Genomic DNA, 110,598 nt, shown 5'->3' on the forward strand with positions numbered 1-110,598 from the left:
AGGATCGCCGCCCGCTGTCCCGGCTCGGTGACCTGGCACAACGCCGTCGCGACCGCCGTCACGCGGCGGTCCAGCGCGGCCCACGTCAAGGTGGTCGCGAGCCACGTCAACGCGGGCTCGTCGCCCGCCACCGCGGCCCGGCCGGCCAGCAGGGTGGGCAACGTGGGCGCGGCGCCCGAGGCGAAGCGGCCACCGAAGACCCGTTCAGAACTCGTGAGCATGGATTCCTCGCGCATTTCTCGCGGCGGATCGGTGATTCACCGTATTTCCCGCGTTGAATCCGTGTCAACGAACCGGGAATGCGCGGAAATACTTTGTCATTCCGTTCACTGCGACGCGGGCGACGCCTGTTGTCAGGATGACAATCACGCGGCGAACATGCCCGTGACCCACCACTTCCCGGCGACGCGCTCGGCCGTGACGCTCAGCTGGGCGGCGCCGGTGCTGTGCTGCCCGTCGCCTCTCGTGCCCGTCTGGTCGAGGAACACCAGCAGCGCCGCGCGGTCGCCGTCCAGCAGCTTCACGCCGGACGCGACGGCCGTCGACGTCACCACGAGCTTCTGGTCCGCGGCCAGCTTGCGGACCTGGCCGAAGAGCTGGTCGTACTGCGCCAGCGCCGGACCGGCGAGGAGGTCCTTCGCCGCCCGTTCGTTCTTGGCCGGGTCGTCGTAGCGGTAGGAGAACAGCGTGCCGAGCGCGGCGCTGATCTGTTTCCCCGCCTCGGCCGTGCCCGCGGTGTCGGAAAGCGCGGTGTTGTGCGCGACGACGGCGTTCGTGCTCCGCGCTTCGAGCGTGAACCACACCGCCAAACCGGTCATGAACACCGCCACCACCGCGAGCACCACCGTCGCCCGGCGCCGGGGCTTCGCCGGTTCGGCGACGGCCTCGTCGGCCGGCGCCGGTTCGTGGCGGCGCCCGGCGACCTTCACCGTTCGCTTCTTCGTCGGCACGGTCATGGCGTCTCCCCCGTCGGGACCTGGCCCAGCCCGGTGACCCGCCAGCCGTCGGGCCCGCGCGTCAGGTCGGCCTGGAACCGGTTGCGTTTCGTCACGGCGTCGCCGCCTTCGGGCGCCACCACCAGCTCGACCGACGCGATCAGCTTCGCCGTGCCCGCGCCGGTGTCCACTTCGGTCACCGCCGCGTCGGTCACCTTGCCGGTGGTGACGGTCTTGGCCTGCGCGATCCGGTCGAGACTGCCTTGACGGTCGGCGGCCAGCTCGTCGTGCAACGCGCCGCCGGAGAGGTCCAGCCAGTGCTGGTAGCCCGGCGCCGCCTGGCGGTAGTCCAAAGTGGTCAGTCCGGCGACGGCGGTCCGGCCCGCCGCCAGCGCGTCCTCGCGGACGACCGCGCGCGCGACGCCGTCGTCGTGCGCCGCCTGCCACCAGCCGAACCCCGACCACCCGGCCGCGACGGTCGCCAAGACCGCGGCCAGCCACACGACAATCCTCACGGCCGTCCTCCCGGTGCGTTCTGCGAACCCCGCACGTTCGTCGGATTCCCCTTCGGCAGCGCGCACCGCGCGGCCGTGTTCAACGGGCGAGTCGACGTGTCGAGGCCGTCGCGGTACGGCGTCGTGTACCCGGTGGTGCACGGCGGCGGGTCGAAGAAGGTCAGCGACAGTCCGAAGTGGGCGCCGTCCGGCCGGATCACGGCGCTGCCCGCGGCGACCGCCTGCGGCGCGGTGATCAGCAGCTGCCGCAGCCCGTCCTGGCGGGCCTCGAGGACGTCCGCGGTGGTCAGCAGGTTGGCCAGCAGCACGCCCAGCTGGGGTCCGGAGTCGCGGATGAGCGCGCCGACCTCGTTCGCCGCGGCGGGGACCGCCGGGATGAGCGTGCGCAGGTCGCCGTCGGACTGCTTCAACGTCGACGCCAGCAGCTTCGCGTTGACGCCGAATTCGCGGATCGCGTCGGCCTGCTGCACCTGCGTGTCGAGCACCGTGTGCGCGTCGGTGACGAACCGGGTCAGCGGCGCGACGTGCGCGCTCGCGGCCTGCACGAACTCGATGCCGCGGCCGACGAGCTGGTCCAGCGCCGGGCCGGCGTCGGACGTCGCGTGGTACAGCTCGTCGACGACCGTGCGCAACGCCGGTTTGGGCACCGAGTTGGCGAACGAGTCCACTGTCGACAAGACGACGTCGACCGGCAGCGGGATCTTCGTGTCGACCTGCGTGATCACCGAGCCGTCGTGCAGCTTCGGGCCGCCATCGGTGCGCGGCCGCAGGTCGACGTACTGCTCGCCGACGGCCGACCGGTCGGCGACGACGGCTTCGGTGTCGGCCGGGACGGGCGCGGTGCCGGCGTCGATCTCGAGGTCGGCTTCCATCCCGGCCGGGGTCAGCCGCAGCTCGCCGACGCGGCCGATCGGGACGCCGCGGTAGGTGACCTCGGCGTTCGTGAAGATGCCGCCACCGGTCGGGAACTGCACTTTCACCGTGTAGCCGCGGTCGAAGAAGACCTTGTCGAGCCCGGCGTAGGTGGCTCCGACGTACGCGACGCCGAGGACCGCGATGACGACGAAGATCGTCACCTGGACGCGCACGAACCGGGTCAGCATCAGTGGCCCACCTTGAGGAACCCGTTGAGGTAGTCGCCGCGGATCGTGTCGAGCGCGGCGTCCGGGAACGGGAAGGTGAAGATCATCTCCATCGCCTTCGGCAGCTTGTCGCCGGAGTCGGCCAGCCGGCGCAGCAACGGTTCCAACGCCTTCAGGTCGGCGACGAGGTCGTCTTTGCTGCGGTTCACCGTGTCGACGGCGACCGAAGTAAGCCCGTCCAACGACTTGAGCATGCCGACCAGCGCCTCCCGCTGCTGGTTGAGGACGCCGATGCCGGGCGTGAGGCCGTTGAGCGTCGTGGTGATCTGGTCGGTGTGTGCGTTCAACGTCTGCGCCAGCTTGTTGACGCTCTCGATCGCGCGCGTGATCTCGGTGCGGTGCTCGTCGAGCCCCTTCACGAAGGCGTCCAAACTGGACAGCAGGCTGCGCGCCGCGGTTTCGCGGCCGCCGAGGGCTTCGTTGAGCTGGTGGCTGATGTTCTGGACCTGCGCCACCCCGCCGCCGTTGAGCAGCAACGACAACGCGCCGAAGACTTCCTCGATCTCCGGCGTCAGCGTCGAGCGATCCAGAGGGATGGCCGCGCCGTCGAGCAGCCGGCCGGACGGCGTCGCGTCGTCCGGCGGCGCCAGCTCGACGAACTTCTCGCCGAGGATGCTCGCCTGCCGCAGCCGCGCGACCGCGTTGCCCGGCAGGTCGACGTCGCCGTTGAGCAGCAGGTCCACGATCGCGCTGTGCCCGTCCGGCGCCAGTTCCACCTTGACGACCTGCCCGACCGGGACGTCGTTGACCTTGACCCCGGACTGCGGGACCAGGTCGAGGACGTTGGTGAAGCTCGCGGTGACGTGGATCGGGTGGTCGCCGAGCGCGGCGCCGCCGGGCAGCGGGATGTCGTAGACGCTCACCCCGTGCCCGCAGCCGGTGGTGACCAGCGCGAGCGTCACCACCGCGGCCAGCTTGACCAGGGACTTCATTTCGGCTCCGCGAACTCGAGGAGGTTGCCGCGGCCGTCGATGGTCCCGTTGGCCTGGTCGTAGGCGCCGAGCAGGTTGGTCAGGGCGTTCGGGGCGGCGCTGAGCGCTTCGGCGAGGGAGTCCTTCTGGTCCACGAGCACCTTCGTGACGTCGGCGAGCTTGTCCACATCGGACTGGACCTTGCCGCGGTTGTCCTTGATGAACCCCTGCACGACGGTCAGCGCCTGGGTCAGCTCGGTCAGCGCGCCGGAGAACTGGTCGCGCTGGTCGGCCAGGACCTTGCTGAGCGACGCGATCTGCGAGATGGCCTGCTTGACCTGCCCGTCGTTCGCGGCGAGCATCGCGGTGAACTTGCTGATGTTGTCGACGGAGCCGAAGAGGTCGTCCTTGGAGTCGCTCGCCGCGCGGGCGAACTCGCCGAGGTTCTTGATCGCCGTGCCGATGGTCTGCCCGTTGCCGTTGAGGTACTCCGCCGACTTGGTCAGCACCTCGCTGACCGCGCCGTCCTTGTTGGCGCCCTGCGGGCCGAGCGCGGTCATCAGCTGGTTCAGGCTGTGCAGCAGGTCGTCGACCTCGACCGGGGTGGCGGTGCGCTCGCGTGGAATGGACGCGCCGTCGGCGAGCTGCGGCCCGCCGTGGTAGACGGGCGTGATCTGCACGTACCGGTCGGCGACCAGGCTCGGCGTGATGACGACGGCGCCCGCGTCGGCCGGCAGCTGGACGTCCGGCTTGAGCGTCATGGTCACCTTGACGTCGGTGCCGTTCGGTTCCACTTTGGACACCGAACCGATAGCCACGCCGAGCACCCGCACGTCCGAATTCGGGTAGATGCCGACCGCGGCGGCGAAGTACGCGGTCAAGGTGCGTTCGGCCGGCGCGGTCGCCACGGGCCAGGCCGCCGAGACCACCAGCGCGAGCAGGACGCCGAGCGTGAGCGCCCGCAACCGCGTCCGCCGGCGTGCCTGGGCACCCAGGTCGATGAGATGGTGGGCCATCAGCGTCCTCCGTTCTTCGGCGGCAGGCAGCTGCCCGGCGTCGTGCCGGTCGGGATGAGCCCGCAGATGTAGGTGTCGATCCACCGGCCGTTGCCGACGGCGTTGCCGAGCAGCCGGTAGAACGGGCCGGCCAGGCGCAGGCTGTCCTCGAGCTTGCCCTGGTTCTGCTGCAGCACGGTCGCGACGCGGTCGAGCTGGTCGAGTGCCGGGCCGAGCGTCTTCTGGTTGTCCGCGACGAGACCGCGGAGCTGGATGGAGAGGTTCTTGATGCCGGTGAACAGCTGCGCGATGGCGTCCTTGCGGGCGTTGAGCTCGGTGAGCAGCGTGTTGCCGTCGCGGATCAGGGCCTGGATCTGGCCGGAGCGTTCCCCCAGCGTCTTCGACACCTGGTTGGTGTTCTGGAACAGCTTGACCAGCTCGTCGTCCCGGGACGCAAGCGTTTGCGACAAGGCGGCGATACCGTCGAACGCGGTCCGCACGTCCGGCGGCGCCGACGCGCCGAGCGTGTCGGACAGCACGCGGAACGCCTGCGCGAGCTGGTTCGTGTCGATCGCCCCGACCGTGCTCGCGAGGTCGTTGAACACCGCGGTGACGTCGTAGGGCGAGCTGGTGCGCTCGGCCGGGATCGGCTGGTCGGGGTTCAGCTCGCCGTTGCCGACCGGGTCGAGGACGAGGTTCTTCTGGCCCAGCAGCGTCTTGATCTTGATCGCTGCGGTCGTCCGGTTGCCGACCCAGGTGTCCTTGACCCGGAACAGCACCTCGACGTGGTCGCCGGCCAGCCGCACGTCGGTGACCTCGCCGACCTTGACGCCCGCGACGCGGACCTCGTCGTTCGGCTTGAGCCCGGCGGCTTCGTGGAACTCGGCCTTGTACGTGGTGCCGCCGCCGACGATCGGCAGGTCGTCCGAGAAGAACGTCGCCCCGCCGATCAGAGCCATGACCAGGGCGGTCACCGCACCCACGACGATCGGGTTGCGGCTTCGGAACGGCTTGATCCGCGGCGGTTTCACCGGCACCTCGCAGCGGTCACGGGGATGCCCGGCGGGGGCCCGCCCGGGGCGGGTTTCGCGTCGGACTCCACCGAGCAGAGGTAGAAGTTCGCCCACGAGCCGTAGGAGAAGAGCGTGCCGATCCGGTCGAGCTTCTTGGGCAGGTTGTCGATGAACCGCTGGAACACCGGGGTGTTGTCGGCGAGGTTCTTCGACAGGTCGCCGAGCGCGGTGATGCTGTCCTTGAGCGGCTGACGCCCTTGCTGCAGCAGCCCGGCGGTGGCCGTGGTCAGTTCGCCGAGCCCGCCGATCGCCTGACCGATCGGCTTCGCGTCGGCGGCGAGGCCGGTGACGAGCTGCGCGGTCGTGTCGACGAGCGCGTCGAACTGGTCGCCCTGGGCGTTCACGGTGTCGAGGACGGTGTTGAGGTTGCCGATGACTTGGCCGATCACGGCGTCCTTCCCGGCCAAAGTGGACGTCAGCGACGCCGTGTGCCGCAGGAGGCTTTCGATCGTGCTGCCCTCGCCCTGCAGGACCTGGATGATCTCGAACGACAGCTGGTTGACGTCGTTCGGCGACAACGCTTGGAAGAGCGGCTTGAAACCGTTGAACAACGCGGTGAGGTCGAGCGCCGGCTTGGTCCGCTCCAAGGGGATCTGCGCGTCTTCGGCGAGGGTCGGCGAGGTGTCCGTGGCACCCGGGTCGACCGAGAGGTACCGCTGGCCGACGAGGTTGCGGTACCGGATGGTCACCGCGGCCGACGCTGTCAGCCGGTGCGTGCGGTCGACGGAGAAGGCGACGTCGGCGAGCCGGTGTTCGACGACCTGGACGGAGTCGACCTGGCCGATCCGGACGCCGGCCATCCGGACCTCGTCGCCGGGGTTGACCGAGGTCGCGTCGGTGAACCGGGCCGTGTACCCGATCGTCGCGCCGACGCTGGAGTTGGCGATCGTGATCGCGAGGATCCCCGTGGCGACCGCGGTCACCAGGAAGAAGATCAGCCCCTTGACGGCGGGGCCCACGACGCTCCTCATCGGACGGTCACCTCCGTTCCGCGCAGCGCCGGTCCGATCAGGACACTGCTCCAGTCCGGCACATCTCCCAGCGTCGGCTTCAGGAGTTCGGCGACGAGCTGCCGCTCACCCGGCGAGTTGGCCGGGCCGAGATCGCCGTCCGTGGCTCCCGACGCCGCTGCCCCGCCGCCGTAGCACTTCGGGCCGCCGGTGGCGTCGTAACTCGGGTTGTCGCGCCCGGGCACGTACTTCTCGCGCGGGTCCTGGACGGTGAGCGTCACGTGCAGGCCCGGCTCGTTCGTCCCCTTGCCGAGTGCTTTCTCCATCAGCGGCTTGAGCCGGTTGACGGCGTCGAACAGGCACGGGAACTCGGGCGAGTACCGCGACAGCAGCTCCAGCGACGGCCGGCTTGCCACCGAGACGCCGATGATGTTGTCCTTGTTCTTGCGCAGGAAGTCGTTGAGGTGCCCGGTCGCGCTCGTGACGCTCGAGTACAGGTTGTCGAGGTCCGCACGGGTGTCCACAATGGTCTTCGCGGTCGTCGACAGGTCGGTGAGCGCCTGCAGGATGTCCGGCGCGGCGGTCGTGTAGACGTCGGCCGCGTTCGCCAGCCCGGTGATGTCCGCCTTGAACTGCGGCATCAGCGGGTTCAGCTGGGCGAGCAGGTCCTGCAGTTTCACGATGCTGTCGCCGATCGGCTGACCGCGGTTGTCGAGGGCCTGGGAGATCGCGCCGAGTGAGCTGTTCAGCTTCTGCGGCTGGACCGCGCGCAGCAGCGGCAGCAGGTCGCCGAGCACGCGTTCCAGCTCGATCGCGTTGGCGGAGTGGTCCTGCCCGATGACGTCCCCCGCCCCGAGCTTCCCTTGTGGACGGTCCGGCAGCACGAGGTTGACGTACCGCTCGCCGAACACCGTCTTCGGCAGCAACCGCGCGGAGACGTTCTCGGGCAGCAGGCCGATCTTCGCCGGGTCGAGCGCGAGGTCGATCTCGGCGCCGGTGCGCGTGCTGCGCACCGCCCGGACCTCGCCGAACGGCACACCCTTGACCTTCACCTCGGCGGTCGGCGCGAGCTGGTTGCCGACCCGGTCCGCGCGCAGCGTCACCAGCTCGGAGTCGTCGAAGTCCTTGTCGTAGATGGCGACCGCGAGGTAGCCGAGCAGGACGAGCACACCGAGGAACGCGACCCCGGCGAGCTGCGTGCCGAACCGGCTCATCCCGACACCTTCACCGTCGTCGTCGCGCCCCAGATCGCCAGGGACAGGAAGAGGTCGAGGACGCTGATCAGCACGATCGACGTCCGCACGGCCCGGCCGACCGCGACGCCGACACCGGCCGGGCCGCCGCTGGCGCGGTAGCCGTAGAAGCAGTGCGTCAGGATCACGCCGACGCTGAAGACGAGCACCTTGCCGAACGACCACAGCACGTCGCCGGGCGGCAAGAACAGCGTGAAATAGTGGTCGTAGGTGCCGCCGGACTGTCCGAAGAAGACGACCGTGGTGAGCCGTGAGCCGAGGTAGGAGATCAGCAATCCGATGACGTACAGCGGGATGATCGCGATGAACCCGGCGACGATCCGGGTGGTGACCAGGTACGGCATGCTCCGCACGGCCATCACCTCCAGGGCGTCGATCTCCTCGGAGATCCGCATCGCGCCGAGCTGGGCGGTGAACCCACTGCCCACTGTGGACGAAAGCGCGAGCCCGGCGACGAGCGGCGCGATCTCGCGCGTGTTGAAGTACGCGGTCAGGAACCCGGTCATCGCCGAGATGTTGATCTGGTTCAGCGCGCTGAAGCCCTGCAGGCCCACGGTGACGCCGGTGAACACGCACAGCCCGACCATCACGCCGATCGTGCCGCCGATGACCGCGAGCGCGCCGCTGCCGAACGTCACCTCGGCCAGCAGCCGGACGACTTCGCGGAAGTAGCGCGTCACGGCGAGCGGGACGGCCGCGAGCGCGCGGACGTAGAAGAGCAGCTGGTCGCCGAGGTCGAACAGCCGGTCGCCGGGTTTGCCGAGGATGGCCACTCAGGTTCCCTTCGCGGGGACGAGCTGCAGGTACAGCGCGGTCAGCACGGTGTTGACGAAGAACAGCAGCAGGAAGGTGATGACGACGGACTGGTTGACGACGTCGCCGACGCCCTTCGGGCCGCCCTTGGGATTGAGGCCGCGGTAGGAGGCGACGACCCCGGCGAGGTAGCCGAAGATCACCGCTTTGATCGAGCTGACGACGAGGTCGGGCAGCTGCGCGAGGGCGTTGAAGCTGGCCAGGTACGCGCCGGGCGTGCCGCCCTGGATGATGACGTTGAAGAAGTAGCCGCCGAGCACGCCGACCACGCTGACCAGGCCGTTGAGCAGCACGGACACCCCGACGGCGGCCTGCACCCGCGGCACGATCAGCCGGTGGATCGGCGAGACGCCGAGCACCTCCATCGCGTCGATCTCCTCGCGGATGCTGCGCGCGCCGAGGTCGGCGCAGATGGCGCTGCCGCCGGCGCCGGCGATGATCAGCGTCGTCACGATCGGGCTGGCCTGCTGCACGACGGCCAGGACGCTCGCCGCGCCGTTGAACTGCTGCGCGCCGATCTGGCTGGTGAGCGAGCCGAGCTGCAGCGAGATGACCGCGCCGAACGGGATCGAGACGAGGATCGCCGGCGTGATGGACACGCTGGCGATGAACCAGAACTGCTGGATGAACTCGCGGACCTGGTACGGGCTGCGGAACATCGCGAGGATGATGTCGAGGCCCATCGCGCACATGCGGCCGAACTCGCGCAGGCCGTTCGCGGCCCGGCGCGGCGCTTCCGTGAGCAGCGTGGTCATGCCTTGCACCCGCTGCTGAAGCACCGCAACGCCAGGTTCGAGACGAACGTGTTGCCCGGCCCCGAAACCAGGCCGGTGAGCAACCGGCTCACGTCCTCGTGCCCGACGCACCCGGCGAACGGCGGCGCGGTGAACGTGGAGGTCACCTTCACCGGCGGGGCCGGCAGGGAGATCGGCACCAGGGCCTTGATGTTCACCGACGCGGGCTGGGCCGTCCGGCAGTCCGGGCCGACGTCGAGAGCCTTACCGTCCACTTCGGCGTCCGAAAGCTTGATGAACACCTTCGCGGTGACGTCGGTGTCGGCGCAGATGTTCGTCTGCGTGGCCTTGCAGTTGGTGTCCTTGCCGGTCTTCACGGTGGCGATGCCGGTGGCGTCGCCGTCGGGGATGATCTCGACCCGGCCGGTGGTGGCCATGAACCGGAACGCGACGAAGTAGCCGTTCGCGGGCGGGATGCTGAGCTTGCCGGAGATCGGCACGGTGCTGGTGAGGCCGCCGAGGGCGCCGTCGAACGTGCCGGGCGGGAAGGCGATGTCGGAACCGAGCTTGGCCACGTGGCTCGTGGTCGGCCGCTGCGCGTCCCCGAGGGTGAACCCGAAGGGGATCGGCGTGGCTGCGGCCTGGACCGGTGCCGCGTCTTCGCTGGGCGCCGCTTGCGCCGCGCCCAGCGAGAACGCGGTCAGCACCAGCACGAGCAGGAGCGGCACCGCGCGTGTCAGCACTGACATCCGTAGTTCCTCATGGTTCGTAGTTACTCACGATTCCTGTTGTCACACAAGGAATCCGCAGTTCTTGTCATGCCGCTCAGTGGTGCGCGGCGCGGTTTTTCCGCGCCGCGTCACAACTTCACTTCTTGGTCAGGTTCACTTCCAGCTTGTTGCCCGGGCCGGACGTGAGGCCGGTGATCAGGCCGGTCAGGAAGCCGCAGCCGGTGAACTGCGGGATGCCGTAGGTCGCGGTGAGCTTGCCGCCCTTGAGCGGGTCGAACCCGGCCGCCGACACGAGCGGCACGTCGGCCGGCTTCACCGTGTGGCAGGAGCTCGACGACAGGATCGGGAAGCCGAACACGCGGACCTTGGTGAGCTGGACGTCCACCTGCGCGTTCGCCTTGACCGCACCGCCGGTGAGCGTGCCGTTGATCGCGCCGACCTGGCTGAGCTTCACCGTCGCGGACGCGGGGATGAAGCCGAGCACCCGGAAGTACACCTCGGACCTGGGCAGCGCGAGCTGGGCGCCGAACTTGCCGGACGCGGCGTCGAGCTTGGCGTCCAGGCTGCCCGGGCCGAGCGGCAGGGTGGCGTGCAGCTGCTTGAGCTGCGACTTGCCCTTGACCGAGTACTTGACCTCGATACCGCCCGGCGGCGTGGTCGGCTGGGTCGTCGGCGTGGTGGGTTCGGTGGTCGAGGTCGTGGGCTGGGTCGTCGGCGTGGTCGGTTTCGTGGTCGGAGTCGTCGGCTCCGTCGTCGGCGTCGTCGGCGTGGTCGGCTCGGTCGTGGGGGTCGTCGGTTCCGTGGTCGGGGTTGTCGGGGTCGTCGGTTCCGTCGTCGGCGTGGTCGGCTCCGTCGTGGGAGTCGTCGGTTCCGTGGTCGGAGTCGTCGGGGTCGTCGGGGTCGTCGGTTCCGTCGTGGGAGTCGTCGGCTCAGTGGTGGGAGTCGTCGGGGTCGTGGGCTCCGTCGTCGGCGTGGTCGGTTCCGTCGTCGGGGTCGTCGGCTCCGTGGTCGGGGTCGTCGGCGCGGTCGTCGGCGTTGTGGGCGTGGTCGGGGTCGTCGGCGTGGTCGGCGTCGTCGTGCCGCCCGCCGGCTTGATCTCGAACGTGCCCAGCTGCTGGTTCTGGCCCGGGACGGCGACGCAGTCCGAGGTGAACGTGCCGAGGTCGGTCGGCTGTCCGGCGGCGTTGCGCGGGGTCATCGTGGTGCTGAAGTTCCCGACCGTCACCGACGCGGTGCCCGGGCTGGGGAACGTCACGGCCGGCGCCTTGCCGCTGCTCTTGACGTGGAACGCGCCCGACGGCGGGACCGGCGTCGAGGCGATGGTCAGCGGCAGGTTCAGGTTCAGCGTCTTGTCGACCGGGTACTTGAGCACGGCCGCGGCCTTAGCCGAACCGTCCAGCGACGTGGCGCCGACCAGCGCCAGGCCGTCGGTCGCGGTCGCCGGCACGGTGACGTCGACGTCGAAGGTGATCGGCGTCGACGAGGCGCCCGCGACCGCGTTGTCCGGCAGGTTCGTGTCGATCTTCACCGACAGCACCTGGTCGCCGATCAGCGGGAACGGGCAGTTGTAGTTCAGCGTCAGGCTCACCGGCGCGGCCTGGGTCGGCCCTGCCCCCACCAGCGCGACCGTCGCCGCGACGCCCGCGACGGTCGCGACGGCCAAGCCGTAGGCGGGCTTTCTCGACTTCCACGAAAACTTCACGGATCGTCACCTCGGGGAATGGGGGTAATTTCAGCGAAAAGTACCTCCGTAAAACCGGGTTAACAAGCGGCCCGGAATTCTTTGTCACGCGCATGGGAGCGCCCCCACTGTGAAGGGTCACGCAGGTCAGCCCTTGTCATGTACGTGCTATCCAGGCTCGCGAAAATTGTCACGTGCCCGGCGAATGGCGGCGATCTTCTTGCCCGGATCGGCCGTTCCCCGATACCTTTTCGCGGGCAGGGAAAGGAGCGGCCATGAACCAGCCGGTCATCGCCGTGACGGACCTCGCGAAGACCTACGGCGAAGTCACCGCGCTCGCCGGGATCAGCCTCAGCGTCGCCCGCGGCGCGGTGCTGGCGGTCCTCGGCCACAACGGCGCCGGGAAGACGACGCTGATCGACATCCTCAGCACGCGCGTCCGGCCGAGCGCCGGCACCGCCCGGGTCTGCGGTTACGACGTCGTGCAGCGCGGGCGCGCGGTCCGGCGGCGGATCGGCGTGACCGGGCAGTTCGCCGCGGTCGACGACGCCCTGTCCGGACGCGGGAACCTCGTGCTGATCGCCCGGCTTCTGGGCGCGAAACCGCGGCAGGCGCAGGCGCGGGCGGCCGAGCTGATCGCGTCGTTCGGCTTGGAGGACGCCGCCGACCGGCCGGCGGGCACCTATTCCGGCGGGATGCGGCGGCGGCTGGACCTGGCCGCGGGCCTCGTCGGCGCGCCGCAGGTGCTGTTCCTCGACGAGCCGACCACCGGCCTCGACCCGGTCAGCCGGTCCGGGCTGTGGTCGGTCGTCGAAGGCCTGGCCGCGCGCGGCACGACCGTCGTGCTGACCACCCAGTACCTCGAAGAGGCCGACCGGCTCGCCGACCACGTCGTCGTCCTCGGGCTCGGCCACATCACGGTGTCCGGGACGCCGTCGCAGCTCAAGGCGCGGCTCGGCAACCGGACGGCGACGCTGACGTTCGGCACCGAACTCGCGCTGCGGCGCGCGGTGGACGCCCTGTCCCGCCTCGGGCTGGCGGCCGGCCGCACCGGGCTGGTGCTGTCGGTACCGCTGAGCGGCCCGGGCGACATCCCGGTGCTGGTGCGCGCGCTCGACGCGGCCGGCGCGCCGCTGCGCGACCTGACGGTGACCGAGCCGACGCTCGACGACGTCTACCTTTCGCTGCACCGGACGGCGGTGGCGTCGTGACGCAGGCCCGCCACCACGCGGCGGTGGCCGCCCTCGCCGACCCGGCGGCGTGGCCCGAATCCGGTTTCTGGACGCAGGTGCGCGTGCTGGCGGCGCGTTCGCTGCGCACGGCGTTCGGCGACCGGCGGCTGGTCTTCTTCGGACTGTTGCAGCCGGTGGTGCTGCTTCTGTTGTTCAGCCAGGTGTTCAGCGGCGTCGGGGCGCTGCCGGGCGTGGCGGCGTACCAGGGTTACGTGAACTTCCTGGTCCCGGCAACGCTGGTCAACATCGCGATGACGACGGCGATGAGCTCGGGCGCGGGCCTGCTGGCCGAGATCTACGGCGGCTTCACCGGCCGGCTGCGGTGCCTGCCGATCTCGCTGTTCTCGGTACTGGTGGCGCGGACCCTGGCCGACTCGGCGCGGTTGGGCGTCCAGCTGGTGGTGACGGCGCTGGCGAGCGTGGTGTTCCTGGGGTTCCGCCCGGCGGGCGGGGTGCTCGGCCTGGGGCTGGCGCTGGTCTTGACGCTGGTGGTGGGCTGGTGCCTGAGCTGGGTGTTCGTCGCGATCACGACGTGGCTGCGCAAGGCGGAAACACTGCAGGCGGCGTCGTTCGTGGTGATGTTCCCGCTGATGTTCTCCTCGAGCGCGTACATGCCGCTGGACACGATGCCGTCGTGGGTCCGCGCGGTGTCGGCGGTGAACCCGCTGACGTACGCGATCGACGCGACCCGGGCGCTGGCGCTGGCCCGCCCGATCGGCTGGTCGGTGGCGACGGCGTTGGTGATCGCGGCGGTGGCCGCGGTGGCGGGCTCGTTCCTGGCGGCCCGCACCTTCCGCAACCGCGCTTAGCCCAGCGACTCCAGGTGTGAAGCCGCCTCCTCCGCACCACCCGCCGCCTCGAACGACTCGCGAATGCGGGACGCGCCGGGCCGGAAAGCCTCCGCCGCCTCGATCGCCGTGCGGAGGTCCGCCGCTTTCACGCGATCGAACCGGACCCGCACGCCCGCGCCCGCGGCGGTGACCTGCTGGGCCAGCATCGACTGGTCGTCGCGGATCGGGGCGACCACCAGTGGCACTCCGGCCGACAGCGCCTCGCACACCGTGTTGTGCCCGGCGTGGCAGACCACCACCGAGGCGTGCGCGAACACCGCCACCTGCGGGATCCGCCGGGCCAGCAGCACGTTCTCACTGACCAGCCCACCGGACGGGTCCACGACGAGCCCCTGCACGGAAGGCATCCCGGCCAACGCGTCCACGCTCTCGGCCAGGAACCGCGCACCCGCCGAAGCGTTCGACGTCCCCAGCGTCACCACGACCAGCGGCCGATCGTCCACAGGGGACCAGTCGCCCGAAGCCGCGGGCAGCGCCGGGCCGACGTAGGACACCGGCACCGCCAGCCGGGACTCGCCGGCCAGGGCCCGGGTCGTGAACGCCAGCACCAAGTGCGGCGAAAACCGCAGGTCGCCGAGCAGGACGCCGTGCCGGGCGCGCAGCCCGGCCTGCAGCTCACCCACCCAGGACGCGATCTTCGGCAGCGAACCCAGCGGGTCGGCCAGCTCGGTCGACGTCGACGCCGACGTCGCCCACGGCAGCCCGCACCGCGCGGCCACCAGCGCCCCCGCCATCGCCTGCTGGTCCACCACGACCACATCGGGCGCGAAAGCGGACACCGCCGACAAGACCCCCGGCACCATCGCGTCCGCCAAAGGAACCAGGTACGACTCCCACAGGTACTTCAACGCGGCGAAACCCCGTAATCCGGGCGGCCGAAGGGAAAGCGAAAACGGCGACGAGTCCCCGGCCGGGAAGACGCGCCCGGAGACCAAAGTGGACACTTCCGGCGATGGGCCGCACCAAGCCACGGAATGGCCCCGCGAAGTCAGCACCGCGGCCACCCCGCGCAACGGCGCCACGTGCCCGGCCAGCGGCGGCACGACCAGCAGGAACCTCACGCCGCGTGCCGTTCGACCCACTTCAGCACCAGCTCGCGCACCTCCCGGTGCTGCTCCACCAGCACCGAATGCCCTTGCCCCTCGAAGACGTGCAGCTCGCCGTGCGGCAGCAACGACGTCAAGGCTTCGAGGTCGTCGGCCTGGTAGCCGTGACTGCCGAGGATGGACAGCACCGGGCAGCCGATCGCGGCCACCTGCTCCCACGTCAGCAACGGCCCGAGCGGTACCTCTTCCGCCATCTTCGTCGACGTGATCCGCTCGGCCGCCATCCGCGCGAGCCGCCGGTGGTGGGCGCTGAAGTTCGCCTCGATCCAGTCGAAACTCTCTTCGACCTGCAGGAACCGCACGGTGTGCGCGAGGATCTCGGTCATCTTGCCCGCCCACACCTCGGTCGCGGGCTCGGACTCGATGCACACGATGCTGCGCACCCGTTCCGGACAAGCGACGGCGTAGCTGTAGGCGAGCGTTCCGCCGAAGCTGTTGCCCACCAGGTGCACCGGCCGGTCGACGCCGAGCTGCCGCAGCAGGTCGTCGAGGTCGGCGACGAAGTCCCCGAGCGTGTAGCCGCGTTCGGGGCGCTCGGTCTTGCCGTGCCCGCGCAGGTCGTAGCTGATCACGTCGATGCCGGCGGCCGCGACCGGCGGCGCCAGCGTCAGGTAGAAGCTCGCCAGGCTGTCGGTGCCCATGCCGTGCAGGAACACCACGGTCTCGGTGCCGCCGGCGGGCACGAGCTGCACGTTGGTGCGCAGCCCGTTCACGGTCATCGTGGGCACGTGCGCTCCCCCACGAACCGGGCGATGTCGCCGACGGTCAGCCCGATGACGTCGTCGAGGTCCTTCTCCGCCAGGTACTCGGCGAGGTTGACGTCCGCGCCGAAGTGCTCGGAAAGGATGCTCGCGAAGGTCACCAGGTCGATGCTCTCCAGCTGCAGGTCCTCGTGGAACGTCGTGCTCGGCGTGATCTCGATGCCGAGCACCTCGGCGTCGCCGGTGAGCTGTGTCAGCAGCTCGGCGACGACGTCGAAGACGGCGGACGCGTGGTCGAGGGTCATGGCGTGCTCCTGAGTCGTGCGGTGGCGGTGTCCCCGGTCAGGTCGACCGTGACGGCGAAGCCCGGGAGTGCGCGGCCGCGGCCGGACACCCGGCCGTCGGCGTGGACGCGGATTTCCGCCGGGTAGACGGGCTCGGCGAGCCGGGCCCGGACGGCGTCCTTGGCCGCGATGCGTTCCAGCAGCCAGCCGCGGGCTCGCCGCGGCGGGACGGCGGCGAACTCCGCGCGTTCCTCGGCGCTGAGGTAGACACCGGCGTAGATGTTCCGGGCGGCGACCGTCGGCCAGCGGTCGGTGACCGTGACCGAGCCGTCGTCCCGCCGTTCGCCCAGGAGGTTCTCCGCCGGGAAGGCGTAGACGCGGTGGGCCGCGCGGTCGCAGGGGAACCGGACGTCCCGCCAGCCCTCGACGCTCGCCAGCACGCGGCCGTCGCGCACCAGCTCGGCGTCCATCTCCAGGACGTCCGGCCGCGGCAGCCGGACGCGCACGAGGCACTCGAGCCGCGTGCCGGGCGCGGGTTCCGGCCCGTGCCAGGTGAGCCGGCCGATCGACCGCGGGAAGGCGAGCAGGCCGTCGGACCGGGTGGCCATCAGCCAGCAGCCGAGCAGCTGGCCGACGTTGTCGAGCAGCCCGCCGGGTGCTTCCGGGACCACCAGTTCGCCGCGGATGTGCTGCTCGCCGAGCCCGGTCAGCCGGGCCAGGCCCTGGTAGGAGGGCCCGTGGAACATCTCGCGCCGCGCGTAGATCTCGGCCGCGCTCAACGGCGGCGCGGTTTCCGGGCCCGGCACGGCGGTCCGCGACGGCGGTGGCGCGTACGTCCCCAGCTCGACGGTCATCAGCGCGTACGGTCCGATCTCGACGGTCACCTGGTCGCCCTCGCGGCTCATCGCCAGCGGCACCCGCTGCGCCGGGGAAGCGATGAGCCACCGCGAGAACACCGCGTCCCGCACCGCGACCGCCGTCGTGCCCGGCCAGGTGCGTTCGACGGACCGGCACGCGAGGTCCACCAGCGTCGTCGCCGGCACGACCGGCCGGAAGTCGGACTCGTCGGGCCAGCCGTCCCGCTGCCGGAAGAACCGGTGGTCGCGCAGGTACGGCATCGCGGCCACCGAGACGTCCACAGTGGACTCGACGCGCCGGCGCGCGGCCGCCGCGACGACGTCCGCCGCGGTCTGCCGGGTCTCGCTGAGCAGGGCGGTGAACTCGGCGACGATCGCGTCCGGCACCCCGGGCGGCAGTTCCGGCACTGCGCGTTCGTCGAGCAGGCCACGGGCCGATTCCCCCAGCGACAGCAGGGAGTTCCCGGTGGCGAGCCGGACCCGCCGCGGTTCGAGCGCTGCGAAGTCCGGGCTGCCGCCTTCGACCCACAACGCGGTCGCGACGCGGCGCAGCTGCGCGAGCCCGGACCGGGTGCCGGACGCGGCGGCGACGACCAAGTGCCGTCGTTCGCCGAGCGTGTCGGTGACGTAGGAGCCGAGCTGCCCGGCGCCGACCTGCACGAACGCGCGGAACCCGGCGTCGTGCAGCGCCTCGGTCAGCGCCCGGAACCGGACCGGGCGGATCAGGTGCACGAGGTACAGCTCGCGGACGGCGTCCGGCTCGGCCGGGTAGGGTCGCGCGGTCGTCGCCGACCACACCGGCACCGTCGGCTCCCGCAGGTCCAGGTCGGCGGCGAGCCGGGCGAACGGCCCGAGGTACGGCCGCAGCAACGGGGTGTGGAAGCCGGAGCGGAACGGCAGTGTCCGCGCTACGATCCCGGCGCCGCGGCAGGTCTCGGCGAACTTCGCGACGGACTCCGGCGGGCCGCACACGATCGTCTGCTTCGCCGCGTTTTCGTGCGATACGACCAGGTCGTCCGGCAGCAGGTCGGCCACCCGCGCGGCCGGACAGCCCAGCACCAGGTAGTCCGCGTCGGGCAGCTCGAACCCGTCGGGCCAGTACCGTTCCAGCAGGTCCGGCCCCGCGCGGTACATCCCGGCCGACTGCATCGCGGTCCACTCGCCCACGCTGTGCCCGGCGAGCGCGTCCGGCCGGATCGCCAGCCGGCGCAGGGCCTGGTCGAGCAGCAGCCCGCTCGCCGACACGCTCGCCGCGCGGTCGAGCACGCTCGCCGTCGACCACTGTGGACGGTCGAGGCCGAAGTGCTTGGCCACGTCGTCGATCCGCGGTTCGGCGCCGTCCTCCAGTCCCGGGTGGACGAACGCGACCTTCCCGGCCGGCAACAGCGGGTCGACCGAGCACCAGACGTCCCCGCCGCCGTGCCACGACCGGCCCTCGGCCGCCACCTTGGCGAGCACCTTGCGGGCCGTGGCGAGCTTGCGCTCGTCCGGACCGACGATCCCGATCCGGCACGGCCCGTCGCCGTCGCCGGGCCGGTCGAGGCGTTCCAGCAGCTCTTCGGGCGTGTTCGCGGCCAGCCGCAGCACGCGTTCCGGCTCGTCGACGCGCACCCGCCGCTTCGGCGCGGCGTCAACGCCCGCCTCCAGCACGACGTGCGCGTTGACGCCGCCGAAACCGAACGCGTTGACCGCACCCACCCGCGGCAGCGCACCCCACTCCTCGGCCTCGGCGAGCACGCGGAACCGGGTCTTGTCCAGCAGCGGGTTCGGGTCGGCGCAGTGCAGCGTCGGCGGCAGCACCCCGTGGTGCAGCGCGAGGGCCACCTTGACCAGGCCGGCGACCCCGGCCGTCGGCAGCGTGTGGCCGATCATCGACTTGACCGAGCCGATCACCGACCGAGCCCCGCGCCCCTCGGCCTGGCCGAAGACGTCGGCGACGGTGGTCAGCTCGGCGGCGTCCCCGGCGGGCGTGGCCGTGCCGTGGGCCTCCAGCAGGCCGATCCGGGCCGGGTCGAGTCCGTCCCAGGCCCGCCGCAGCGCGAGAGTCTGCCCGGCGACGGACGGGCTGAGCAGGCTCGCGCCGCGCCCGTCGCTCGACGTCCCGCTGCCGCGGACCACGGCGTACACGCGGTCGCCGTCGCGACGAGCGTCGGCCAGCCGCTTGAGCACGACGAGCGCGGTGCCCTCGCCGATGAGCATGCCGTCGGCTTCACGGGAAAGCGGGCTGATCCGCTGGCTCGGCGACAGCGCGCCGAGCTGCGTGAACAGCGACCAGAGCGTGTCGTCGTGCGTCTGGTGCGCACCACCCGCCAAGACGACGTCGCAGCGGTGCCGGGTCAGCTCGCCGATCGCCTGGTCGACCGCGACCAGCGAAGACGCGCAAGCCGCGTCCACTGTGTACGCCGGGCCGCCGAGGTCGAGCCGGTTGGCGACGCGGGCCGCGGCCAGGTTCGGCACCAGCCCGGCGGCGGTCTCCGGCCGGAACTCCCCGAGCGGTTCGAGCAGCGCCGTCCGCAGCCGGTCGAGCACGTCCGGGCCGGCCGACGGCAGGAGCTCGCCGACCGTGCGGGTGATCTGCCGGACGGTCCGGACCCGCTGGTCGAAGCCCTGCAGCCCGGGCGAGAGGTAGCCGCCGCGGCCGAGCACGACGCCGATCCGTTCGGGGTCGCCGAGCCGGCCGAGGCCCCCGGCGTCCTCGACCGCCTGCACGGCGACGGCCAGCGCCGTCAGCTGGTCCGGTTCGGTGCCTTCCAGCGACGTCGGCGGGACGCCGTGGGCGACCGGGTCGAACTCGATGGTGTCGGGGGCGAAACCGCCGCGGCGGCCGTGGGTCCGGTCCGGCGCGGTGCCGTCGTGGCCGTGGAACGCCGGGTCGCGGCGGTGCGCCGGGATGTCGGTGACGGCGTCGACGCCGTCGACGAGGTTGCGCCAGTACTGGTCCACTGTGGACGCGCCGGGCAGGAACACGCCCATGCCGACGATGGCGACCGGCTCCTGGCTCACCACAGCGACGCCGTGTAGAGCACCGCGCGGTCGGTGCCGTAGGCGAGTTCCCGCAGCAGGGCGGCGGTGCCCGCGTCCGCGTCGAGCAGGCTGATGTCCCGGCGCTCGTACTCGCGCGCGAGCTCCGGGGACACCATGCCGCTGTGGTCGGCCGCGGGCGCCCACGGTCCCCAGTGGACGGTCACGGCCCGGCCGGGCCAGTCCTTCGCGAGTGCTTCCAGGGCGTCGTTCGCGGCGGCGTAGTCGGTCTGGCCGCGGTTGCCGAGCACCGCGGCGATGCTGCCGAAGAACGTGACGAACCCGGGTTCGGCGTCGAGCGCGTCGAGCAGGATCCGCGCACCGTCCACTTTGGTCTCGTACACGGTCCGGAACGACGGCTCGTCCTTGTCCGCCATGAGCTTGTCGTCGAGGACACCGGCGGCGAAGACGACCCCGTCGAGCCGGCTGGGCAGGTTCTTGACCAGGCGCCGCACGGCGTCCGGGTCGCGCACGTCGAGCGAGGTGTAGCCCGCGGTCCCGCCCGCCGCGCGGATTTCGTCGAGCGTGCGGCCGATCTCGCGCTGGGCCAGCACGGTCCGCACCCGGCGTTCGATCTCGGCCACCGAGCCGCCGCGGCCGGCCAGCACCGCGCGCATCGCCGTGGGGTCGGCCGGCAGGTCGTCCGGCTCGCCCGGCCACGGCGTCCGCCCGGCGAGTTCGAGCCGGCAGCCGGAGGCGGCGAACGCGATCGCCGCGCGGGCGGTGATCCCGCGGGCCCCGCCGACCAGCAGGACGACGGAGTCCGGGCCGAGGCCCAGCGCGGCGAGTTCGCCGCCGCCCGGTCCGGCGCCGGAGTAGGCGATCGACGGGAGGTCCGCCGGGCGCGGCTCGATCGTGAAGCGGCCGGTCTCGTCGTGGCCGACCACCGAGGGGCCGTCGCTGAGAGCCTCGTCGACGAGCACTTTCGCCAGGTCTTGGTCGGCTTCGACGAGCCGCGTCACGCCGTCGCGTTCCAGCGCGGCCGAGCGGACCAGGCCGCGGAGGCCCGGCGTTCCCGGCTTGGCCGCGACGAGCACGGTCCCCTTGGCGTTTTTGAGGTGGGTGAACACTTCCGGGGCGTCCGTGGCCAGGATGACGGTGATGTCGGCGTCCCCGGTGACGATCTCGGCGCCGGCTCCGATGAACGCGGCGCGCACGGACTCGTCGTCGCCGATGATCGCGACGGACTTGCCGCGCAGCCGTTCGGGATCGGGGTCGAGCGGGACGGGCACCCGCTCGAGCCGGTACCGCGTGGGCGCGGCCGCGGCCGGCGTGGGGTTCAGCCAGCTCTCGAGGTGCGCGGTCAGGGCGTTCGCGGTGCGGTCGCGGCTGAGCTGGTCGGTGCGGTCGTCGGCGGGCAGGCCGAGGCGGCCCAGCAGCGTCCCGGCGATCTCGGTGCGCTTGATGGAGTCGATGGAGAGGTCGGCTTCGAGGTCGAGGTCGCCGGCGATCATCTCGGCCGGGTAGCCGGTGCGTTCGCTGATCACGCCGATGACGGTGGTGAGGACGTCGGCTTCGGGTTCCCGTTCGGGCTGTCGTTCCGGCTCGGGTTCCGGGAGTCGCACGGGTTCGGGAACGACGACGGGCGCGGGCGCGCTGCCGAGGTAGCCGAGCATGACCTCCCGCTGGGCGGCGACGAGCTCGCGGGTGGTGCGCAGGAAGTCGACGACGGCCTGGTCGCGGCCGGAAGCGGGCTGGGTCATGGCGGAACTCCGGATTCGTCGGGCCGGGGGCAGGGCGGGCGTCTCGGCGCCGGGGGCGCGGGCGGACCGCCCGTCGACGGCCCAGGCGGTCGGGGCCGGTGCCGGGCGCTTTTCCCTGGTCAGCCGCTCGGTGCGGACGTCGACACCGGCGTCGGCGAGTTTTCGCAGCGCGGTCAGGAAAGCCGGGAGGTCGGGGCCGCACGCGACGACGGTGTGCGGGCGGTCGCCGAGGATCTCCCCGACCAGCCGGGTGAGCACCCGGCCGGGCCCGACCTCGACGAACGTGCGCGCGCCGGCGTCGTACATCGCTTCGATCTGGTCGAGGAACCGCACGGGGGCGCCGATCTGCGCGGCGAGTTCGCTTTTGACGTCGCCTTCGTACGGTTTCGCGGTGCGGTTCGACCACACCGGCAGCCGCGGCTCGCGGATCGGTTCGCGGGTGAGCTCGTGGGCGAAGAGGTCGCCGGCTCTGGCGACCAGCGGGCTGTGGAAGGCGCAGGCGACCGGGATCCGCTGGGCGCTGACGCCGATCTCGCGCAACCGCCGGATCGCCCGTTCGACAGCGGCGACCGGTCCGGAAAGGACGACTTGTTCCGGCGCGTTGTGGTTGGCGACGACGACGTCCGGGCCGATCAGGGTGGCGGTGAGCCGATCCCGCGGCGCCTTGACGGCGGCCATGGTCCCGGGCTCGGCGACGTCGGCGATGGCGTGCGCGCGGGCGTGGCTGACGCGCAGGAGGGTCTCGGTGTCGAAGGCCCCGGCGACCGAGAGCGCGACGAGTTCGCCGTAGCTGTGCCCGGCGAGGAAGTCCGGCCGGACGCCGGTTTCCTCGAGGAGCTGGGCAACGGCGGTTTCGACGAGCCCGAGCGCGGGTTGAGCCACGCGGGTGTCGATGAGGGCTCGTTCTTGGGCTTCGGCGGAGTGGAAGGCGTGCGGTGGAAACGCTTTCGCGGCGACATCGGGGGCGAGCCGGAGGAGGTCGGCGAGTTCCGGGAAGTGGACGAAGAGCTCGGCGAGCATCCCGGGGCGCTGGCTGCCTTGGCCGGGGAAGAGAAAGGCGACCTTGCCGGGGTCGGCATCCCTATTCCCTGCACGCACCGCCAGCCGCTCGGCCACCACACGCTGCAGGTCCTCCAGTGCCTGTTCCGCCTCCGGCGCCCAATCCCGCAGCCCATGGCGCCGGTCCGGGGCTACCGGGCCCGCTCCCAGCACCGCGTGGAAGTTCGTCCCGCCGAAGCCGAACGCGCTCACCCCCGCCAGCCTCGCCGGTTCCGCCCACGGCCGCGCCGAAGTCGTGAACGTGAACGGGCTCGTCTCCGCGTCCCACGCCGCGTTCGGCGTGCTCAAGTTCAGCGTCGGCGGCACCACCTCGTGCCACAACGCCAGCGCCGCCTTGATCAGCCCGGCCAAGCCCGCCGCGCACTTCGTGTGGCCGATCTGGCTCTTCACCGATCCCAGCACGCACGACCCCGGCGCCGCCCCCGCCGACGAGAAGAACCCCGTCAACGTGCGCAGCTCGGTCGCGTCGCCGACCACCGTGCCCGTTCCGTGCGCCTCCACCAGCCCCACGTCCACAGGGGACACACCCGCGTCCTGGTAAGCCCGTTCCAGCGCCCGGTGCTGCCCCTCCGGACGCGGCGCGGTCAACCCCAAGGCCTTGCCGTCGCTGGCCGCGCCCACGCCCTTGACCACCGCGTAGATCCGGTCGCCGTCGCGTTCGGCGTCGGACCGGCGCTTCAGCACCAGGCACGCCACCCCCTCGCCGAGCGCGATGCCGTCGGCCGCCGCGTCGAACGGGCGGCAGCGGCCCGTCGGCGAAAGCGCGCCCGCCGACGTGAACATCAAGTAGTCGTGGATGCCGTTGTGCAGGTCGACCGCGCCGCACAGCACCAGCGAGCTCGTCCCGGCGCGCAGCTCCTTCGCCGCGAGGTCGAGAGCGGCCAGCGACGACCCGCACGCCGCGTCCACCGTGTAGTTCGCGCCGCCGAGGTCGAGCCGGTTGGCGATCCGGCCGGAGATGACGTTGGCGAGCGTGCCGGGGAACGTGTCCTCGGTCGGCTCGGGCAGCTGGGCCAGCAGCTCGGGCGGCACCTCGTCGAGGTAGCCGACCAGCAGCGAACGCAGCGTGCCGGCGTTGGCGAGGTCGCCACCCGCCTCCGCGCCGAACACGACGCTCGTCCGCTCGCGGTCGAACTCGCGCTCGCCGTACCCCGCGTCGGCCAGCGCCCGCCGCGCGGTCTCCAGCGACACCAGCTGGGCCGGGTCGATGCTGCCCATCGCCGACGGCGGGATGCCGTAGTCCAAGGGGTCGACGGCGACCGGCGGCAGGAACCCGCCCCACTTCGACGTCGACTGTCCGAAGTAGACAGACGGGTCCCACCGCTCCGGCGGCACCTCGGTGACGGCGTCCTCGCCGCGCAGGACGTTCGACCAGAACGCGTCCAGGTCCGGCGCCCCGGGGAACGTGCAGGCCATCCCGATGACGGCGATGTCCCGGCTGTCCCGCGGCTCCGGTTCTTCCCGCCGGGCAAAGGTTTTCCCCGACGTGACTTCCCGGTGCAGCTCGGCGATCGTCGTCCGGCGGTCGCGCAGCACGGCGACCTGGCCGGCCATGAACATCCCCTCGGCGAGCTGGGTCCCTTCGCCGAGCCGCGAACCGTCCCGGCGGACGCCCTTGCTCGCGACGCGCAGCCGTCCGGTGTTCAGCTCTTCCAGCCGCTGCCACGCTTCCTGCGCGGGCACGTCCCGCAACCCGGCTTTGACCTGCTCGAACTCCGCCGTGTACGGGCTCGGCAGGCAGCGCGTGCGGTGGCCCGGCGCGGTTTCGAGGGTGACCGTCGCGTCGGCCGCGAGTGCCCGTTCCTGGAACAGCCCGGTGATCGCGCCGTGCGCCACGGCCTCTTCGGTGAACAGGTAGGCGGTGCCCATCAGGACGCCGACCGCGTCGAGTGGTGCCGCCATCGCGGTGACCATCGCCGCGGACCGGGCGTCGTGGATTCCGCCGGCGAAGAGCACCTCGACGTCCTTCGCCGCGCCGAGCACGGCCAGTTGTTCTTCCCACAGCTCGAAACTCGACCGCGGCCCGACGTGCCCGCCGCATTCGGCGCCCTCGAAGACGAACCGGCGGACCCCGGCGTCGAGGTACTGGCCGAGCAGGATCGGCGAGGGCACGTGCACGAAGGTCGCGATCCCGTCCGCTTCCAGGGCCTTGACCTGCCCGGGTTTGCCGCCCGCGATCAGCACGCACCGCGGCCGGACGGCCCGGATCGCGGCGAGCTGCTCGGCGCGCAGGTCGTCGGGGACGAACCCGAGGATCCCCGCGCCCCACGCCCGGTCGCCGAGGCGCTCGGCGGTGCGGGTGAGCAGGTCGGTGGTGCGCGCGCCGTTCGCCGTGGCGACCGCGACGAACGGGAACCCGCCCGCGTCGGCGACCGCGGCCGCGAACCCGGGCTGGTCGCTCACCCGCGTCATCGGGCCCTGGACGACCGGCAGCGCGCTGCCCAGCGTCCGGCACAGCCGATCCGACGGCGTCACCACCGGGAACGACGCGCCGACTACCCGGCGGACGTCCGCTTCCACTGTGGACTCCAGCAGTACCCCGGCGCCGCCCCCGGCGAGCGCTCCCACCGCTGTCCGCGGGCCGGCCGCCCGGCCCCACACCGGGACGTCGAAGGTACCTAGAAGCTGTTGCAGCAGAACGAAGTCACTCAGTTCGCCGCCCCGGGCGAGCAGTCCCAGCGCGCCGCCGGCGACGGCCTCCGCGGCCGTGGCCACATCGGACACCTCGGCGAGGACGCCGGTCCACGGCGCCGTCGTGCGGACGGCGAAGGCAGCTCCCTCGGGAAGCGGGCCGTCCGTGCGCACACCGTAGGGCACCCGGACCCGGGCGGCGACGAGCCGGAGCGCGACCGGATCGGCGCCGTCGAGCACGCCGAGACCCCCGCCGCGCGCGACGGCCGCCACCGCGCCGGGGTCGCCGATGCCGAGGCACCGCAGCCGTCGAGCGTGCGACGGCGGGACGAGCTCGGCCATCGGTGGACCTCCTGTGCGGGTGGGGTGATCTTCACGAGACCAATCACAGGAATAACGCACCAGGCCCGGAAAAAGCAATACTCGTGCTAGGGTGCGAAACCGTGGAACACCGCACGATCATAGCCCTGAACAGCACTTTTATCATACGGCTTCTAAATGAGAAATACCATTCACTCACCTGCGTAACAATGGCTCGAAAATTACGGGAGCCCACGTGGAACTGACCGGACGGGTGGTCGTGCTGACCGGCGCGGCCCACGGGATCGGGGCGGCGATGGCCCGCCGCTTCGCCGCGGAGGGCGCGGCGGGGGTCGTCGTGTCCGACGTCGACGCCGCCGGCGCCGGCCGGGTGGCCGACGAGATCGCCGACATGGGCGGGCGCGCGATCGCCGTGACCGCCGACGCGACGTCCAAAAAGGACCTGAAGACGCTGGTCGCGGCGGCCCGCGCCGAGTTCGGCGAGGTGGACCTGTTCTGCGCCAACGCGGGCGCGGCCTTCGGCACCGGCGTCCACGCGGCGGACGAGCAGTGGGCGAAGTCGTGGGAGATCAACGTCATGCAGCACGTCCACGCCGCGCAGGTCGTGCTGCCCGCGATGCTCGCGCGCGGCGAGGGCTACCTGCTGATCACGGCGTCCGGCGCCGGGCTGCTCGGCACGCCCGGCGACGCGCCGTACTCGGTCACCAAGCACGCGGCCGTCGGCCTCGCCGAGTGGCTGGCGATCACCTACCGGCCGCGCGGGGTGCGGGTCAGCGCGCTGTGCCCGCTCGGCGTCCGCACGGCGCTGCTCGAACCCGGCATCGCCGCCGGCCACCCGGCCGCGCTGGCGATCGCCGCGGCGGCGCCGCTGCTCGAACCCGAAGACGTCGCCGAGGCGGTCGTGGCCGGGCTCGGCGCGGAGGAGTTCCTGATCCTGCCGCACGCTTCGGTGCGGGAAGCGTTCCTGCGCAAGGCCGGCGCGGTCGACGCGTGGATCGACGAGATGGCCGTCCAGGGAGGCTGAGGAGTGGAGTACCGCAGGATCGGCGCGAGCGGGCTCGCCGTGAGCGAGATCGCCTACGGCAACTGGCTGACGCACGACGCCCCCGGCTGCGTCGCCGCGGCACTGGACGCCGGCGTCACGACGTTCCACACCGCGGCGGCGTGGGAGGGCGGCGCCGCGGAAACCGCGTTCGGGCAAGCCTTCTCGGGGATGCGCCGCGACGACCTCGTGCTGTGCACCGGCGTGTTCTGGCCCGAGGGTCCCGGCCCGAACGACGCCGGGCTGAGCCGCAAGCACGTGCTCGCGTCGCTGGAGGGCTCGCTGCGGCGGCTGCGCACCGACCACGTCGACGTCTACCAGCTGCTGCGCTTCGACTACCGGACCCCGGTCGCGGAGACGTTCCTCGCGCTCTCGGACGCGGTGCGGCAAGGGAAGGTCCGGTACGTCGGCACGGCGGAGTGGACGGCCGAGCAGCTGCTGCAGGGTCAAGAGGCGGCGGCGCGCTACGACGTCCCGCTGATCAGCAACCAGCCGCACTACTCGATGCTGTGGCGGGTGCCCGAGGCGCAGGTGATGCCGGTGGGTGAGCGGATCGGCGTCGGGCAGTTCGCGTCGGTGCCGCTGGCGCAGGGCGTGCTGACCGGCAAGTACCGGGACGGGCGCGTCCCGGCGGGTTCGCGCGGGGCCGGGCCGGCGCACGCGCGGCCGCTGCTGATGCCGGAGCTGCTGGGGCGCGTCGAGCTGCTGCGCGGCGTCGCGGACGACGCGGGGCTGACGATGGCGCAGCTCGCGCTGGCGTGGACGCTGCAGCACGAGACGGTCGCGTCGGCGGTCGTGGGCGCGAGCACGCCGGAGCAGGTCACGGAGAACGCGAAGGCCGCCGGCGTCCGGCTGGACCTCGACGTCCTGACCCGCGTCGATCACCTGCTCGGCAGCTTCGTGCAGACCGACCCGCGGCTGGTGTGGTCGCCTCCGGCCTTCTCAGCGTCTTCAGCCTGAGCCGAGGCAGACGAAGGGGCGGCGGAACGGGTCGACGGCGATCGCGTCGGCCAGCGCCAGCGCGGGGCTGTCCCGCACGGCCAGCGCGCGGTAGTAGTCGTCCATCGCGGCCGCCGACGCGAGGTCGCCGACGCGCGACAGCGGCGCGATGACCGTGCGGGAGCCGCTGGCGAGCAGGGCGCTGGCGAAGCCGAGGGCCTCGTCGCCGGGCCGGATCCGGTTGAGCGCGAGCTCGCACGCGGCGAAGACGACTTGCCGCGGCGGCTGCCGCAGCCCGGCCATCTCGTGCCCGAAGAGCGCGCCGTCGGCGAGTTCGAGGCGGGAGAACAGCGCGTTCTCCGGCTCGTGCGCGCCGTGCGCGGCGAAGTGGGCGAGCTTGGCGCCGTCCATCGCGCGCAGCACGGACTTCACGGTGGCTTTGGCGCCGGTCATGGTCGTCGCGGTGCGGTAGTGCGTGGTCAGCTTCTCCAGCTCACCGCGCGCGCCGGCCAGGCCGGGGCCGCGCACCAGCACGATCTTGCGGGCGCGCGGCGACTTCGTCAGCTCGGCGGCGAGCCAGGCGGTCCCCGACGGCGCGACGACGGTGGGCCGCCCCCGCAGCCCCGGCAGGACGCCCCACGGCACGGCGTAGAGCGGGCCGGTCGGGACGATGACGAGATCGCGGTCGCCGATCGTCTCGGCCAGGGGCTGGATGAGCTGGGTGTCGAGCTTGTCGGCCTGCTTTCGCGCCGACGCCATGACGACCTCGGCGAGCCGTTCGGGCAGGTTGTCGGGCGCGAGGGCGTCGAGGTCGACGTTGAGCACGCGCCCGGACTCGGCGGCGGCCCCGGCGGACCCGAGCCGCACGAGCCGGCACTCGCCCCCGGCCACGACGACGGCGACGAGCTCGTCCCCGGACGCGGCGAAGCTGACCATGGCCCGGTCGCCGAGCCGGTCGGAGACCTCGTCGAGCCCGGCCACCGGCCGCGGCCGCCCCCACCGGCCGGTGTGCCAGCCGAGCCGCTGGGCCTCCCGCAGGCGTTCGTTGTACTTCGCCCGCAGGCCGGCGATGGGGTGCCCGTCGTGCTGGGCCTCCTGGATGGCCTGCCCGAGGCCCCGAACCTCGGCGACGCGCGCGGCGAGCTCCGGATCGGTCCCGGCGGACAGCGGCTCGTACCGGTAAGTCTGCGCGCGAGTGCGTTCGAGCCAGACGAAGAGGCGCCGGGCATCGTTGCGTTCGAGCACGAGCTTGACGGCGAGGTCGGCGAGCTCCTGGCCGTGCAGGGCGGTCCCGGAGACGAGGTCGAGCCCGCCCATCCGATCCCGGACGGCGTCGAGCTCGGTGAGGCCCGAGCGGATTTCGGTGAGCGCTTTGGCCCGGTTCCCCTGAGCGACGGCGAGTTCGGCCCGGCAGAGGCGGCGCAGCATCCGGTAGTCGATGGGGGTCAGCTGCCCGGGGCGGGGGACTTTGTCAAGGGTCTCGACGGCGCGTTTGAGGTTGCCGCGCCGGATGTCGAGGCGAACCGCGAGCATGCGCGCGGTGGCGGCTTGGTCGGTGAGCCTCGGAAGCTGCATCTTCTCCGCCGCCCGCAAGGCCCGCATCGGCAGTCCGGCGGGAACCACGCCGGCGCGCAGGGCATCACGGGTGTCGGCGTGGAGGCCGATGATCAGGGCGTTGGCAACGCACGTCTGACACCCGGCCCTGCGCATGCCCCGCCGAGCGGCGGCAGCCGTGTCGCGCGCGAGTTCCAGCTCATCGTTCATCAGAGCCGCCGAAGCGCGGTAGAGCTCGACCCGGGCTTGTTCGCGGGCGACGCTGCGCAAGGCGCTCGTTTCGAGCAGCAGGTCGTCGAGGTGGCGGCCGGCCTCGTCCGCCAACCCCGCGGCCAGCAGCGCTTGGGCTTGCTCGATGCGCAGGAGGGCGGGCACCTCCATGTCCAGGGCCCGGTAAGTCCGCTCGGTTTCGTCGTAGCAGCGCAGAGCCTCGGGGACGTCTCCGGTCCGGAGAGCGAGCGTCCCCAGGTTGCGTCGCACGTCGGCCGCCATCGCCCGCAGCTCGTACTTCTCCGCGAGCTCCAGCGACTTGTTCAGGTCCGCGCGAGCCTGCTGGACGTTGCCCAGCCGCGTGTGCGCCCATCCGCGGGAGGAGAAGCTGCGCACCAGCGAATCCATCCGCGATTCCGGATCGGCGTCGTGCGCCATCCGGTATTCCTTGTCTTCGATGGAGGCATCGAAGTAGGCGAGGCTCTCCTCGTTGCGGCCGACGGACATGAGCTTCGCCGCGTAGTTGTAGTTCAGCGCCCCGCTCAACTCCGCCCGCAACACTGGATCGTCGACCGCCTTGACCAGCAGGCGCACGTCGTCCAACCCCGCCAGTCCCGCCGCCACGTCCCCGCTGATCTCCGACGACATCGCGACCAGGGTGCTCGACAAGCGGATCCGCACCACCAGCCAGTCCGTGCGGATGTCGTCGGGCACCGGGTGGATGGAGTCCAGCAGCCCCATCCCGCGCCGCAGCAGCCGGACTCCGTCGTGGTACCGCGCCAAACACGAAGCATCAGCGGCTGCTCGCTGGAGCTTGCGGACTCCATCGATGACTTCCGACGGGTCCAGTTTCGTCACAGGCACTCCACCATGACAGCACAGGCGGCACCAGAAGATGCCCGCCTGCCCTGTGAAGATCGGCAGGCGGGCGATTACAACTTGGTCAAGCTCAGCGTGCGACCTCGTAGCACGGGGCGCCGCAGTTGGGCGTCACGACCGGGCCGTCCTTGAGCGGCGGGTGGTCGATGTGCACCCAGCCGAACTCGTCGGGCTCCGGGTGCGGGACCACCGGGCCGGCCTTCTCGACCGGCTCCGGGGTTTCCTCCGGCTTGGTGTCCGTGGGCGTCGACATGGTCGATCTCCTCTCCCCTGGGGATCTGCATGGGGACGCTCGCCGTGACGGTGAGTCCCCCGTCGCGGGGCCCTCTCCCCGCGAACGGCCCAATAGTTGCACAACGGAGCAGTGATCGGGAGGGTTTTCGCTACGGAAAGTCAGACCGACGTCCGTGATCAGGCGAAACGTCCGACTTGGAGCGTCCTAACGAGTGAACTCTGTAACGACGTCCATTGGGGACGTGCATCCCGCTGGTTGGCGGAGTGGGGCGTCCTCCGGGTGCGGAGCGCGATCTCGCGCCCGGCCCGGGTGACCGGCTTCGGCCAGGGGCTGACCGGATCCGGCCACGGGTCGGAAGCGCTTGCCGTCGCGAAGGCGCGCGTCACCCACTCCCCTGGCCGGCCTCGGCCAGGGGAGTCCTCTGTAGACAGTCAGCCGCGCTTGGCCGTCAACGCCTTGTGGATCGCGTTCACCAGCCGCACGTTCTCCGGCGCCGCCCCGCCCGGGAACGCGAACCGGCGGCGGTTGTACCCGTACGCCAACCCGCTCCGAGGATCAGCGAACGCCTGGGACCCCGCCGCGCCGCTGTGGCCGAACGCGCCCTGCCCCAGCACCGGGTAGTCGTCCGACACCGCCGCGAAACCGAGCCCGAAAGCGTTGCGGTTGCGGGTCGACAGGTCGTAGCCCGCCGAGTGGATCTGGGCGAACTCGGCCGCCGTCTCGGGGTTCAGCAGGCCGGTCGCCGCCGCGTACATCCCCGCCAGGCCGCGGGCCGACGCCACGCCGCCCACCGAAGCCGGGCTCAGCTGCCGGACCAGCTTGATGTTCGGGAGGTCCCAGAGCTCCGGGGTCTTCGGGTGGTTGCGGTTGAACGCGATGCCGGTGATGCTGTCCGCGCCCGTCGCGCCGGCCTCCAGCTGGGCCAGCTGCTCCGGCGTCGGCAGCATCGGCTGCGTCGTCAGGAACCGGGGCTCCAGCTCCTCCGGCAGCCCGAGGTAGAAATCGAGCCCGAACGGCTTCCGGACGCGCTCCTCGTAGTGCTCCTGGATGCTGCGGCCGGTCACGCGGCGGACGACTTCGCCGGTCAGGGCGCCGATCACCAGCGCGTGGTAGCCGAACTGCGTGCCGGGCCGCCAGTACGGCCGCTGCGGGGCGAGCCGCTCGGCGATCACGCGGTCGTCGGCGAGCTCCTCCGCGGTGAAGCCGTCGTCCGCGCCCACGACGCCGGCGCGGTGCGCGAGCAGTTCCCGCAGCGTGATCGCGGCCTTGCCCGCCGCGCCGAACTCCGGCCAGTAGTGGCTGACGCGCTGGTCGAGGTCGAGCACGCCGTCCTGCACGAGCAGCGCGACCACCAGGTGCGCCGCGCCCTTGGTCGAGGAGAAGACGCCGGTGAGCGAGTCGCCGGTGAATTCGGGCCCGGTCCACAGATCGACGACGCGTTCACCGTCGACGTGCGCGACGAGCTGGGCGGCGTAGTCCCCGCCCTCGTCGATCGCGACGGCGGCGAACTCCGCGCGGACGGCCTCGAACCCGTCGGCGACGGTCCCCTGGATGTGCTCGGACGACATGGCGGCTCCCTCAGTGATCTTCAGCCTGTGCCTGGAGTCAACTCGCGCGGCTCCCGGGTATTCCGCCGGTAGAAGTCCCCGCCCGGCGGGTACCACCGGATCATGAAGCTGACCTCCACCGTGCTCGGCGCGCCCGATCCGCGCGCGCTCGCCGAGTTCTACTCCAAGCTGCTCGGCTGGCCGATCAAGACCGATGAGCCGGAGTGGGTGACCCTGCGCCCGGACGACGGCAGCGCCGGGCTGTCCTTCCAGCTGGAGCGGGACCACATCGCGCCGGTGTGGCCGCCCGCCGGGGGCGCCCAGCAGATGCAGCTGCACCTCGACATCGAGGTCGACGACCTCGCCGCGGCGACGGCGGAAGCGACCGCCGCGGGCGCCGTCGTCGCGGACTTCCAGCCGCAGGACGACGTCCGCGTCTGCTTCGATCCGGCCGGGCACCCCTTCTGCCTCTGGACGCGTGAATGACGTGACGCCCCGCGTTCGTCCGGTCACAGGATCCGCTATGTTCGGCTGAGGTCCTGTTTCCGGCGAACGGAGTTGAGTCCCGTGGGGGTGCACCGGATCTGGCACCACGGACTGGTCCCCACCGAGGGAAAACGCCCCCTGGACGCCTTGCGCAGCAGGCTGATCGCGCGCCAGCGGCAGCACGACGACTACACGGTCGCCGATCTCGGCTCGTCCGACGACGGCGGATCGCGCCGGTGCGACCTCAAGTTCGGCTGGACGGACGGTCGAGGCCGCTACTCCGTTCAGGTATTGCTTTCCCTGTGCTACCACGCCGGCGAAGACCGCGTCGCGTGGCTGCTGGCCGCCGCGTGCACGCGACCGTGGCGCAGCTGCCACGAAGCGCCGGCCCAGCGGATCGGGCTGGAGGAGCTCGGCGCGAGCGGCAGTGACGAAATCCCGATCGAAGCCCCGGTTCTCGCGATGCGCGGATGGTCTCGCGAGGAGTGCGACCGCGTCGCCGAACTGCTGGGCGAGGCGCTGGTCGCGGAATGGCGGACGTCGGCGGTGCTGGTGCTCACCGAACCGCCGACGGTCCCGGTCGACGGCTGGCCCGGTCTGGTCAACGTGTTCGACGTCGACGACCGCTTCCGCCGCACCCTCAACCAGCACGTCCCGCTCGGCTACGAGGTGCCGCAGGGCGCGCGGCTGTACGCGCCGCTGTGCGACCAGCTCCCCGACTTCGTCGAGACGGCCAGCCCGGTGTCCGGCGAGGCGCTCCAGGGCGCCGTCACGCGGCTGCTGCAGGCGCGCGGCCGCACGCCGCTGCCGGAGGAATGGGCCGAGGTGCCGAGCGTGAAGGCCTGGTACGCCGCGGATCCGTTCGACGAGCCGGAACGGGAACCGGACGCCGAGCTGACGGACAAGCTGGACCGCGCCGAGCGCGAGCTGGCCGAGGCGCGCGGGGTCATCACGATCCTGCGCAAGAAGGCGAAGGCCGACACCGAGGAACGGGACCGGCACGCGAGTGAGGCGAAGGCGCTCCGGCGCCGGCTCGACGAACTGTCCGCGGTCGACGTCGCGGGCCTGCGGACGCAGCTCGCGCAGCTGCAGGGGGCGGTGGACGACTACGCGCGCGCGTTCGAGGAGACGGAGGCCGAGCGCGACGAGCTCAGACGCGTGAACGGGCTCCTGGCGGGCACGCTGGCCCGGTTCCACGACGCCGACGACGAGGTCGCCGCCGCCGAGCGGCCGCCCGAGGAGTTCCCCAGCTTCGCCGAGCTGATCGGCGCCGCGGCGGCGACGCTCAAGCACCTCGCGATCACGGCCGAGCCGGCGCCCGCCGCGATCCTCGACCACCACCCGAAAGCCACGGCGTGGCGCCGGAAGGCGTGGGACGCGCTGCGCACCCTCGACGCGTACGCGAGCGCGCGCACGACGTTGCTCGACGCGGGCCAGGACCCCGGGCCCGAGCTGTCGGACGTGCTCGCGTTCGCCCGCACCGGCCAGCCGGGTTCGCTGATCAGCGCCAACATCATCGCCCTGGCCGAGTCGGACACGGTGACCACGAACGAGCGGCTCCGCCAGGCGCGGACGTTCCGCGTCGACCCGCGGACGAACCCGGCGGGCCGCGACTACTTCGGCGCCCACATCGCCTTGGAGCGCTTCAAGGCGCCGGCGCCGCGGCTGCACTTCCTCGACGACACCGACCGCACGGGCACGGTGTACGTCGGCTACCTCGGCGCCCACCTGCCGACGTCGAAGACCAACTGAGCGAGAATCGGGCGCATGACGGAGACCAAGTACCTGGCGTACTGCTGGGTGGCCCGCGGCGACCGGGTGCTGTTCCTCCGGCGCGGACCGGGCGTGTTCCTCGCGGGCCGGTGGGAGCTGCCGGGCGGAACGGTCGAGCCGCACGAGGACTTCGAAGCGGCGGCGATCCGCGAAGTCGTGGAGGAGACGGGGTTGAAGGTCCAGGTGACGGGCGAGCTGTCCCGCACCGCGTGGCCGGACATCGCGGGACGCGCGCTGGAGATCCGCGCGTTCGTCTACACGGTGGAGGAGGACGGCGCGGGAGACGTAGTGCTGAACCCGGAGGAGCACGACGACTTCGCGTGGCTGACGCCGGAGGAGGCGCGCGGGCTGGAGATGGCGCAGCACTTCCGCCGCCTGCTCTGAGGCGCGGCTCAGCGGGTCGGGCAGGATTGCGGCATGACGTCGTCGCCGGATTGGCTCAGCCGTTACGAGAGCGGACAGCGGGACCAGGTGTGGCACAACGTCGAAGTCCTCGTCGAACGGCTGCACGACCCCGGCACGGCCGGGTTGTTCGAGCTTCCCGTGGTCGTCGGGCGAACAGGGCCAGTGGGACGTGCCGTCCCGCCTCGCCGGAGAGATGTTGCCACTTTGACGATCGAGGGAAGGTGACTCCCGTGGCGAGTCTGCACGTCGGCTGTGCGATGTGGACCCACAAGGCGTGGGCCGGGCGGTTCCTGCCACCGTCGCCGCCGGCCAAGGAGCGCCTGCGGGCGTACGCGGGCTGGTGCAACGCCGTCGAAGGCAACACCACCTTCTACGCGACTCCCGCCCGGGCCACCGTCGCGACCTGGGCGGAGCAGACCGGCCCGGACTTCCGGTTCGTGGTCAAGCTGCCCAAGATCGTCACCCACGAACGCCGGTTCGCCGGAGTCGAAACGGAGATGCGCGCGTTCCTGGACGCGATCGAACCGCTCGGCGACCGCGCGGTCCTGTGGACGCAGCTGCCCGGCGCGTTCGGCCCGTCGGACGTCGACGCGCTCGGCCGCTTCCTGCGCCGCCTTCCCGTCAACCGCCGGCGCGCGGTGGAGGTGCGCCACCCCGGCTTCTTCACCGACGCGGGCTCGACGTCGCTGCTGGAAGAAACGCTCGCGGCCGCGGACGCCGAGTGGGTTCCGTTCGACACCACGGTGTTCTTCCGGAGTCCGCCGGTCAGCGAGGCGGAACAGGAGGCGTGGGCCAAGAAGCCGAGGCTGCCGCGGCGAACGCGGGCGCTGACCGACCAGCCGATCGTTCGTTATCTGGGCCGCGACTCGGTCGAGGAGACGGTCGAGGGGTGGCAGCCGTGGACGAAGGTGGTGGCCGGTTGGCTGCGCGAGGGGCGGTCGCCGACGGTGTTCGTGCACACCCCGGACAACAACGACGCACCGGCGCTGGCTCGCCGCTTCCACGACGAGGTGCGGGCGCTGGTGTCCGAAGTGGACCCGTTGCCCGAGCCTGAACCGGTCGAGCCCGCGACGCTGTTCTGAGCCGGCGGGCGGCGAAACCGAAGGGAATCTCCGACGAAAAGCGGGCCGTCCCCCTCGGTTCGAGGGAGACGGCCCAGGAGCTCAGCCGCGCGCCGCGGCCAGTGCGGCGGCCGGCTGGCCGGTCGCCGGCGGCATCAGCTTCGGGTACTCCTTCTGGAACTTCTCGATCATCGTGGCGGACGGGATGATCCGGTTCGGGTTGCCCTGGGTCGTCGCCTGCTTCTCGCCCCACGCGCCGGCGGCCTTGCGCTGGTCGGGGGTTCCGTGGCTGTGGTAGCAGTCGCCGATGGAGGCGTCCAGGTACTGGACCTCCTGCTGGGTGCGGGAGTTCCACGCGAAACCCTTGGCGTGCGCCACGAAATAGCCGCCGTACGCGTCGGGGCCCATCTCGGACGACTCGTTGCGCGGGTAGTTTTCGTGGGCGAAGTCGACCTGGTGGCCGTACTCGTGGCCGACGACTGACTCCACCGAAACGTCGTCGAACCCGAGGACGTTCACCGTGTCGAGCAGGCCGTCGCCGAGGGCCACGCGCTTGCCGCCGAGGCTGCCGGCCGGGGCGGAGAACGCGTTCAGGGTCAGCAGCGGGTTGCGGCCGCCCTGCATCGCCGGCACCTCGTAGAGCACCTTGGTGGCGAGCGCGGCGGCGGCCTTCACCTTCGCCGGCGCGAGACCGAGGCTGAACGTCTGCGCCATCTTCGCCTGGCTGCCGAGATCGGTGCCCTTCCAGGCGACGAGCTGGATGTTCCAGCTCTCGATGTCCCAGAAGCCGCGCAGCTTGTCGATCGTGGCGGTGGCGCGCGGGGTGTACTGGCCGTCGGTGCCGAAGACCTGCGGGGTCTTGTCGGACGTGACGCCCTGGACGTAGAGCTGGCTGAGCCCCGACAGCGCGTCGAGCGCCTGGCCTTCGAGCGGGGTCAGCTGGGACGCGAGCTTGTTCGCGTACGTCAGCAGCGAACCCTCGGTGCAGCCCGGGATCGGGCCCGCCGCGGCCCGGCTCCGCGGGCCGATGCGCGGGACGGGCGACTCGATGAGCCGGTCCACACCGCGCAGAGCGTCCGCGGGCAGGCCGTTGTAGAGGTCGATGACGTCCTGGTACAGCTGCGCGACGTCCTGCTCGACGGTGGACGGTGCGGCCGCCGAGGCAGGAATTGCCGTGGCGAGCGCGAGCGCCACCGCGGTGCTCGCCGCGGCGAGCGTTCTTCCGAGAAATCCGGTTCGATCGGGCAACGTGGTTTCCCCTCTTCTGTTCCGGTTCAAGATCACCAAGCACCGCCACAGTAGGGCGGTGATTGACAGCCGAACCGGCAGCGGGACAAGACCCCCGGAATGGCCCACGTCTTCCGGAGGGTTTTCGCCCTGCGGACATCGGCCGAAAGTACTAGAAGCCTGAAAACCTGTTGCACCACAGGACATTCTGTCACGTCTCGTGCCTGCCGGAAAAATTCTCCGAAGAGACTGTCGGATCCGGGTCGGGCCGTTCGTAGCAGGGGTGAGGACGCCCGAACCGCTCGACCTGGTTGACTCGCGGGTCGACCCTGACACAGGAGAACGAGCATGCAATACCTGGTTTCCGTGATCGACGACAAGAGCAACCCCGGCAGCACCGACCGGCAGCCCCTGATCAGCGAGTTCAACGACCGGCTGATCGCCGAGGGGTACTGGGTCTTCGCGGGCGGGCTCGCCGACACCGACGCCGCCACCGTCATCGACAACCGGGGCGAGCAGGCGGTCGTCACCGACGGGCCCTACGTGGAGTCCAAGGAGTACCTCGCCGGCTTCTGGGTCTGGGAGGCGCCCGATCTCGACGTGGCGCTCAAGCTCGCCGCCGAGGCGTCGAAGGCCTGCGACCGGAAGATCGAGGTGCGGCCATTCCGGTGAACGACGTCGAAGAGGCGATCACCCGGGCCCACCACGCGGAGTGGGCCCGGGTGGTCGCCGCCCTGACCAGGCGCTTCGGTGACCTCGACATCGCCGAAGAGGCGGCCGCGGAAGCGTTCGCGATCGCCGTCGAGCGGTGGCCGGCCGACGGCGTACCCCCGAACCCCGGCGCCTGGCTGACCACCACCGCCCAGCGCAAGGCGATCGACCGGATCCGCCGCGAGAGCAAGCGCGACGACAAGCAGAAGGAGGCGGGGCTGGTGTACGACGACGACCCGCCCGAACCCCTCGGCGCCATCGACGACGACCGGCTCCGGCTGGTCTTCACCTGCTGCCACCCGGCGCTCGCCGTCGAGGCCCGCTTGGCGCTGACGCTGCGCATGGTCGGCGGCCTGACCGTGCCCGAGATCGCCCGCGCCTTCCTGGTGGCCGAGCCCGCCATGGGCCAGCGGATCACCCGCGCGAAGGCCAAGATCAAGGCGGCCCGCATCCCCTACCGCGTGCCGTCCGCCGAGGACCTCCCGGCTCGCGTCTCCGGCGTGCTGACCGTCCTCTTCCTCGTGTTCAACGAGGGTTACCTGGCGACCGGCCCGGACACCGACCCGGTGCGCCACGACCTGACCGCCGAGGCGATCCGGCTCACCCGCCTGATCCACGCCCTGCTGCCGGACGACGGCGAGGTGACCGGGCTGCTGGCGCTGATGCTGCTCACCGAGGCCCGCCGCCCCGCCCGGGTCTCGGCCGGCGGCGAGCTGGTCGCGCTCGACGAGCAGGACCGCGGGGCCTGGGACGCGGGGCTGATCGCCGAGGGCCACCGGCTGGTCCGCGAACGCCTGGCTGCCGGGGTGGCGCCGGGCCGCTACCAGATCCTGGCCGCGATCAACGCCGTGCACACGTCCGCCCGCGACATGCGCGACACCGACTGGTCGCAGATCCTCGCGCTCTACGACCAGCTCGTCCGCGTCGACGCTTCGCCGATCGTCGCGCTCAACCGGGCCGTCGCGGTCGCCGAGCTCGACGGCCCGCAGGTGGCGCTGGCCGCCGTCGACCAGCTCGAGCCCCAGCTGGCCGGCTACCACCCCTACCACGCCACGCGCGCCGACCTGCTGCGCCGGCTCGGCCGTGGCCAGGAGGCGCGCGCGGCCTACGACAAGGCCATCGAGCTGGCGGGCAACACCGCCGAGACGGCGTCGCTGACCCGTCGCCGCGACCAGCTGGCTACCGCGGACTGAGGTACCGCAGCAGCACGCTGGCGCCGTCCGTGAGCACCGAAGCCAGCTCCAGCGACGCCGGGTCGATCGCCCTGCCGACCGCCGCCCGGCTCGACGAACCCGCGACCAGGAAAGGGGCCACCGTCAGGCGGAACTCGTCGACGACGCCGGCCTCGATCAGCGAGCCGAACAGCCGCGGCCCGCCCTCGCAGTCGATGCGGCCCAGCCCCTCCGACACCAACGTCTCGACCACCTGCGTGGCCGAAACACCCGTCGAGCCCGCCACGAACACCCGGGCGCCGTTCGCGGTCCACGCGTCACGCAGCGACGCCGGCGCCGCCTCGGACGTGAACACCAGCGTCGGGACCGCCGCCTTCGTGATCACCGGGGCGTCCGGGGGCAGCGACCGCCCGGTCGTCACCACCGCGACCGGGGCGATCGGGGCCAGGCCGAACCGGCGGCGGCGCTCGGCCGCGCGCTCGTCGGGGCGCATGCCCTCGAAGCCCTCCGCCATCGCCGTGCCCGCGCCCACCAGCACGACGTCGGCGAGGTCGTGGCCCAGCCGGTAGACGATCCGGTCGGCCGGGGTCGACAGGCTCGCCGACCGGCCCTCGACCGTGATCGCGCCGTCCGCGCTGGACACGAAGTTGACCGCGACCCAGCGCGGGTCGGCCGGGTACCGGTACAGCTGCTCGAGCTCGTGGTCGTCGAGGCCGCGCTCGACCGGCCAGATCTGCCGGATCACTCCCATCGGACCGCCTTCGCCGGCGGGCGGGTGCCCGCGATGCTCGCCGCCATCTCGGCGACGTGCCGCGTCGCGCGCACGTGCCGGGTCCGGATGATCGCCGCGCCCGCCGACGCCGCGAGCGCCGCCAGCGCCAGGCCGGCCGGGGTCCCGTCGCCGGCCACCTCCAGCAGCACCGGGACGTCCTCGGGCAGGGACGGCGGCGACCGCAGCACCCCGACGTCCAGGACGAACCCGGGCAGGTCGGCCTTCGAAGCGCCGGCGTAACCGGCGCCGAAGCGCGCCGCGACGTCGCTGAGGTCGGCGCGCGCGAGGATCAGGTCCGCGCCGGCCGCGCAGCCGGCGGCCGCCACCGAGGCGTCCGCGGTGTCGACGGCCAGGACGACGTCGGGGAACTTCTCCCGGGTCCACGAGATCAGGGGTTCGACGCCGGTTCCGGCGAAACCCACGAGGTCGGCGCCGTCCTCGACGGCGCCCGAGACCGCCTCACGCGCCGCGTCGGGCTCCGGGAGCACCTGGATCGCGGCCAGCACCAGCGCGCGGTCACTGCTCAACCGGCGGCCCCGGAAGACGAGGTCGGGGGTCTTCATCGCGCTCTCCCTGCTGGACATCCGGGCCTCGCGATCATAAGCGAGCCGGCAGGTGCGCGTACTTCACCGGCAGGTGGCGGGGCCTCGTCGCCGGGCCACCCGACCCGTGGCGGAACTCCTCAGGAGGCGATGGCCTCGTTGATCGCCAGCAGCTCCTGCGCGGTGCGCGTGGCGGTGAATTCGATGACTTCGTAGCGGGCGAGCCGCTGGACGACGAAGGGGTCGCTGGCGAGCACCGCGTCGAGCTTGCCGCGCTGCACGGACCGGGTGAGGATCACGTGGTCGGCCGCGCCGTTCCCCTTTCCGGAAACGAGGAAGACCCCTCTCGTGAATTGTTTGCGCAACCATTCCGAATGGTCCGGGAGCGCGTAGTCGACTTCTGTTTCGGGCGCCGTGTAGGTCAGCAGGGCTATGTACATGATTCGATGGTAGAACTCTTCCGGCCGCGGCGCATCCGCCTGGCGAGTGTCGCGAAACACGCGTTTTTCTCATATTCGAGTCAAGAACAGCATAATTCCTTTACCAACGCTTTTCGACATTCTTCCGCATTGCCGTACGCCCGTCGTCGTACGCCGCGGTACCGCCACCGGGCCGACGCGGTGCCGCCCCGCGGGGCGCGACACTCGGTCCCATGAACGCAGTGACCCGGATCTGGCACGACGGCCGACGAGCCGAAAAGGTCGCCTACACCGTCGGCGCGGCGCTGTTCGTCAGCGGCGTCGTCCACGCGATCGTGCTCATCACCTCCGGCGGCTCGTGGCTGGGTCCGCTGTCGATGCGCAAGGCCGTCACGTTCGGCCTGTCGTTCGGGCTGACGCTCGCGTCGGTCGCCTGGGCGACGTCGTTCCTGACCGTCCGCCCGCGGCTGCGCGCGGCCCTGCTCGGCGCGTTCACCGCCGCGAGCGTCGTCGAGGTCGTCCTGGTCAGCATGCAGGCCTGGCGCGGGGTGCCGTCGCACTTCGACTTCGAGACGCCGTTCGACGCCGCCGTGTCGATGACGCTCGCCGCGGGCGGCGCCGTGCTCGTAGTGGTCGTCATCGGCTTCACGGCCGCGGCCCTGGTCGAACCCGGGCCGGAAGCGGCGAGCCTGCGCCTGGCCGTCCGCGCCGGCCTGGGCGTGCTGCTGGTCGCGCTCGCCACCGGCGCGGTGATGATCGGCCGCGGCGTCGTCGCGGCGCGCGGCGGCGACCCGCAAGCCGCGTACACGACCGCCGGGTCGCTCAAGCCGCTGCACGCGGTCGCGATGCATGCGATCCTCGTGCTCCCCGCACTGGCGTGGGTCCTGCGCTTCACGCGCTGGCCCGAGGCGCACCGGTTGCTGGTCGTGAAGATCGCGGTCGCCGCCGACGCCGTGCTCACGGCGGTCATCGGCGTCGAGTCCTTCACCGGCGTCAACCCGCTGACCGCACCCCTGCCGGTCCTGGCGTTGTCCCTGCTGTCCCTGGGCTTGCTGGCCGGCACCGGCGTTTACGCGCTGTCCGGCATTGAACCGCCCGTCCGGTTCACACGTATCCCCATCGGGAAGGCAAGGGGCCGGTGAAGCGGCGGACGGAGACCACGCGTGCGGCACGGCATGACCACCAGAGGCCTTTTCCAGCAGAACGCGGCCCACAGCCCGTCGTTCTTTTCCGTGGCTCTCGTCGCGCACTCCCGCGAGCCGGAACGGTCGATCAGCTGAGCACGTGGGCCATGGCCGGCTCGACGGCGAACGACCGGCCGTTCGCCGAGCTGGACCGCTCGGGCCGCACCCGCCGCCTGCGCCGGCTCGCCGAAGCGGCGTTGACCGGCTACGACGTGCCAGTCGCCCGGCTGACGCCACTGGGCCGCGGGCTCAACACGACGTTCCGCGTCGACGGCGCCGACGGCCACCGGTACGTGCTGCGGGTGCAGCGCGAGGACGGGCCGAGCGCCGCGCAGGTGCGGGCGGAGATGGCGTGGCTTTCCATGCTGTGCAAGGAAACCGACCTCGTCGTGCCGCGGCCGGTGCCGACGCGGGCGCGGGACCTGGTCACCGTCGTCGCCGACCCGGCGGTGCCGGAACCGCGGACGTGCGTGCTCTGCCACTGGGTCGACGGCCGGTTCGTCGACGAACGGCTCAGCGCACCGCAGCTGTACGCGGTGGGCGAGTTCACCGCGCGGCTGCACCTGCACGGCGCCCGGATGAACGGCCTAGACCGCGGGCGCGTCGACGACCTCACCGAGTTCGGCCGGTCCCAGGTGAACGGCTTCTCCGACGCGGTCCTCGACCGGGCGGTGACGCTGGCCGGCGACGACGAACGCGTCCGCGGCGCCGTCGAGCGGGTCCGCGCGGTGCGGGCCGGGCTGGGGTGCGGCGCCGACGTCTTCGGCCTGGTGCACGGCGACCTGCGCCAGGTGAACTACCTGTTCCACCGCGGGCGCGTGCGGGCCATCGACTTCGACGACTGCGGGTACGGGCACTACGCGTACGACCTCGCCGTCGCGCTCGACGAGCTCAAGCACCTGCCGCAGCGGGACGAGCTGCGCGAGGCGCTGCTGGACGGCTACCGGTCCGTGCGGCCCGACGCGGCCACGACCGAGCCGGCGGTGCTGAACGCCTTCGTCGGCCTCCGCCGGGTGCAGCTGCGGTTGCGCGCCTGACGTTACAGACCGGCGTTACAATTGCTACATGGCCGGACGATCGAGCAACGCCACCAGCACCCGCGACCGCCTGCTGCTGGCGGCCGGGCAGCTCCTGCACGAAGCGCAGGGCGGGGCGGTGTCGACGCGGGCGATCTGCGAACGCGCCGGCGTCCAGGCCCCCACGCTGTACCACCACTTCGGCAGCAAGCAGGGCCTGCTCGACGCGGTCGTCAACTACGGCTTCACGCAGTACGTGCAGGCCCCGGCACCGGGCGGCGACCCGGTCGACCGGATCCGCGCGGGCTGGGACCGGCACGTCGAGTACGGCCTGGAAAACCCGCAGTTCTACGTGCTGCTCTACGGCCAGATCGAACCCGGCGTGCCGTGCAACCTCACCTCCAGCGCCGAAGCGATGCTGCTGGAGCTGTTCACGCCGCTGGCGCGCGACGGCCGGCTGCGCGTCGACGCGGCGGAGGCCGCGCGGCAGTTCGCGGCGGCCAACAGCGGGGTCACGCTCAGCCTGATCGCGCAGCCCGAGGGGAGCCGCGACCTGGCGATGTCGACGCAGGTCCGGGAGTCGGTGCTGGCCGGGCTGCTCGCCGAGCGGCCGGACGGGGGCTCGTCCGTCGGCGCGCTCGCGGTCGCTTTGTCGACCCGGCTCGCGGACGACGTCGACGCCTTGACCCCGACCGAACGGCAGATGTTGCGGGAGTGGCTGCACCGCCTCTCGAACTGACCGCGCTACATTTGCTATATTAGGTCGCATGACAAGTGTAGCGAACCTCGGCACCTACGGCGTCTTCCTGTCCCCGCACCGCGACGACGTGACGCGCAAGCAACACGCCGTCGCGGCGGACCGGCTCGGCTACGGCACGGCCTGGCTCGGCACCGGGCGCGCCTCGATCAGCGACCTCGCCTTCGTCGAGGACATCCTGGCCTCGACCGAGCGGATCACCGTGGCGACGGCGATCGTGAACGTCTGGGCCGACGAGCCGGAGGCGCTGGCCGCGTCGTACCATCGGCTCGCGGACCGGTACGGAAAGCGCTTGCTGCTGGGGATCGGCGTCGGCCACCCCGAGTCGGTCACCGGCTACCACAGCCCGTACGCGACGCTCGTCGGCTTCCTCGACCGGCTCGACGCGGCCGGGGTGCCCGCCGAGGCCCGGGTGCTCGCCGCGCTCGGCGACCGGGTGCTGGAGCTGGCCCGGGACCGCACGGCGGGCGCGCACCCGTATCTCGTGCCGGTCGCGCACACGCGGCACGCCCGGTCGGTCCTCGGCGCGGGGAAGATCCTGGCGCCGGAGCAGAAGGTCGTCCTCGGCGACGCCGAGGAGGCTCGCGAAGTCGGCCGCGCCTTCATCCGCGAGCCCTACCTCGGGCTGCGCAACTACGTGAACAACCTGCTGCGCCACGGGTACACCGACGCCGACGTCGCGGGCGGCGGCAGCGACCGGCTGATCGACGACCTCGCGCTGCACGGGACGGCGGAGGACGTCGCGAAGCGGCTGCGGTCCCATGTGGACGCGGGCGCCGACCACGTGGCCGTCCAGGTGATCGGCCGGTCGGCCGAGGTGGAGGCGGAGAACCACCGCCGGCTGGCCGAAGTGCTGCTCTGATCAGCCGGACGCGCGGAGGACCCGCTTCCGGCTGGGACAGCGGAACGTGGCGATGCGCGCATCGCCACGCGCAGCACGGGATCAGCGCGCGGCGTCGGCGGCCTTCCGCGCTTCCTCGGCGGCCGCGTCGGCGCGCTCGTACGTTTCCTCCGCCTGCTCGAACTCCGCCGCCGCGCGCTCGGCGCGTTCCTCGGCCTCGGCCAGGCGGGTGCGCAGATCCTCGACGCGGGCCGTGGCCTGCTCGGCCGCGCGTTCGGTGCGGACGAGGTCGCGCTCGGCCACCGCGCGTTCCTTGGCCAGCTCGGCGGCTTCCTTGCGCAGCCGCTCGCGTTCGGCGCGGGCGCGTTCACGCTCCTTGCGGTCCGCTTCCTCGCGCCGGTGGTCCTTTTTGGGCTTCGCCGGTTCGGCTTTTTCCACCAGTTTCGCGGACCGCTTACCGGTCGACGCCGGAGCCGACGCGGCGAGGGTGAACCACTGGTCGGTGTCCTGGTGCGCCACCGAAGTCAGGCGCCCGGCGAGGGCGAGCGCCGCCGTGCCCGGGTCGGCCGCCACGGCCTCGAGCGTCGCCTCGACCTCGCGGGACACGGTGTCGCTCATCGACGGCAGCCCGTGGACGATCCGCCGCACCAGCTCGCCGCGGCGGCGGGTCAGCGCCCGCAGCTCGTCGCCGGCCAGGCGGGTGTGCGCGTCGCGCAGCTCGTCGCCGAGCTCGGCCAGTTCGCGCAGCTCGGCGGCGTCTTCCCGGGCCAGGCGGTTGACGATCGCCGCGGCCGTGGTCGGCTTCCGCAGCTCGCGGATCTTGGCCGCGAGCTCGGCGTCCCCCTCGGCCTTCGCCGCTTTCGCCGCCGCGTTGCGCGCGTTGACGAACTCCGCGAGGTCACCCCCGTAGAGCTCGCCGGCCACCGTGTCGAAGTCCATCGCGCTCCAGCGAACCACATCGGACTGGTGCGAGCACCTGCGAAGGGTCATCATCGGGGACATGTACTTCGATCTGGGTGTCCGGGACTTCCTCGACCGCGCGGAAACGGTGTACCCGGACCGCGTCGCGGTGGTCGACGAGCCGGACCAGCCCGCGCCGAGCTGGGGTTCGCTCACCTACGCCGAAGTCGCGCGGCGGGCCCGCGCGCAGGCGGCCAACCTCGACGCGCTGGGCGTGCCGGTCGGCGGGCGCGTCGCGATGGTGTCGCACAACGCCGCGCGGCTGCTCGTGTCGTTCTTCGGCGTGTCCGGCTGGGGCCGCATCCTGGTTCCGGTGAACTTCCGGCTCGCGCCCGCCGAAGTCAAGTACATCGTGGAGCATTCCGGCGCCGAGGTGCTGATCGTCGACCCCGAGCTGGAGCACCTGCTGGACACGGTGACGGCCAAGCACGTCTTCGTCCTCGGCCGCGACGACGAGGCGATCTGGGGTGGCGGCGGGACACCGCGCCCGTGGGCCGGCGACGAGTCGGCGACGGCGACCATCAACTACACGTCCGGGACGACGGCGCGGCCGAAGGGCGTCCAGCTCACCCAGCGCAACCTCTGGCTGAACGCGGCCGTCTTCGGCCTGCACACGACGTTGAGCGACAACGACGTCCTGCTGCACACGCTGCCGATGTTCCACTGCAACGGCTGGGGCATGCCGTACGCGGTGACCGGCCTCGGCGGGCGGCACATCGTGCTGCGCAAGGTCGACGGCACCGAGATCCTGCGCCGCATCGAAGAGCACGGTGTGACGATCCTGTGCGCCGCACCGGCAGTGGTCACGGCGGCCCTGGACGGCGCGGCGACCTGGGAAGGCGAAATCCCGGGCCGCGACCGCGTCCGGATCGTGGTGGCCGGCGCACCCCCGCCGACGCGCACGATCGAGCGGGTGCGCGCGGAACTGGGCTGGGAGTTCATCCAGATCTACGGCCTGACCGAGACGGCACCGCTGCTGACGGTCAACCGGATGCGCAGCGAGTGGGCCGACCTGGACCCGCACGAGCAGGCCCGCCTGCTCGGCCGCGCGGGCACGCCGGCGCTGGGCGTCCGGATCGCCGTCGACACGGACGGCGAGGTGCTGGCCCAGTCGAACCACAACCTGGACGGCTACTGGGAGAACCCGGCCGAGACCGCGCGCGTGCAGGAAGGCAACTGGTTCCACACGGGCGACGGCGGAACCTTCGAAGACGGCTACCTGACGATCGCCGACCGCAAGAAGGACGTCATCATCTCGGGCGGCGAAAACGTGTCGTCGATCGAGGTGGAGGACGCGCTGATCTCCCACCCGGCGGTCCGCGAGGCCGCGGTGATCGGCATCCCGGACGAGAAGTGGGGCGAGCTGGTGACGGCTCTGGTGGTGACCTCTTCGGAGGTGACCGCCGAAGAGCTGATCAAGCACTGCCGGGAGTACCTGGCGGGGTACAAGTGCCCGAAGCGGGTGGAGTTCCTCGACGAGCTGCCCCGCACGGCGACCGGGAAGATCCAGAAGTTCAAGCTGCGGGAGCCGTTCTGGAAGGACCAGTCCCGGCAGGTCAACTGACGCCGGGCCGCTAAGCTGCCGATCATGGGGGTTCCCGGCTGGTGGCAGCGGGTGGTGGCGGTGAGCGCGCACTTCGCCGCGGTGGAGCCACTCCATGTGAACGAACACGGCTTCGGTCCCAACGCGCAGTACTACCTGCGGGTCGGCGAGCTGGGCCGGGGTTTCGCCACCGATCCCGAGGTCGGCGAGGCCGAGCGCGGCCGCGTCTTGGCGGTGCTGGACGACCTGCTCGGCGACGAAAGCGAGCCGCACCGCCGCGCGATCGCCCTGACGTTCCTGTGGCCCCTCGCCGGACAGCCGCGCCCGGCGGATCTGGGTGAGCGGGTGCGGCGGGAGCTGGACCTGATCGCCGGGCACCGGCCGGCCGCCGACGCGGATCCCGCTTCCTGGCCCGAACTCGCGGAGCTGGCCAGGGCCGAGCTGGAACGCTGCGGTGTGCCCGCGACGGTGGTCCCACGTGGCGCCCGCCCGGCGCCGACGGGAGTCGTGCTGTCGGTGAGCGCCGAAGAACCCGCCGGTGTCTTCCTGGAGTGGAACCCCTTCGACAGCGAGTCCGAGCGGTACCAGGTCCTCGCCGGGACCGGCGACCAGTACTTGAGCGACTACGCGGACGACCTCCGTGACCTCTTCGCGCGGGCGGCGCTGGACGTGCTCGCCGCGGCCGGGTTCCACACCGCGGTGCGGTACGACTTCTTGTACGGCCGGACGCGCGTCTGCCGCGTCCTGGGCCCACCGGCCATCCCCTTCGACTGAGTGGTGGAATCCTTGACGGCCAACAGAGTTCCGGCGTGGTGGGGTGCGCTGCTGGCGGCGAGCGAGCACCTGGCCGAGTTCGACGCCGAGCAGGTGCGGAGCTGGCGCGAGCGCTGCGCTTCCGACATCCCGGCCGGCGAAGAGCTTCCGCCCGACCGCCAACAGCCGCGGGGCATCCGGGTCATGTCGCTGGGCCGCGCGTTCGCGTCGGACCCGGACATCGGCACCGCCGAACGGCTCCGCGTGCTGGCCGTGCTCGACGACGTGCTCGGCGACGCCGGAGACCCGGACCGGCACACCGTCATCGCCATGTTCCTGCGCACGGCGCTCGACCTCGAGTCGGTGCGGGAACTGTGGCCGTCACTGGGCCTTCGCGTCCGGCGCGTGTGCGTTCTGCTGTTCACATCGTGGCCCGCCGGCGCGCCGGAATGGATGACCGTCGCCCCGCAGTGGAAACCCGCGCTCGTCGCGCGAATCCGCGCCGAAGGCCGCGACGCGCCGGGCGAACCGCTCGTGACGGATCCCCTCGTCGTCGACGGGCTGGAGGATCCCGACGAGATCGTCACCCTGGCGCCGCCGGAGGCGATCGCGGCCTGGAGCGATCTGGCCGGAAAGGTCCACGCGGAGCTGACGCGCGTGGGGATCGACGCGACCATCGAAACGCGGCTGTTCGACCCCACGCCCGGCGTCCACATCGCCCTGAACCTCACGCTGCCGCCCTACGGCGTCACGCTCGAGTGGCACAGCCCGCTCCAGAACGCGAAGGCGTACAACGACGACCTCCTCGCTCAGAACCGGACCGAGCTGCTGGCCTACTCGATCGAAGCGCGCGAAATCCTGCTGCGGGCCGCCCTGGACGTGCTCGCCGCGGCCGGGTTCCGGACGATGGTCCACTACTACTTCCCGCACGACCGCGCCTGCGAGTACCGGGTCCTCGCGCCGCCGGAGCACCCGATCGGCTGAGCTCAGAGCAGCCGGAAGAACGTCCGCACGTCCTCGGCGAACAGCTCCGGCTGCTCGTAAGCGGCGAAGTGGCCGCCGCGGTCCAGCTCGTGCCAATGCCGGATGTCCGGGTACCGCTTCGCCGCCCACCGGCGCGACGGCCGCGGCATCTCCTTCGGGAAGATCGAACAGCCCACCGGCACGTCGACCGTGTCGTCCGTGGCCTCCGAGAACCACTTCTGCACCTGCCGGATGCTCTCCCAGTACAACCGCGCCGACGAGGCCGCCGTGCCGGTGAGCCAGTACAGGGTCACGTCGTCCAGCAGTTCGTCGCGGGTGAACGGGAAGCCGTCCGACCACGCGTGGAACTTCTCGACCAGCCAGCCGCACAACCCCGCCGGCGAATCCAGCAGCCCGTAGCCGACGGTCTGCGGACGGGTCGACTGCAGCACCGAGTACCCGTCCTCCCACCGCTGCGCGTGCTCCAGCGCGGCCAGCGCGTCCCGCTCAGCGGGAGTCAGGTCGTCGAACGTCGCGGGATCCGGCGCCGCGATCGGCGGGTTCAGGTGGATGCCCGCCAGGTGCGCCGTGTCCTGCTGGGCCAGCGACGTCGTGATCGACGTCCCCCAGTCGCCGCCCTGGGCGCCGTACCGCGAGTAGCCCAGGCGGGCCATCAGTTCGGCCCAGGCGGCAGCGATCCGCTCGATGCCCCAGCCCGGCGTCGACGGTTTGTCGCTGAAGCCGTACCCCGGAAGCGACGGGATCACCAGGTGGAACTCCCCCGCGAGAAGGGGGATCACCTTGAGGAACTCCAGGAACGACCCGGGCCAGCCGTGCGTGAGGATCAGCGGGAGCGCCTCGGCACGGGCCGAACGCACGTGCAGGAAGTGGATGCCCAGGCCGTCGATTTCCGTGCGGTACTGCGGAAACCGGTTCACCCGCGCCTCCAGCGCACGCCAGTCGTAGCCGGAAGCCCAGTAGTCGCACAGAGAACGCAGGTACGCCAGCGGCGTGCCCTGGCTCCAGTCGTCGGGGCCGGCCTCGGGCCAGCGCGTCCGGCGCAACCGCGCGCGCAGGTCTTCGAGGTCGGCCCCGGGAACCTCGACGCGGAACGGCTTCACGCCGGGACGTACGTCAGCTGCACGACGCCGTTGGCGAACGTCGCCGACTTCTTCAGCACCAGCGGGAACGTCGGCCCCTCCTCGGGGAACAGCCGCCTCCCGCGGCCCACGACGATCGGGTACAGCAGCAGGTTCAGCTCGTCGACCAGGCCTTCGGACAGCAGCCAGCGCACCGCCGTCGTGCTGCCGCTGGTCATGATGTCGCCGCCGGGCTCGGTCTTCAGCGCGCGGACCGCCGAGGCCGGGTCGCCGGTCAGCAGCGTCGAGTTCTTCCAGCTCACTTCGGACAACGTGGCCGAAAGCACGTACTTGCGCACGTTGTTCATGAACTCGGCGCCTTCGTCGTCCTCGACGGTCCGGCCGGGCCACGCCTCGGCGAACCCTTCGTAGGTGACGCGCCCGAGCAGCATCGCGTCGGCCGCGGCCATCCCGCCGCCGACGGCCTGGCCGATTTCGTCGCTCCAATACCGGAGCGACCACTTGTCGGGCGCCTCGACCACGCCGTCGAGCGAGATGAACAGGTTCGAAACGATCTTGCGCATGGGCACCCTTCGGTTGAGGGGTCCCACTATAAACCGGGAAAACGTCAGGACCGTCCACTCGCGACAGTCGCACGAACGCGCACGCTGTCGGCCTCCGCGCGGGCGCGTTCCTCCTCCGTCGCCGGCTCCAGCCGCGCCGGGACGTCCTTGTGGTGGGGCGTTCCGGCGATCGGGTCGCGGTCGAGCGCGTCGGTCAGCAGGTTGATCCGCGGGCCGCTGACCACGCGACGGCCGTCGGCGTCCGGGTGGGCCATGCCGTAGCCGTGCGGCAACGCCAGCTGCCCCGGCCGCAGTCCCGGGTCGGCTTCGGCGCGGACGACCACGCGGCCGGCCGGCGTCACGACCGCCACCCAGTCACCCGCCGAAGCGCCGATCGACGCCAGTTCTTCGGGACGCGCCCGCAGCGCGCCATCCGGATCCGTGCGGCGCCAGCGCGGGTCGCGCAGGATCTGGTTCGCATTGTGCGCCCGGCGCTGCCCGTTCAGCAGCGAATACGGGAACGCCGGGTCGGGCCGCTCCGAAGCCGGGTCGAGCGACGAGAGCCAGTCCAGCAGTTCCGGCACGGCCAGCCGGACGCGCGCACGGCGCATCAGGCTCCACACCTCGTCCTGCTCGTGCGCCGAGAACGGCGTCGGCCCGGCCAAGATCCGCGAGAAGAGCTCCTCCCCCAGCTCGACACCGGTCGCGGAGCTGCCCAGGGCCCGCTGCACCGGCACGGTCATCGTCTTCGCCGCGCGGTGGCACCCCGCCCACAGCGGCGCGATCGACGCCGCGCCGTCCGGCAGCGACGCGCCCAGCGTCCGGTACAGCAGCACCGGCAGGATCGCGGACCGCTCCGGCATCGCCTGGACCAGCGCCCCGAGCCCGGCCTGCAGCTCCGGACGCGGACCCTCGGCCAGCGAAGCCAGGACGTCGGACGGCGGCAGCACGCCCAGCGCGTCGAACAGCCGCGTGTAGATCTCGGCTTCGACCAGCGTGCCCGGCAACGGGTCCAGCAGCGGCGGCCGCAGCTGGAAGTAGTTCGTCGGCCACTCGAAGGTGAAGAGCGTGAACTCCCACTTCTCGTGCTGCGACGCCGCCGGCAGCACGTAGTCCGCCAGCGCGGCCGTCTCCGTGTACGCGATGTCGACGACAACCGACAGCTCGGTCTCGCGGATCGCGCGTTCGACGTCGCGCGTGCCCGCGAAGGTGTTGGCCGGGTTCGACGACTCGACCCACAGCGCGCGGACGCGGTTCGGGTGGTCGGTCAGGATCTCCTCGGCCAGCGTGTTCGCCGGCAGCAGGCCGCCGATGTACTCGAACCCGGTGACCTCGGAGCGCTTGCCGCCGCCCGAACCCCACAGCGGCAGCAGCCACGAGTGCAGGTTGTTGGTCCCCCGCCGGCCGAAGTGCCCGGTGACCAGGTACAACAGTTTCTCGAGGTAGCTGTTGAGCGTCGAGTGCCGGCCCTGCTGGATGCCCAGTTCGACGCGCACCGTCATGGCGCGCGCCGCCAGGATCAGGTCGACGGCCTTGTCGACGTCCACACGGGACACTTCGGCGTGCGCGATCCACTCGTCCACCGGGATCTTCGCCAGCACCGCCGCGACCTCGTCGAAGCCTTCGGTCCGGGAAGCGAGGAACGCGGAATCCGCGCCGCCGCGTTCGAGCAGCAGCGCCAGGATCGCGCCCAGCAGGTAGGCGTCGGTGCCCGGGCGCAGCGGCAGGTGCAGGTCCGCGATCTCCGCCGTCTCGGTGCGCCGCGGGTCGATCACGAGCATCTTGCGCGCGGGGTCGTTCTTGATCGTGTTGAGCGCGTGCCGGGCGTTGCTGAACCCGTGGGCCTGCCAGGGGTTGCAGCCGAGCACGAGCAGCAGGTCGCAGTGCTCGACGTCCTCGGCGGTGTGCACGAGCGTCGAGCCGTACATCTGCCCGTTGACCCAGAAGTCGCCGGTCTTCTCCTGCGACAGCGCGTTGAAGTGGCGCGTCGAGTTCATCCACTTCAGCAGCGACGCGCCATACGCGCCGCCGGAGTGGTTGCCCTGGCCACCGCCGCCGACGTAGGCGAACGAGCCGGGCCGGCCGGCTTCGGTGTCGGCGTCCCGGATTTCGCGCAGCTTCGCGGCGATCTCGGTGAGCGCGGTGTCCCAGTCGATGGGCTCGTGGGTGCCGTCGGGACGCCGGCGCAGCGGCGTCGTCAGCCGGTCGTCGTGGTCGCCGTACCAGGTCAGGCGCTGCGCCTTCTGGCACAGGTACCCGGCCGAGCGCGGGTGCGCCTTGTCGCCGCGGACGCGGGTGATCTTCCGGCCGTCGAGCTGCACCTCCAGCCCGCAGTTCAGGTAGCAGAGGCTGCACGCGGTGCGGTGCCACTCGCCGGTCATATCAGCTCCAATGCGCGGCCGAGCGTCGTGAGACGCGCGTCGAGCGTTTCGCCGGCCGGGTACAGCCGGACCGTGTCGATCCCGGTGTCGCGCCAGACGCGCAGCCGCTCCCGGACCATTTCTTCGGTGCCGATCAGCGTGGTGCCGAGGACCATCTCGTCGGTGACGAGCGCGGTCGCGCCGTCGCGGTCGCCGGCCTGCCAGCGCTCGCGGACCTCGGCGGCGACGTCCGCCCAGCCCTGGCGGCTGTAGGCGTCGTTGTAGAAGTTCGTGTTGGCCGAGCCCATCCCGCCGAGGCTGAAGGCCAGTTCCTTCTTGCGGCTGCCGACCAGCACGCGCAGCTCGTCTTCGTTGGCGGCGAAGGCGACTTCGGCGCCCTGGCAGACGTCGATGTCCTTCCGCGTGCGACCCGACTTCGCGAGCCCCGCGTCGAGGGGGCCGAAGTACGCGTCGGCGCCCTCGGGGACGAAGCTGGTGCCGAGCCAGCCGTCCGCGACTTCGCCGGTCAGTTCCAGGAGCTTCGGCGACAAAGTCGCCAGGTAGATCGGGATGTCGGGGTTCGGCGCGGTGGACAGCCGCATCGGCCGCGCGTCCCCGGGCAGCGGGATTTCGAACGCCTTGCTGGAGAACGAAATCTTCTCCCCCGCGAACGCCTGGCGGATGATCTCGACCGTCTCGCGCATGCGGGTCAACGGTTTCGCGAACGGGACGCCGTGCAGGCCCTCGATCACCTGCGGCCCGGACGGGCCCAGGCCCAGGGCGAACCGGCCGCCGGACAGGTCGGCCAGCGTCAGCGCGGCCTGCGCGATGGCGACCGGCGTGCGCGTGCCGAGCTGGATGATCCCGGAGCCGAGCCGGATCCGGTCGGTGCGGGCGGCGAGGTAGCCGAGCGCGGACGGCGCGTCCGCGCCCCAGGCTTCGGCGACCCAGCAGACGTCGAGACCGAGCTTTTCCGCCTCCAGCACGAAGTCCAGCGTCGTGCGGGTGTCCTTGGAGAACTCGACGGTGGTCGCGGTCCTCACGGGTTTTCCACCCGCTCCTTGATCGCCGCGAGGTTGCCGATCATCGCGGCTTCGAACTCGCGCAGCCGCACGAAGACGATCTTCTGTTCCTTCTCGGGCATCCGGTCGATGGCGAACGACAGCCCGGACCGGCCCGGACCCATCTGCATCCACTGGCTCAGGCGCGTGCCGCCGTTGTCGGGCTCGAGGGTGAACTTCCAGACCGCGCTCGGGCGGTCCGGGTCCGCGACGGCCCAGGAGAACACGCGCGGGGCCTCGCATTCGACGACGTAGGAGGTCGTCTCCCACTCGCCGAACGCGTCGTGCTTGCTCCGGCCGACGAACGTCCGGCCCTGCTCGCACCATTCGACGGACTGCAGTTCCGCGCTCAGCGACGGCATCAGCGAGATGTCCGAAACGACCGGCCAGACGTCCTCGGGGACGGCGTCGATCCAGGTCGAGACCTCGGCCGTCGGCTTGTCCGCGTACCGCGCGCCTGTCCACTCCATCGTGGTCGCCACTCCCCTCATCTATCCGGTGACCACGATAGTTGCGTAGATAGACCTACCCTGTCAACGTCACTCCTGCCGCGCGAAGCGGGCTTCGACGTCCGGGCGCTGCGCCAGCCGCGGCGGGAAGCCGGGACCGCGGCGCATCCGAGTGTCGTCCGGTGTCATCGGCTCCCGGCACTCCGCGCAGACGATTTCGGCGTGCGTGTCGTGCCCGCAGGCGAGGTGGTGCACGGTGATCGGCGGCCCCGCTTCGGCGGCGAGCCACTTGTCGCCCCAGCGCGTCATGGCGAGCAGCACGGGGTAGAAGTCGCGGCCCTTCTCGGTGAGGACGTAGTCGTAGCGCACCGGCTCGCTCTGGTAGGCGACCTTCTCCAGCAGCCCCTCCTCAACCAGCCGCTTGAGCCGGTCGGCGAGGGTGTTGCGCGCGATGCCGAGCGCCTGCTGGAACTCGTCGAACCGGCGGACGCCGTAGAAGGCGTCCCGCAGCACGAGCGGGGTCCACCAGTCGCCGAGCAGGTCCATGGTGCGTGCGATCGAGCACGGCCACTTCGCGAACGAGGTCCGTTTCATGCGGCCGAGCGTACCCCGTTGCCGAGAAGGACTCAGCAGGTCAGCCGCATGACGACGCGCCGAGCTGTTGGATGGCTGACCTCGACGAAGCCGGCGTCGGCGAAGATCCCGGCCGTGCCGACGAACAGTTCGGCGGGCCAGGCGACCTGCTGCCCGGGTGCGACCAGCATCGGGTACCCCTCGACCGCGCGGGCCCCACGCTCGCGCGCGAAGCCCGGGGCCGCCTTCGCCAGCGCGGCGCTCACCCCGCGCCGGCGAAAGCCCTTGCGGGTGACGAAGCACGTCACCGCCCAGACGCTGTCGTCCGCCGGGTCCTCGTCACGCCCGGACCAGACGACGCGGCTGCCGAGCAGGTGCGGGTAGGCCGTGCGCGGTTCGACCGCGCACCAGCCGGCGGGCTCGCCGTCGAGGTAGGCGACGAGCCCGGTGGCGTGGTCCGCGGTCTGTCGCCGGAACCGCTCGGCACGCTCCGGCGGGGTGCCCGCCCGCCACTGCGCGGGCGTCTGCTTGAAGTACTGGCACCGGCAGCGGGCCGGGTCCCCGCGGTCACCGAAGATCGCCTCCAGGTCCGCCCAGGACGCTTCGTCGACCGGTACGACAGTCAGCATCTCGCCGACGTTAGACCAGGTGCCCCGTGGTGACGTCGACGTACTCGGGCACTTCGTCGTGCGCGTCGCCGACCGAGAGCGTCCCGGCCGGCTCGACCAGCAGCACGCTCGCGCCCGTCTTCGACGACGGCTTGTGGAACGTCCCCTTCGGCACCACGAAGACCTGGCCGCGCGCGAGGGTGACGACGCGCTCGTCCGGGTCGCGCACGCCGATCTCGATCTCGCCGTCGAGGACCAGGAAGAACTCGTCGGTGTCCTGGTGGACGTGCCAGACGTGCTCACCGTCGAACCGGGCGAGCCGGATGTCGTAGTCGTTGACGCGGGTGACGATCCGCGGGCTCCAGGCGGCGTCGAAGGTCGCCAGGACTTCGTTCAGGTCGATCGGGTTCATGCGTCCCATGCTCGGCCTGGCGCTCCGCCGGCGCGAGTGCTAGGAATCGCACATGCCGCAAGAATTCTCGCACCGGGTCGTCGCGATCGTGACGGCGGAGTCGAACCCCTTCGAAATGGGCGTCGCGACCGAGCTGTTCGGGCTGCGGCGCCCGGAGCTGGACCGCCCCTGGTACGACTTCACGCTCTGCGCCGCGACCCCGGACGTCCGGATGAACCTCGGCATGTTCACGCTCACCGGCGTCGCCGGCATCGAGGCGGCCGACACCGCGGACACCTTGATCGCGCCGGCCCGGCCGGACACGGGCGTGCCGACGGACCCGGCGATCATCGCGGCGATCCGCCGCGCCGCCGCTCGCGGCGCCCGGCTGGTCAGCTTCTGCACGGGCGCGTTCGCGCTCGCCGAAGCCGGCGTGCTCGACGGCAAGCGGGCGACCACCCACTGGCAGTGGGCGGCCGACTTCGCCTCGCGGTTCCCCGCGGTCCGGTGGGAGCCGGACGTGCTGTTCGTCGACGAGGGCAACATCCTGACGGCGGCGGGCAGCGCGGCTTCCCTCGACCTGGGTCTGCACATCATCCAGCGCGACCACGGCGCCGAAGTCGTCAACGCGGTCAGCCGCCGCCTGGTGTTCACCGGCCACCGCGACGGCGGCCAGCAGCAGTTCATCGCGCGGCCGGTGCCGGCGGTGCCGGAGACATCGCTGGCACCGGTGCTCGCGTGGGCGCTGGGCCGCCTGGACCAGCCCCTGACGGTCACCGACCTGGCCACCCGCGCGGCGACGAGCCCGGCGACGCTGCACCGGAAGTTCCGCGCGGAGCTGGGCACCACACCGCTGGCGTGGCTGACGACGGAGCGGGTGTCGCTGGCGTGCCGCCTGATCGAGCGCGGTGAGCTGCGCTTGGACCGGGTGGCTTCGGCGAGCGGCTTCGGCACGGCGGCCAACTTGCGCCTGCAGCTGCGCCGGCACACTGGGTTGAGCCCGAGCGCGTACCGCCGCCGCTTCGGGCCTGCCGCTTAGGAAGCCTGGACGCGGCTGCGGGCCAACGCTTCCTGCTGCACCCGGGCCGGGTCGGCCGTACGTCGGCGAAGCGCTCTCGCGTCGATCAGCCCGCGAGCTGTGATCGGTTTTCCGATGGCCGCCCCAGCCTGGGCTATTGGTGGCCGGGGGCGCACCAGGCCTACCGTCGAAGGCACGGCGAGCTGGGGTTCTCTTCGCCGTTCCACCGACAAATCGGAGTTTCCGTTGCGCATCAAGCAGTTCGGCGCCGTGCTGGCCGCGGCCGCCGTCTTCGCCCTGCCGGCGACGCCCGCGACGGCGGCGTCGAGGATCATTCCCCTCGACGCCGCGACCGGGCAGCAGCCGGAGAACATCACCCTGGAGCCCGACGGCTCCGCCGACCTCACGTTCGCCTGGAGCGGCGAGATCGGCCGGGTCACGCCCGGCGGCCGGGTGAGCGTCATCGCCCGCGTCCCGGTGCCGGCCGACGGCGACATCCCGGTCGTCCACAAGAAACTCTTCCTCGGCGGCATCGTCCGCGCGCCCGGTGGCGACCTGTACTTCGCCGTCTCGACCGGCACCGCGGCGACCGGCCTCTACCGCGTCCGGCCCAACGGCACCCCGGTCCAGGTCGCTTCGCTGCCGCCGTCCGGGTTCCAGAACGGCGTCGCGCGCGATCCGGCGACCGGCGACCTCTTCGTCGCCGACTCGTTCGGCTCGACAGTCTGGCGGGTCTCCCGCGGGCGCGTCACCGCCTTCGCGACCGGCGAGCTGCTCGCGCCGGTGAGCGGCTTCGGCGCCAACGGGATCAAGGTCCACGCCGGCGCCGTCTGGGTGTCCAACCTGGACCGCGGCACGCTGGTCCGGTTCCCGCTCACCGGAGCACCGGGCCGGGTCGTCGCGTCGGGCCTCGGGCCGGTCGACGACTTCGCGTTCCACGGCGGCACGGTCGTCGCCGCGATCAACCAGGACAACCGGGTCGTGACGGTCGGCGAGACCGGAACGAAGACGATTCTGTCCACTTCGGACGGACTGGCCAACCCGACGGCGGTCGCCGTCCGCGGTGACACGGTCTACGTGACCGACGGCGCCTACTTCGCGGGATCGCCGAACCTCCTCCGGACCCGGCTCGACCGGTAGCGGCCGCGATGCGCAATTTGCAGTCTGCAGCTGGCAGCCACGCCCTCCGATGATCGGCACGTGCATCCGCACGCGAGCTGTGCACGCTCTCCGTCACGCGAGCGGCGCGCACGCGCGAAATGGTTGCTGTGCGCCAAATCCGCCGGTATGTTGGCGCCGTCCCGGTCGGCCGACAATGGCTCCCGGGACTCGCGCTGCTCGGCCGTGGTGGGGAGGCCCGCCGAGAGAGCGCTTTCCGGAGGTAGGGGTCGCCGCCGGACAGGGAGGGAAGCAGTGCCTTGGTGTACCCGGGGACGGTCATGGACGACGGCGTGACCGAGCCGTACCTGGTCGGGCAGGACGCCATCGCGGGCGAGCTCAGCCGCGGCAAGTGGTGCGTCTACCTGCACGAATGGCTCGGCGACGAGCACGACCTGCCGACGTGGCGGCTGCAGGTGGCCGAGCACGCGGCCGAGTTCGGCATCGACGTGTGCTTCATGGACATCCCGCGCAAGGACATGACGCTGGTGGCGAACGTGCACGCGCTGCCCAGCTTCGAGCAGGTCACCCAATCCGTGGCGGCGCTGGAGCACTACCGCGGGATGGTCGCGGACCGCCGCCGTTCGGCCCAGTGACCCGAGCGCGATCGTTCCGCCGTCTGGAAGAGGCGAGTCAGGGCGCCGCCGCGCGCTGCTGCTCCGCCAGGAAGTGCGCCGTCCCCGCCGTGGCCTCGTACAACGCGCGGTAGTGCCGGTAGAACTCCTCGTACCGCGCCGAGTTCGCCGGGTCCGGCGTCACCGTCGCGGCGATCGGGTTGCCCCGCGGCGGTTCCAGCCCCACCGCCTCCGCCGCGAGCAGCGCGTCACCCAGGCAGGCCCCGATCGTCTCCGCCGGGATCTGCTGCGGCAGCCCGGTCACGTCCGAGACGATCCGCGTCCACAACCCGCCCTTCGTCCCGCCGCCGACCGCCACCAGCCGGCCCGCCGCGCCGCCCGCGGCCGCCATCGCCTCCAGGTTGTGCCGGACCCCGTACGCGGTCCCCTCCAGCGCCGCGCGGTAGATCTCGGCCCGGCCGTGCGACGTCGTGAGCCCCGCCAGCACGCCGCGCGCGTCCGGGTCGAACAACGGCGTCCGCTCGCCCGCGAAGTACGGCAGCATCAGCAACCCGCGGCTGCCCGCCGGCACCGAAGCCGCCTCCGCGACCAGATCCGCGTACGAGCCGCCGACGAGTTTGCGCAGCCAGCCGGTCACCGCGCCGGACGTCGCCATGCCTGCCGCGAGCGTGAAACTGCCCGGCGTCACCCCGCGCGTGCCCCACAGACCGGGGTGCGGGCGCGGTTCGGTGAGCACCTGGACAAGGAACATCGTCGTCCCGTACATCACCATGACATCGCCCGGCTCCCGGACGCCGACGCTCGCCGCCTCGGCCCACGCGTCGACCGTCCCCGCCGTCACCGGCAGCCCCGCGGGCAACCCCGTCAGCGCGGCCGCGGCGGCGGTGACCTCTCCCGCGACCTCGTTCGACCACAGCAGTTCCGGCAGCGCCACGCCCGGCGCGACGCGCTCCGCCCAGTCTTCGGCCCACCCGCCGGCCACCAGGTCGTACATCGGCGTGCACTGGCTCGCCGAGTGGTGGTCCAGGACGTACCGGCCGGTCAGCCGGTGCACCAGGAACGAGCTGGCCATCAGCAGCTTGCGGGTCCGCGCGTAGACGTCCGGCTCGTGCCGCGCGAGCCAGCGCACCTTCGGCCCGACCGCCTGGCTCGTCAGCGGCGAACCGCCGCGCGCGAGGATTTCGGCCGCGCCCAGTTCGGAGTTCAGCTCCGCGATCTCCGCGCCCGCCCGGGTGTCGACGACGTAGAGGATCGCCGGCCGCAACGGCTCACCCGCGGCCGAAGCCGGGAGCAGGCACGGCCCGATGCCGCTGACCCCGAGCCCGGCCGGCGCCCGTCCGCCGGCGGCGCGCAGCAGGTCGGCGACGATCTCCGTGAAGTCCGCCCACCACACCGTTTCGGCGTCGTGCTCGAACCAGCCGGGACGCGGCGTCGAGACGCCGTGCTCGCGGACCGACCGGGCGAGCACCGCGCCGCCGGGGTCCACCAGCACCCCCTTCGAGCCGGCCGTCCCGATGTCCACCCCGAGCAGCAGTCCCGTCATCCGCCCCTCCACGGACTCACCCTGCGGGAAATCGATTACCACCACGCTATGGTGTGCCCAGAGCACTGTCAACGAGACGAGCGAGGACGCGCGTGGCGACGATCTCCGACGTGGCGGCGCTGGCCGGCGTCTCGACCGCGACCGTGTCCAGGGCGCTCAACGGCAAGTCCACTGTGGACCCGGTGCTGGCCGAGCGCGTGGCCAGGGCCGTCGAAGAGCTCGGCTACACGCCGAACGGCCTCGCCCGCAGCCTGCGCCGCCGCGAGACCGCGGTGCTGGCGCTGATCATCTCCGACGTCGAAAACCCGTTCTTCACGGCGATCGCGCGCGGCGTCGAGGACGCGGCGCAGGCGGCCGGCTACTCGGTGATGCTGTGCAACTCCGACGAGAACACGGCCAAGGAACGCCGGTACGTCGAGGTCGCGGCGCAGGAGCGGCTCGCGGGCGTGATCATCTCGCCGACGACCGGCGACAGCGACGTCCGGCCGCTGACCGCGCACCGGACGCCGATCGTCACGGTCGACCGGCGCCTCGACTCGGCGGACTGCGACGCCGTGCTCCTCGATTCCCGTGCCGCGGCCCGGGAAGCCGTGGCCCACCTGGCGGAGAACGGCTACGAGCGGATCGGCTGCATCGCCGGCCCGCCGGGCGTCACCACAGCGGACGACCGGCTCGACGGTTACCGCGACGGGCTCCGCGCCGCGGGCCGGAAGTACTCCGCGAAACTGGTGCGCCGCTGCGAATTCCGCGAAACCGGCGGCCGCGAAGCCGCGACCCGGCTGCTGACCCGGCCCGACCCGCCGGACGCGCTCCTGGTGTCCAGCAGCACGATGTCCGTCGGCGTGCTGCAGGCGCTCGCGGAACTCGGCCGGCGGGCCGGGCGCGACGTCGGGATCGTGTCGTTCGACGACGCGCCGTGGGCGACGCTGATCTCGCCCGCGCTCACGGTCGTCGCCCAGCCGGCCCACGCGATGGGCCAGCTGGCCGCGCGGCTGCTGCTCGACCGCATCGGCGACGGTTCCCGCGCGACGACCACCACGACGATGGCCGCGCAGCTCATCGCCCGCGGCAGTTCCGCCCGTTAGTCCGCCCGAAGTGACGCTTGACACACCACGGCAGCACCCCTAGCGTCGAGTAATCGATTACTCCCATCTTCCGCCGACGCGAGGGGTGTCATGGAAGAGCCGGGTACTCCGCTGGTCGCGCTGAGCGGCGTCAGCAAGGCCTACGGCGGGACGCTCGCCTGCGACGACGTCGACTTCACCGTTCGCCGCGGCGAAGTCCACGCGCTGCTCGGCGAAAACGGCGCCGGCAAGTCGACGCTCGTGCGCATCCTGTCCGGCGACATCACCGGGTACCGCGGCACGGTCGAGGTCGACGGCGAGCCCGTCGTGTTCGGCGGTCCCATCGACGCGCAGCGCCGCGGCATCGCGCTGATCCCCCAGGAGCTCGACCTCGTCCCCGGGCTTTCCGTGGCCGCCAACATCTTCCTCGGCCGCGAGCCGCACACGAGGTTCGGCACCCTCGCGCGGCAGCGCATGCACCGCGAAACGCGCGAACTGCTGGCCCGCACCGGGATCGCGCTCGACCCGAAGCGCGTGGTCGGCGAGCTGCGCACCGGCGAGCAGCAGCTCGTCGCCATCGCCAAGGCCCTCGCGCTCGACGCGCGCGTGCTGGTCATGGACGAGCCGACGTCCGCGCTCACCGGCGCCGAGGTCGAGCGGATGGTCAAGGTGATCGACGAGCTGCGCGACGCGGGCGCCGGCGTCGTCTACATCTCCCACCGGCTCGAGGAGATCGGCCTGCTCGCCGACCGCGCGACCGTCCTGCGCAACGGCCGCGTCGCCGCCGCGTTCACCGCCCGCGACCTGACCGTCGAGCGGGTCACCGAGGCGATGATCGGCCGTCCGGTCCAAGCGTTCTTTCGCGTCAAGCACGGCGAAACCGGCGATGAGCTGCTGCGCCTCGACGACTTCGCGCTGCGCCCGCGGCGGCACCGGCCCGGCCGCCGGGAGCCGGCCGGGATCACGCTGACCGTCCGCGCCGGCGAGATCGTCGGCCTCGGCGGGCTGCTCGGCTCGGGGCGCACCGAGCTGCTGGAGACGCTGTTCGGGGCCGGCACCCCCGGCCGGTGGCACGGCCACGTTTCCCTCGGTGGCCGGGAAATCCGCCCGAAGAGCCCGCGGCACGCCGTCCGCCTCGGACTGGCGCTGGTGCCCGAGGACCGCCGGATCGCCGGCCTCGCGCTCCCCCATTCCGTCCGCGCCAACACCGCACTGTCCGTTGTGGACGAACTGGCGACGGCCGGGTTCCTGACCCGGCGGCGCGAGAACGACACCGTCGCGAAGGTCCTCGGCGACTTGAAGGTCAAGGGGGCGCTCGCCGACCCGGTCGGCACGCTTTCGGGCGGCAACCAGCAGAAAGTCGTGCTGGGCCGCGCGTTGCTCACCGAGCCGAAGCTGCTCCTGCTCGACGAGCCCGCCCGCGGCGTCGACGTCGGCGCGAAGGCCGAGATCTACCAGCTGCTGGCCGCCGCGGCCGCTCGTGGCATCGGCGTCCTGCTCGCGTCCTCCGAACCCGCCGAGCTGGTCGGGCTGTGCGACCGGGTCGTCATCCTGCACGACGGCCGCGGCGCCGCCGAACTGGACACGCACGACGCCGGCGAAGCCGAACTGCTCGCCGCCGCGATGGGGGAAACCCGATGACCACCACCGAGTTCCTGCCGCGGCGCGACGTCGTGGCCGCGCTGTTCCGCTTCCAGAGCCTCTTCGGCCTGGTCCTGGTGCTCGCCGCGGCGATCGTCTTCTCGCCGAGCCACGACGGCGACCTCGTGTTCTGGAGCGGCGAGAACCTCTTCAACGTCGTCCGCGCGATCGCCGAGATCGGCATCATCGCGGTCGGCATGACGTTCGTGATCCTCATCGGCGGGATCGACCTTGCGGTCGGCGCGGTGCTCGGGCTGGCCGCGGTCGGCTCGGCCGTGCTGCTGGTGGACGACGGCTTCGGCGTGGTCCCGGCCGTGCTCGTCGTGCTCGCCGCCGGGCTGGTTTTCGGCCTGCTTCAAGGAGTTGCATCGGCAGTGTTCGGCATCCAGGCGTTCATCGTCACCCTCGCCGGGCTGCAGGTCGCGCGCGGGCTCGCGCGGATCTGGTCGGGCGGCCAGGGCGTCGCGATCGCGTACGGCGACGGCCCCGGCGAGGCGCCCGTCGCCTTTTCGCTGCTCGGCGAGCGGACGTTCAACGGCCTGGTACCGATCCCCGCGGTGATCTTCGCCGTGGTCGCCGTCGCGGCCATCGTCTTCCTGCGCACCAGCGCGTTCGCCCGGCACGTCTACGCGATCGGCGGCAACGAGAAGGCCGCGCGCCTCTCCGGCGTCGCCGTCACCCGGGTCAAGGTGCTGGTCTACGGCCTGAGCGGGCTGCTCGCCGCGCTCGCCGGGATCATCCACGCCGGCCAGCTGAACCAGGGCAGCCCCAACGACGGCAGCGGCTACGAGCTGGACGCGATCGCCGCGGTCGTGATCGGCGGCACGGCGCTCTCAGGCGGCCGCGGCTCGGTGTCGGGCACCGTCGCCGGCGCGTTGCTGCTGGGCGTGCTCAACAACGTCCTGGCGCTCAACAGCGTCGACCCCAACGTGCAACTCCTGATCAAGGGCCTGGTCATCGTGGTCGCCGCGGGTCTGCAGCGGCTGCGTCCGACACCGTAGAGGGGAAGAAAGAGATGTCCGGCAAGCACTTCGCACTACCCGCGCTCGTCCTGCTCCTGGCCGCCTGCGGCACCACGCACGAGAACTCCGGCCAGGGCGCGACGACCTCCGCGGCGGCCTGCAAGGGCGCCGCGGGGAAGTACACGATCGGCGTCAGCCAGGCCAACCTCAACGAGCCCTACCGCAAGCAGATGGACGACGACATCGCCCGCGCGGCTCGCGAGGTTCCGCAGTTCACGGTCAACTTCGCCGACGCGCAGCAGGACAACGCCAAGCAGGTGGCCGACGTCGAGAACTTCCTGACCCAGCGGATCGACCTGCTGGTCATCAGCCCCAACGAGGCCACGCCGTTGACCGCCGTCGTCAAGAAGGCCTACGACAAGGGCATCCCGGTGCTGGTGCTGGACCGCAAGGTCGACGGCGACGCGTACACGCAGTGGATCGGCGCGGACAACGTCGACATCGGCCGGCAGGCCGGGCAGTACCTGGCCGACGAGATCCTGCCGCAGGGCGGGAAGATCGCCGAGATCCGCGGGCTCGCCGGGTCCACGCCGGCCAAGGAGCGCCAGGACGGCTTCGCGAAGGGCATCGAGGGCCGCGGCATCGACATCGTGACCACTGTGGACGGTGACTGGCTGCGCGAGAAGGGCCAGCAGCAGGCGGACGCGGTCTTCAAGGCGCACCCGGAGATCCAGGCCGTCTACGCCCAGAACGACCCGATGGCCGAAGGCGCCTACCTCGCCGCGAAAGCCGCGGGCTTGGACCGGAAGGTGAAGTTCATCGGCATCGACGGCCTGCCCATCCCGTCCGGCGGGATCAAGGCGGTGGAAGCCGGCCGCCTCGCGGCGACGTTCGTCTACCCGACGGGCGGTCGTGAGGCGGTGGCGTCGGCGAAGAGCATCCTCGTCGACTGCGCGAAGCCGCCGAAGACGCAGATGCTGCCGACACAGCTCGTCACCCAGGCGAACGCGGCCGAGGTGTACGCGCGGGGCAACCGCTGACGTCGGTCCTTGACTTCAACCTTCCTCGAACTTCTACCGTCGCCACCATGACCACTGCCCCACCCATCCCCCGCAGCGTCTGGATCGCCTCCGGCGTCATGGCGCTCGGCGGTTTCCTGGGCAACATGGACGGTTCGATCGTCGCGGTCGGGCTGGAGTCGATGAGGCTGCGCCTGGGGGTCAGCCTCATCGAAATCCAGTGGGTCGCGACGGCCTTCCTGCTCGGCCTCTCCGCCGCCCTGCCGCTGACCCCGTGGCTGGTCAAGAAACTCGGCGCGGGAAGACTCTGGCTCTGGGCCCTGGCGGCGTTCCTGCTCACGTCGATCGCCTGCGCCCTCGCCCCGGACGCCGGCACGCTGATCGCCGTCCGCGCGCTGCAGGGCATGGCCACCGGCGTCATGGTCACCGCCGGGCAGACGGTCATCGGGCTGGCCGTCGGCCCGGAACGGCTCGGCCGCACCATGGGCACGCTCGGCCTGGTCGTCGGGCTGGCGCCGGTCGTCGGGCCGAGCGTCGGCGGGCTTCTGCTCGCGCACTTCTCCTGGCCGGTCCTGTTCTGGCTCAACCTGCCCATCGGCCTGGTCGCGTTCGGCCTGGCGCTGCGGTACGTCCCGCGCGGCGACCGCGGCCAGCCGCCGCCGGTGGACTGGCCCGGTCTGGCCCTGATCACGCTCGGCCTGCCGCTGCTCGTCTACACGCTCACCGAGCGGAACGCGCTCTTCGCGGCCGTCGGCGCCCTCGCGCTCGCGGTGTTCGTCTGGCGCTCGCTGCGCGTGCGGCACCCGGTGCTGGACCTGCGGCTGGCCGCCCGGCCCGTGATGGGCTCGGCGCTGGCGTCCGTTCTGCTCGCCGGAGCCGGGATGTTCGGCGCGGTCCTGGTGCTGCCGCTGTGGTTCCAGGTCCGGCTCGGCGCCGGGCCCGCCGAGGCCGGCGTCCTGCTCGCGCCGATGGGCCTGGCCACGACGGCGTTCGTGCTCGTCGCCGGCCGGCTGACCGACCGCTACGGCGGCGGCACCGTCTCGCTCACCGGGTCGGTGGTGGTGCTGGCGGCCACCGTCCCGCTACCGTGGCTCGGCCCGGACGCGCCGATGTGGCTGATCCAGGCGCTGCTCGTGGTCCGCGGCGCGGGACTCGGGCTGTCGATCATGCCCGCGTCGACGGCGGCGTACGCGTCGGTCGCCGCCGGCGAGCTCGGGCACGCGACGGCGTTGGTGAACATCGTCATGCGCGTGGGCGGCGCGGCCGGGGGCGCGTTGTGCGTGATCGTGCTGTCCCAAGGCCTCGCCGTCGATCCGGCGACCGGGTTCGGCTGGGCCTTCGGCGTCCTCGGTGGCGTCTGTGCGCTCGGCACCGGCGCGACGGCCTGGCTCCGGCACGCCGAACGTTCGTCCACAGTGGACACCACGGCCTGATCCACCAGGGAACCTGGCGCGAACCCCGGTTTGGTGATTTCCTGGAGCCGAACAACCACTGTCGGTAAGGGGAAGGGCTGACATGGCGGGGGTAGCGAAGCTGCTGACGGCGGCGGCAGTACTGGGGAGCCTGCTGGCGGCGACGCCGGCTTCGGCGGCCACCGGGGCGATCGACTGGAAACCGTGCCCCGACGCGCCCGGTGTGGACTGCGGCACGGTGACCGTGCCGATCGACTGGGCCCACCCGGATCGGGGCACCGCGAGCATCGCGCTCGCGCGGCGCAAGGCGACGGACCCGCAGGCCCGCATCGGGTCGATCCTGATGGACCCGGGCGGCCCCGGCGGTCCGGGCGCGGGCCAGGTCGAGGCGGGCTGGACGCTTTCGCCGGAGGTCACCAAGCGGTTCGACACCGTGGGCTTCGACCCGCGCGGCGTCGGCGAAAGCACGCAGATCAAGTGCGGGCTCGACGAGATCATCGCCGACCACCCGCAAGTCCCGCGCAACCAGGCCGAGTTCGAGCAGCTCGCGGCGTACAACCGGAAACTCGGCGAAAGCTGCGACAAGCTTTCCGGGCCGCTGGGCCGGTTCGGGGACACCAAGAGCGTCGCGCGGGACATGGACGCGATCCGCGCCGCGCTCGGCGACGAAAAGCTGACGTACTACGGGGTTTCCTACGGCACGCTGATGGGCCAGCAGTACGCCGAGCTGTTCCCGGACAAGGTCCGCGCGCTCGTGCTCGACAGCAACATGGACCACTCGCAGTACACGGCGTTCGAGTTCCTGAACAGCGAAACGCAGTCGGTGCAAGCGGAGTTCGGCGAGTTCGCCGCCTGGTGCGGCCGGACGCCGAGCTGCGCGCTGCACGGCCGGGACGTCTCGAAGCTTACGCGCGCCCTGCAGGACAAGGCCGCGCGCGGGGAGCTGAAGGACCCGCAGAGCGGCGAGGTCGTCACGCCGCTTGCGCTGGCGGGAATGTTCCAAGGTTCCTTCTACGGCCCGAGCTGGGACCGGCTGGCGACGGTCCTCAAGTCGCTGGCGGACGGCACGCCGCCGCCCGCGTCGGCGCGGCTGAAGGACGACCTCCCGGTCAACAACGTGTTCCAAAGCGTGTTCTGCGACGACTGGAAGCTGCCGGTGCACAGCTACGCCGAGCTCGAGGCGTACCGCCGGACGGCCGCGGCGCTCGCACCGGACGTCAAGGTCAACTCGCTGGGCTGGACCGCGGTCACCGGCTGCATCGGCTGGCCGGACAGGACCAGCAACCCGCAGCACCCGCTGCAGATCCACGGCGCGCCGCCGCTGCTGATGCTGAGCAGCAAGTTCGACCCGGCGACGCCGTACGCGTGGTCGCAGGCCGCGGCCCGGCAGAGCGGCAGCACGCTGCTCACCTACGACGGCTGGGGCCACGGCGCGTACTCCAAGAACAGCCGGTGCGTGGTCAAGGCGACCGACGACTACCTGATCACCGGCAAGCTCCCGGCGCGCGGCACGCACTGCGCCGCCGTCGAGCCGGGATCGGCCGAAGCCCGGATGGACGGGCCGAAGGCGCCGGCGACGATCGGCTTCTGACGCTTCCGTTGCGTGGCCGGAACGAGGACAATCGTTCCGGCCACGCAGGCGGTGCGAGGAAGGGAGCCGAGGATGCTTCGTCGATTCTTCGTCATGGCCGCGGCGGTCATCGCGGCGAGCGCGCTCCTGACGGCGCCGGCGCAAGCGACGTCCCGCCACGGCGGATACCTCGCGCTCGGCGACTCCGTCGCGTTCGGTTACCGGCCCAACGCGGGCGCGGACTACCTGAACGCGGCCAACTTCAGCGGCTACGCGGAGAAATACGCGGCACTGCGCGGGCTGCGGCTGGCGAACGCGTCGTGTCCGGGTGAGACGACGGGGAGCCTGCTGGTGGTCACCGCGCCGAGCAACGGCTGCGAAAACGGCTACCGCTTGGCGTACCCCCTGCACGTTTCGTACGCGGGCGCCCAGATCGACTACGCCGTGCAGTACCTGCGGACGCACCGCGACACCCGGCTCGTGACGCTGACGATCGGCGCGAACGACATGTTCCTGTGCCAGAACACGACGCCGGACCACTGCACGGGCCCGGACTTCCAGGCCGCCCTGAACCAGGTGAGCCGCAACCTCGCGGCAATCCTGTCCGCAGTGCGTGCTCAGTATCGCGGCGACGTCGTGCTGGTGTCGTACTACTCGCTCGACTACCGCGATCCGACGCAGGTGGCGCAGGTGAAGGCGCTCGACGCGGCGCTGATCCAGGTGACCCGCCGCTACCACGGCAAGGTCGCGGACGGCTTCACGGCGTTCCTGTTGGCATCCCTGCGCACGGGCGGCGACCCGTGCGCGGCGGGCCTGCTGGTCAAGCTCCCGACAGGCGGCTGCGACGTCCACCCGAGCGCGGCCGGCCACCGCGCACTGACCGCGGCACTGGCGTTCGCGCGCTGAGTCAGACGGTCCGCACCTCGACCCCGGCGGCTTCGAAGGCCCGAACCGCCTCGGGGTCGGCGTCGGTATCGGTGACGAGGGCGTGCACCTGCGTGGTTTCACAGATCCGGGCAAAGGCCCGCCGGCCCAGCTTGGACCCATCCGCGACGGCGACGACGCGCTCGGCGCGTTCCACCATGAGCCGGTTGATGCTGGCCTCGCCTTCGTGGTGGGCGAACGCGCCGGCGTCGGCGTCGAAGGCGTCGACGCCGAGGAACAGCAGATCGATGGTGAGTTCGCTGAGCACCCGCGTGGCAAGGGGTCCACTGAGCTCGAACGACTGCGGCCGCGCAACACCCCCGGTGACAACGATCTTGACGTTCGGCCGCACGGCGAGCTCGTGCGCGATGTTGAGGGCGTTGGTGACAACGGTGAGGCCAGGAGCATCCCCGCGTCCACTGAGATCGGCCCGCATAGCCAGAGCGCGAGCGACGCCCGCGGTGGTCGTCCCGCCGTTGAGCCCGACAACCATGCCTTTGGTGACTTCCGCGGCCGCCGCGGTACTGATCCGCTGCTTTTCCGGGACGTGACGGGCCGTCTTGTACCGGAGGGGAAGGTCGTAGGCGAGGTCGTTCGCCACGGCGCCGCCGCGGGTGCGGGTGAGCAGCTGTTGTTCGGCGAGGTGGTCGAGGTCCCGCCGGATCGTGGCGGCGGAGACGTCCAGCTCGGCTGCCACGTCCTCGACGTCGATCTTTTCTCGCTGGCCCAGCATGTCCAGGAGGGTGGTGAGTCTTTCGTGCCGGGCCATCCGGTGCTCCCTGGTTTTGGCTTTCGCGCAGTCTCGTGCTCTGTCGGCGGCTGTTTCGAGCAGTATGCTGCATTGGCGGTGGCCGACCATTGCCAGGCACGAAAAAGGCCACCCCCGAAGGAGGGTGGCCCGCAAATGAACGAGTCGCGTCGGCACCAGCGCGGCGAACCTACCGGGGCTTGCGCCGCCAAAGGCCGGTGACCACCGCCAATGCCCGGGAACGCGGCGTGCGCGCCACGATCGGCTCCGGGCCCACCCGGCGGCGCATCCGGTACGCCAGCTCCAGTACTTCCAGGTCCTCGGGCCGGCGTCTGCCGTGGACGTCCGGGCGGAGCATCAGCTCGCCCACCGTCACCGGCTTGCCACTGGCACGGTGCGCCGTGCGCGCCATCGGTAACCTCCACTGATCGGGACCTGATGGCTGGTGATTCTATGAATCGGATTCGGGTTCGTCACCTTACTGGCCAGTTGTGTCCAGCGTGTCACGGCGGCTCTGCGACCAAGTCGCCCTCGACAAGGGCTTCATGCAGTACCAAATCCCGCTCTGAGCTCACCGGCGGTGGTGGCCGCAGCCGTCGTGCCGGTCGTGGGACGGCGGCTGCTGCTGCGCCCACCCGCGCCACCACGCCGAGAAGTCCGGGATTTCGTGCCGCACCGGCGCCGCCTTCTCCCCCTGAGCCGGAGACGGCTGAGACAGGACCGGCACCTTCAAAAGCTTCTGCGGCTTCACCTTGCCGACGATCTTGACCGCCTTCGCGAGATTTCCGCGATGAGCCGCCGCCGTTCCGGAATTCGAAACCGGCTGCGCCACAACCGGGGCGACTTCGTCGGTTTCACCGACGGCCGGAACGGATTTCGGAGCCGGTGCGGCGGGCGGCACGACGACGTCCGCGGGGAACGGCACCAGCGCGGCGGCCGGCGGTTCCAGCCCGGCCGGCGGCCAGACCGCTCCCGCGCCGCGCTCGGCCGGCATCGAGACCGCCGTCGCGACGCCGCCGGTCAGCGCCAGCGCGCCGGCGACCACGGAGAACACCCGCAGCCGGGCCAGCGAGCGCAGGGCCGGCGATTTCTCGCGATGCCGCGGAGGCTCGCCGTGACGACCGTCCACCGCGGACCGGACCAGCAGCTCGGCGACCGTGACCGCGTCGCCGCGCGGAGCCCTGCGTGCCATCAAACCCTCCACCTGGGCCGACCGGACGCGGGCAACTGCGTCCGGACGGCCGATCATAGGAATGGTTCAGGCCTCTGTAAAGGCTCAATCACCCAGCGTTCCTAGGCGAGCCGGCCGCCGCCGTCCACGTGCAGCACCGAGCCGGTGATGAACGGATTCGCCAGCACCTGCAGGGTCGCCGCCGCGACATCCGCCGGCCGGCCCACCCGGCGCGCCGGATTCGCCTCCGCGGTCCGGCGCAGGAATTCGTCCTTCCCGTCGCCGAGGCGGTCCCACGCGCCGGAGTCGACGATGCCCGGGGAGACGGCGTTGACCCGGATCGGCGCGAGCTCGACCGCGAGCGCTTCGGCGAGGAACGCGACCGCGCCGTTCGTCGTGGCCATCACGACCCGCCCGGGCGCCGGGCGCCACGCCGCGACACCGGAGAACAACGCGATCGCGCCGCCGTCCCGGAACCGCGGCGCGAACTGCTTGGCCAGCAGCAGCGGCCCGATCACCTTGGCGTCGAAGGCCCGGGTGACCGCGTCGCGCGAAAGCGCCGAGACGGGCCCGTTCGCCGGCGCCGCCGCGAGCGTGACGAGGTAATCGAGTTCACCGACCTCTTCGGCAAGCGCTTTCAGCGACGATTCGTCCTCGAGATCCGCGAATGCGGCGCGAATACCGGGAACGCCGATCCGCGCCGGTTCCCGTCCGGCCAAGACGACTTCCGCGCCCGCCGCGTGCGCGTCCACCGCGATCTGACGCGCGATCCCCGAACCGCCTCCGACGACGACCAGGCGCTTTCCTTCGAACGACATTTCCGTGCTCCTTCCGTTTCGCACACCAGGAGTCAGCGCGGACCGCCGTCGCATTCATCCCATCGCGATCCGAAGGTTTTCGATGGCTGCGATAGAATTAGCGAATGCCTACGCTGCGCGCGCTCGAGTGCCTGGTCGCGGTGCTGGACGCCGGGTCGATCACCGAAGCGGCCGCGCGGCTGCACCTGTCGCAGCCCGCGCTGTCCCACCAGATCGGCGCGCTCGAACGGGAACTGGGCACGCCGGTGCTCGAACGGCTGCCGCGCGGGGTCCGGCCGACCGCCACCGGACGCGCGGTCCTGGCCGACGCGCGGGCCGCGCTGGCCGCCGCGGACCGCGTGGTCCGGACCGGCCGCGCGGTGGCCGCCGGCGGCGAAGGCACGCTGCGGATCGCGTGCGCGGAAAGCATGACCGCCGGCCTGCTGGCGCCCGTGCTGCGGGCCTGGCACCGGCACCGCCCCGGCGTGCTGATCACGCTGACCGAGACGACGAGCGCGGACGCGCTGGTAGCGGCGTTGGAAACGGGCGAAGCGGACGTCGCCGCCGGGCCGCGGCCGAGCCACTGGACCGGGCACACCGAGCTGGTCGGACGCGAGGAGGTCGTCGTCGCCCTGGCCGCCGACCACCCGCTCGCCACCCGGGCGGCGGTCCCGATGGCCGACCTGGCCGAGTTCCCGGTGGTGCACTACCACCCGGACAACGGGCTCGGGGGCTGGCTCGACGAGGAGGCGGCGCGCCGCGGAACCGTGCTGAGCGCGGTGATGCGGACGAAGCAGGCGGCGACGGCGGCGGAGCTCGCCGCGGCCGGGCTGGGCGTGGCGCTGGTCCCGACGACCGCGCTGACCCGCACGTTCGCCGGCGCGCTGCGACGGCTGAAGCCCGCTCTGCACCGGGACGTCGTCACGTTCACCGCGACGCCGTCGGATCCACTCGTCCGGCGGTTTTCCTCGGACGTAAGGCACCGCGGGATCGCCCTTCCGGGCGTCCTCCAGGACAAACTCTCCTCAACCCCTCGTTAAGTCCTGGTGAATGTGACAGATTCCCTACGAAGGTTTTGTGCCATCAGGACGAACTTCTCTCCGCCACCCCGATTTCGCTGTGCTATTCGCCAAAGTTTGGTTCCATCGGATAGCTTGCTCCTACCGGTCAGTACCGGTGGGTGGGGCCGATCGGGTGAGGCGATCAGCGAAGATCGAGGGAAGCGGGGACGCACCATGGCGAAGCACCGGCCACGTCGCAAGAGCTCGCGGACGGTCCGCCGGGCCGCGGCCGCGCTCGCGGGCGGGGCGCTCGTCGTGCTGCCGACGCTGACCACCGGCCTGCCGACGCCGGTCGTGGTCGCCAACGCCGGGGACACCGTGGGAGACCAGGCCGCCCCGCTGCAGCCGCCGAACATCGTCATGCCGCCCGTCGCCGTCGACGGCAGCCTCCCGCAGCCGCCGCTGCCCACCCCGCTGGTCGTGCCGGGCGGGCGCGCGGGCTCCGCGGGCATCTCCGGGCCGCTCGGCATCCCGGCGAGCATGCTCAAGGCGTACAAGAACGCCGCCGACATCCTCGCCAAGGAGCAGCCGAACTGCCACCTGGACTGGGCGCTGATCGCGAGCATCGGCCGGATCGAGTCGAACCACGCGCGCGGCGGGTACGTCAACGCCAACGGCGACACCCTGGAGCCGATCCTCGGCCCGGTGCTCAACGGCGCCGGCGCGTTCGCCGCGATCCCGGACACCGACGGCGGCAAGTACGACGGCGACGCGGTCTGGGACCGCGCGGTCGGCCCGACCCAGTTCATCCCGTCGACGTGGCGCGGCTACGCCTCCGACGGCAACGGCGACGGCGTGTCGAACCCGAACAACATCTACGACGAGACCCTGGCCACCGCGCGCTACCTGTGCTCGGGCGGGCTGGACCTGTCGACGGACGCGGGCCAGCGCCTGGCCGTCCGCCGCTACAACAACTCCCAGTCCTATGTGGACACTGTGCTGGCGTGGGCCGCGGCCTACCGCGGCGGGGTGGCCCAGCTGCCCGACAGCGAAGTCCCGATCGGCACGCCGAACGCCCCGGACGCGGCCGCCGCGGGTGGCCCGGTCGGCGCGCCCGCCCCGCCGGCGCCGCCGGTGGTCGCGCTGCCGCCGGGCTCGCTCCCGGTCACCACGACGACGCCGACCACCACGCCGTCGTCGTCCACCCCGACCACCAAGCCGGGCACACCCACCACCGCCCCGACGACGACCCCGCCGTCGTCCACCACCACGCCGCCGCCGCCGGCGACGACGACGCCGACCACGCCGGCGACCAGCTCCGCCGCGCCGACCAGCACCGCTGCCGGCTCGGCGAGCACGCCGACCGGGTCCACCACGACCAGCCCGACCGGGTGAGCCCGGTGGAGCCGTTCCTCGTGCACATCCGCTGCGACACGGACGGCTACACCCACGCCGTCACCGAGGACGAGTTCGCGGCGGGGCGGCACGACGGGCGGTTCCGCGCGGTGTGCGGGCACGTGGTGCTGGCGGCGCCGATGATCGAGGCCCCCGGCCGGTTCGACCCGGTCTGCCGCGACCTCCTGCGCGACGCGCCCGAGCCGTCGGTGCCCCGCCAGGAGCGCCGCCGGTCGAGGTGGCGGACCCGCCGCTAGCTCCAAAACTGACAGAGGTTGTCGACAGTCTGGGTTCCTGATCAAGGGAGGCCCATGGCTGAGCGAGCATGGAGAGAGAAGGACCTGCTCAGGCGCGCGAACCGGCGCCTGGCCGTCCTGCGTCACGCCGAAGAGATCAGCGGCAACGTCGCCGCGACCTGCCGCTACTACGGCATCAGCCGCACCGTGTTCTACCGGTGGAAACGCCGCTAAGACGACGAAGGCCTCGACGGGCTGAAAGACCGCTCGAGCGCCCCGCTGCACTGCCCGACCATCACCCCTCCCGAAGTGGTCGAGAAGATCATCCACCTGCGGCAGCACTACCACTCCGCCCGCTGAAGATCGAAATGTATCTCCGCCGCTACCACGACCAGGAGATCGGTCACTCCACGATCTACCGCATCCTCGGGGCGCCTGGGCATGAGCCGGCTACGGCCACCAGCTGCAGATCGACGTCAAGTTCGTCGAGCCGATCACCGACGACGCCTGCCGGAAGAAGCGGTACTACCAGTACACTGCGATCGACGACTGCACCCGGCTGCGGATCCTGCGGATCTATCCCCGCTCCGATCAGAAGACCGCGATCCAGTTCCTGGACTACGTGCTGTCCCGGCTGCCGTTCCAGGTCGAGAAGATCCAGACCGACAACGGCGCCGAGTTCCAGTCCGCGTTCCACTGGCATCTGCTCGACCACGGCATCGGCCATGTCTACATCCGGCCCGCGACGCCGCGGCTCAACGGCAAGGTCGAGCGCTCGCATCGCATCGACGCCGAGGAGTTCTACCGTCTGCTCGACGGTGTCGTCCTCGGCGACATCGGGGTGTTCAACGCGAAGCTGAAGGACTGGGAGGACTGCTACAACTACCACCGCCCCCACGGCGGCCTGGCCGGCCAGACCCCGTATGAGAGGCTCCTACAGAAGACCCAACCCCATCCCAGAGTGTCAACGACCAGAAGCAGCAGCACAGCTAGCCGACCATCGCCTGGATGCCGTCGAGCATGCGGTTGAGGCCGAACTCGTACGCCGCTTCGCCCTGGCCCTTCGGGCTGTCGTCGAAGCCGCCACCCAGCCAGATCCGGTTCATCGCCGGGTGCGCGTCGACCACGAAGTAGTTCTCCCAGAACGACGAGCGCTGGTGCCACCACGCCTCGGTCGACTGCCCGGTGCTGCGCTCGAGGCGGGTGTTCTCCGCGCCGAGCGCCGCGTTCGCGTCGACGTACGTGCCGATCCCGTTGGCCGCCGCGACGGCCTGCCGCGGCGGCAGCCCCAGACCGTCCATGATGGACAGCAGGTACTCCTGGCCGGCCAGCTGGCCGGGCCCGAGCGGCGGCCGGACCCGCGAAACCTCGCACAGCCACGGATGCTTGCGGTACGCCGCGTGCGTCCGCTCCGCGTACAGCGCCACCTGCGCGCGCCAGTCCGCCGGGCGCGGCTCGCCCGGCCCGGGCAGCCGGCGCTCGACGAGCACGTCGTCGACCATCAGGTCCACCAGCTCGGCCTTGCCGGGAACGTACGTGTAGAGCGTCATGGTGCCCGCACCGAGCTCCTTGGCGACGCGGTGCATCGACGCGGCCACCAGCCCATCGGCGTCCGCGACCGCGATCGCCGCGGCGACGATCCGCTCGATCGTCAGCGTCGGGCGGCGGCCCCGGGTCGGCTCGGCCGCGCCGCCGCGGGCGCGCCAGAGCAGCGCGAGCGTCCGGTCCACGTCGTCGGCACCAGTGCGTTCGGCGGTCATGCGCTCCCCTCGCTCCCCGCCGGTGATCCTACCCGGCCCACCCGTCCCACCTGGCATTCTGGACGCATGACCCGACGCAAGCCGCCCAAGGTCTCCTTCCGCTGGTGGGTCGACCGGCAGATCGACGAGGCCCGCGACCGCGGCGAGTTCGACGACCTGCCCGGCACCGGCAAGCCGCTGCCGAAGCCCACCGGCAACGACGCGGCGACCGACTGGGTGCTGCGGCAGGTCCGGGCCGGCGGCCACGACACCAAGGCATTGCTGCCGCCGGCGCTCGCGCTCAAGCGCGAAGTCCAGGACCTGCCCGGCCGGCTCGCCGCCGAGCGGACCGAGCAGCAGGTGCGGGAGGTCGTCGACGACCTCAACCTGCGGATCCGCCAGGCCTACCTCAACCACCACACGGGCCCGCCGCTCACGGTGGCGCTGGTGGACGTCGAGGAGGCCGTCACGGACTGGCGGCGCTCACGAGCCGCGTCGTAGCAACGCCCGTTCCGCCGCGGTCCACGCCGTCGTCGTGAGCAGGTAGATCCCGGCCGCCTGCGGCAGGACGAGCGTCGCGAGCACGGTGCCGTACGGCAGCAGCCGGATCAGCTTGCCACCCGGCACGCCGTCGGCGGCTTGGCGGTTCTGCCGGACCGAGAACCACGCGACCACCGCCAGCCCGGCGGCGATGACGAACACGAGCGGGCCGCCGGCGAGGCCGTGCGCGCCCAGCGGCGTCCCCAAGAGGGTCGCGCCGAGCAGGGAGTTGGGTTCGCCGCCTATGACCGGCGTCGTGAAGAGCCGGTACATGACCGTGAAGAACGGCAGCTGCAGCAGCATCGGCAGGCAGCCGGTGAACAGCGAGGTCCCGGACTCCTGCTGCAGCTTCGTCACCTCCGCGGCGAGCCGGTCCCGGTCACCTCCGTGCTTCGCTTGCAGCGTCTTGATTTCCGGCAGCAGGGTGGCCCGGGCGCGCTCGCCGCGCGCGGCCGACCGGGCGAGCGGGTGCAGCAGCAACCGAACGCCGAGGGTGAACAGGACAATCGCCAACGCCGTCGAGAACGGGCCGGTCAACGCGTGGATCAGGTGGTACGCGCCTTCGACGGGCACGTCGAGAAAGCCGAACATGGGCAGCACTCCGCATGAGTGGAAGGGGTGTGGGTGAGCGGAATGGCTGCGTCGAAGAGGTTCTACGCAGCCGTGCTGCGGGAACCGGGTGCTCGTGGCCTGCTGCGTCCCGGCGCTCCGGGGTCGCGCAGGCGGATCGACTCGGCACGCCGCGCGCGGCGGCGCAGGGCGGTCGCGCGGCTGCGCACCGGCGCCGACCAGACGGCGAACTCGCCGCGGTGGGTGCTGCCGACCAGCAGCACGACCAGGAGGCTCGCGGCGGCGATGGAGGCGAAGGCGACCAGCGCCGTCGGGCTCGAGACGACGGGGAACGCCAGCTCCAGCAGTGTGTTCACGGCGGTCGTCCCCCCTATCCTCCGGAACCCCAGGGTAGCGGAATCGCGACCCCGGGCGCCGGGGGTAAGAGCCCGATGGGCTGTAACCTGGTTCGATGAGAGGCCAATTCGTCGTCGTGCCGATCCTGGCGCTGATCCTGCTGTTCACCGTGCCCTGGTGGACGCTCGTCCTCGCGCCGGACTGGGGCACGGCGGCCACGGTCGCCGGCACCGCGGTGTTCGCGCTGGGCCTGGTCACCATGCCGGTCGCGATGTTCCGCGGCCACGCGCGGCACCAGGACGGCGCCGCGCGCGTCGGCGACTCGCTCCTGGCCGTGATCTGGGTCCTGTTCAGCTGGTCGATCCTGAGCCTCGTGCTGCGCGCCGCGCTGCTCGGCGTCGACGACCCGCTGCGCTCGCGGATCGTCGCGGGCGCGACGTTCGTGGTGGCCGCCGGGCTGCTCGTGCACGGCAACCGCGTCGCGATGCGGGTACCGCCGGTGAAGGCGACCGACGTCGTCATCCCACGGCTCGGCCCCGGCCTCGACGGCCTGCGCGTGGCCGTACTGACCGACACCCACTACGGGCCGATCGACCGGACGAAGTGGTCGGAGGAGGTCGTCGCGGCGGTCAACGCGCTCGAGGCGGACGTCGTCTGCCACGCGGGCGACCTGGCCGACGGCGCGGTGGCCGAGCGCCGCAAGCAGGTCGACCCGCTCGGCGGCGTCCAGGCCGCGCTCGGGCGGTTCTACATCACCGGCAACCACGAGTACTTCGGCGAGGCCCAGGCCTGGCTCGACCACATGGAAGGGCTCGGCTGGGAGCCGCTGCACAACCGCTCGGCGCTCTTGGAGCGCGACGGCGACCGCATCGTGTTCGCCGGCATCGACGACCCGACCGGGTCGGCGTCCGGCCTGCCCGGTCACGGTCCCGACCTGGCCGCGGCGCTGGCGGACGCCCCCGCCGACGTCCCGGTGGTCCTCCTGGCGCACCAGCCGAAGCAGGTCGAGCAGGCGCGCGAAGCCGGCGTCGCGCTGCAGATCTCGGGGCACACGCACGGCGGGCAGATCTGGCCGTTCCACCTCCTGGTGCGGCTCGACCAGCCGACGCTGTCCGGGCTGACCCGGCACGGGCCGACCCAGCTGTACAACAGCCGGGGGACGGGGTTCTGGGGTCCGCCGTTCCGCGTCTTCGCGCCCAGCGAGATCACGCTCCTCACGCTGCGCTCCGCCTGACTCGAAAGCCATGAAGGGCGCCTTCACCGCAGCCAACCCCGTCACCGACAAATTTTTTTGTCTTGACAGTTTCGATCGTCGGGTGCCAAGCTGTCCGCCATGACCACCACCACGCTTCCCACCAGCACCTTCCTGACCACCCGCGCGCTGCTGACCTGCGGGATCCTCGCCGGCCCCGTCTTCGTCGCCACCGGGGTCGTCCAGGGCCTGACCCGCGCCGGCTTCGACTTCACGCGCCACCCCGCGAGCGTCCTGTCCAACGGGTCGCTCGGCTTCGTCCAGATCGCGAACTTCCTGGTCACCGGCCTGCTCACGATCGCCGCCGCGGCCGGGATCCGGCGCGTCCTGCCGGGCCGCTGGGGGCCGAGACTCCTCACGGTCTACGGGATCGGCCTGCTGTGCGCGGGCGTGTTCCGCGCCGACCCGCAGGACGGCTTCCCGGCCGGCACGCCCGCCGGTCCGCCGTCGACGATCAGCTGGCACGGCACGCTGCACTTCGCCGCCGGCGGTGTCGGGTTCCTCGCCTTGGTCGCGGCCTGCTTCGCGATCGGCTCGCACCTGACGCCCGCGCGGGCGTGGTACTCGCGGCTCAGCGGGTTGCTGTTCCTCGCGGGCTTCGCGGGCGTAGCGTCCGGGTCGACGAGCCCGGTCGTCATCCTCGGCTTCTGGGCGGCCGTGGTGATCGCCTTCGCGTGGCTCGCCACCACGTCGACCTACCTGCTGTCGCGAGGAGAGTCCCGATGAGCACGACGGTTTCCGCCGACGGCACGAAGATCGCCTACACCCGCACCGGGTCCGGCCCCGCGCTCGTCCTCGTCGACGGCGCGATGTGCTACCGCGGCTCGTCCCCGAACGACGCGCTCGCGAAGGAGCTGGCCGCGCACTTCACGGTGTACACCTACGACCGGCGCGGACGCGGCGAGAGCACCGACACCGGGCCGTACGCGGTCGAGCGAGAGGTCGAGGACCTCGCCGCGCTGGTCAAAGAAGCCGGCGGCGAGGTGTTCCTGTTCGGCATCTCCTCGGGTGCGGCGCTGGCGCTCGAAGCGGCCCGCAGCCTCCCGGTGACGAAGCTGGCGCTGTACGAGCCGCCGTTCATCGTCGACGACACCCGCCCACGCGTCCCGGCCGACTACCCGGCCCGGCTCGACGCGGCGCTCCGCGAAGGCAAGCCCGGCAAGGCGGTCAAGATGTTCATGACCGAGGGCGTCGGCTTGAGCGGCACGACGGTGGCGCTGATGCGGATCATGCCGTTCTGGGCCAAGCTCAAGCGCGTGGCCCACACGATCCCGTTTGACACGGCGCTGGTCGACGGCCGCCAGTCCGGCGAGCCCCTCCCGGCGGCGTGGCCGGAGGTGAAGGTCCCGGCGCTGGTGGCGGACGGCGGCAAGAGCCCCGACTGGATGCGCAACGGCGTGGCCGCGCTGGCGAAGGTCCTGCCGTCGGCGGAGTACCGGACGCTGCCGGGCCAGACGCACATCGTGAAGGCCGCGGCGCTGGCCCCCGTGCTGAAGGAGTTCTACCTCGAGTGACGCGCATCCGGATCCTCGACGCCGACATCACCACCCTCGAAGTCGACGTCGTCGTCAACGCCGCCAACTCCTCGCCGCTCGGCGGCGGCGGGGTCGACGGGGCCATCCACCGCAAGGGCGGCCCCGAAATCCTCGCCGCGTGCCGGAAGCTGCGGGCCGGCCACTACGGGAAAGGCCTCAAGACCGGCCAGGCCGTCGCCACCACCGCCGGGAACCTGCCCGCGAAGTGGGTCGTGCACACCGTCGGCCCGGTCTGGTCGAAGACCGAGGACCGGTCCGAGCTGCTCGCCGACTGCCACCGGAACGCCCTGAAGGTGGCGAACGAGCTGGGGGCCAAGACGGTCGCTTTCCCGGCCATCTCCACCGGGATCTACCGGTGGCCGCTCGACTCGGCCGCCGAGATCGCGCTGACCACCGTCAGCCAGGCCGACCCCGGTGGGATCGAGGAGGTCGTCTTCGCCCTGCGCGGCGCCGAGGCCATGGCTGCCTTTCGGGCTCGTCACAACTCCCTTGCCTGAGCGATCACCGGCCGGGCAGGGTGCAGGCGTGCCCACCCGCGCCCTGGTCTTCGACTTCGACGGGACCCTCGCCGACACCGAGTCCGCCGTCCTGCAGTCGTGGCGGGAGCTCTTCCTCGACCACGGCGTCGAGCTGCCGATGGAAGCCTGGTACGCCGTCATCGGGACGCAGCACACCACGCCCGCCATGTTCAGCCTGCTCGCCGAGCGCGTCCCCGGCATCGACCCCGAGGCGCTGCGGCCGAAGACGAAAGCCCGCGTCTTCGAACTGCTCGACGAGCTCGGCCCGCGTGAAGGCGTCGCCACCTACCTCGAAGACGCCCGCCGGCGAGGCCTCAAACTGGCCGTCGCGTCCAGCTCGTCCGGGGCCTGGGTGAACCCGCACCTCGACCGGCTCGGCATCGCGCCCTACTTCGACGCCGTCCTCACCGGCGACCTGCACAAGGCCAAGCCCGACCCCGACCTGTACCTCGCCGCCCTGGACGCGCTCGGCACGACCGCGGAGGAGACCATCGCCTTCGAGGACACACCCCACGGCGTCACCTCCGCCAAGGCCGCCGGGCTGACCTGCGTCGCGGTGCCGAACGCCATCACCGAAAGCCTCGACTTCGGACAGGCCGACGTCGTGCTCCCGGCCTTCACCGCCAAGCCCCTCGAGGCCCTGCTCACTCGCTGAGCAGCGCGACCAGCCGGTCCAGGAACGGGAGCTGGCCCTTCACCAGCTTCTCGCGCGCAACGTCGAGCGAGAACCACGAAACCCGGTCCAGCTCGGGGAACTCCTGCTGCCGCCCCGAGCGCGGCGGCCACTCCATGGTGAACGTCCCGGGCACCACCGACGCCGGATCGAGGTCGGCCTCGACCGCCCACGCCGTGACAACCTTGCCGCCGGACTGCTTCACCTCACCCAGCGGAACGTACTCACCCGCGGGGGCGGGCAGGCCCAGTTCCTCTTCGAACTCGCGCCGCGCCGCTTTCTCGGGTGGCTCGTCGGGGTCCAGTTCGCCTTTCGGCAGCGACCACGCCGCCGCGTCCTTCTTCGCCCAGAACGGCCCGCCCATGTGCCCGAGCAGCACTTCGACGTCCTCGCCCCGCCCGCGGTGGAGCAGGAGCCCGGCACTGCGTTTGCCCGCCATCGGCACAGTGAACCTCATCCGCCTGTCGGCGGGGGCAACGGCCACCCCTCGTGGGCCGCTGGGCAATGACGTCGTAGGCGGCCCAGATGCTGACCTGAGTGGCGGTGAGGACCGGACGGCCGGCGGCTTCGTCGAGCCGGTCGGCGATTCCGGTCTCGGGCAGAACCACGGCTTGGGCCTCGGCGAGCCGCCGGATGAAGTGCTCGCTTGCCGAGGGGTGGTAGACCGACGCCAGTGCCACCTTGGTACGGCGAAGATCGGCGGCGTCCCGTTCGGCTCGTTCCCCGGCTGGTGGGGCAGCGTCCTCGAGCTCGTGGGCGCGGTGCTGCTGCTCGCCGGGCTAGCCAGCAGGCCCGCCGCGCTGCTGCTGTCCGGTGTGATGGCCTATGCCTACTTCACCGTGCACGCGCCGATGGGCCTGCTGCCCCTGCAGAACATGGGCGAGCCCGCCGCGGTCTACTCGTGGATCTTCCTGCTGTTCGCCGCGATCGGCCCGGGCCGCCTCGCGCTCGACAACCTGCGCAAGCGCTGAGAGAAGACGCGCGGTCCGGTCTAGTAGCCGCCCTGGGCGGCCGCCAGGTCGGACCGCGCCATCACGTGTTCCATCAGGCTGGTCAGCACCTGCTTCGTCGACTCCCGCTCACGCGCGTCGCACAGCAGCAGCGGGACGTCCATGCCGACGTCGAGCGCCTGCCGGACCTCCTCGGTGCCGTAGCGGTACGCGCCGTCGAAGCAGTTCACGCCGACGACGAACGGCAGGTTGCGGCGCTCGAAGAAGTCGACCGCCGCGAAGCAGCTGTCCAGCCGGCGGGTGTCGGCCAGCACGACGGCGCCGAGCGCGCCCTCCGCCAGCTCGTCCCACATGAACCAGAACCGGTCCTGTCCCGGCGTGCCGAACAGGTACAGGATCAGGTCCGGGTTGATCGTGATGCGGCCGAAGTCGAGCGCGACCGTCGTGGTGGTCTTCTGCTCGATCCCCGAGAGGTCGTCGACGCCCTCGGACGCGGTCGTGATGACCTCTTCGGTACGCAGCGGCGGCACTTCGCTCACCGAGCCGACCATCGTGGTCTTGCCGACCCCGAACCCGCCGGCGATGAGTACCTTGACCGCGGTCGCGGTCAGGTTCCGCCGGGGGTCAGAGTTTCCGGATGCCATCAAGGACCGCCTGCAATACGTGTCGGTTGGGGGATTCCTGGGCCGGTGCCGCGGTACGGAACAGCACCAGGTTCTGCTCGATGAGGTCGCTGAGCATCACCTTGACGACCGGCAGCGGCAGGTCGACGCGGGCGGCGACCTCCGCCACCGAAACCGGCCGCTGGCACAGGGCGATGATGCGCGCGTACTCCGGTTCGAGCATGCCCGCTTCGTGCGCCGTCCGCAGCGCCACGACGAGCGTGATGAGGTCGAGCCCGAGCGTGTCCGACCGCGTGCGGCCGCCCGTGACCGCGTAGGACCGGACCAGGGGGCCGGCCTCGTCGTCGAACCAGGCTTCGTGCCGTCCGCTCATGGCGACGTGGGCAGGACGCCGGCGCCGGTGCGCGGGGCCGAGGTGAGCACCTGGCCGACGCGCTTCACCATCAGGTTCATCTCGTACGCGACGAGGCCCATGTCCGCGTCTTCGCGGGCCAGGAGTGCGAGGCAGGCGCCCCGGCCGGCCGCCGTCACGAACAGGAACGCGTGGTCCATCTCGACCATCGTCTGCCGGACGTTGCCGCCGCCGAAGTGCCGGCCGGTCCCGCGGGCGAGGCTCTGGAACGCCGAGGCGACCGCCGAGAGGTGCTCGGCGTCCTCCTCGGACAGGTTGCCCGACCGCCCGATGAGCAGGCCGTCCGAGGACAAGACCACCGCGCGGTCCGCCCCGGCGACCCGCTTGACGAGGTCGTCCAGCAGCCAGTCGAGCTCACTGACGTTGGCCATTAGTCGCGCTCTCCGTACCTGTCGTCGTTCTCAGCCGGTTGTTCTTCGTCACGGGCCCGGCGGGTGCCCTGCTGGAAAGCGGACAGCCTGCTGCGGGCGGCTTCCGGCGAGTCCAGCCTGACCTCTTCGCGTTCCTGTGCGGGCCTATCTTCCCGCAGCTGGGGAACGAGGCTCTGCTGACGTCGCCGTTGCGGCAGCGGCGGGCGGCCGGGGGCCTCCGGGCGACGCGGCTGCGAAGGCCGGCCTTCGGGCACCGCGGGACGCGGCTCCGAGGGCGGCCACACCGGCTGCTGCGCGGCCGGGCGGGCCGGGCGCGACGTCCGGGCGGGCGGCGCGGCCGGGCGCACCGGCGCGACCGCCGGCTGCGCCTGGGTCGGCTGGCTGACCGGCTCCGAGACGGACACCGACCCGACCGGGACCGGCGTCGGCGCGGACGGCGGCTGCGCCGGGGCCGGCGGCGCGAGGGGCGCGACCGGCTCGGGCTGGGTCACCGGGGCCGGCGGCTCGGTGCGGTGGCGGGCCGGCCGGCGGACCGGCCGCCGCAGCGGCGCGACCTCGTCGTTCACCGGCTCCGGCTCGACCGGGTTCGGCACGAGCTCCGGCTTCGGCGGGGTGATCGGCTGCTCCGGCTCGGACTCCGACAAGGGGGCCAGCAGGTCGGTGCGCACCAGCACGATGGCGCGGGTGCCGCCGTAGGCCGACTCGCGCAGGTGCACCTGGATGCCGTGGCGGGCCGCCAGCCGCGCGACCACGAACAGGCCGAGGCGCGGTTCGTCGGACAGGGCCATGATCCCGAAGTCCGGCGGGTTGGCCAGCATCGAGTTGATCTCTTCGGTCTGGTCCGGCTCGAGCCCGAGACCCTGGTCCTCGACCTCGATCACGACGCCCTTGCCGACCACGTTGCCGCGCACCTCGACGCGCGACTGCGGCGGCGAGAACGACGTCGCGTTGTCGATCAGCTCGGCGAGCAGGTGCACGAGGTCGCCGACGACCGGGCCGCGGATGGCGATCTGCGGCAGCGCGGCGGTCTTGACCCGGGCGAAGTCCTCGGTCTCGGCGGACGCGCCGCGGACCAGCTCGGCCAGCCCGACCGGGTTGCGCCACTGCCGGCCCGGCTGCCCGCCGCCGAGGATGATCAGGTTCTCGGCGTTGCGGCGGGCGCGGGTGGAGAGGTGGTCGAGCTGGAACAGGGTGTCCAGCTGCTCCGGGTCCTCCTGCTTGCGCTCGGCCTGGTCGAGCACCTTGAGCTGGCGGTGCACGATGACCTGGCTGCGGTGGGCGATGTTGAGGAACACCGTCTTGGTGCCCTCCTTGATCTTCGCCTCGTCGATGGCGGCCGCGATGGCGGTCTGCTGCGCCTTGTTGAACGCGTCGGCGACCTGGCCGATCTCGTCGGTGCCGTGGTCGAGGAAGTGGCCGCCCTCTTCGAGGTCGACGGGCTCACCTGCCTGGACGCGCGCGACCAGCTCGGGCAGCCGGACCTCGGCCGCGTCGAGGGTGTCCTCGCGCAGCCGGTGCAGGCGGCCGATGAGCCGGTTCGACAGCCGGACGGCGACGAACACCACGAAGACCGCGAACAGGACCGCGATCACGCCGGCGATCAGCGACTCGGTGAACGTCGAGTCGGCGTCGTCGATGGCGGCCTGGCTCGCGTTCGAGCTCTGCGCCACGAAGATGCCCATCAGGGCGTCGCCGACCTGGCGGGCGGCGGTGCGCCACTGGTCCTGCGCCACCGGCAGCTTCGACAGGTCACCGCGCAGGAAAGCGGTTTCGACCTGGGTCACCGTCTGCCACGGCTGGCTGGCCAGCAGCTGGTCGTACTTCGCCTTGACCTCGGGGATCATCTTCGGCGCCGACGCGTCGAGCTGCGCGTGGTAGGCACCGACCTGGCCGACGTAGGTGCGGAACTCGTCGTTGCCGAGGCCGCCCGCGGCCAGCCCGGCCGCGGCGAGCGCGTCACTGCGCTGCATCTCGTCCGCGGCGGTGAACATCGGGATGGCGGTCAGCCGGTCGAACGCGTTCTGCGCGCCGCGGGCGTTCTGCGCCAGCCCGGCGACGCCGTCGGTGAACTGGTCGATGATCTTGTTGTAGTAGCCGAAGGCCTGCAGCATCTGCATCTGGCCGCCGTCGACCGCCTGGCGGGTCTGCGGCAGCTGCTGGAACAGCCCGAAGAACGTGGCGATGTTCTTCTGGACGCTCGGCGGCGTGCCGTTGTAGTCGGCGAAGTTGTCGCGGAGGTTCTCGATCTCCTTCGCGGCGGTCGCGTCGACCTTCGGGCGGACGGCCGCGAGCACGGCCCGCTGGTTGCCCTGGCCGGCCAGCAGGCTCAACGTCGCCTGGCGCTCCTGCTGGATCGCGGCGAAGAACGGGATCGCCGGGGCTTCCGAGTTGCGGATCTTGGTCGTGTAGTCGCGCGCGGTGACCGCGTCGTAGATGAGGTAGCCCGCGAGGGCCACGCCGACCAACAGCAAGGCAACACTGGGGATGAGCGCGATCGTGAGCACGCGCTTCCGAATCGAGGATCCCCGGTTGCGTCGAAGAGAAATCTGCTTCACCTGGGTCCGTTTTCCTTCCGGCAGTACATGGTTTCGGGTCGCCCGAGGCGGTCAACACCCGGATTCCGACCAGCCGGATCAACATCACCGTGGTCTGCTTCGCCCGCGACGACGGTATGCAGCCCCGTAGGGCGCGTCAAGTCCGTGGCGAGAACGTGATCTTGAAACGGTGACCCGTCCACACTTGCTGCCTGCGCTTGGAAAGTCCACCACCGAAAGTCGTGACGTTCGTCCCAGGTCGACTTCCGTTTCGCCCCTTGGGTGCACGCTCTTCGGTGGGGCGATCGACCGGCGCTCCGGCGGGGACGCCCTACGTACGGAACGGCCGGTTGGTTCGGTGAGAAAGGTCACGAGCGGACCACGGCGACCGGGGACGGCTCCTTCGTCCGGGGTTCGCGGGCTCCGCAAAGCGAATTGCGTGGCATTCGCCACCCTCACCGCGGATTCACCGGACGGCAAGACGAAATTCCCGCTATTCCGCATGCACGGTGGTTCGACCACCGCGAGTGGCGCCCCGGAACGCCCTGGAACCGGTTCCGCGGCCGTCAGCCCGGGAACTCGTCCGCGAGGGTGTTCCAGAACTGCAGTTCGTAGCTCTGGAACAGCCGGGCGTAAAGGTGGGCTTCGCGTTCGTCGAGCCGGTGCGCGTCGAGGCCGGCCTGGATCGCGGCGAGCGCTTGTTCTTCAATTTCCGGAACGTCCGCCGCGAAGAAGTCGAAGAACGCGCAAGCGTCGTCGCCGAAGCCGTAGTGCCGGCGCATGCCCGCGGCGACGTCCTTGCAGTACCGGCCGAAGGCGGCGAAGTTCGCGAAGATCCCCGCCGCGGTCGCCGACGACTCGCCGTTCAGCGCGAGCCACGCGACGTACGCGGGGTAGACCTGGCAACCCGCGCGCGGCCGTTCCTTCCCGTGGTCCGGACCAGCCGCCGCCTGCAACGCGTCGAGCATCCCGTTCGCCTGCTGCTCCCCCGGCGCGAGCCCGCCGAAGAAGGTCCGCGCGTTCGGCTCGTCGGCGCGGGCGGCGAGCGCGTGGAAGCTGCGCCAGTCGGACAGCGTGATCCGCTTCTCCTCCGCGGCGAGCGCGGTGAACACCGCGCGCGGCGCGCGGCCCGCGGTGATCAGCGGGACGAGCCGGTTGTCGCCGTCGTGCGGCGCGAGCTCCGCCTGGATCTCGTCGAGCAGTTTCCGAGCCGACCGCGTCATCGTTCCCCCCTGGAAGTCCTCCTCCATTGAACCGGAGTTCGCGCGCCGGCGCCCGTGTGCACTGTGGACAGTCGTGGGGACCTGACCGCGCGAGCCGGTGTGAAGGGGACGTTTGGCGTGGCCGCGATTCTCTATCCACCTCGGCGGGGAGCCAATACAGTGTGGCCATCTTCAGCACCGAGGAGGCCAGCGTTGACCACCCCGTCCGTCGCCGAGCAGACCGAAGGCCTGACGATCCCGCGGCTGCTGCACCGCAACGCGGTCGACTACCCGGACCTGCCGGCGATCACCTCGCTCGACATCGAAGGCAAGCCGACGCTCAGCTGGCTGGAGTTCCGCACCGCGATCTCGGAGGTCTCGCGCGGCCTCGCCGGGCTCGGGCTCGCCGCCGGCGACCGGATGCTGATCATGGCGCCGGGCTGCCCGGACCACATCATCGCCGACCTCGCCGCGACGCACCTGTCCGCGATCCCGTGCACCGCCTACGCCACGCTCAGCCCGGACCAGATCCGGTTCGTCGCGCGGCACAGCGCGGCGCCGGTCGTCGTGCTCGGCGGGGAGAGCGAGCTGGCGCGCTGGCGGCAGGTGCTCGACGACCTCCCGGCCCTGCGCCACATCGTCGTCATGGACGAGTCGGCCATCCCCGAAGGCGACGACCGCTTCCACTCCTTCGCCGACGTGCGCGCCCGGGGCCGGGAAGCGCTTGCCGCCGATCCCGGCGCCTTCGAGCGGTCCTGGCAGGAGATCAAGCCGGACGACCCGCTGTCGATGATCTACACCTCCGGCACGACCGGCGACCCCAAGGGCGTCGTGCTGTCGCACCGCAACGCGATCCACCAGGCGTACGCGGTGACCGAGCTGCACCACCCGCCGATGCACGCGTCGAACATCGCGTACCTGCCGCTCGCGCACATCGCCGAGCGGGAGCTGTCGATCTACCTGCCGATCGTCTGGGCCGGGCACGTGCACACGCTCGCCGACCCGTCCGGCGTCGTCGGCGCGCTCGGCCAAGTGCACCCGGAGAGCTTCTTCGGCGTCCCGCGCGTGTGGGAGAAGATGGTCGCGGGGCTGAAGAACATGCTCGGCGGCGTGCCCGAGGACCGGCGCACCGCGTTGCTGCAGGCCAACGAGCTGCTGCAGCAGGGCTACAAGCTGCGCAGCGCCGGGCAGCCGGTGCCCGAAGAACTGGCCGAGAAGATCCGGCAGACCGACGAGACCGCGCTCGCCCCGATCCGCGCGCTGCTCGGGCTCGACAAGGTGCTGGTCGCCTCCAGCGGCGCGGCCGCCCTGCCGGTGGAGATCATCTACTTCCTGGCCGGCCTCGGCGTCGAGATCTGCGAGGTCTGGGGCCTGTCCGAGACGACCGGCGCGGCGACGTCGAACTCCGGCGAGCACTTCCGTGCGGGCACCGTCGGCAAGCCCCTCGCCGACGTCGAGGTGAAGGTCGCCGAAGACGGCGAGCTGCTGGTGCGCGGCCCGATCGTCTTCCTCGGCTACCTGCAGGAAGACGGGACGATCGCCGACGCCACCGACGCCGACGGCTGGTACGCCACCGGCGACATCGGCACGATCGACGAAGACGGCTTCGTGACGATCACCGACCGCAAGAAGGAGCTGATCATCACCTCGAGCGGCAAGAACATCGCGCCGACCCGCGTCGAGGGCCTGCTCAAGGAGCACCCGCTGATCGGCCAGGCGGTCGCGATCGGCGACGACCGGCCCTACGTGACGGCGCTGATCGTGCTCGACGACGAGATCGCCCCCGGCTGGGCCGCGGCGAACGGCGTCGAGGCGGCCCCCGAAGACCTCACCGAGCTCGCCGACCACCCGGCCGTGCGGGCCGAGCTGGAGCGCGCGGTCGAGTCGGCGAACAGCAGGCTGGCCCGGATCGAGCAGATCAAGCGCTACCACGTGCTCCCGAAGGCGTGGACGCCCGAGTCCGGCGAGCTGACCCCGACGCTCAAGCTCAAGCGCCGGGTCATCAACGACCGCTATTCGGCCGACATCGAGGCCCTGTACGCGGCGGCGCGCGAGCCCGCCGCGGGCGCCTAGGCGGTCCGGGGCGAGGTCGACTCCGTCCACTTGCGCAGCCGCGGCGGGACGCGCTTTTCCAGGCCGTAGTTCTCCAGGTGGGCGGAGAAGACCTCGTCGAACGCCTTCTGCACCGTCTCGGTGTCCCACACCGGGCGCTCGAGGATAGGCTCCTTGAGGAACGGCTGGCCCATGACGTGCAGCTGCGGGCCGTTGCACCGGATCATCTGGCCGGTGATGCCGTGCGAGCCCTCGCCCAGCAGGAACAGCACGACCGGCGCGATCCGCGACGGCGTCCGGTCCGGCGGGCACGCGCGCAGCGAGCGTTCGGACTTCCACACCATCCGCGTGTGCGCGAGCGGGCAGACGGCGTTGACGCGGATGCCCTGTTCTTCGAGGTCGAGGGCCCACGAGTAGGTCAGCGACGCCACCGCGCCCTTGCTCGCCGCGTACACGCCGAGCTTGCGCTGCCCGAGCGAGGCGCCCGAGGAGATGTTGACGATCGAGCCGCCGGTGCCGGCGTCGACCATCGCCTTGATCGCGGCGAGGCCGGTGTTCACGACGCCCATGACGTTGACCTGGACGAGCTCGCGCGCCTGCTCGGCGTCGTCCTCCCAGGGCAGCGCCTCGTAGTTCAGGCCGGCGTTGTTCACCAGCCCGTCGATCCCGCCGAACTCCTTGACGCAGAGGTCGACGATCTCCTGCGCCTCCCCGGCCTCGGCCACGCTGTGCCCGCTGGCCACGGCGCGGCCGCCGTGCGCGCGGATGTTGTCCGCCGTGCGCTCGGCCAGGTCGACGTCGACGTCGTTGACGACCACCGACCCGCCCGCCCGCGCGACGTGCACCGCGAACGCCTCGCCCAGGCCACGGCCGGCGCCGGTCACCACGACCGCCTTGCCCTGCATCAACCCGTCCATCGTCGTCTCCCCGCTCTGCGGCGCGCCGGCATTGGCGCGGTCCGTCCACCCCGGCCGGCTCTGCGTCCAGTCTTGGCCCATCCGGCCCAACGGGGCAGCGCCCCGACGACGAGCGGCCGTCGGCCTGCGCCGAGCGAATCCGGTTCGATCAGTCCGGAGGTACCCGCGGGCCGGTCACGGCCGATCACCGGAGCCCGGGAGCGGCGTAACCCGATCGGCTCCGAAGGGAACAGGGACGCGCGTTCCGGTGACACCGGCGCGTAGTCGGCGGCATACTGTCAGTGCTTCCGGGCGGCCGAGTGTGACTCCCCCGGACGGGGTCGTCACGCGCGAGGCACAATGCGAACGATCCATTCACTCGATCGGGGGACGGTGGTTACGAGGTGACGACGCGCGCGACCCCCCGGTTCCGGGCCGTCCTGGCCAACCGCGAGTTCCGCGCGCTGTGGTTCGCCGAAACGCAGTCGATGCTCGGCGACCAGCTGACCATCGTCGCGCTGGCCATCCTGATCTTCGACCGGACCGGGTCGCCGCTGCTCTCCGCCGTCGTCTACGCCCTGACGTTCCTGCCCGCGCTCGCCGGCGGGCTGGGGTTGTCCCAGCTCGCGGACCGGTTCCCGCGGCGCGCGGTGCTCGTGTCCGGCTCGCTCGCGCAAGCCGTGCTGATCGGGCTGATGGCCGTGCCCGGGATGCCGATGGGCTGGCTGTTCGTCCTCTTCGTCTTCGCCCGGCTGGCGAACGCGCCGGGCAACGCGGCGCAGAACGCGCTCGGCCGCGAGATCTTCGGCGACGACGACGTCTACCTGCAGAGCCAGGACCTGCGCGGGATCACGAACAACACCGCGATGCTGGCCGGCCTCGCCGCCGGCGGCCTGCTGGTGACCGGCGTCGGCACATCGTGGGCGCTGGCGATCGACGCGCTGACGTTCCTCGTCGCCGCGGTCACCGTGCGGCTGGCGGTGCTGCGCCGACCGGCCGCCGGGGACGGCGGCACCCCGTGGTTCGGCGCCGTCCGGCAGGTTTTCGGCGACGAACGGCTCCGGGTGCTGCTCTACCTGTCGTGGCTCGTCGGCCTCGCGGTGATCCCGGAGGGCCTCGCCGCGCCGCTCGCCGCACAGCTGGGCGCGGGCGACCAGGCGGTGGGATGGCTGCTGGCGGCCGATCCGCTCGGCTTCGTCGTCGGGACGTTCCTGCTGTCGCGGTTCGTCTCGACGGAGCACCGGCGCCGGCTGCTGGGGGTGCTGGCCGCGCTGCCGCTGGCCGCGCTCGCGGCGTTCGCGCTGCGGCCGAACCTGGCTTTCGCCCTCGTTCTGCTCGCGCTGGCCGGGGCGACCGGCGCGTACGTGATCACGGTGACCGCCACGTTCATCACGTGGATCCCCAACGAGATCCGGGGCAGCGCCGGCGGGCTCTACCGGACGGGGCTGCGGGTGGCCCAGGGTGTGGGCGTCGGCATCGGCGGGCTCGTGGCCCAGTGGCTCGGTTCCGCGCACACGACCATCGCGCTGGCGGGCGCGGTGGGGCTGCTGCTGGCGGTCCCGGTCGCGGTGTCCTGGCGCCGGGTGGGCGAAGCGGAACCGGAGCCACGGTCGTCATGAACGGATATCCACGGGTTTCAGCCGTCACGGTTGGCCATCGGTCGCCACCTCTCCGTACAGGCAAGATCATGAATGACATTCAGCTGGGGACGTCGAGCAATTCGCGGTCGCGTCAGCCATCACGGTTAGGCACTGGTCCACCCCCATCTCGGGAAGCTTCGACAACCTATTGAGCCGCGTTCCGGCAACCCGGCGTTGTTGAAGGATGATACCCGGCCGCGGAATGCGTCAACACTCTGGCAGGTACCGATGAGATTACTCAAGTGCGGGGCTAGGCTGGAAAGGAGGTGACCAATTGCATGCCGGACCAGACGACGACCCGTCCGCCGAAGGTGGCGGCCCCGCGCGGGAGCGCGCCGGGCGCCCGCCGGTGAACGAGCACGCCGAACGGGCCGCCGGTCCGGCCGGGACGGTCGGGCGCGACCACCCGTACCGGCCCCGCAACTGGGCGCTGTGGCGCCGGCCGCCGGTGCTGATCGCGTTCATGCTCGGCCTGGAGGCCCTCGCGGTCGCCGTTCTCGCGGTTTCCTTCGTCCATTCCCCGGTCCCCGGCGGCCGCGACTGGATCAATTTCGGAATTCTCGCCGTCGGTGCGACTGTCCACATTCAACTGACGCAGAGACAAGAGGAACGACGACGAAACCGGACCAAAAAAGTCCTGATCGACCTCACCGCCGTGTGGACGTTTTCCGCGGCGTTGATCCTGCCGGTTCCGTTGACCCTGCTCGTCGTTTCCCTGATTCGCACGCAGCACTGGTTCATCGCCCGGCGGCCCGCTCACAACTTCATTTTCTCCTCGATCACCCACGGCCTCGCCGGGGCGGTCGCGCACCTCACCTACGTGGCCCTCGGACCGCACCTGCTCGACCAGGCCGGCTGGGCCGGCTTCTGGCGGGAAGCGGGCACCATCGTGGTCACCGGTGTCGTGTACGAAGCCATCCAGATCCTCTACGTCGGCGGCGCACTGGCGCTCGGGCTCTCGTCCGAGCCGACCCTGCGTAACGTCCTGGGCAGCCCGGCCGACAACCTGCTCGAAGCGGTCACCATCGGCCTCGGCGCGGTGACCGCGATCCTGCTCGCCGTCGTGCCGCCGATGGTCGTCGTGATGGCGGTGGCGACCGTGGTCTTCAATCGGCTCGCGGAACTCGACCAGCTCCAGAACGACGTCCGGACCGACCCGAAAACCGGGATTCTCAACATGCGCGGCTGGTCGGAGTCGGCCGAGCGGGCACTGGAACGGACCGCTCGATCGGGTGATCAACTGGCACTGCTGATGGTCGATCTCGACCACTTCAAGTGGATTAACGACACCTATGGACATCCGGCGGGCGACGACGTCCTACGGACGGTTGCGCAAACCCTCGACGAAGTGACGAGACCGAGCGACTTGGTCGGCCGTTTCGGGGGTGAGGAATTCCTCATTCTGCTCCCGGACATCGACGAAGAGTCGACGTGGGACGCGGCGGAACGCATACGCGTTGCCATTGCCAAGTTGCACATCGTGACAACGGACAAGCGCGGCGACCCGGCCACGGTCGCCGACCGGACAACGTCGATCGGCGTGGCCCGCCACCCCCGCCATGGAGACACATTGGAGCGGCTCCTGCAGTCGGCGGACGCGGCGGTGTACTTGGCGAAGGAGAACGGCCGCGACCAGGTGTGTTTCGCCCCGGACACCCGCGGCGGAGGACTCCCGGGCGGCACGGAGGACCCGCCCGGCTAAGCAGCGAGCGGCGCTGCCCACCAGCTCGCCGCGCTAGGCCCAGCCGGACCACGGCGCCGACCGGCCGCGCCAGCCCGCCGGCCCCGCCAGGCGGACAGCAGAACAGCACCCCGCCGCGGTAAGGCCCAGCCGGACCGCGGCGCCAGCCGACCGCCCCCAGCCCCGCCAAGCCGGACCACAGCACAGCAACCCGCCGCGCTAAGCCCCCAGCCGGACCGTCAACTCACGCTTCACCAGCACCTCCGCCGAAGTCCCGTGCACCGCCGCCGGGGCCAGCCGCAGGCACTCGCCGCGGTATCCCGCCGACTCCAGCCTCAGCACCTTCGCCCCCGGGGCCGGCCGCGGGTGGCACCAGTGGCGCACCACCCCAGCGCCCTCCGGGTCCTTCCGCACGATCAAGTACTCGTGCCCCAGGTCGTCCGCCACCCGGCCAACGCCGTTCCACCACAGCGCCCGCAGCGCCAGGTTCTCGCCGGCGCCCGTCAGCTCCACCGGTGGGTCCGCGCGGATGTCGACGCGGAACCCGCTGTCGCCCACCCGCACCGACCGGGCCTCGAGAAAACCCGCGCGCCCGTCGACCGGCACAGCCTCCCCGCCCGCCTCCGCCCGCGGCAGCAACGCCGCCACCGCCAGCTCCGCCGCGAACCGGCCGTCGGCCGCGTCCGGAACCAGCGGCACGCCCCGCAGCGAGTCGGCCAGCAACCGGGCGCCCGTCGCCGACGCCCAGCCCAGCGCCGCCGCCCGCAACCCCGGCTCCGCCCGGACCCGCGACAGCTGGGAGCCGCGCCCGCTGAACCGGGCCGCTCGGATCAGCCGGGCCGCCTCCGGGGCGTCCGAGCCGAACAGGCCCGTCATCGCCCGGTCGAGCGCCCGCGACTGCGCCGTCAGCACCGCCCGCACCACCGCACCCGGATGACCGGCGGCCAGCTCCGCCGGCGAACACGACCGCAACGCCCGCGCCAGCACCCGCAGCTCCGGGGAGTCCGGCGACCGCAACGCCGCGCCGGGAGCGAGCCGGCGCAACGCGCACACCGTGTTCTCCACGGGCACCACAAGCGAGCCCACCGCACGCCCTCCCGGTCGCCGCACCCCCGTCCGTCATTCTCCCCGGTCGCGGCCGGGCGCGGAACGTAAGAAGGGGCAGCCCCGAGCACCACCCGATCGGGCAACCGGCTTCCGGGGGTCAGCCCCGTGTCGCCGCCGGAGCGGGGCTGGCACCCTTGACCCATGCCAGCCCCGACCGAGCCGCAGCGTGTCCGCCGACCCTGGTCGACGTCCGGCTGGCTGCTGCTGGTCCTGCTGGTCGTCTTCGCCTTCGGCTTGATCGCCTCCCGCCCGCCCGCCCCGCCGGACCAGGGTCCGCCCACCGGCGACGTCCTGGCCGCGCAGAACGCCATCGACGCGCTCGTCCACCCCGGCCCGCACCCCGACGCGCTCGCGCGGCTGCCGAAGGACTTCACCGCGCTCAGCGGCGTCACCCCCGGCGCGATGCCGGCCCGCGACGGCACCGTCCGCGCCGTGCACACCGACGGCGGCTGCTCGACGCCGTGGGGCGACGACAACACGAAGTGGGACTACGCGGTGCCGTGCAAGGCGCACGACCTCGGCTACGACCTGCTGCGCTACGCCGACCGCAAGGGCCACCCGCTCGGCCCCGAGGTCCGCGAAGCCCTCGACAACCAGCTCTCCCACGACATGCACCACGCCTGCGACCTCAACCCGATGAACTCGGCGGGCACCTGCCGGCTCGTCGCGACGCTCTACTCGGCGGGCCTGGTCGTCAACTCGTGGCACCAGCGCTGGGGTCCGCCGGTCGGCGACCCGATCGGGCCCATGGTCGCCGGCGTGCTCGTGATCGCCTGCCTGCTGGTCTTCCGGCTGCGCGGCTGGCTGCGGGCCCGCCGCGAGCCGCGGCCGCCGGCGCCCGCCGCCACCCCCGCCGAAGTCGGCCGGTGGGCGCTGCTCGGCGCGGGCGGGGTCGTCCTGCTGCTCGTCGGCGAGTCGGTGACGGCGCTCGCGCACTGGGCCGGCGCGGCCGAGACGTCGCTGTGGCCGCTGACCTGGCTCGCCCAGCTCGTCCCGCTGATCTTCTTCGCCGGCGGCCACGCCAACGCCGCCGGCTGGCGCGCCGAGCAGGACCACGGCGGCGGCTACCGCCACTTCCTGGCCGAACGCGCCAGCCCGCTGCTGCGGCCCGCGTTGATCTTCGCCGTCGTCGCGCTCCTGACGCCGCTCGCGCTCGAGCTCCTCGGCATCCCGGCCGGCACGACGGCGACGGTCATGCGGATCGCGCTGCACCCGCTGTGGCTGCTCGGCGTCTACCTGCTGACGATCGTCTGCGCGCCGCCGCTGCTGGCCCTGCACCGCCGCGCCCCGGTCAGCGCCGCGGCCGGGCTGCTCGCGCTGGTCGTCGGCGGCGAACTGGCCGCCGACGCGACCGGCTCGCCGCTGCCCCGCTTCGCGGCGACGTTCGCCCTCGTGCTCCTCGCCCAGCAACTCGCCTTCGCGCACGCCGACGGCGTACGCCCGTCTCGGCGGCTGCTCGCCGCGGCCGCCGCCACCGGGGTCGCGGGCCTCGCCGTGGCGAGTGTCCTGCGGGACGGGCCACCCGTCCTGCTCGGCAGCCCGGGCGCCCCGGCGGCGTTGTCGGCCCCGCCGTGGGGCGTGCTGCTGCTCGGCCTGGTCCAGCTCGGCGTGCTCGGGCTCGTGGCCGGCCCGCTGAGCCGGCTCGGCGACCGGCCCCGCGTCGCCGCCGCGTGCCGGTTCGTCGTGCGCGCGCCGATGAGCCTCTACCTGGCGTTCCTCGCCGGGATGCTGCTGCTCGTCGCCGTCGTATACCTGCCCAGCCGGATCACCGACGGGCTGAGCTGGCTGATCCGGCCGCGCACGCTGGTCGCGGTCGGACTGCTCGCGGTGCCCGCGACCCTCGTCTTCTGGTGGTTCGAACGGCACAGCCACCATGGCCGACGGCCCCGCGCGGCCGAGCTCCCCGGCCGCCGGGCGGTCGTCCTGACCCGCGCCGCCGCCGCATTCGGCATCGGGTACGCGACGCTGGGCGTGTTCGGTTTCGCGCTGACCCGCTTCGGCGGGGTGGCCGCCGACGCCGACCTGCTGGGCCTGCGGCTCGACCCGATCCAGAGCCTCGTCCACCTGCTGCTCGGGGTGTTCCTGCTGCACACGATCCGGCTCGGGGCGGGCGCGGCGACCGGCACCTGGCTCGCCACGGCGCTCGCCTGCGCACCCTCGCTCCTGTTCGCCGACGGCGGCGGCACGTCCGAGCTCCTCGGCGTCACGCTCCACGCGGCGACGGCCGGGTTCGCCCTGCTCGCGGCGGCCGGCACGCTGCTGCCGGCCCGCCGGACCGCGATTCGGCTCTCTGACCAGGCGTAACCGGCGCGGATGCGGGAAACTGGGTGGTGCGCGACACATTCGCGGGGGGATGTGTAACGCTACGGCAACCAGGTGAGGGCACCATGCGTCCCAACCCCAGGACCATCGATCTGAGCAGTGAGGAGTAGCCCGCGTGGATCACCCGCCTCGGACCGGGCAAGGCGGCCGCCGCCCCGCCCGCCCCCGGCAGGACGAGCCAGGCCGGCGCACCCCTCCCCCTCGCCGTCCGGCGCCCCGCCGCGAGCCGGTGGACGCGCGCCGCGCCGGTCCGCCACCGCGTCGCCCCCAGGACCGCCCGGCGCCGCGCGCCCGCCGCAACTCCTTCCGCGGCGCGAAGATCGCGCTGGCCGTCGTGTCGCTGCTGGTGATGGGCCTGACCGGGTACGCGTGGGCCGCCATGCAGGGCCTGGTGAACGGGCTGAACTACGCGAACGTGATCAGCGACGGCGGCGGCGGCGACCAGCCGGCCGACGGCGCCCGCGACATCCTGCTGGTCGGCCTGGACAGCCGCACCGACGCCCAGGGCAACCCGCTCTCGCGCGAGGTGCTCGACGAGCTGCGCGCCGGCGACTCCGACGGCGAGCTCAACACCGACTCGCTGATCTTCGTGCACATCCCGAACGACGGCAGCAAGGCCGTCGCGATGTCGCTGCCGCGCGACTCCTACGTGGACATCCCCGGCTTCGGCAAGCACAAGATCAACTCCGCCTACGCCCGGGCGATGCTGCAGGCCCGCAAGGATCTGCAGAAGCAGGGCGTCACCGACCCGAAGGAGCTCGACGTCAAGGCCAACCAGGCCGGGGCGAAGAAGCTCATCGAGACCATCGAGAAGCTCACCGGGTCGACCATCGACAACTACGCTGCGGTCAACCTGCTCGGCTTCAGCGACATCACGAAGGCCATCGGCGGCGTCGACGTCTGCCTGAACAACAACGTCAAGGACGAGTACTCCGGCGCGGACTTCACCAAGGGCCAGCACACGATCTCCGGCGTGCAGGCGCTCGAGTTCGTCCGGCAGCGCCACGGCCTGCCCAACGGCGACCTCGACCGGGTCGTCCGCCAGCAGGTGTTCATGGCCGGGATGGCCCGCAAGGTGCTCTCGGCGGGCACGCTGACCAACCCGAGCAAGCTGTCCGACCTGATCGACGCCATCAAGAAGTCGGTCGTGCTCAACCAGAACTGGGACATCTTCGGGTTCGCCCAGCAGATGAAGGGCCTGACCGGCGGCCAGCTCGAGTTCCGCACGATCCCGGTGAAGAACGTCGAGTACAAGACCCCCGAAGACGGCACGGCCATCCAGGTCGACCCGGCCGAGGTGAAGCAGTTCGTCCAGAGCCTCGCCGGGCCGCGCCCGGGCGCCACGACGCCGCCGGCGCAGCAGGCCGACCCCGCCAACAAGGCGACCACGGTCGACGTCCGCAACGCCTCGGGCAAGACCGGCCTGGCCGCGAACGTCGCCAAGACCCTCGACGCCAAGGGCTTCACCTCCGGCGACACGGCGAACGCGACCGCGCGCAAGACGACGGTCATCTGGGTTCCCAAGGGCGGCAAGGACAAGGGCCAGGCCGTCGCCGACGCCCTCGGCGGCTCGCCGACGATCCAAGAGGACAAGAGCGTCGCGGCGGGCCACGTGATGGTGTTCCTCGGCGCCGACTACGAGGGCACCAGCTCCAACGCGAGCGCCGGGTCGGGTGCCGCCGCGGGCGCGACGTCGCAGGCCCCGGCTCCGCCGCCGGCCGCCGACGACAAGCCGATCACCGCCGAAGGCGTTCCCTGCGTCAACTGAAAGACGGCTGGTACCAGCGTCGCGGCAACCATTTCCGGGGCCTGCAAAATGCAATTTGCACGCATAGCCACCTGTTGTTAACCCGATCGGCCTAACTCGCGCAATCGGTATCAAAGACATGCCCGAAATCGCGTAAGGGCCGGGCACCTGCGCACTTACATACACGTGAGGGTGCACCTGCACGGGAAACTTGTCACCACCGTGCGAGTGCCGCGGGAGAGCACGGCAGGGGACATTGATGTGCTGATCGACGCTGAGGAGTATCAGCGGATTCTCGGAGACGAGCTCCGCAAGCTCAGGCGCAGCCGAGGCTGGACGCGCAAGGAGCTGAACCAGCACCTGCAGAGCGAGATTTCGCTGCAGACGCTGGCCACCTACGAACTGGGCACCAGACAGTGCTCCGTGGTGCGCCTGGTCGAGCTGTGCGTCGCGATGGACGAACTGCCCCAGGACCTGCTGGCCAAGGTGCACCGCCGGGTGTTCGTCGACGAGCCGGGCCGGGTCCGCGTGGACCTGCGCAAGGTCGTCGCCGACGCCTCCGACGACCTGCTGCCGCTGCGCCGCTGGGCCGAGGACCGGCTGCACCGGACCGGCGAGCACGGGGCCGGCGAGATCGCGCTCGACCTGCCGGCGCTGGAGCGCATGGCCGAGCTGTGCGGGTTGCCGACCGTGGACCTGATCGCGCGCCTGCGCCGCTACGCCTCCCGCTGATCCCCGCGGTCCCCGCCTGCCTCCTCCGCCGGCGGGGACCGCGTCGGGGTCAGCCGACCAGGAAGTCCTCGCGGCGCACCTTGCGCGTGTCCAGCCAGTACCGCCAGGTGAAGCCCGGCCAGATCGTCCGGTTGACGCCCTTCGCGTCCAGGTACCAGCTCTTGCAGCCGCCGCGCGTCCAGATGCCCTTCGCGAGCCTGCGCTGGATCGCGGTGTTGAACCGCTCCTGCACCTCGGGCCTGGGCTCGATCGCCTTGCCGCGGGCCAGCCGCAGCGCCTCGGCGACGTAGGAGATCTGGGCCTCGATCATGAACACGACCGAGTTGTGCCCGAGCCCGGTGTTCGGGCCGAGCAGGAAGAACAGGTTCGGGAAGCCGGCGACGGTGATCCCGAGGTGCGTCCGCATCCCTTCGGTCGCCCACTCCTTGCCGAGGTTCCGGCCCTCGCGGCCGACGATCTCCAGGTCGTCGAAGGCGTCGGTGACGTGGAAGCCGGTGCCGTAGATGATGACGTCGGCCTCGTGCTCGACCCCGGCCGCGTCCACGACGCTGCGCTCGCGGACCTCCCGCACGCCGTCGGTCACGACGTCGACGTTGTCCCGCGCCAGCGCCGGGTAGTAGTCGTTGGAGATGAGCACGCGCTTGCAGCCCATGGTGTAGTCCGGCGTGACCTTACGTCGTAAGGCCGGGTCCGTGATCGCGCGGTCGATGTTGCGCTTGGCCAGGCGCTGCCCCAGCTTCATCACCCACGACTGGCCGTTGAAGCCGATCGCGCGCGCCTCGAGCAGCCAGTACAGCAGGTTGCGGTAGGCGCGCTGGGCCGGCGGGAACGCCTTGAACAGCGCGCGGGTGCGCCCGGACATCTCGTGGTCGGCCTTCGGCATGATCCACGGCGGCGTCCGCTGGAACAGCGTCAGCTCGGCCGCCTCGGGCGCGATCTTCGGCACGAACTGGACCGCGCTGGCGCCGGTCCCGATCACGGCGACCTTCTTGCCCTTCAGGTCGACGTCGTGCCGCCACCGCGCGGAGTGGTAGGCCGGGCCTTCGAACTTCTCGATGCCGGGCAGCTCCGGGATCATCGGCAGGTGCAGGGCGCCGACCCCGGCGACCAGGGCGTTCGCCACGAACTCGTCGCCGCCCCTCGTGGCGACGTGCCAGCGGTTCTCGTCGGCGTCCCAGCGGGCGCCGGTCATCTCCTGGCCGAAGCGGGTGAACCGGCGCAGGTCGTGCTTGTCGGCCACCTCGCGCATGTACCGCCAGATCTCCGGCTGCGGCGAGTACGCCCGCGACCAGCCCGGGTTCTGCTCGAAGGAGAACGAGTACATGTGCGACGGGATGTCGCAGGCGCACCCGGGGTAGCTGTTGTCCCGCCACGTGCCGCCGACGTCGTGCGCCTTCTCGAGGATGACGAAGTCGTCGCGCCCCTCCTTGCGCAGCTGGATCGCCATGCCGAGACCGGAGAACCCGGTCCCGACGATGACGACCCCGGTCTCCGTGCGGTTGCCCATCGCGCCTCCCGGCTGCCTGTTACTCGTCGTCCAGCTTACTCAGAGTAGGTTACTACCGGTAGAGTGTCGCCCGTGACCACCGCGAAGCGCAAGCGCATGCCCCGGGCCGAGCGGATGCGGCAGATGGTCGAGGTCGCCGAAGAGGTGTTTTCGGCGCGCGGCTACGCGGCGGCGTCCATGGACGAGATCGCCGAACTGGTGGGCGTCTCCAAGCCGATGCTCTACGAGTACTTCAACTCGAAGGAAGGCTTGCTCCTGGCCTGCATCCGCGAGTCCCGCTCGATCCTGCGCGAGGTCACCGAGCAGGCGACGGTCGGCGCGGCCACCGCCGAGGACGCCCTGCGCCGCGGCCTGCTGGCCTTCTTCGTCTTCATCCGCGAGCGCCGCCAGGCGTGGTCGCTCCTGCGGCACGAAATGGCCCTCATCGGCACGCCGGCCGCCGACGAGGTCGAGGAGACCCGCCGCCAGCAGACCGACCTCATCGCCGCCCTGATGAGCGGCCACTTCGACAGCGGCGACGACCTGCGAGCCGAAGCGGCCGCGGAATTCGTGGTCGGAGCGTGCGAACGGCTCGCGATCTGGTGCGAACGCCACGACGAAGTGAGCCCCGAGACAGCCACCGAATACGCCATGGACGTGCTGTGGAGCGGCCTGCAGCACCGTGCACGGTAGTCTGCAAGTGCATTAGGCCATTCGGTCGTTACTCAGCGCTGTCGTGTCGTGTGACACAGAGTTGCTCTACGGTATCGAGGACACGGTAGAAAGTGTGCTGGACTTTTCGCAGCCGAGAGGGGGCGCAGATACCGCGTCATGGGAATGCGGTAGCCGCGTCACGGTTGTGTAAAGCATGCTGAGAGGGAGAGGGGCGTGAGGCAGATGGTGGAAGCGATCACAGCGACGTACGTCCAAGACGACGCCGACTGGGCGATCACGGTCAGCGGCCACGGCAAGGAGCTCACCGCGCGAGCACCCGGCATCATCGCCGCGCGCGACCGAGCCGACCAGCTGGTCGAAGAACTCGGCGGCGAAGGCAAAACCACCGTCGTCCACCTGCTCAACGGCAGCGCGTTCGAGTTCACCCAGGCCTACATGACAGCCCGGCTGACCCTCCCCAAGCTGCCCCCGCTCGAGGTCCCGCCGCCCGGCAGCGTGCCGAAGCAGCAGACCACCGAGAAGGCCGCCGCGGACAAGAAGCCGGCGCTGCCCCCGAGCAAGCAGCTCCCCAAAGCCGTCGAGGAAAGCAAGCCCGCGGCCGAGCCCGCCCCCGCCGCCGAGAAGGCAGCCGAGCAGGCCCGCGCCTGAGCCGCCTACTTCAGGAGCTTGCGCACCAACAGGACCACCACGAGGATCCCCCCACCGATCAAGGGGTACTTCACCTTCGGGTTGTCCAGCTTCGCGCGCACCCCACGCTGCGCCGCATCCGCGAGCTTCTTGGGGTCCGCCTTGACGGTCAGCTGATCGAGCGTCGCCGCCAAAGCGGTCCTCGCCTGCTCGATCTCACGCTCGATCGTCTCCGGATCGCGAGCCACATGTCCTCCTCGCCGCAACAACTACCGAACCCCAACTTAGACGACCGCCCCGCACCCACCGCACCGGCCACGCCGCACGCTACGCTGCCAACTGCAGCGGGCCCGTAGCCCAATTGGCAGAGGCACATGGTTTAGGTCCATGCCAGTGAGAGTTCGAGTCTCTCCGGGCCCACGTTCCGCTCCTTGCTCGTCGCTTCGCTCCTCCGCGGGCTTCACTTCGTCGTGTTCTCTGGGGGTGCAACCCCCAGACCCCGCCCGGCGGGCTTCGCCCCCGGACCCCCTTCTCGGGGGCTTCGCCCCCGAACCCCCTCTCCCAGGGGCTTCGCCCCCGAACCCCCGCTCCTACCCGTGGTCAGCTTTGGCCTGTTGGCTGCCAGTTCTCCTCTGCGTACGCCTTCGGCGTTTGTGGCCTCTTTCCCGTCAGGTGCTCGAAGTCGTTCGTTAGCGGGGTGAATACTCCTGCTCTCACCTGCTCGAACAGGTGCAGCATGTGGTTCACCCATGCCTCCGGGCGGCCTGATTTTGCGAAGTGTGCTCGGTGCTCCTCTGGTGTTGCGTCCACGTGGTGGATCGGGCGGCCTGATGTCTCTGCCAGCAGCTCTGCCATTTCGCCGAACGTCAGCTGCTCTGGGCCCGTGATCGTGTAGCCGCGGCCTTCGTGGCCCTTCTCCGTCAGGACCTTTGCCGCTGCCTCTGCCAGGTCTCTTGTGTCCGTGAAGCCCACCTTGCTCTTGCCGGTTCCCGCGTACAGCTCGTTCCTCTCGCGCAACGCCCTTGCGAATACCCACTCGTCCTCGTCGAAGTTCTGCAAGAACCAGCTCGGGCGCAAGATCGTCCAGCTCTCGGCCGCCTGCTGCACTGCCCGCTCGACCGCTCGGCGCGGTGCGTCCTCCGGTGTCTTGTCGACCCCCACCGCTGACATCAGCACCACCCTCGTCACCGATGGGGCCGCCTCCAGGAAGCGGGTGATGATCGTCGCCGCCTTGTCGTCGCTGTCCAGACCCTTCAGGAACACCGCGTCCGCGTTGCCGACCGCCGTTGTCCACGTTGATTCGTCGTACCAGTCGAACTTCACCGGTGTCACCAGGCCGCTTGCTTTGCCTGGGTGGCGGCTTGCTGCCCGGACCGGGACCCCCGCCTCCGTCAGCGCGTTCACCACGCGGCGTCCGGCCTTGCCTGTCGCACCTTCGATCCACACTGTCATTGCTTCAAGCTATGGGCTTCTTGCGAGACGGTGAATGGCTCAGACGCTTGTTTCCTTGTCTGATCGTCTCGGTATCGTGGGCTTGTGGATGTTCTTGCCGATGTTCTTGCTGCCCTGCGGGCCGGTACTCCTGTTGCCGCTCACACCGAGGCCCATGCTCCCTGGGGGCTGCGGTTCGACCACGTCACCGGGGCCTCGTTCCACGTTGTCCTGCAGGGCACTTCTTGGCTCACTCCGCTGGCCGGTGGTCCTGACTTCGAGCCCGTCGAACTCGGCCCCGGGGATGTCGTCCTGCTCGGGCGGGGCGTTCCGCATGCCATGACCTCCGTGCCCGGTACCCCGTTGATCGACTTCCGGCCCACACGGCCCTCCTCGTCGACGCCCTTCGGGCGTGTCTTGGTGCCTGGTCCGGGTGCTCGGGCGACCATCGTCTGCGGGGCCTATCGGCTGCGGCGGCACCGGCCGCATCCGCTGCTGCGGGACCTGCCCGAAGTGCTGCACCTGCCCGCCGTGCCCGGCCGGCATCCCGGGCTGCGGGCGCTCGTCCAGCTTCTCGGTGACGAGCTCGCCGTGCACCCGCCCGGTGCTGCCGTTGTCGCTCCCTCGCTCGTCGATGCCCTGCTCGTCTACATGCTGCGTGCCTGGCTGCACGAGACGGCCGATGCCGCCGGGTGGTCGGGTGCGCTCGCCGATCCCGTTACCGCGCGGGCTCTTGACGCCATTCACGGCGATCCCGCTCGTGCTTGGACCGTTGAGCAGCTCGGGGCCGCGGCGGGGCTGTCGCGGGCCGCCTTCGCCCGGCGGTTCACCTCGCTGGTCGGCGAGCCGCCGCTCACCTACCTCACCCGGTGGCGGATGACCACCGCCGCGCAGCTGCTCCGCGGGTCCGATCGGCCCGTCGCGCAAGTCGCCGCGGCCGTCGGGTACGGGTCAGCTTTCGCCTTCTCCAAAGCCTTCCGGCGCGAGTACGCCACTACCCCGGGCGGCTACCGAGGGGCAGAGCTCAGCTGAGTTCGACCGCGATGTGCGGGTGGAGGGCCTTCAGGAAGTCGGCCGCGTCGAACATCTCTCCTGCCGATGCGACGCCTGTCGCCTTTGTCCGTCCACTCAGGATCCGCTCCACCGCTTCGACCGCCAGCGGCGCGCTGACCGCGTAGATGTCCTCGCCGCGCGCGACGGCCCGCCGCTTCTCGCCGCCTGCGCGGACCACGACGTCCACCACGAACGTCTCCGCCGCGTCGCGTTCGTTCGCCGCCGCCAGGCCGTTCGCCGCGTCCGTCGTCATGTAACTGGTGACGTCGGCGACCTTCAGGTGACTCGGGATCGTCACGATGTCGGCCATCGAGAACTCGCCGAGCACCTGCTTGGTGCCCAGCGGGTCGGGGAACGTCCACTCAAGCGACGGCAGCGCGTCCTCGCGGTGCTCCAGCCGGCCGCCCGCGAAGCGGATACGCTTGCCGCCACGACGTTCGCGCGACACCCGGCCCGCCGCGAGCGTGCCGGGCGTGGGGTGCCAGCCGCTCAGCCCGTACGCCACGTGGATCTCGCCGGCCGCCGCCCAGTCGCCCATCGCCGCCGTCGCCAGCAGGTCGGCCAAGCCACCGAAGAACGCCATCGCGGGCACCACCACCGTGCCGGCGTCCAGCGCGAACGTGTCGAGGTTGGCCTCGATCTCGGCCGCGACGTCCACGTACGGCACGCCGGCGCGCGCCGCCGCCTCGATCAGCGGGCGTGCCGTCGCGGCGAACGGGCCGGCGCAGTTGATCACCGCGGCGACGCCCTCCAGCGCGCGGTCGAGCGCCGCCGGGTCGTCGACCGAGGCCGGCCGTCCTCCGGCGAGCTTCGCCGCGTCGCGGCCGGAAAGGACCGGCGTGAAGCCGCGTTCGCGCAGCTCGGCCACCGCGAAGCGGCCGGTGTGTCCGTAAGCGCCGTAAACCAGTACCGAAGTCATGCGGGCAATCCTCGCGATCACTCCGCGCTCGCGACAGTGTCCGGAACGCCGTGCTGCGTACACTTTCGGACATGCACGCTGTCGCGCTGGCCGCTACCGACGGGATGCTGTCGTTCGAGCTGACGATCGCGTCGGAGGTGTTCGGCGACGACCCGAGGTACGACTTCGCCGTCTGCGGCTCGGCGCCGGTCCGCGTCGGCCGGTTCCTCCTGGAGCCCGACGACGGTCTCGACCGGCTGGCGCGCGCGGGCACGGTGCTCGTGCCCGGCTGGGCCGACGTAGACGTGGCCCCGCCCGCCGACCTGCTCGCCGCGGTGCGGGCGGCCCACGCGGCCGGCGCGCGGGTGGCGTCCCTCTGCACGGGCGCGTTCGTGCTCGCCGCAGCCGGCCTGCTGGACGGCCTCCGCGCGACGACGCACTGGGCCCACACCGACGTCCTCGCCGCCCGGTTCCCACGCGTGACGGTGGACCCGGACGTGCTGTACGTGGACAACGGCAGCGTGCTGACGTCGGCGGGCAAGGCGGCGGCGATGGACCTGTGCCTGCACCTGCTCCGCGCCGACCACGGCCCGGCGGCGGCCAACGCGGTCGCCCGCCGCCTGGTGGTGCCCCCGCACCGAGCGGGCGGCCAGGCCCAGTATGTGGCCACACCGGTCCCGGCCCGCGACGACCACCCGCTGGCGGCGCTGCTCCCGTGGATCACCGCCCGCCTCGACCGGCCGCTGACGGTGGAAGACCTGGCCCGCCAGGCAAAGGTGAGCACCCGCCACCTGACCCGCCACTTCCACGCGGCAACGGGCACGACGCCGTTGCAGTGGCTGCTGACCCAGCGGATCCGGCGCGCCCAGGAGCTGCTGGAGAAAACGGACGCACCGGTGGAGAGGATCGCGACGTCGGTGGGGATGGGGACGGCGACGACGTTGCGCCGGCATTTCAACCGGACGGTGGGCGTGCCCCCGGACACCTACCGGCGCACGTTCCGCGGTCAGTAGCGCACGTCGCTCTGCAGCAGTGGTGGGTACACAGTGGACGGTTCACCGTCGACCGTCGCGCCCGCGAACTGCAGCATCGCCCGCTGTGCGCCGTGCATCGGGGCCGGGTAGTCCAGCGTCGGCGCGGACACCTCGTCCAGGCGGGCCAAATCCGATGCCGAGAGCGTCACGTCGAGACCCGCGAGGTTGCCGGTCAGGTGCTCCAGCCGTCGCGCGCCGACGATCGGGACCACCGTGCCCGGCCGCGCCCGCAGCCACGCCAGCGCCACCGCCGCGGACGTCGTCTCCAACGCCGAAGCGATCGAAGCCACCTCGTCGATCACCACGTACTCGGCCGGCGACGGGCCGCCCACGAACGCCGCGCGGGCGGAATCCGGCGCCGACGAGCCGCGCCGGTACTTGCCCGACAGGAAGCCGTTCTTCAGCGGGCTCCACGGCGTCAGCGCGATCCCCTGGTCGAGCGCGAACGGCGCCAGCTCACCCTCCACCGTCCGCGCCAGCAGCGAGTACTCGACCTGCAGCGCGACCAGCGGCGTCCAGCCCCGCAGCAACGCGGTCGTCTGGGCCTGCGCCGTGACCCACGCCGGCGTGTTCGAGAAACCGACGTAGCGGATCTTGCCCGCGCGCACCAGGTCGTCGAGGGTGCGCAGGGTTTCCTCGATCGGCGTGTGGCGGTCCCAGTTGTGCAGCCAGTACAGGTCGAGGTGGTCGGTCCGCAGCCGGCGCAGCGACTCCTCGAGCTGGGCGATGATCGACGCGCGCCCCGCGCCGCCGCCGTTGGGATCGCCGGGGAACATGTTGCCGAAGAACTTCGACGCCAGCACGACGTGCTGACGGCGTCCCGGGTGGGCGGCGAAGAAGTCGCCGAGGATCTTCTCCGAGTGGCCGTTGGTGTAGAAGTTGGCCGTGTCGACGAAGTTCCCGCCGAGGTCGAGGTAGGTCGCGAGGATCTTCTCGGACTCCTCGACGCCGCAGCCGGCGCCGCCGGGGTCCTCGCCGAAGGTCATCGCGCCGAGCGCGAACGGGCTGACGCGCAGCCCGGACCGGCCGAGGGTGACGTAGTGGTCGAGTGGCATGGAACTCTCCTCCGGTGTCGGATTGACACCACCAGGAAACCGCGAACCCCCAGCTCAGCGGTAGATCGATCGACGCGGGTTCTTGCACGATCCGCGCAACCTGGATTGTCACGAGCAAGCGGGCGTGCTTCCCTGGAGACGTGCTGACCGAGCTCCGCGACCTCGTCGCCGCCCACGCGCGCGCCGACCTGCGCACGCCGATCCCGGGCCTGCTGCTGTCCGAAGTGGACACCAGCGAGCCGCACCACTCGCTGGCCGAGCCGCTGCTGGTCGTCATGGCCCAGGGCGGCAAGCGCCTCCTGCTCGGCGAGCAGGTGCACGAGTACCGCGCCGGGCAGTACCTGCTGGTCGGCACGGACCTGCCGGTGACCGGCCACTTCGTCGGCGCGACACCGGAGACGCCGGCGCTGGGCGTGGGCCTGGCGCTGCGGCCCGCGGCCATCACCCCGCTGTTGCTCGAAGCCCCGCCGGGCCGGTTCCCGCGCACGCCGCCGGCGTCGCCGATCGCGACCGGGGACGCGAGCCCGGAGCTGCTCGATGCCGTCGTCCGGCTGGTGCGACTGGTCGGCCACCCCGCCGACGCGCCCGTGCTCGCCCCGCTGATCGAGCGGGAGATCCTCTGGCGGCTGCTGACCGGCCCGCACGGCGGTCTGGTCCGCCAGCTCGGCCTGGCCGACAGCGGACTGGCCCACGTCGGCCGCGCGATCCGGTGGATCCGCGAGAACTTCGCCGAACCGATGCGGATCGACGAGCTCGCGCGGCTGAGCGGGCTGAGCCCATCGGCGTTCCACCGGCACTTCCGCGCGGTCACCGCGATGAGCCCGTTGCAGTTCCAGAAGCGCATCCGCCTGCAGGAAGCCCGTTCGCTGCTGCTGGCCGGCGCGGGCGACATCGCGGGCGTCGGGCACCTCGTCGGCTACGACAGCCCGTCGCAGTTCAACCGCGAGTACCGCCGCCTGTTCGGCGCCCCACCCGGTCAGGACGCGGCCCGGCTGCGCGCGGCGGCCGCGCCGGGGCCGCAGCTGCCGTGACGTCCGATCCGTTCAAGACCCGCGCCCCCGCCGGTGCGAGGCTGACCGCATGGCTGTGAACCTTTCCGCGGCGGCGTCGTTCATGGCGACGCACGCCCGGCTTCTCGACCGACGCCGTTTCGAGCTGCTTCGCGGCGAAGCCCACGCCGACGCGGTGCTCGCCGCCGTCGACGGCTACCGCAACCCCGATGGGGGCTACGGCTGGGGCCTCGAGCCCGACCTGCGGGCACCGGAAAGCCAGCCCGGCGGCGCGCTGCACGCCTTCGAGGTCTTCGAAGAGCTCGGCCCGGACACCACCCCGCACGCCGCCGCGCTGTGCGACTGGCTGGCCTCGGTGTCGACCCCGGACGGCGGCCTGCCCTTCGCCCTGCCCGTGGCCGACCCGGCCGGCTGCGCGCCCTTCTGGGTCCAGGCCGACCCGAAGGAGGCGACGCTGCAGAGCACGGCGTTCGCCGCCGGCGTCGCGCTGCGCGTCGCCCGCCACGACCGCGCGGTGCGCGACCACCCGTGGCTCGCCGCGGCGACCGAATACTGCTTCCGCGAGATCCGCGCGCTTTCCGAAGCACCGCACGCGATCGCGCTGTCGTTCGCGGTGGGTGTGGTGGACGCGGCGCACGACTTCCACGCGGAGGCGGCCCCGCTGCTGGACCGGCTGGCCGCGTACGTCTCGCCCGACGGCCTGGTCCCGGTCGCCGGCGGTGCCGAAGGGGAAACCCTGCGGGCACTGGACTTCGCGCCGCTGCCGGACCGCCCCGCCCGTGCGTTGTTCGCGGACGCCGTCATCGAAGCGGAGCTGCAGCGGCTCGCCTCGGAGCAGCAGGACGACGGCGGCTGGCGGGTCGATTTCGCGAGCTATTCGCCCGCCGCGGAGCTCGAATGGCGTGGGTACGCGACCGTCCGCGCGGTGTCGATCCTGCAGCGCAACGGCGTCGTCTGAGCTTCTACACGAGCGACGTCGAGCTTCACTCGGCCGTGGCACGTCGAAGTTACGGGCGGTGACCGGTCCTGTGCCTTACGGTGTACCCGGCCGAACCCGTACTGTGACGGGGATGCCGGTGCCCGGAGGTGAAGCATGTCGTCGCGCAACCCGTTGAGCTGGTTCACCCGCTGGGCCGACTGGTTCGAGGAACGCGGCGTCTACGTGCCCGGCGAGGAGAGCCGCGCGGTCGACCCGGTGCGCGATTTCGGCTGGCTGATGGCCGCGTGGGTGGCCGGCGTGGCGGTCTTCATCCTGCTGTTCGCGCTCGCGGTTTAAGTGGCATGTCGGTGGTGATTGTCACCACCCGTGCCGTTCCGGTCACGGATTGGCCACGGCGCGGCACCAGGTGCGCGACAACCCCCTGTGTTTCCTCGTAACCCCGCGCGATCACGGCCAGAGTGGAGCGGGTTCGCCCGGCACGCCCCGTTGCCGAACGGCACCCCCGACCCGCCGACTGGAGTACCCGCGATGGCGCTCGCGCGCACGTGCAAGATCATGTTCACCACAGGACTGCTTTCCCTGGCGGTGGCGTGCGGGGTCCCTTCGGCGCAGGAGGGCACCGCGGCGCTCGGCGCGGGTTCGCCGGCGGGCGCGGGCGCGTCGGCTTCGCAGGCGGGCAACGACCTCAAGTTCGGCGCCGACCACCGGTTCCCCAGCGGCCTCACCATCTCGGTCGGCTCGCCCAAGTCGTTCCAGCCCAGCGCGTCGGCGTACCCGCGCAGCGCGCGCGGCGCGGCGTTCGACGTCGAGCTGACCAACGACGGCGCGACGACGTACAAGCTCTCCGGCCTCACGGTCACTGCGACCTCGTCGGGCAGCCCGGTCAAGCAGGTCGTGGACACGACGCAGGGGTTCACCGGCATCGCGGACGCGGGCAAGGACGTGCCGTCGGGCCGTTCGGTGCACGTCACGCTGGCGTTCGCGGTCCCGGAGGAGCCGGCCCAGCTGCGCCTGCAGGTCCGCCCGAGCGCGACCGAGCCCGCCGCGGTCACCTACTGCGGTCCGGCCTGACGTTAGGCTCGGGTCCATGACCGAGCGACTTTCCCCCGGCGACGAAGCCCCGGACTTCACCCTGCCCGACAGCGAGGG

At 71.7% G+C, this 110,598-nt stretch carries 106 protein-coding genes, 1 tRNA gene and 2 pseudogenes (2 of these 109 cut by a window edge); 54 read left to right on the forward strand and 55 right to left on the reverse strand.

Annotation, left to right across the window (positions count from 1 at the left end; all coding sequences use genetic code 11):
• The 13 genes from ACZ7OH_RS02115 to ACZ7OH_RS02175 form a co-directional block, all read right to left on the reverse strand.
• Nucleotides 1-221, reverse strand: the beginning of a protein-coding gene (locus ACZ7OH_RS02115) for an AMP-binding protein (protein WP_470279176.1). It extends 1,069 nt beyond the left edge of the window; 221 of the gene's 1,290 nt are visible here — the first part of the coding sequence; the start codon lies at nucleotides 219-221; its stop codon lies off the left edge, out of view.
• 144 nt (nucleotides 222-365) lie between these two features.
• Nucleotides 366-956 (reverse strand): hypothetical protein, encoded by a 591-nt coding sequence (locus ACZ7OH_RS02120; RefSeq protein ID WP_470279177.1) that lies wholly within the window; start codon nucleotides 954-956, stop codon nucleotides 366-368.
• The gene (locus ACZ7OH_RS02125) at nucleotides 953-1,450 is read right to left on the reverse strand and encodes a hypothetical protein (protein WP_470279178.1); all 498 of its coding nucleotides are present in this window, start codon (nucleotides 1,448-1,450) and stop codon (nucleotides 953-955) included. The genes ACZ7OH_RS02120 and ACZ7OH_RS02125 overlap by 4 nt, the downstream gene beginning before the upstream one ends.
• Nucleotides 1,447-2,553, reverse strand: a complete 1,107-nt coding sequence (locus ACZ7OH_RS02130; RefSeq protein ID WP_470279179.1) for an MlaD family protein — start codon at nucleotides 2,551-2,553, stop codon at nucleotides 1,447-1,449. The genes ACZ7OH_RS02125 and ACZ7OH_RS02130 overlap by 4 nt, the downstream gene beginning before the upstream one ends.
• The gene (locus tag ACZ7OH_RS02135) at nucleotides 2,553-3,524 is read right to left on the reverse strand and encodes an MCE family protein (protein ID WP_470279180.1); all 972 of its coding nucleotides are present in this window, start codon (nucleotides 3,522-3,524) and stop codon (nucleotides 2,553-2,555) included. Before ACZ7OH_RS02135 ends, ACZ7OH_RS02130 begins: the two co-directional genes overlap by 1 nt.
• On the reverse strand, nucleotides 3,521-4,519 hold the full coding sequence (locus ACZ7OH_RS02140; protein WP_470279181.1) for an MCE family protein: 999 nt from the start codon (nucleotides 4,517-4,519) through the stop codon (nucleotides 3,521-3,523). The genes ACZ7OH_RS02135 and ACZ7OH_RS02140 overlap by 4 nt, the downstream gene beginning before the upstream one ends.
• Nucleotides 4,519-5,514: an MCE family protein gene (locus ACZ7OH_RS02145; protein ID WP_470279570.1), complete on the reverse strand. Its 996-nt coding sequence runs from the start codon at nucleotides 5,512-5,514 to the stop codon at nucleotides 4,519-4,521. The genes ACZ7OH_RS02140 and ACZ7OH_RS02145 overlap by 1 nt, the downstream gene beginning before the upstream one ends.
• A gap of 11 nt (nucleotides 5,515-5,525) precedes the next feature.
• Nucleotides 5,526-6,542, reverse strand: coding sequence for an MCE family protein (locus ACZ7OH_RS02150; protein ID WP_470279182.1), 1,017 nt, complete (start codon nucleotides 6,540-6,542; stop codon nucleotides 5,526-5,528).
• Complete coding sequence (locus tag ACZ7OH_RS02155) at nucleotides 6,539-7,735, reverse strand: MCE family protein (RefSeq protein WP_470279183.1); 1,197 nt, start codon at nucleotides 7,733-7,735, stop codon at nucleotides 6,539-6,541. Before ACZ7OH_RS02155 ends, ACZ7OH_RS02150 begins: the two co-directional genes overlap by 4 nt.
• Nucleotides 7,732-8,547 carry an MlaE family ABC transporter permease gene (locus ACZ7OH_RS02160; RefSeq protein WP_013229372.1) on the reverse strand — a complete coding sequence of 272 codons (816 nt, stop codon included), beginning with the start codon at nucleotides 8,545-8,547 and terminating at the stop codon, nucleotides 7,732-7,734. The genes ACZ7OH_RS02155 and ACZ7OH_RS02160 overlap by 4 nt, the downstream gene beginning before the upstream one ends.
• On the reverse strand, nucleotides 8,548-9,342 hold the full coding sequence (locus ACZ7OH_RS02165; RefSeq protein WP_470279184.1) for an MlaE family ABC transporter permease: 795 nt from the start codon (nucleotides 9,340-9,342) through the stop codon (nucleotides 8,548-8,550).
• The gene (locus tag ACZ7OH_RS02170; protein ID WP_470279185.1) at nucleotides 9,339-10,070 is read right to left on the reverse strand and encodes a hypothetical protein; all 732 of its coding nucleotides are present in this window, start codon (nucleotides 10,068-10,070) and stop codon (nucleotides 9,339-9,341) included. The genes ACZ7OH_RS02165 and ACZ7OH_RS02170 overlap by 4 nt, the downstream gene beginning before the upstream one ends.
• Nucleotides 10,071-10,188: 118 nt before the next feature.
• On the reverse strand, nucleotides 10,189-11,754 hold the full coding sequence (locus ACZ7OH_RS02175) for a DUF6801 domain-containing protein (RefSeq protein ID WP_470279186.1): 1,566 nt from the start codon (nucleotides 11,752-11,754) through the stop codon (nucleotides 10,189-10,191).
• Nucleotides 11,755-12,008: 254 nt separating this feature from the next.
• On the opposite strand from ACZ7OH_RS02175, the gene ACZ7OH_RS02180 reads away from it, so the two are divergent.
• Complete coding sequence (locus tag ACZ7OH_RS02180) at nucleotides 12,009-12,944, forward strand: ATP-binding cassette domain-containing protein (RefSeq protein ID WP_470279187.1); 936 nt, start codon at nucleotides 12,009-12,011, stop codon at nucleotides 12,942-12,944.
• Nucleotides 12,941-13,774 (forward strand): ABC transporter permease, encoded by an 834-nt coding sequence (locus ACZ7OH_RS02185; RefSeq protein WP_470279188.1) that lies wholly within the window; start codon nucleotides 12,941-12,943, stop codon nucleotides 13,772-13,774. Before ACZ7OH_RS02180 ends, ACZ7OH_RS02185 begins: the two co-directional genes overlap by 4 nt.
• On the opposite strand, the gene ACZ7OH_RS02190 is transcribed toward ACZ7OH_RS02185, so the two are convergent.
• The 5 genes from ACZ7OH_RS02190 to ACZ7OH_RS02210 are packed head-to-tail and all read right to left on the reverse strand — an operon-like array spanning nucleotide 13,771 to nucleotide 25,520.
• Nucleotides 13,771-14,877 (reverse strand): glycosyltransferase, encoded by a 1,107-nt coding sequence (locus ACZ7OH_RS02190; protein WP_470279189.1) that lies wholly within the window; start codon nucleotides 14,875-14,877, stop codon nucleotides 13,771-13,773. The two genes, ACZ7OH_RS02185 and ACZ7OH_RS02190, sit on opposite strands and share 4 nt — an antisense overlap.
• The gene (locus ACZ7OH_RS02195; protein ID WP_470279190.1) at nucleotides 14,874-15,650 is read right to left on the reverse strand and encodes an alpha/beta fold hydrolase; all 777 of its coding nucleotides are present in this window, start codon (nucleotides 15,648-15,650) and stop codon (nucleotides 14,874-14,876) included. Before ACZ7OH_RS02195 ends, ACZ7OH_RS02190 begins: the two co-directional genes overlap by 4 nt.
• Nucleotides 15,638-15,928, reverse strand: coding sequence for an acyl carrier protein (locus ACZ7OH_RS02200; protein WP_400893939.1), 291 nt, complete (start codon nucleotides 15,926-15,928; stop codon nucleotides 15,638-15,640). Before ACZ7OH_RS02200 ends, ACZ7OH_RS02195 begins: the two co-directional genes overlap by 13 nt.
• Nucleotides 15,925-19,770, reverse strand: a complete 3,846-nt coding sequence (locus ACZ7OH_RS02205; protein WP_470279191.1) for a beta-ketoacyl synthase N-terminal-like domain-containing protein — start codon at nucleotides 19,768-19,770, stop codon at nucleotides 15,925-15,927. The genes ACZ7OH_RS02200 and ACZ7OH_RS02205 overlap by 4 nt, the downstream gene beginning before the upstream one ends.
• Nucleotides 19,764-25,520 carry an SDR family NAD(P)-dependent oxidoreductase gene (locus ACZ7OH_RS02210; RefSeq protein ID WP_470279192.1) on the reverse strand — a complete coding sequence of 1,919 codons (5,757 nt, stop codon included), beginning with the start codon at nucleotides 25,518-25,520 and terminating at the stop codon, nucleotides 19,764-19,766. Before ACZ7OH_RS02210 ends, ACZ7OH_RS02205 begins: the two co-directional genes overlap by 7 nt.
• Nucleotides 25,521-25,734: 214 nt before the next feature.
• On the opposite strand from ACZ7OH_RS02210, the gene ACZ7OH_RS02215 reads away from it, so the two are divergent.
• Together ACZ7OH_RS02215 and ACZ7OH_RS02220 are read left to right on the forward strand one after the other, a co-directional pair.
• Nucleotides 25,735-26,523 carry an SDR family oxidoreductase gene (locus ACZ7OH_RS02215; protein WP_470279193.1) on the forward strand — a complete coding sequence of 263 codons (789 nt, stop codon included), beginning with the start codon at nucleotides 25,735-25,737 and terminating at the stop codon, nucleotides 26,521-26,523.
• Between the two features lie 3 nt (nucleotides 26,524-26,526).
• Complete coding sequence (locus ACZ7OH_RS02220) at nucleotides 26,527-27,501, forward strand: aldo/keto reductase (protein WP_470279194.1); 975 nt, start codon at nucleotides 26,527-26,529, stop codon at nucleotides 27,499-27,501.
• On the opposite strand, the gene ACZ7OH_RS02225 is transcribed toward ACZ7OH_RS02220, so the two are convergent.
• From ACZ7OH_RS02225 to ACZ7OH_RS02235, 3 genes are all read right to left on the reverse strand, one after another.
• Nucleotides 27,493-30,102 carry a CHAT domain-containing protein gene (locus tag ACZ7OH_RS02225; RefSeq protein ID WP_470279195.1) on the reverse strand — a complete coding sequence of 870 codons (2,610 nt, stop codon included), beginning with the start codon at nucleotides 30,100-30,102 and terminating at the stop codon, nucleotides 27,493-27,495. The two genes, ACZ7OH_RS02220 and ACZ7OH_RS02225, sit on opposite strands and share 9 nt — an antisense overlap.
• A 91-nt stretch (nucleotides 30,103-30,193) precedes the next feature.
• Nucleotides 30,194-30,376 (reverse strand): hypothetical protein, encoded by a 183-nt coding sequence (locus tag ACZ7OH_RS02230; protein WP_470279196.1) that lies wholly within the window; start codon nucleotides 30,374-30,376, stop codon nucleotides 30,194-30,196.
• A 413-nt stretch (nucleotides 30,377-30,789) separates the two neighbouring features.
• Nucleotides 30,790-31,926: a serine hydrolase domain-containing protein gene (locus ACZ7OH_RS02235; protein WP_470279197.1), complete on the reverse strand. Its 1,137-nt coding sequence runs from the start codon at nucleotides 31,924-31,926 to the stop codon at nucleotides 30,790-30,792.
• A gap of 102 nt (nucleotides 31,927-32,028) precedes the next feature.
• On the opposite strand from ACZ7OH_RS02235, the gene ACZ7OH_RS02240 reads away from it, so the two are divergent.
• The 4 genes from ACZ7OH_RS02240 (at nucleotide 32,029) to ACZ7OH_RS02255 (ending at nucleotide 35,651) form a co-directional block, all read left to right on the forward strand.
• Nucleotides 32,029-32,391: a VOC family protein gene (locus ACZ7OH_RS02240; RefSeq protein WP_400893947.1), complete on the forward strand. Its 363-nt coding sequence runs from the start codon at nucleotides 32,029-32,031 to the stop codon at nucleotides 32,389-32,391.
• A gap of 81 nt (nucleotides 32,392-32,472) precedes the next feature.
• Nucleotides 32,473-34,143, forward strand: coding sequence for a hypothetical protein (locus ACZ7OH_RS02245; protein ID WP_470279198.1), 1,671 nt, complete (start codon nucleotides 32,473-32,475; stop codon nucleotides 34,141-34,143).
• Between the two features lie 15 nt (nucleotides 34,144-34,158).
• On the forward strand, nucleotides 34,159-34,548 hold the full coding sequence (locus ACZ7OH_RS02250; protein ID WP_470279199.1) for an NUDIX domain-containing protein: 390 nt from the start codon (nucleotides 34,159-34,161) through the stop codon (nucleotides 34,546-34,548).
• 278 nt (nucleotides 34,549-34,826) lie between these two features.
• Nucleotides 34,827-35,651: a DUF72 domain-containing protein gene (locus tag ACZ7OH_RS02255; protein ID WP_470279571.1), complete on the forward strand. Its 825-nt coding sequence runs from the start codon at nucleotides 34,827-34,829 to the stop codon at nucleotides 35,649-35,651.
• An 81-nt stretch (nucleotides 35,652-35,732) separates the two neighbouring features.
• Here ACZ7OH_RS02255 and ACZ7OH_RS02260 read toward each other — a convergent pair whose 3' ends face one another.
• The gene (locus ACZ7OH_RS02260; protein ID WP_470279200.1) at nucleotides 35,733-36,878 is read right to left on the reverse strand and encodes a M48 family metalloprotease; all 1,146 of its coding nucleotides are present in this window, start codon (nucleotides 36,876-36,878) and stop codon (nucleotides 35,733-35,735) included.
• 327 nt (nucleotides 36,879-37,205) lie between these two features.
• Between ACZ7OH_RS02260 and ACZ7OH_RS02265 the strand changes: the two genes are divergently transcribed.
• Together ACZ7OH_RS02265 and ACZ7OH_RS02270 are read left to right on the forward strand one after the other, a co-directional pair.
• Nucleotides 37,206-37,529 carry a YciI family protein gene (locus ACZ7OH_RS02265; RefSeq protein ID WP_470279201.1) on the forward strand — a complete coding sequence of 108 codons (324 nt, stop codon included), beginning with the start codon at nucleotides 37,206-37,208 and terminating at the stop codon, nucleotides 37,527-37,529.
• Complete coding sequence (locus ACZ7OH_RS02270) at nucleotides 37,526-38,761, forward strand: RNA polymerase sigma factor (RefSeq protein WP_470279202.1); 1,236 nt, start codon at nucleotides 37,526-37,528, stop codon at nucleotides 38,759-38,761. Before ACZ7OH_RS02265 ends, ACZ7OH_RS02270 begins: the two co-directional genes overlap by 4 nt.
• Here ACZ7OH_RS02270 and ACZ7OH_RS02275 read toward each other — a convergent pair.
• The 3 genes from ACZ7OH_RS02275 to ACZ7OH_RS02285 form a co-directional block, all read right to left on the reverse strand.
• Nucleotides 38,748-39,485 (reverse strand): dihydrofolate reductase family protein, encoded by a 738-nt coding sequence (locus ACZ7OH_RS02275; protein WP_470279572.1) that lies wholly within the window; start codon nucleotides 39,483-39,485, stop codon nucleotides 38,748-38,750. The two genes, ACZ7OH_RS02270 and ACZ7OH_RS02275, sit on opposite strands and share 14 nt — an antisense overlap.
• Nucleotides 39,482-40,075, reverse strand: a complete 594-nt coding sequence (locus ACZ7OH_RS02280) for a dihydropteroate synthase (RefSeq protein WP_470279203.1) — start codon at nucleotides 40,073-40,075, stop codon at nucleotides 39,482-39,484. Before ACZ7OH_RS02280 ends, ACZ7OH_RS02275 begins: the two co-directional genes overlap by 4 nt.
• A 119-nt stretch (nucleotides 40,076-40,194) precedes the next feature.
• Entirely contained in the window at nucleotides 40,195-40,494 is a 300-nt protein-coding gene (locus ACZ7OH_RS02285) for a YciI family protein (RefSeq protein ID WP_470279573.1), read from the reverse strand.
• 212 nt (nucleotides 40,495-40,706) lie between these two features.
• On the opposite strand from ACZ7OH_RS02285, the gene ACZ7OH_RS02290 reads away from it, so the two are divergent.
• The 4 genes from ACZ7OH_RS02290 to ACZ7OH_RS02305 all read left to right on the forward strand — a co-directional run bounded on the left by ACZ7OH_RS02290 (nucleotide 40,707) and on the right by ACZ7OH_RS02305 (nucleotide 44,292).
• The gene (locus ACZ7OH_RS02290; RefSeq protein ID WP_470279204.1) at nucleotides 40,707-41,615 is read left to right on the forward strand and encodes a hypothetical protein; all 909 of its coding nucleotides are present in this window, start codon (nucleotides 40,707-40,709) and stop codon (nucleotides 41,613-41,615) included.
• A gap of 149 nt (nucleotides 41,616-41,764) precedes the next feature.
• Nucleotides 41,765-42,694, forward strand: coding sequence for a phosphotransferase enzyme family protein (locus tag ACZ7OH_RS02295; RefSeq protein ID WP_470279205.1), 930 nt, complete (start codon nucleotides 41,765-41,767; stop codon nucleotides 42,692-42,694).
• A gap of 28 nt (nucleotides 42,695-42,722) precedes the next feature.
• Nucleotides 42,723-43,412 carry a TetR/AcrR family transcriptional regulator gene (locus ACZ7OH_RS02300; RefSeq protein ID WP_470279206.1) on the forward strand — a complete coding sequence of 230 codons (690 nt, stop codon included), beginning with the start codon at nucleotides 42,723-42,725 and terminating at the stop codon, nucleotides 43,410-43,412.
• Nucleotides 43,413-43,440: 28 nt separating this feature from the next.
• Nucleotides 43,441-44,292, forward strand: coding sequence for a TIGR03620 family F420-dependent LLM class oxidoreductase (locus tag ACZ7OH_RS02305; protein ID WP_470279207.1), 852 nt, complete (start codon nucleotides 43,441-43,443; stop codon nucleotides 44,290-44,292).
• Between the two features lie 81 nt (nucleotides 44,293-44,373).
• On the opposite strand, the gene ACZ7OH_RS02310 is transcribed toward ACZ7OH_RS02305, so the two are convergent.
• On the reverse strand, nucleotides 44,374-45,210 hold the full coding sequence (locus ACZ7OH_RS02310) for a hypothetical protein (protein WP_470279208.1): 837 nt from the start codon (nucleotides 45,208-45,210) through the stop codon (nucleotides 44,374-44,376).
• A 61-nt stretch (nucleotides 45,211-45,271) separates the two neighbouring features.
• On the opposite strand from ACZ7OH_RS02310, the gene ACZ7OH_RS02315 reads away from it, so the two are divergent.
• Genes ACZ7OH_RS02315 through ACZ7OH_RS02325 form a run of 3 tightly spaced genes read left to right on the forward strand, consistent with a single transcriptional unit; the run spans nucleotide 45,272 to nucleotide 48,511 of the window.
• Complete coding sequence (locus ACZ7OH_RS02315) at nucleotides 45,272-46,795, forward strand: AMP-binding protein (RefSeq protein ID WP_470279209.1); 1,524 nt, start codon at nucleotides 45,272-45,274, stop codon at nucleotides 46,793-46,795.
• Nucleotides 46,796-46,819: 24 nt separating this feature from the next.
• Nucleotides 46,820-47,548, forward strand: a complete 729-nt coding sequence (locus tag ACZ7OH_RS02320) for a hypothetical protein (protein ID WP_470279210.1) — start codon at nucleotides 46,820-46,822, stop codon at nucleotides 47,546-47,548.
• A 12-nt stretch (nucleotides 47,549-47,560) separates the two neighbouring features.
• Nucleotides 47,561-48,511 carry a hypothetical protein gene (locus ACZ7OH_RS02325; protein WP_470279211.1) on the forward strand — a complete coding sequence of 317 codons (951 nt, stop codon included), beginning with the start codon at nucleotides 47,561-47,563 and terminating at the stop codon, nucleotides 48,509-48,511.
• Between the two features lie 2 nt (nucleotides 48,512-48,513).
• Here the strand turns inward: ACZ7OH_RS02325 and ACZ7OH_RS02330 are convergent, their stop codons facing one another.
• The 8 genes from ACZ7OH_RS02330 to ACZ7OH_RS02365 all read right to left on the reverse strand — a co-directional run bounded on the left by ACZ7OH_RS02330 (nucleotide 48,514) and on the right by ACZ7OH_RS02365 (nucleotide 55,595).
• Nucleotides 48,514-49,611, reverse strand: coding sequence for an epoxide hydrolase family protein (locus ACZ7OH_RS02330; RefSeq protein ID WP_470279212.1), 1,098 nt, complete (start codon nucleotides 49,609-49,611; stop codon nucleotides 48,514-48,516).
• Nucleotides 49,608-50,153, reverse strand: coding sequence for a dihydrofolate reductase family protein (locus tag ACZ7OH_RS02335; RefSeq protein WP_470279213.1), 546 nt, complete (start codon nucleotides 50,151-50,153; stop codon nucleotides 49,608-49,610). The genes ACZ7OH_RS02330 and ACZ7OH_RS02335 overlap by 4 nt, the downstream gene beginning before the upstream one ends.
• A 44-nt stretch (nucleotides 50,154-50,197) precedes the next feature.
• Complete coding sequence (locus ACZ7OH_RS02340; RefSeq protein WP_470279214.1) at nucleotides 50,198-52,513, reverse strand: molybdopterin-dependent oxidoreductase; 2,316 nt, start codon at nucleotides 52,511-52,513, stop codon at nucleotides 50,198-50,200.
• Nucleotides 52,510-53,535, reverse strand: a complete 1,026-nt coding sequence (locus ACZ7OH_RS02345) for an LLM class flavin-dependent oxidoreductase (RefSeq protein ID WP_470279215.1) — start codon at nucleotides 53,533-53,535, stop codon at nucleotides 52,510-52,512. Before ACZ7OH_RS02345 ends, ACZ7OH_RS02340 begins: the two co-directional genes overlap by 4 nt.
• Entirely contained in the window at nucleotides 53,532-54,023 is a 492-nt protein-coding gene (locus ACZ7OH_RS02350; protein ID WP_470279216.1) for an SRPBCC family protein, read from the reverse strand. The genes ACZ7OH_RS02345 and ACZ7OH_RS02350 overlap by 4 nt, the downstream gene beginning before the upstream one ends.
• A 69-nt stretch (nucleotides 54,024-54,092) precedes the next feature.
• Entirely contained in the window at nucleotides 54,093-54,596 is a 504-nt protein-coding gene (locus tag ACZ7OH_RS02355; RefSeq protein ID WP_470279217.1) for a winged helix-turn-helix transcriptional regulator, read from the reverse strand.
• Between the two features lie 32 nt (nucleotides 54,597-54,628).
• Entirely contained in the window at nucleotides 54,629-55,204 is a 576-nt protein-coding gene (locus ACZ7OH_RS02360) for a GNAT family N-acetyltransferase (RefSeq protein ID WP_470279218.1), read from the reverse strand.
• Nucleotides 55,205-55,214: 10 nt separating this feature from the next.
• Complete coding sequence (locus ACZ7OH_RS02365; RefSeq protein WP_400893989.1) at nucleotides 55,215-55,595, reverse strand: cupin domain-containing protein; 381 nt, start codon at nucleotides 55,593-55,595, stop codon at nucleotides 55,215-55,217.
• 52 nt (nucleotides 55,596-55,647) lie between these two features.
• Here ACZ7OH_RS02365 and ACZ7OH_RS02370 point away from each other — a divergent pair, with 52 nt between their 5' ends.
• The 3 genes from ACZ7OH_RS02370 (at nucleotide 55,648) to ACZ7OH_RS02380 (ending at nucleotide 58,346) form a co-directional block, all read left to right on the forward strand.
• Nucleotides 55,648-56,613, forward strand: coding sequence for a helix-turn-helix domain-containing protein (locus ACZ7OH_RS02370; protein ID WP_470279219.1), 966 nt, complete (start codon nucleotides 55,648-55,650; stop codon nucleotides 56,611-56,613).
• A 225-nt stretch (nucleotides 56,614-56,838) separates the two neighbouring features.
• Nucleotides 56,839-57,732 (forward strand): SMP-30/gluconolactonase/LRE family protein, encoded by an 894-nt coding sequence (locus ACZ7OH_RS02375; RefSeq protein WP_470279220.1) that lies wholly within the window; start codon nucleotides 56,839-56,841, stop codon nucleotides 57,730-57,732.
• A 281-nt stretch (nucleotides 57,733-58,013) separates the two neighbouring features.
• A complete protein-coding gene (locus tag ACZ7OH_RS02380) occupies nucleotides 58,014-58,346 on the forward strand; it encodes a hypothetical protein (RefSeq protein ID WP_470279221.1) in 333 nt (110 codons plus the stop codon).
• Nucleotides 58,347-58,383: 37 nt separating this feature from the next.
• Here the strand turns inward: ACZ7OH_RS02380 and ACZ7OH_RS02385 are convergent, their stop codons facing one another.
• Nucleotides 58,384-59,868, reverse strand: coding sequence for an FGGY-family carbohydrate kinase (locus tag ACZ7OH_RS02385; RefSeq protein WP_470279222.1), 1,485 nt, complete (start codon nucleotides 59,866-59,868; stop codon nucleotides 58,384-58,386).
• Nucleotides 59,869-59,960: 92 nt separating this feature from the next.
• Between ACZ7OH_RS02385 and ACZ7OH_RS02390 the strand changes: the two genes are divergently transcribed.
• From ACZ7OH_RS02390 to ACZ7OH_RS02420, 7 genes are all read left to right on the forward strand, one after another.
• A complete protein-coding gene (locus ACZ7OH_RS02390; protein WP_470279223.1) occupies nucleotides 59,961-60,953 on the forward strand; it encodes a LacI family DNA-binding transcriptional regulator in 993 nt (330 codons plus the stop codon).
• A gap of 90 nt (nucleotides 60,954-61,043) precedes the next feature.
• Nucleotides 61,044-62,573 carry a sugar ABC transporter ATP-binding protein gene (locus ACZ7OH_RS02395; RefSeq protein ID WP_470279224.1) on the forward strand — a complete coding sequence of 510 codons (1,530 nt, stop codon included), beginning with the start codon at nucleotides 61,044-61,046 and terminating at the stop codon, nucleotides 62,571-62,573.
• Nucleotides 62,570-63,574 (forward strand): ABC transporter permease, encoded by a 1,005-nt coding sequence (locus ACZ7OH_RS02400; protein WP_470279225.1) that lies wholly within the window; start codon nucleotides 62,570-62,572, stop codon nucleotides 63,572-63,574. Before ACZ7OH_RS02395 ends, ACZ7OH_RS02400 begins: the two co-directional genes overlap by 4 nt.
• A gap of 14 nt (nucleotides 63,575-63,588) precedes the next feature.
• On the forward strand, nucleotides 63,589-64,575 hold the full coding sequence (locus ACZ7OH_RS02405) for a substrate-binding domain-containing protein (RefSeq protein ID WP_470279226.1): 987 nt from the start codon (nucleotides 63,589-63,591) through the stop codon (nucleotides 64,573-64,575).
• A 47-nt stretch (nucleotides 64,576-64,622) separates the two neighbouring features.
• A complete protein-coding gene (locus ACZ7OH_RS02410) occupies nucleotides 64,623-65,987 on the forward strand; it encodes an MDR family MFS transporter (protein WP_470279227.1) in 1,365 nt (454 codons plus the stop codon).
• Between the two features lie 82 nt (nucleotides 65,988-66,069).
• Complete coding sequence (locus ACZ7OH_RS02415) at nucleotides 66,070-67,557, forward strand: alpha/beta hydrolase (protein ID WP_470279228.1); 1,488 nt, start codon at nucleotides 66,070-66,072, stop codon at nucleotides 67,555-67,557.
• Between the two features lie 72 nt (nucleotides 67,558-67,629).
• Entirely contained in the window at nucleotides 67,630-68,442 is an 813-nt protein-coding gene (locus ACZ7OH_RS02420; RefSeq protein WP_470279229.1) for an SGNH/GDSL hydrolase family protein, read from the forward strand.
• Between the two features lies 1 nt (nucleotide 68,443).
• Here ACZ7OH_RS02420 and ACZ7OH_RS02425 read toward each other — a convergent pair whose 3' ends face one another.
• The 4 genes from ACZ7OH_RS02425 to ACZ7OH_RS02440 form a co-directional block, all read right to left on the reverse strand.
• Nucleotides 68,444-69,229, reverse strand: coding sequence for a DeoR/GlpR family DNA-binding transcription regulator (locus ACZ7OH_RS02425; RefSeq protein ID WP_400894012.1), 786 nt, complete (start codon nucleotides 69,227-69,229; stop codon nucleotides 68,444-68,446).
• 169 nt (nucleotides 69,230-69,398) lie between these two features.
• On the reverse strand, nucleotides 69,399-69,620 hold the full coding sequence (locus tag ACZ7OH_RS02430; RefSeq protein ID WP_470279230.1) for a hypothetical protein: 222 nt from the start codon (nucleotides 69,618-69,620) through the stop codon (nucleotides 69,399-69,401).
• A gap of 159 nt (nucleotides 69,621-69,779) precedes the next feature.
• Nucleotides 69,780-70,400, reverse strand: coding sequence for a hypothetical protein (locus ACZ7OH_RS02435; protein ID WP_470279231.1), 621 nt, complete (start codon nucleotides 70,398-70,400; stop codon nucleotides 69,780-69,782).
• 101 nt (nucleotides 70,401-70,501) lie between these two features.
• Nucleotides 70,502-71,197, reverse strand: a complete 696-nt coding sequence (locus ACZ7OH_RS02440; RefSeq protein WP_470279232.1) for an SDR family oxidoreductase — start codon at nucleotides 71,195-71,197, stop codon at nucleotides 70,502-70,504.
• Between the two features lie 104 nt (nucleotides 71,198-71,301).
• On the opposite strand from ACZ7OH_RS02440, the gene ACZ7OH_RS02445 reads away from it, so the two are divergent.
• The 4 genes and pseudogenes from ACZ7OH_RS02445 to ACZ7OH_RS02460 all read left to right on the forward strand — a co-directional run.
• Nucleotides 71,302-72,216, forward strand: a complete 915-nt coding sequence (locus tag ACZ7OH_RS02445) for a LysR family transcriptional regulator (RefSeq protein ID WP_470279233.1) — start codon at nucleotides 71,302-71,304, stop codon at nucleotides 72,214-72,216.
• A gap of 195 nt (nucleotides 72,217-72,411) precedes the next feature.
• Nucleotides 72,412-73,572, forward strand: coding sequence for a lytic transglycosylase domain-containing protein (locus ACZ7OH_RS02450; protein WP_470279234.1), 1,161 nt, complete (start codon nucleotides 72,412-72,414; stop codon nucleotides 73,570-73,572).
• Nucleotides 73,569-73,829, forward strand: coding sequence for a hypothetical protein (locus ACZ7OH_RS02455; RefSeq protein WP_470279235.1), 261 nt, complete (start codon nucleotides 73,569-73,571; stop codon nucleotides 73,827-73,829). Before ACZ7OH_RS02450 ends, ACZ7OH_RS02455 begins: the two co-directional genes overlap by 4 nt.
• A 54-nt stretch (nucleotides 73,830-73,883) precedes the next feature.
• A pseudogene (locus ACZ7OH_RS02460) lies at nucleotides 73,884-74,751 on the forward strand (helix-turn-helix domain-containing protein); the annotation flags it as partial.
• A gap of 46 nt (nucleotides 74,752-74,797) precedes the next feature.
• Here ACZ7OH_RS02460 and ACZ7OH_RS02465 read toward each other — a convergent pair.
• Nucleotides 74,798-75,568, reverse strand: coding sequence for a TetR/AcrR family transcriptional regulator (locus ACZ7OH_RS02465; protein ID WP_400894025.1), 771 nt, complete (start codon nucleotides 75,566-75,568; stop codon nucleotides 74,798-74,800).
• Between the two features lie 66 nt (nucleotides 75,569-75,634).
• Between ACZ7OH_RS02465 and ACZ7OH_RS02470 the strand changes: the two genes are divergently transcribed.
• Complete coding sequence (locus tag ACZ7OH_RS02470) at nucleotides 75,635-76,048, forward strand: DnaJ family domain-containing protein (protein WP_470279236.1); 414 nt, start codon at nucleotides 75,635-75,637, stop codon at nucleotides 76,046-76,048.
• Here the strand turns inward: ACZ7OH_RS02470 and ACZ7OH_RS02475 are convergent.
• Nucleotides 76,031-76,678, reverse strand: coding sequence for a YidC/Oxa1 family membrane protein insertase (locus ACZ7OH_RS02475; RefSeq protein ID WP_470279237.1), 648 nt, complete (start codon nucleotides 76,676-76,678; stop codon nucleotides 76,031-76,033). The two genes, ACZ7OH_RS02470 and ACZ7OH_RS02475, sit on opposite strands and share 18 nt — an antisense overlap.
• 62 nt (nucleotides 76,679-76,740) lie before the next feature.
• Complete coding sequence (locus ACZ7OH_RS02480) at nucleotides 76,741-77,013, reverse strand: DUF6412 domain-containing protein (RefSeq protein WP_400894031.1); 273 nt, start codon at nucleotides 77,011-77,013, stop codon at nucleotides 76,741-76,743.
• A 95-nt stretch (nucleotides 77,014-77,108) separates the two neighbouring features.
• On the opposite strand from ACZ7OH_RS02480, the gene ACZ7OH_RS02485 reads away from it, so the two are divergent.
• From ACZ7OH_RS02485 to ACZ7OH_RS02505, 5 genes are all read left to right on the forward strand, one after another.
• Nucleotides 77,109-78,227 carry a metallophosphoesterase gene (locus tag ACZ7OH_RS02485; protein ID WP_470279238.1) on the forward strand — a complete coding sequence of 373 codons (1,119 nt, stop codon included), beginning with the start codon at nucleotides 77,109-77,111 and terminating at the stop codon, nucleotides 78,225-78,227.
• A 99-nt stretch (nucleotides 78,228-78,326) separates the two neighbouring features.
• Entirely contained in the window at nucleotides 78,327-78,971 is a 645-nt protein-coding gene (locus tag ACZ7OH_RS02490) for a DUF998 domain-containing protein (protein WP_470279239.1), read from the forward strand.
• Entirely contained in the window at nucleotides 78,968-79,759 is a 792-nt protein-coding gene (locus ACZ7OH_RS02495; RefSeq protein WP_470279240.1) for an alpha/beta fold hydrolase, read from the forward strand. Before ACZ7OH_RS02490 ends, ACZ7OH_RS02495 begins: the two co-directional genes overlap by 4 nt.
• Nucleotides 79,756-80,277 carry an O-acetyl-ADP-ribose deacetylase gene (locus tag ACZ7OH_RS02500; RefSeq protein ID WP_470279241.1) on the forward strand — a complete coding sequence of 174 codons (522 nt, stop codon included), beginning with the start codon at nucleotides 79,756-79,758 and terminating at the stop codon, nucleotides 80,275-80,277. The genes ACZ7OH_RS02495 and ACZ7OH_RS02500 overlap by 4 nt, the downstream gene beginning before the upstream one ends.
• Nucleotides 80,278-80,305: 28 nt before the next feature.
• On the forward strand, nucleotides 80,306-80,953 hold the full coding sequence (locus ACZ7OH_RS02505) for an HAD family hydrolase (RefSeq protein ID WP_470279242.1): 648 nt from the start codon (nucleotides 80,306-80,308) through the stop codon (nucleotides 80,951-80,953).
• Here ACZ7OH_RS02505 and ACZ7OH_RS02510 read toward each other — a convergent pair.
• Nucleotides 80,943-81,410, reverse strand: coding sequence for an NUDIX hydrolase (locus ACZ7OH_RS02510; protein ID WP_400894042.1), 468 nt, complete (start codon nucleotides 81,408-81,410; stop codon nucleotides 80,943-80,945). The two genes, ACZ7OH_RS02505 and ACZ7OH_RS02510, sit on opposite strands and share 11 nt — an antisense overlap.
• A 259-nt stretch (nucleotides 81,411-81,669) precedes the next feature.
• Here ACZ7OH_RS02510 and ACZ7OH_RS02515 point away from each other — a divergent pair.
• Nucleotides 81,670-81,942 (forward strand): annotated as a pseudogene (locus tag ACZ7OH_RS02515) (DoxX family protein); the annotation flags it as partial.
• 20 nt (nucleotides 81,943-81,962) lie between these two features.
• Here ACZ7OH_RS02515 and ACZ7OH_RS02520 read toward each other — a convergent pair.
• The 5 genes from ACZ7OH_RS02520 to ACZ7OH_RS02540 form a co-directional block, all read right to left on the reverse strand.
• Nucleotides 81,963-82,565, reverse strand: coding sequence for a GTP-binding protein (locus tag ACZ7OH_RS02520; protein ID WP_086674902.1), 603 nt, complete (start codon nucleotides 82,563-82,565; stop codon nucleotides 81,963-81,965).
• A complete protein-coding gene (locus ACZ7OH_RS02525) occupies nucleotides 82,546-82,917 on the reverse strand; it encodes a DUF742 domain-containing protein (RefSeq protein WP_155541361.1) in 372 nt (123 codons plus the stop codon). The genes ACZ7OH_RS02520 and ACZ7OH_RS02525 overlap by 20 nt, the downstream gene beginning before the upstream one ends.
• Complete coding sequence (locus ACZ7OH_RS02530; protein ID WP_372664208.1) at nucleotides 82,914-83,327, reverse strand: roadblock/LC7 domain-containing protein; 414 nt, start codon at nucleotides 83,325-83,327, stop codon at nucleotides 82,914-82,916. The genes ACZ7OH_RS02525 and ACZ7OH_RS02530 overlap by 4 nt, the downstream gene beginning before the upstream one ends.
• Nucleotides 83,327-85,831, reverse strand: a complete 2,505-nt coding sequence (locus ACZ7OH_RS02535; RefSeq protein ID WP_470279243.1) for a sensor histidine kinase — start codon at nucleotides 85,829-85,831, stop codon at nucleotides 83,327-83,329. Before ACZ7OH_RS02535 ends, ACZ7OH_RS02530 begins: the two co-directional genes overlap by 1 nt.
• A 596-nt stretch (nucleotides 85,832-86,427) precedes the next feature.
• Nucleotides 86,428-87,084 (reverse strand): transcriptional regulator, encoded by a 657-nt coding sequence (locus tag ACZ7OH_RS02540; RefSeq protein ID WP_470279244.1) that lies wholly within the window; start codon nucleotides 87,082-87,084, stop codon nucleotides 86,428-86,430.
• Between the two features lie 192 nt (nucleotides 87,085-87,276).
• On the opposite strand from ACZ7OH_RS02540, the gene ACZ7OH_RS02545 reads away from it, so the two are divergent.
• Nucleotides 87,277-89,136, forward strand: a complete 1,860-nt coding sequence (locus ACZ7OH_RS02545) for an AMP-dependent synthetase/ligase (protein WP_470279245.1) — start codon at nucleotides 87,277-87,279, stop codon at nucleotides 89,134-89,136.
• On the opposite strand, the gene ACZ7OH_RS02550 is transcribed toward ACZ7OH_RS02545, so the two are convergent.
• On the reverse strand, nucleotides 89,133-90,032 hold the full coding sequence (locus ACZ7OH_RS02550; RefSeq protein WP_470279246.1) for an SDR family NAD(P)-dependent oxidoreductase: 900 nt from the start codon (nucleotides 90,030-90,032) through the stop codon (nucleotides 89,133-89,135). The genes ACZ7OH_RS02545 and ACZ7OH_RS02550 overlap by 4 nt on opposite strands.
• A 383-nt stretch (nucleotides 90,033-90,415) precedes the next feature.
• On the opposite strand from ACZ7OH_RS02550, the gene ACZ7OH_RS02555 reads away from it, so the two are divergent.
• Nucleotides 90,416-91,630 (forward strand): MFS transporter, encoded by a 1,215-nt coding sequence (locus tag ACZ7OH_RS02555; RefSeq protein ID WP_470279247.1) that lies wholly within the window; start codon nucleotides 90,416-90,418, stop codon nucleotides 91,628-91,630.
• A gap of 295 nt (nucleotides 91,631-91,925) precedes the next feature.
• Nucleotides 91,926-93,353, forward strand: a complete 1,428-nt coding sequence (locus ACZ7OH_RS02560; protein ID WP_470279248.1) for a GGDEF domain-containing protein — start codon at nucleotides 91,926-91,928, stop codon at nucleotides 93,351-93,353.
• A gap of 198 nt (nucleotides 93,354-93,551) precedes the next feature.
• Here ACZ7OH_RS02560 and ACZ7OH_RS02565 read toward each other — a convergent pair whose 3' ends face one another.
• Nucleotides 93,552-94,418 (reverse strand): hypothetical protein, encoded by an 867-nt coding sequence (locus tag ACZ7OH_RS02565; RefSeq protein ID WP_470279249.1) that lies wholly within the window; start codon nucleotides 94,416-94,418, stop codon nucleotides 93,552-93,554.
• A 162-nt stretch (nucleotides 94,419-94,580) separates the two neighbouring features.
• Here ACZ7OH_RS02565 and ACZ7OH_RS02570 point away from each other — a divergent pair, with 162 nt between their 5' ends.
• The 3 genes from ACZ7OH_RS02570 to ACZ7OH_RS02580 all read left to right on the forward strand — a co-directional run bounded on the left by ACZ7OH_RS02570 (nucleotide 94,581) and on the right by ACZ7OH_RS02580 (nucleotide 99,240).
• Nucleotides 94,581-96,743: a phospholipase A2 gene (locus ACZ7OH_RS02570; RefSeq protein WP_470279250.1), complete on the forward strand. Its 2,163-nt coding sequence runs from the start codon at nucleotides 94,581-94,583 to the stop codon at nucleotides 96,741-96,743.
• Between the two features lie 133 nt (nucleotides 96,744-96,876).
• Nucleotides 96,877-98,529: an LCP family protein gene (locus ACZ7OH_RS02575; protein WP_470279251.1), complete on the forward strand. Its 1,653-nt coding sequence runs from the start codon at nucleotides 96,877-96,879 to the stop codon at nucleotides 98,527-98,529.
• Nucleotides 98,530-98,769: 240 nt separating this feature from the next.
• Nucleotides 98,770-99,240 carry a helix-turn-helix domain-containing protein gene (locus ACZ7OH_RS02580; protein ID WP_470279252.1) on the forward strand — a complete coding sequence of 157 codons (471 nt, stop codon included), beginning with the start codon at nucleotides 98,770-98,772 and terminating at the stop codon, nucleotides 99,238-99,240.
• A 49-nt stretch (nucleotides 99,241-99,289) separates the two neighbouring features.
• On the opposite strand, the gene ACZ7OH_RS02585 is transcribed toward ACZ7OH_RS02580, so the two are convergent.
• The gene (locus ACZ7OH_RS02585; protein ID WP_470279253.1) at nucleotides 99,290-100,747 is read right to left on the reverse strand and encodes a flavin-containing monooxygenase; all 1,458 of its coding nucleotides are present in this window, start codon (nucleotides 100,745-100,747) and stop codon (nucleotides 99,290-99,292) included.
• Between the two features lie 114 nt (nucleotides 100,748-100,861).
• Here ACZ7OH_RS02585 and ACZ7OH_RS02590 point away from each other — a divergent pair, with 114 nt between their 5' ends.
• Nucleotides 100,862-101,419, forward strand: coding sequence for a TetR/AcrR family transcriptional regulator (locus ACZ7OH_RS02590; protein ID WP_470279574.1), 558 nt, complete (start codon nucleotides 100,862-100,864; stop codon nucleotides 101,417-101,419).
• A gap of 204 nt (nucleotides 101,420-101,623) precedes the next feature.
• Entirely contained in the window at nucleotides 101,624-102,049 is a 426-nt protein-coding gene (locus ACZ7OH_RS02595; protein ID WP_470279575.1) for a hypothetical protein, read from the forward strand.
• 5 nt (nucleotides 102,050-102,054) lie between these two features.
• Here the strand turns inward: ACZ7OH_RS02595 and ACZ7OH_RS02600 are convergent, their stop codons facing one another.
• On the reverse strand, nucleotides 102,055-102,276 hold the full coding sequence (locus ACZ7OH_RS02600) for a DUF3618 domain-containing protein (RefSeq protein WP_086679911.1): 222 nt from the start codon (nucleotides 102,274-102,276) through the stop codon (nucleotides 102,055-102,057).
• A 98-nt stretch (nucleotides 102,277-102,374) separates the two neighbouring features.
• Here ACZ7OH_RS02600 and ACZ7OH_RS02605 point away from each other — a divergent pair.
• Nucleotides 102,375-102,448, forward strand: a tRNA-Leu gene (locus ACZ7OH_RS02605).
• 180 nt (nucleotides 102,449-102,628) lie between these two features.
• Here the strand turns inward: ACZ7OH_RS02605 and ACZ7OH_RS02610 are convergent.
• Nucleotides 102,629-103,480 (reverse strand): NAD(P)H-binding protein, encoded by an 852-nt coding sequence (locus ACZ7OH_RS02610; protein ID WP_470279254.1) that lies wholly within the window; start codon nucleotides 103,478-103,480, stop codon nucleotides 102,629-102,631.
• Nucleotides 103,481-103,564: 84 nt separating this feature from the next.
• Here ACZ7OH_RS02610 and ACZ7OH_RS02615 point away from each other — a divergent pair, with 84 nt between their 5' ends.
• Nucleotides 103,565-104,491 (forward strand): AraC family transcriptional regulator, encoded by a 927-nt coding sequence (locus tag ACZ7OH_RS02615; protein ID WP_470279255.1) that lies wholly within the window; start codon nucleotides 103,565-103,567, stop codon nucleotides 104,489-104,491.
• On the opposite strand, the gene ACZ7OH_RS02620 is transcribed toward ACZ7OH_RS02615, so the two are convergent.
• Complete coding sequence (locus ACZ7OH_RS02620) at nucleotides 104,484-105,431, reverse strand: saccharopine dehydrogenase NADP-binding domain-containing protein (protein WP_470279256.1); 948 nt, start codon at nucleotides 105,429-105,431, stop codon at nucleotides 104,484-104,486. The two genes, ACZ7OH_RS02615 and ACZ7OH_RS02620, sit on opposite strands and share 8 nt — an antisense overlap.
• Before the next feature lie 71 nt (nucleotides 105,432-105,502).
• On the opposite strand from ACZ7OH_RS02620, the gene ACZ7OH_RS02625 reads away from it, so the two are divergent.
• Nucleotides 105,503-106,423 carry a helix-turn-helix domain-containing protein gene (locus tag ACZ7OH_RS02625; RefSeq protein WP_470279257.1) on the forward strand — a complete coding sequence of 307 codons (921 nt, stop codon included), beginning with the start codon at nucleotides 105,503-105,505 and terminating at the stop codon, nucleotides 106,421-106,423.
• Here the strand turns inward: ACZ7OH_RS02625 and ACZ7OH_RS02630 are convergent.
• Nucleotides 106,417-107,499 (reverse strand): aldo/keto reductase, encoded by a 1,083-nt coding sequence (locus ACZ7OH_RS02630; protein WP_470279258.1) that lies wholly within the window; start codon nucleotides 107,497-107,499, stop codon nucleotides 106,417-106,419. The two genes, ACZ7OH_RS02625 and ACZ7OH_RS02630, sit on opposite strands and share 7 nt — an antisense overlap.
• 140 nt (nucleotides 107,500-107,639) lie before the next feature.
• Here ACZ7OH_RS02630 and ACZ7OH_RS02635 point away from each other — a divergent pair, with 140 nt between their 5' ends.
• The 5 genes from ACZ7OH_RS02635 to bcp all read left to right on the forward strand — a co-directional run.
• The gene (locus ACZ7OH_RS02635) at nucleotides 107,640-108,530 is read left to right on the forward strand and encodes an AraC family transcriptional regulator (protein WP_470279259.1); all 891 of its coding nucleotides are present in this window, start codon (nucleotides 107,640-107,642) and stop codon (nucleotides 108,528-108,530) included.
• A gap of 49 nt (nucleotides 108,531-108,579) precedes the next feature.
• The gene (locus ACZ7OH_RS02640; RefSeq protein WP_470279260.1) at nucleotides 108,580-109,467 is read left to right on the forward strand and encodes a hypothetical protein; all 888 of its coding nucleotides are present in this window, start codon (nucleotides 108,580-108,582) and stop codon (nucleotides 109,465-109,467) included.
• A 135-nt stretch (nucleotides 109,468-109,602) separates the two neighbouring features.
• A complete protein-coding gene (locus ACZ7OH_RS02645) occupies nucleotides 109,603-109,785 on the forward strand; it encodes a hypothetical protein (RefSeq protein ID WP_470279261.1) in 183 nt (60 codons plus the stop codon).
• Between the two features lie 192 nt (nucleotides 109,786-109,977).
• Nucleotides 109,978-110,520, forward strand: a complete 543-nt coding sequence (locus tag ACZ7OH_RS02650) for a hypothetical protein (RefSeq protein ID WP_400894085.1) — start codon at nucleotides 109,978-109,980, stop codon at nucleotides 110,518-110,520.
• Between the two features lie 16 nt (nucleotides 110,521-110,536).
• A protein-coding gene (bcp, locus tag ACZ7OH_RS02655) for a thioredoxin-dependent thiol peroxidase (RefSeq protein ID WP_470279262.1) crosses the window boundary here: on the forward strand, nucleotides 110,537-110,598 show its start. The gene runs 412 nt beyond the window's last position; only the first 62 of its 474 coding nucleotides appear in the window; the start codon lies at nucleotides 110,537-110,539; its stop codon lies beyond the right edge, outside the window.

The organism is Amycolatopsis sp. NPDC114478 (genome assembly GCF_055633805.1).

Bases quoted from the DNA above. Each gene is read 5' to 3' on its own strand.
- ACZ7OH_RS02230 (WP_470279196.1), bottom strand. From the start codon at position 30,376: ATGTCGACGCCCACGGACACCAAGCCGGAGGAAACCCCGGAGCCGGTC.
- ACZ7OH_RS02470 (WP_470279236.1), top strand. From the start codon at position 75,635: ATGACCCGACGCAAGCCGCCCAAGGTCTCCTTCCGCTGGTGGGTCGAC.
- ACZ7OH_RS02370 (WP_470279219.1), top strand. From the start codon at position 55,648: ATGCCGCAAGAATTCTCGCACCGGGTCGTCGCGATCGTGACGGCGGAG.
- ACZ7OH_RS02430 (WP_470279230.1), bottom strand. From the start codon at position 69,620: ATGGCGCGCACGGCGCACCGTGCCAGTGGCAAGCCGGTGACGGTGGGC.
- ACZ7OH_RS02625 (WP_470279257.1), top strand. From the start codon at position 105,503: ATGCACGCTGTCGCGCTGGCCGCTACCGACGGGATGCTGTCGTTCGAG.
- ACZ7OH_RS02360 (WP_470279218.1), bottom strand. From the start codon at position 55,204: ATGCTGACTGTCGTACCGGTCGACGAAGCGTCCTGGGCGGACCTGGAG.
- ACZ7OH_RS02235 (WP_470279197.1), bottom strand. From the start codon at position 31,926: ATGTCGTCCGAGCACATCCAGGGGACCGTCGCCGACGGGTTCGAGGCC.
- ACZ7OH_RS02170 (WP_470279185.1), bottom strand. From the start codon at position 10,070: ATGTCAGTGCTGACACGCGCGGTGCCGCTCCTGCTCGTGCTGGTGCTG.
- ACZ7OH_RS02255 (WP_470279571.1), top strand. From the start codon at position 34,827: ATGTGGACCCACAAGGCGTGGGCCGGGCGGTTCCTGCCACCGTCGCCG.
- ACZ7OH_RS02530 (WP_372664208.1), bottom strand. From the start codon at position 83,327: ATGGCCAACGTCAGTGAGCTCGACTGGCTGCTGGACGACCTCGTCAAG.
- ACZ7OH_RS02165 (WP_470279184.1), bottom strand. From the start codon at position 9,342: ATGACCACGCTGCTCACGGAAGCGCCGCGCCGGGCCGCGAACGGCCTG.
- ACZ7OH_RS02140 (WP_470279181.1), bottom strand. From the start codon at position 4,519: ATGGCCCACCATCTCATCGACCTGGGTGCCCAGGCACGCCGGCGGACG.
- ACZ7OH_RS02400 (WP_470279225.1), top strand. From the start codon at position 62,570: ATGACCACCACCGAGTTCCTGCCGCGGCGCGACGTCGTGGCCGCGCTG.
- ACZ7OH_RS02385 (WP_470279222.1), bottom strand. From the start codon at position 59,868: ATGACGGGACTGCTGCTCGGGGTGGACATCGGGACGGCCGGCTCGAAG.
- ACZ7OH_RS02310 (WP_470279208.1), bottom strand. From the start codon at position 45,210: ATGGACTTCGACACGGTGGCCGGCGAGCTCTACGGGGGTGACCTCGCG.
- ACZ7OH_RS02120 (WP_470279177.1), bottom strand. From the start codon at position 956: ATGACCGTGCCGACGAAGAAGCGAACGGTGAAGGTCGCCGGGCGCCGC.
- ACZ7OH_RS02305 (WP_470279207.1), top strand. From the start codon at position 43,441: ATGACAAGTGTAGCGAACCTCGGCACCTACGGCGTCTTCCTGTCCCCG.
- ACZ7OH_RS02650 (WP_400894085.1), top strand. From the start codon at position 109,978: ATGGCGCTCGCGCGCACGTGCAAGATCATGTTCACCACAGGACTGCTT.
- ACZ7OH_RS02475 (WP_470279237.1), bottom strand. From the start codon at position 76,678: ATGTTCGGCTTTCTCGACGTGCCCGTCGAAGGCGCGTACCACCTGATC.
- ACZ7OH_RS02485 (WP_470279238.1), top strand. From the start codon at position 77,109: ATGAGAGGCCAATTCGTCGTCGTGCCGATCCTGGCGCTGATCCTGCTG.
- ACZ7OH_RS02395 (WP_470279224.1), top strand. From the start codon at position 61,044: ATGGAAGAGCCGGGTACTCCGCTGGTCGCGCTGAGCGGCGTCAGCAAG.
- ACZ7OH_RS02290 (WP_470279204.1), top strand. From the start codon at position 40,707: ATGAACGCAGTGACCCGGATCTGGCACGACGGCCGACGAGCCGAAAAG.
- ACZ7OH_RS02510 (WP_400894042.1), bottom strand. From the start codon at position 81,410: ATGGCGGGCAAACGCAGTGCCGGGCTCCTGCTCCACCGCGGGCGGGGC.
- ACZ7OH_RS02130 (WP_470279179.1), bottom strand. From the start codon at position 2,553: ATGCTGACCCGGTTCGTGCGCGTCCAGGTGACGATCTTCGTCGTCATC.
- ACZ7OH_RS02415 (WP_470279228.1), top strand. From the start codon at position 66,070: ATGGCGGGGGTAGCGAAGCTGCTGACGGCGGCGGCAGTACTGGGGAGC.
- ACZ7OH_RS02595 (WP_470279575.1), top strand. From the start codon at position 101,624: ATGGTGGAAGCGATCACAGCGACGTACGTCCAAGACGACGCCGACTGG.
- ACZ7OH_RS02490 (WP_470279239.1), top strand. From the start codon at position 78,327: ATGACCACCACCACGCTTCCCACCAGCACCTTCCTGACCACCCGCGCG.
- ACZ7OH_RS02280 (WP_470279203.1), bottom strand. From the start codon at position 40,075: ATGAAGACCCCCGACCTCGTCTTCCGGGGCCGCCGGTTGAGCAGTGAC.
- ACZ7OH_RS02200 (WP_400893939.1), bottom strand. From the start codon at position 15,928: ATGACCCTCGACCACGCGTCCGCCGTCTTCGACGTCGTCGCCGAGCTG.
- ACZ7OH_RS02550 (WP_470279246.1), bottom strand. From the start codon at position 90,032: ATGGACGGGTTGATGCAGGGCAAGGCGGTCGTGGTGACCGGCGCCGGC.
- ACZ7OH_RS02350 (WP_470279216.1), bottom strand. From the start codon at position 54,023: ATGGAGTGGACAGGCGCGCGGTACGCGGACAAGCCGACGGCCGAGGTC.
- ACZ7OH_RS02265 (WP_470279201.1), top strand. From the start codon at position 37,206: ATGCAATACCTGGTTTCCGTGATCGACGACAAGAGCAACCCCGGCAGC.
- ACZ7OH_RS02335 (WP_470279213.1), bottom strand. From the start codon at position 50,153: ATGCGCAAGATCGTTTCGAACCTGTTCATCTCGCTCGACGGCGTGGTC.
- ACZ7OH_RS02465 (WP_400894025.1), bottom strand. From the start codon at position 75,568: ATGACCGCCGAACGCACTGGTGCCGACGACGTGGACCGGACGCTCGCG.
- ACZ7OH_RS02155 (WP_470279183.1), bottom strand. From the start codon at position 7,735: ATGAGCCGGTTCGGCACGCAGCTCGCCGGGGTCGCGTTCCTCGGTGTG.
- ACZ7OH_RS02425 (WP_400894012.1), bottom strand. From the start codon at position 69,229: ATGGCCCGGCACGAAAGACTCACCACCCTCCTGGACATGCTGGGCCAG.
- ACZ7OH_RS02590 (WP_470279574.1), top strand. From the start codon at position 100,862: ATGCGGCAGATGGTCGAGGTCGCCGAAGAGGTGTTTTCGGCGCGCGGC.
- ACZ7OH_RS02135 (WP_470279180.1), bottom strand. From the start codon at position 3,524: ATGAAGTCCCTGGTCAAGCTGGCCGCGGTGGTGACGCTCGCGCTGGTC.
- ACZ7OH_RS02340 (WP_470279214.1), bottom strand. From the start codon at position 52,513: ATGACCGGCGAGTGGCACCGCACCGCGTGCAGCCTCTGCTACCTGAAC.
- ACZ7OH_RS02440 (WP_470279232.1), bottom strand. From the start codon at position 71,197: ATGTCGTTCGAAGGAAAGCGCCTGGTCGTCGTCGGAGGCGGTTCGGGG.
- ACZ7OH_RS02240 (WP_400893947.1), top strand. From the start codon at position 32,029: ATGAAGCTGACCTCCACCGTGCTCGGCGCGCCCGATCCGCGCGCGCTC.
- ACZ7OH_RS02250 (WP_470279199.1), top strand. From the start codon at position 34,159: ATGACGGAGACCAAGTACCTGGCGTACTGCTGGGTGGCCCGCGGCGAC.
- ACZ7OH_RS02285 (WP_470279573.1), bottom strand. From the start codon at position 40,494: ATGTACATAGCCCTGCTGACCTACACGGCGCCCGAAACAGAAGTCGAC.
- ACZ7OH_RS02495 (WP_470279240.1), top strand. From the start codon at position 78,968: ATGAGCACGACGGTTTCCGCCGACGGCACGAAGATCGCCTACACCCGC.
- ACZ7OH_RS02450 (WP_470279234.1), top strand. From the start codon at position 72,412: ATGGCGAAGCACCGGCCACGTCGCAAGAGCTCGCGGACGGTCCGCCGG.
- ACZ7OH_RS02520 (WP_086674902.1), bottom strand. From the start codon at position 82,565: ATGGCATCCGGAAACTCTGACCCCCGGCGGAACCTGACCGCGACCGCG.
- ACZ7OH_RS02315 (WP_470279209.1), top strand. From the start codon at position 45,272: ATGTACTTCGATCTGGGTGTCCGGGACTTCCTCGACCGCGCGGAAACG.
- ACZ7OH_RS02640 (WP_470279260.1), top strand. From the start codon at position 108,580: ATGGCTGTGAACCTTTCCGCGGCGGCGTCGTTCATGGCGACGCACGCC.
- ACZ7OH_RS02540 (WP_470279244.1), bottom strand. From the start codon at position 87,084: ATGACGCGGTCGGCTCGGAAACTGCTCGACGAGATCCAGGCGGAGCTC.
- ACZ7OH_RS02525 (WP_155541361.1), bottom strand. From the start codon at position 82,917: ATGAGCGGACGGCACGAAGCCTGGTTCGACGACGAGGCCGGCCCCCTG.
- ACZ7OH_RS02295 (WP_470279205.1), top strand. From the start codon at position 41,765: ATGGCCGGCTCGACGGCGAACGACCGGCCGTTCGCCGAGCTGGACCGC.
- ACZ7OH_RS02405 (WP_470279226.1), top strand. From the start codon at position 63,589: ATGTCCGGCAAGCACTTCGCACTACCCGCGCTCGTCCTGCTCCTGGCC.
- ACZ7OH_RS02365 (WP_400893989.1), bottom strand. From the start codon at position 55,595: ATGAACCCGATCGACCTGAACGAAGTCCTGGCGACCTTCGACGCCGCC.
- ACZ7OH_RS02210 (WP_470279192.1), bottom strand. From the start codon at position 25,520: ATGGCCGAGCTCGTCCCGCCGTCGCACGCTCGACGGCTGCGGTGCCTC.
- ACZ7OH_RS02435 (WP_470279231.1), bottom strand. From the start codon at position 70,400: ATGGCACGCAGGGCTCCGCGCGGCGACGCGGTCACGGTCGCCGAGCTG.
- ACZ7OH_RS02420 (WP_470279229.1), top strand. From the start codon at position 67,630: ATGCTTCGTCGATTCTTCGTCATGGCCGCGGCGGTCATCGCGGCGAGC.
- ACZ7OH_RS02355 (WP_470279217.1), bottom strand. From the start codon at position 54,596: ATGAAACGGACCTCGTTCGCGAAGTGGCCGTGCTCGATCGCACGCACC.
- ACZ7OH_RS02445 (WP_470279233.1), top strand. From the start codon at position 71,302: ATGCCTACGCTGCGCGCGCTCGAGTGCCTGGTCGCGGTGCTGGACGCC.
- ACZ7OH_RS02585 (WP_470279253.1), bottom strand. From the start codon at position 100,747: ATGGGCAACCGCACGGAGACCGGGGTCGTCATCGTCGGGACCGGGTTC.
- ACZ7OH_RS02620 (WP_470279256.1), bottom strand. From the start codon at position 105,431: ATGACTTCGGTACTGGTTTACGGCGCTTACGGACACACCGGCCGCTTC.
- ACZ7OH_RS02645 (WP_470279261.1), top strand. From the start codon at position 109,603: ATGTCGTCGCGCAACCCGTTGAGCTGGTTCACCCGCTGGGCCGACTGG.
- ACZ7OH_RS02570 (WP_470279250.1), top strand. From the start codon at position 94,581: ATGCCAGCCCCGACCGAGCCGCAGCGTGTCCGCCGACCCTGGTCGACG.
- ACZ7OH_RS02410 (WP_470279227.1), top strand. From the start codon at position 64,623: ATGACCACTGCCCCACCCATCCCCCGCAGCGTCTGGATCGCCTCCGGC.
- ACZ7OH_RS02300 (WP_470279206.1), top strand. From the start codon at position 42,723: ATGGCCGGACGATCGAGCAACGCCACCAGCACCCGCGACCGCCTGCTG.
- ACZ7OH_RS02180 (WP_470279187.1), top strand. From the start codon at position 12,009: ATGAACCAGCCGGTCATCGCCGTGACGGACCTCGCGAAGACCTACGGC.
- ACZ7OH_RS02320 (WP_470279210.1), top strand. From the start codon at position 46,820: ATGGGGGTTCCCGGCTGGTGGCAGCGGGTGGTGGCGGTGAGCGCGCAC.
- ACZ7OH_RS02630 (WP_470279258.1), bottom strand. From the start codon at position 107,499: ATGCCACTCGACCACTACGTCACCCTCGGCCGGTCCGGGCTGCGCGTC.
- ACZ7OH_RS02150 (WP_470279182.1), bottom strand. From the start codon at position 6,542: ATGAGGAGCGTCGTGGGCCCCGCCGTCAAGGGGCTGATCTTCTTCCTG.
- ACZ7OH_RS02610 (WP_470279254.1), bottom strand. From the start codon at position 103,480: ATGACAGTGTGGATCGAAGGTGCGACAGGCAAGGCCGGACGCCGCGTG.